The organism is Sporosarcina sp. P17b (assembly GCF_002743115.1).
Classification (GTDB): domain Bacteria; phylum Bacillota; class Bacilli; order Bacillales_A; family Planococcaceae; genus Sporosarcina; species Sporosarcina ureae_C.
Genome location: NZ_PDYP01000002.1, coordinates 1 through 115,343, shown reverse-complemented (window position 1 = coordinate 115,343; position 115,343 = coordinate 1). Strand labels below are relative to the sequence as shown.

At 40.7% G+C, this 115,343-nt stretch carries 107 protein-coding genes, 2 tRNA genes and 2 other annotated features (1 of these 111 running past the window's edge); of the genes, 97 read left to right on the top strand and 12 right to left on the bottom strand.

Going from position 1 to position 115,343, the window contains the following annotated elements; translation table 11 throughout:
- The 4 genes in view from pstC to pstB (CSV76_RS02550) are tightly spaced (at most 48 nt apart) and all read left to right on the top strand, a layout consistent with a single transcriptional unit that may run on beyond the window.
- Window positions 1-148 carry the 3' portion of a phosphate ABC transporter permease subunit PstC gene (pstC, locus tag CSV76_RS02565; protein WP_199170380.1) on the top strand. It extends 782 nt beyond the left edge of the window, so only the last 148 of its 930 coding nucleotides appear in the window; its start codon lies off the left edge, out of view; its stop codon occupies window positions 146-148.
- Window positions 148-1,032 (top strand): phosphate ABC transporter permease PstA, encoded by an 885-nt coding sequence (pstA, locus tag CSV76_RS02560; RefSeq protein ID WP_099624661.1) that lies wholly within the window; start codon window positions 148-150, stop codon window positions 1,030-1,032. Before pstC ends, pstA begins: the two co-directional genes overlap by 1 nt.
- A gap of 48 nt (window positions 1,033-1,080) precedes the next feature.
- Entirely contained in the window at window positions 1,081-1,875 is a 795-nt protein-coding gene (gene pstB / locus CSV76_RS02555) for a phosphate ABC transporter ATP-binding protein PstB (RefSeq protein ID WP_233204400.1), read from the top strand.
- Window positions 1,876-1,888: 13 nt separating this feature from the next.
- Complete coding sequence (gene pstB, locus CSV76_RS02550) at window positions 1,889-2,665, top strand: phosphate ABC transporter ATP-binding protein PstB (protein WP_199173026.1); 777 nt, start codon at window positions 1,889-1,891, stop codon at window positions 2,663-2,665.
- Between the two features lie 94 nt (window positions 2,666-2,759).
- Here pstB (CSV76_RS02550) and trhO read toward each other — a convergent pair whose 3' ends face one another.
- Window positions 2,760-3,734 (bottom strand): oxygen-dependent tRNA uridine(34) hydroxylase TrhO, encoded by a 975-nt coding sequence (gene trhO, locus CSV76_RS02545; protein ID WP_085426512.1) that lies wholly within the window; start codon window positions 3,732-3,734, stop codon window positions 2,760-2,762.
- A 389-nt stretch (window positions 3,735-4,123) separates the two neighbouring features.
- On the opposite strand from trhO, the gene CSV76_RS02540 reads away from it, so the two are divergent.
- Window positions 4,124-5,503 (top strand): polysaccharide deacetylase family protein, encoded by a 1,380-nt coding sequence (locus tag CSV76_RS02540; RefSeq protein WP_099624659.1) that lies wholly within the window; start codon window positions 4,124-4,126, stop codon window positions 5,501-5,503.
- 193 nt (window positions 5,504-5,696) lie between these two features.
- Entirely contained in the window at window positions 5,697-6,512 is an 816-nt protein-coding gene (locus CSV76_RS02535) for a DUF368 domain-containing protein (RefSeq protein WP_085426510.1), read from the top strand.
- A gap of 685 nt (window positions 6,513-7,197) precedes the next feature.
- Here CSV76_RS02535 and CSV76_RS02530 read toward each other — a convergent pair.
- Entirely contained in the window at window positions 7,198-8,622 is a 1,425-nt protein-coding gene (locus CSV76_RS02530) for a catalase (RefSeq protein WP_233204399.1), read from the bottom strand.
- A 343-nt stretch (window positions 8,623-8,965) separates the two neighbouring features.
- Here CSV76_RS02530 and CSV76_RS02525 point away from each other — a divergent pair, with 343 nt between their 5' ends.
- From CSV76_RS02525 to cydC, 5 genes are all read left to right on the top strand, one after another.
- Window positions 8,966-9,451, top strand: coding sequence for a hypothetical protein (locus tag CSV76_RS02525; protein ID WP_158232730.1), 486 nt, complete (start codon window positions 8,966-8,968; stop codon window positions 9,449-9,451).
- Window positions 9,452-9,804: 353 nt separating this feature from the next.
- Window positions 9,805-11,208 (top strand): cytochrome ubiquinol oxidase subunit I, encoded by a 1,404-nt coding sequence (locus CSV76_RS02520; RefSeq protein ID WP_085428966.1) that lies wholly within the window; start codon window positions 9,805-9,807, stop codon window positions 11,206-11,208.
- Window positions 11,195-12,211: a cytochrome d ubiquinol oxidase subunit II gene (gene cydB / locus CSV76_RS02515; protein ID WP_099624656.1), complete on the top strand. Its 1,017-nt coding sequence runs from the start codon at window positions 11,195-11,197 to the stop codon at window positions 12,209-12,211. The genes CSV76_RS02520 and cydB overlap by 14 nt, the downstream gene beginning before the upstream one ends.
- The gene (cydD, locus tag CSV76_RS02510) at window positions 12,211-13,932 is read left to right on the top strand and encodes a thiol reductant ABC exporter subunit CydD (RefSeq protein ID WP_099624655.1); all 1,722 of its coding nucleotides are present in this window, start codon (window positions 12,211-12,213) and stop codon (window positions 13,930-13,932) included. The genes cydB and cydD overlap by 1 nt, the downstream gene beginning before the upstream one ends.
- Window positions 13,929-15,656, top strand: a complete 1,728-nt coding sequence (cydC, locus tag CSV76_RS02505) for a thiol reductant ABC exporter subunit CydC (protein ID WP_099624654.1) — start codon at window positions 13,929-13,931, stop codon at window positions 15,654-15,656. Before cydD ends, cydC begins: the two co-directional genes overlap by 4 nt.
- 152 nt (window positions 15,657-15,808) lie before the next feature.
- Here the strand turns inward: cydC and CSV76_RS02500 are convergent, their stop codons facing one another.
- Both CSV76_RS02500 and asd read right to left on the bottom strand, forming a co-directional pair.
- The gene (locus CSV76_RS02500; protein WP_099624653.1) at window positions 15,809-16,297 is read right to left on the bottom strand and encodes a DedA family protein; all 489 of its coding nucleotides are present in this window, start codon (window positions 16,295-16,297) and stop codon (window positions 15,809-15,811) included.
- A gap of 17 nt (window positions 16,298-16,314) precedes the next feature.
- A complete protein-coding gene (gene asd / locus CSV76_RS02495; RefSeq protein ID WP_099624652.1) occupies window positions 16,315-17,094 on the bottom strand; it encodes an archaetidylserine decarboxylase in 780 nt (259 codons plus the stop codon).
- Between the two features lie 57 nt (window positions 17,095-17,151).
- On the opposite strand from asd, the gene pssA reads away from it, so the two are divergent.
- From pssA to recQ, 3 genes are all read left to right on the top strand, one after another.
- Window positions 17,152-17,685, top strand: coding sequence for a CDP-diacylglycerol--serine O-phosphatidyltransferase (pssA, locus tag CSV76_RS02490; RefSeq protein WP_085426503.1), 534 nt, complete (start codon window positions 17,152-17,154; stop codon window positions 17,683-17,685).
- A 106-nt stretch (window positions 17,686-17,791) separates the two neighbouring features.
- Window positions 17,792-18,211: a hemerythrin domain-containing protein gene (locus CSV76_RS02485; protein WP_085426502.1), complete on the top strand. Its 420-nt coding sequence runs from the start codon at window positions 17,792-17,794 to the stop codon at window positions 18,209-18,211.
- Window positions 18,212-18,241: 30 nt separating this feature from the next.
- Entirely contained in the window at window positions 18,242-20,014 is a 1,773-nt protein-coding gene (gene recQ, locus CSV76_RS02480; protein ID WP_099624797.1) for a DNA helicase RecQ, read from the top strand.
- A 282-nt stretch (window positions 20,015-20,296) separates the two neighbouring features.
- On the opposite strand, the gene CSV76_RS02475 is transcribed toward recQ, so the two are convergent.
- Complete coding sequence (locus CSV76_RS02475) at window positions 20,297-21,466, bottom strand: MFS transporter (RefSeq protein WP_085426501.1); 1,170 nt, start codon at window positions 21,464-21,466, stop codon at window positions 20,297-20,299.
- Window positions 21,467-21,622: 156 nt separating this feature from the next.
- On the opposite strand from CSV76_RS02475, the gene CSV76_RS02470 reads away from it, so the two are divergent.
- The 5 genes from CSV76_RS02470 (at window position 21,623) to CSV76_RS02450 (ending at window position 27,264) form a co-directional block, all read left to right on the top strand.
- Window positions 21,623-22,609 (top strand): diaminopimelate dehydrogenase, encoded by a 987-nt coding sequence (locus CSV76_RS02470; protein WP_085426500.1) that lies wholly within the window; start codon window positions 21,623-21,625, stop codon window positions 22,607-22,609.
- A 48-nt stretch (window positions 22,610-22,657) separates the two neighbouring features.
- Window positions 22,658-23,743: a M42 family metallopeptidase gene (locus tag CSV76_RS02465; RefSeq protein ID WP_085426499.1), complete on the top strand. Its 1,086-nt coding sequence runs from the start codon at window positions 22,658-22,660 to the stop codon at window positions 23,741-23,743.
- Window positions 23,744-23,890: 147 nt separating this feature from the next.
- Window positions 23,891-24,856, top strand: coding sequence for an ornithine carbamoyltransferase (gene argF, locus CSV76_RS02460; RefSeq protein WP_085426498.1), 966 nt, complete (start codon window positions 23,891-23,893; stop codon window positions 24,854-24,856).
- A 103-nt stretch (window positions 24,857-24,959) separates the two neighbouring features.
- The gene (locus CSV76_RS02455) at window positions 24,960-25,418 is read left to right on the top strand and encodes a small multi-drug export protein (RefSeq protein ID WP_085426497.1); all 459 of its coding nucleotides are present in this window, start codon (window positions 24,960-24,962) and stop codon (window positions 25,416-25,418) included.
- Between the two features lie 223 nt (window positions 25,419-25,641).
- Entirely contained in the window at window positions 25,642-27,264 is a 1,623-nt protein-coding gene (locus CSV76_RS02450) for a long-chain fatty acid--CoA ligase (protein WP_085428964.1), read from the top strand.
- 236 nt (window positions 27,265-27,500) lie between these two features.
- On the opposite strand, the gene sspI is transcribed toward CSV76_RS02450, so the two are convergent.
- Window positions 27,501-27,716, bottom strand: a complete 216-nt coding sequence (gene sspI, locus CSV76_RS02445) for a small acid-soluble spore protein SspI (protein WP_085426496.1) — start codon at window positions 27,714-27,716, stop codon at window positions 27,501-27,503.
- A gap of 82 nt (window positions 27,717-27,798) precedes the next feature.
- On the opposite strand from sspI, the gene CSV76_RS02440 reads away from it, so the two are divergent.
- From CSV76_RS02440 to pheT, 3 genes are all read left to right on the top strand, one after another.
- A complete protein-coding gene (locus tag CSV76_RS02440) occupies window positions 27,799-28,569 on the top strand; it encodes a TrmH family RNA methyltransferase (RefSeq protein WP_085426495.1) in 771 nt (256 codons plus the stop codon).
- A gap of 53 nt (window positions 28,570-28,622) precedes the next feature.
- Window positions 28,623-28,857 (top strand) — a binding site (T-box leader).
- An 82-nt stretch (window positions 28,858-28,939) separates the two neighbouring features.
- Window positions 28,940-29,977 carry a phenylalanine--tRNA ligase subunit alpha gene (gene pheS / locus CSV76_RS02435; RefSeq protein ID WP_085426494.1) on the top strand — a complete coding sequence of 346 codons (1,038 nt, stop codon included), beginning with the start codon at window positions 28,940-28,942 and terminating at the stop codon, window positions 29,975-29,977.
- Window positions 29,978-29,989: 12 nt separating this feature from the next.
- Window positions 29,990-32,401: a phenylalanine--tRNA ligase subunit beta gene (gene pheT / locus CSV76_RS02430; RefSeq protein WP_099624651.1), complete on the top strand. Its 2,412-nt coding sequence runs from the start codon at window positions 29,990-29,992 to the stop codon at window positions 32,399-32,401.
- A 58-nt stretch (window positions 32,402-32,459) separates the two neighbouring features.
- Here the strand turns inward: pheT and rnhC are convergent, their stop codons facing one another.
- Window positions 32,460-33,398, bottom strand: a complete 939-nt coding sequence (rnhC, locus tag CSV76_RS02425; protein WP_099624650.1) for a ribonuclease HIII — start codon at window positions 33,396-33,398, stop codon at window positions 32,460-32,462.
- 174 nt (window positions 33,399-33,572) lie between these two features.
- On the opposite strand from rnhC, the gene zapA reads away from it, so the two are divergent.
- The 23 genes from zapA to CSV76_RS02310 all read left to right on the top strand — a co-directional run bounded on the left by zapA (window position 33,573) and on the right by CSV76_RS02310 (window position 55,520).
- On the top strand, window positions 33,573-33,833 hold the full coding sequence (gene zapA / locus CSV76_RS02420) for a cell division protein ZapA (protein WP_085426491.1): 261 nt from the start codon (window positions 33,573-33,575) through the stop codon (window positions 33,831-33,833).
- A 10-nt stretch (window positions 33,834-33,843) separates the two neighbouring features.
- Window positions 33,844-34,383 carry a CvpA family protein gene (locus CSV76_RS02415; protein WP_085426490.1) on the top strand — a complete coding sequence of 180 codons (540 nt, stop codon included), beginning with the start codon at window positions 33,844-33,846 and terminating at the stop codon, window positions 34,381-34,383.
- Window positions 34,384-34,469: 86 nt separating this feature from the next.
- Entirely contained in the window at window positions 34,470-36,176 is a 1,707-nt protein-coding gene (polX, locus tag CSV76_RS02410; protein WP_099624649.1) for a DNA polymerase/3'-5' exonuclease PolX, read from the top strand.
- Between the two features lie 16 nt (window positions 36,177-36,192).
- Complete coding sequence (locus tag CSV76_RS02405; protein ID WP_099624648.1) at window positions 36,193-38,550, top strand: endonuclease MutS2; 2,358 nt, start codon at window positions 36,193-36,195, stop codon at window positions 38,548-38,550.
- 63 nt (window positions 38,551-38,613) lie between these two features.
- Window positions 38,614-39,027, top strand: coding sequence for a DUF350 domain-containing protein (locus CSV76_RS02400; protein WP_085426487.1), 414 nt, complete (start codon window positions 38,614-38,616; stop codon window positions 39,025-39,027).
- A gap of 747 nt (window positions 39,028-39,774) precedes the next feature.
- Window positions 39,775-41,478 carry an AMP-binding protein gene (locus CSV76_RS02395; protein ID WP_099624647.1) on the top strand — a complete coding sequence of 568 codons (1,704 nt, stop codon included), beginning with the start codon at window positions 39,775-39,777 and terminating at the stop codon, window positions 41,476-41,478.
- Window positions 41,479-41,567: 89 nt separating this feature from the next.
- On the top strand, window positions 41,568-42,152 hold the full coding sequence (locus CSV76_RS02390) for a fatty acid metabolism transcriptional regulator FadR (RefSeq protein ID WP_085426484.1): 585 nt from the start codon (window positions 41,568-41,570) through the stop codon (window positions 42,150-42,152).
- A gap of 26 nt (window positions 42,153-42,178) precedes the next feature.
- Window positions 42,179-42,952, top strand: coding sequence for an enoyl-CoA hydratase (locus CSV76_RS02385; protein ID WP_085426483.1), 774 nt, complete (start codon window positions 42,179-42,181; stop codon window positions 42,950-42,952).
- Window positions 42,953-42,975: 23 nt separating this feature from the next.
- Window positions 42,976-43,749, top strand: a complete 774-nt coding sequence (locus CSV76_RS02380; RefSeq protein ID WP_085426482.1) for an electron transfer flavoprotein subunit beta/FixA family protein — start codon at window positions 42,976-42,978, stop codon at window positions 43,747-43,749.
- A 36-nt stretch (window positions 43,750-43,785) separates the two neighbouring features.
- Window positions 43,786-44,760: an electron transfer flavoprotein subunit alpha/FixB family protein gene (locus tag CSV76_RS02375; protein ID WP_085426481.1), complete on the top strand. Its 975-nt coding sequence runs from the start codon at window positions 43,786-43,788 to the stop codon at window positions 44,758-44,760.
- Window positions 44,761-44,845: 85 nt separating this feature from the next.
- A complete protein-coding gene (gene trxA, locus CSV76_RS02370) occupies window positions 44,846-45,160 on the top strand; it encodes a thioredoxin (protein WP_029052960.1) in 315 nt (104 codons plus the stop codon).
- A gap of 52 nt (window positions 45,161-45,212) precedes the next feature.
- A complete protein-coding gene (gene uvrC, locus CSV76_RS02365) occupies window positions 45,213-47,015 on the top strand; it encodes an excinuclease ABC subunit UvrC (protein ID WP_099624646.1) in 1,803 nt (600 codons plus the stop codon).
- Window positions 47,016-47,431: 416 nt separating this feature from the next.
- Window positions 47,432-48,040, top strand: coding sequence for a succinate dehydrogenase cytochrome b558 subunit (locus CSV76_RS02360; protein ID WP_085426479.1), 609 nt, complete (start codon window positions 47,432-47,434; stop codon window positions 48,038-48,040).
- Between the two features lie 50 nt (window positions 48,041-48,090).
- Complete coding sequence (gene sdhA / locus CSV76_RS02355; protein ID WP_085426478.1) at window positions 48,091-49,845, top strand: succinate dehydrogenase flavoprotein subunit; 1,755 nt, start codon at window positions 48,091-48,093, stop codon at window positions 49,843-49,845.
- 6 nt (window positions 49,846-49,851) lie between these two features.
- Complete coding sequence (gene sdhB, locus CSV76_RS02350) at window positions 49,852-50,649, top strand: succinate dehydrogenase iron-sulfur subunit (protein WP_085426477.1); 798 nt, start codon at window positions 49,852-49,854, stop codon at window positions 50,647-50,649.
- A 604-nt stretch (window positions 50,650-51,253) separates the two neighbouring features.
- Window positions 51,254-51,703 carry an acyl-CoA thioesterase gene (locus CSV76_RS02345; RefSeq protein WP_085426476.1) on the top strand — a complete coding sequence of 150 codons (450 nt, stop codon included), beginning with the start codon at window positions 51,254-51,256 and terminating at the stop codon, window positions 51,701-51,703.
- A 75-nt stretch (window positions 51,704-51,778) separates the two neighbouring features.
- On the top strand, window positions 51,779-51,991 hold the full coding sequence (locus CSV76_RS02340) for a helix-turn-helix domain-containing protein (RefSeq protein ID WP_085428963.1): 213 nt from the start codon (window positions 51,779-51,781) through the stop codon (window positions 51,989-51,991).
- A 174-nt stretch (window positions 51,992-52,165) separates the two neighbouring features.
- Window positions 52,166-52,588, top strand: a complete 423-nt coding sequence (locus CSV76_RS02335) for a MarR family winged helix-turn-helix transcriptional regulator (protein ID WP_085428962.1) — start codon at window positions 52,166-52,168, stop codon at window positions 52,586-52,588.
- Window positions 52,589-52,597: 9 nt separating this feature from the next.
- Window positions 52,598-53,386, top strand: coding sequence for a glutamate racemase (gene racE, locus CSV76_RS02330; RefSeq protein WP_085426475.1), 789 nt, complete (start codon window positions 52,598-52,600; stop codon window positions 53,384-53,386).
- Between the two features lie 129 nt (window positions 53,387-53,515).
- Window positions 53,516-54,274: a ribonuclease PH gene (gene rph, locus CSV76_RS02325; RefSeq protein ID WP_085426474.1), complete on the top strand. Its 759-nt coding sequence runs from the start codon at window positions 53,516-53,518 to the stop codon at window positions 54,272-54,274.
- A complete protein-coding gene (locus CSV76_RS02320) occupies window positions 54,271-54,885 on the top strand; it encodes an XTP/dITP diphosphatase (RefSeq protein WP_099624645.1) in 615 nt (204 codons plus the stop codon). The genes rph and CSV76_RS02320 overlap by 4 nt, the downstream gene beginning before the upstream one ends.
- A complete protein-coding gene (locus CSV76_RS02315; RefSeq protein WP_085426472.1) occupies window positions 54,882-55,373 on the top strand; it encodes a metallophosphoesterase in 492 nt (163 codons plus the stop codon). Before CSV76_RS02320 ends, CSV76_RS02315 begins: the two co-directional genes overlap by 4 nt.
- 73 nt (window positions 55,374-55,446) lie before the next feature.
- Window positions 55,447-55,520: transfer RNA gene (locus tag CSV76_RS02310), tRNA-Arg, on the top strand.
- A gap of 259 nt (window positions 55,521-55,779) precedes the next feature.
- On the opposite strand, the gene CSV76_RS02305 is transcribed toward CSV76_RS02310, so the two are convergent.
- Window positions 55,780-57,588: a helix-turn-helix domain-containing protein gene (locus tag CSV76_RS02305; protein ID WP_099624644.1), complete on the bottom strand. Its 1,809-nt coding sequence runs from the start codon at window positions 57,586-57,588 to the stop codon at window positions 55,780-55,782.
- A 225-nt stretch (window positions 57,589-57,813) separates the two neighbouring features.
- Between CSV76_RS02305 and CSV76_RS02300 the strand changes: the two genes are divergently transcribed.
- The 17 genes from CSV76_RS02300 to CSV76_RS02220 all read left to right on the top strand — a co-directional run bounded on the left by CSV76_RS02300 (window position 57,814) and on the right by CSV76_RS02220 (window position 74,810).
- Window positions 57,814-58,953 (top strand): acyl-CoA dehydrogenase, encoded by a 1,140-nt coding sequence (locus tag CSV76_RS02300; protein ID WP_099624643.1) that lies wholly within the window; start codon window positions 57,814-57,816, stop codon window positions 58,951-58,953.
- Between the two features lie 41 nt (window positions 58,954-58,994).
- Window positions 58,995-60,968, top strand: coding sequence for an acetate--CoA ligase (locus tag CSV76_RS02295; RefSeq protein ID WP_099624642.1), 1,974 nt, complete (start codon window positions 58,995-58,997; stop codon window positions 60,966-60,968).
- 95 nt (window positions 60,969-61,063) lie between these two features.
- Window positions 61,064-62,425 (top strand): acetyl-CoA carboxylase biotin carboxylase subunit, encoded by a 1,362-nt coding sequence (locus tag CSV76_RS02290; RefSeq protein ID WP_099624641.1) that lies wholly within the window; start codon window positions 61,064-61,066, stop codon window positions 62,423-62,425.
- A 17-nt stretch (window positions 62,426-62,442) separates the two neighbouring features.
- Window positions 62,443-62,655: an acetyl-CoA carboxylase biotin carboxyl carrier protein subunit gene (locus CSV76_RS02285; RefSeq protein WP_198166208.1), complete on the top strand. Its 213-nt coding sequence runs from the start codon at window positions 62,443-62,445 to the stop codon at window positions 62,653-62,655.
- A 20-nt stretch (window positions 62,656-62,675) separates the two neighbouring features.
- A complete protein-coding gene (locus CSV76_RS02280; RefSeq protein WP_085426466.1) occupies window positions 62,676-63,593 on the top strand; it encodes a hydroxymethylglutaryl-CoA lyase in 918 nt (305 codons plus the stop codon).
- A gap of 4 nt (window positions 63,594-63,597) precedes the next feature.
- Complete coding sequence (locus tag CSV76_RS02275; protein WP_099624640.1) at window positions 63,598-64,380, top strand: enoyl-CoA hydratase; 783 nt, start codon at window positions 63,598-63,600, stop codon at window positions 64,378-64,380.
- A 26-nt stretch (window positions 64,381-64,406) separates the two neighbouring features.
- Window positions 64,407-65,951 (top strand): acyl-CoA carboxylase subunit beta, encoded by a 1,545-nt coding sequence (locus CSV76_RS02270; protein ID WP_099624639.1) that lies wholly within the window; start codon window positions 64,407-64,409, stop codon window positions 65,949-65,951.
- Window positions 65,952-66,411: 460 nt separating this feature from the next.
- Window positions 66,412-66,780 carry an iron chaperone gene (locus tag CSV76_RS02265; RefSeq protein ID WP_085426463.1) on the top strand — a complete coding sequence of 123 codons (369 nt, stop codon included), beginning with the start codon at window positions 66,412-66,414 and terminating at the stop codon, window positions 66,778-66,780.
- 367 nt (window positions 66,781-67,147) lie between these two features.
- Entirely contained in the window at window positions 67,148-67,540 is a 393-nt protein-coding gene (locus CSV76_RS02260) for a VOC family protein (protein WP_099624638.1), read from the top strand.
- Between the two features lie 123 nt (window positions 67,541-67,663).
- Complete coding sequence (locus CSV76_RS02255; RefSeq protein ID WP_099624637.1) at window positions 67,664-68,092, top strand: VOC family protein; 429 nt, start codon at window positions 67,664-67,666, stop codon at window positions 68,090-68,092.
- A gap of 155 nt (window positions 68,093-68,247) precedes the next feature.
- On the top strand, window positions 68,248-68,745 hold the full coding sequence (locus CSV76_RS02250) for an SRPBCC family protein (RefSeq protein WP_085426460.1): 498 nt from the start codon (window positions 68,248-68,250) through the stop codon (window positions 68,743-68,745).
- A 71-nt stretch (window positions 68,746-68,816) separates the two neighbouring features.
- On the top strand, window positions 68,817-69,215 hold the full coding sequence (locus CSV76_RS02245) for a VOC family protein (RefSeq protein ID WP_099624636.1): 399 nt from the start codon (window positions 68,817-68,819) through the stop codon (window positions 69,213-69,215).
- Window positions 69,216-69,546: 331 nt separating this feature from the next.
- Window positions 69,547-70,038 (top strand): DUF2975 domain-containing protein, encoded by a 492-nt coding sequence (locus tag CSV76_RS02240; RefSeq protein WP_085426458.1) that lies wholly within the window; start codon window positions 69,547-69,549, stop codon window positions 70,036-70,038.
- Between the two features lie 15 nt (window positions 70,039-70,053).
- Window positions 70,054-70,281, top strand: a complete 228-nt coding sequence (locus CSV76_RS02235) for a helix-turn-helix domain-containing protein (RefSeq protein ID WP_085426457.1) — start codon at window positions 70,054-70,056, stop codon at window positions 70,279-70,281.
- Window positions 70,282-70,542: 261 nt separating this feature from the next.
- Window positions 70,543-72,495 (top strand): hypothetical protein, encoded by a 1,953-nt coding sequence (locus tag CSV76_RS02230; RefSeq protein ID WP_099624635.1) that lies wholly within the window; start codon window positions 70,543-70,545, stop codon window positions 72,493-72,495.
- A gap of 107 nt (window positions 72,496-72,602) precedes the next feature.
- Window positions 72,603-74,291 carry an FAD-dependent oxidoreductase gene (locus tag CSV76_RS02225; RefSeq protein WP_099624634.1) on the top strand — a complete coding sequence of 563 codons (1,689 nt, stop codon included), beginning with the start codon at window positions 72,603-72,605 and terminating at the stop codon, window positions 74,289-74,291.
- A gap of 165 nt (window positions 74,292-74,456) precedes the next feature.
- Window positions 74,457-74,810, top strand: a complete 354-nt coding sequence (locus CSV76_RS02220; RefSeq protein WP_099624633.1) for a DoxX family protein — start codon at window positions 74,457-74,459, stop codon at window positions 74,808-74,810.
- A 44-nt stretch (window positions 74,811-74,854) separates the two neighbouring features.
- Here the strand turns inward: CSV76_RS02220 and CSV76_RS02215 are convergent, their stop codons facing one another.
- Window positions 74,855-75,709 carry an Rv1352/Rv1906c domain-containing protein gene (locus CSV76_RS02215; RefSeq protein ID WP_099624632.1) on the bottom strand — a complete coding sequence of 285 codons (855 nt, stop codon included), beginning with the start codon at window positions 75,707-75,709 and terminating at the stop codon, window positions 74,855-74,857.
- Window positions 75,710-76,034: 325 nt separating this feature from the next.
- On the opposite strand from CSV76_RS02215, the gene CSV76_RS02210 reads away from it, so the two are divergent.
- The 3 genes from CSV76_RS02210 to CSV76_RS02200 all read left to right on the top strand — a co-directional run bounded on the left by CSV76_RS02210 (window position 76,035) and on the right by CSV76_RS02200 (window position 78,443).
- Window positions 76,035-77,795, top strand: a complete 1,761-nt coding sequence (locus tag CSV76_RS02210; RefSeq protein ID WP_158232729.1) for a choline/carnitine O-acyltransferase — start codon at window positions 76,035-76,037, stop codon at window positions 77,793-77,795.
- A 117-nt stretch (window positions 77,796-77,912) separates the two neighbouring features.
- Window positions 77,913-78,311: an SET domain-containing protein gene (locus CSV76_RS02205; RefSeq protein WP_085426451.1), complete on the top strand. Its 399-nt coding sequence runs from the start codon at window positions 77,913-77,915 to the stop codon at window positions 78,309-78,311.
- Between the two features lie 58 nt (window positions 78,312-78,369).
- Window positions 78,370-78,443 (top strand) — tRNA-Arg (locus tag CSV76_RS02200).
- A 197-nt stretch (window positions 78,444-78,640) separates the two neighbouring features.
- Here the strand turns inward: CSV76_RS02200 and CSV76_RS02195 are convergent.
- Complete coding sequence (locus tag CSV76_RS02195; protein WP_099624796.1) at window positions 78,641-79,675, bottom strand: LCP family protein; 1,035 nt, start codon at window positions 79,673-79,675, stop codon at window positions 78,641-78,643.
- Between the two features lie 90 nt (window positions 79,676-79,765).
- Entirely contained in the window at window positions 79,766-80,401 is a 636-nt protein-coding gene (locus tag CSV76_RS02190; protein ID WP_099624631.1) for a helix-turn-helix domain-containing protein, read from the bottom strand.
- 220 nt (window positions 80,402-80,621) lie between these two features.
- Here CSV76_RS02190 and CSV76_RS02185 point away from each other — a divergent pair, with 220 nt between their 5' ends.
- From CSV76_RS02185 to CSV76_RS02175, 3 genes are all read left to right on the top strand, one after another.
- Window positions 80,622-81,113, top strand: coding sequence for a redoxin family protein (locus tag CSV76_RS02185; protein ID WP_099624630.1), 492 nt, complete (start codon window positions 80,622-80,624; stop codon window positions 81,111-81,113).
- An 18-nt stretch (window positions 81,114-81,131) separates the two neighbouring features.
- The gene (msrB, locus tag CSV76_RS02180) at window positions 81,132-82,247 is read left to right on the top strand and encodes a peptide-methionine (R)-S-oxide reductase MsrB (RefSeq protein WP_099624629.1); all 1,116 of its coding nucleotides are present in this window, start codon (window positions 81,132-81,134) and stop codon (window positions 82,245-82,247) included.
- An 81-nt stretch (window positions 82,248-82,328) separates the two neighbouring features.
- On the top strand, window positions 82,329-82,955 hold the full coding sequence (locus CSV76_RS02175; protein ID WP_085426447.1) for an HD domain-containing protein: 627 nt from the start codon (window positions 82,329-82,331) through the stop codon (window positions 82,953-82,955).
- Between the two features lie 296 nt (window positions 82,956-83,251).
- On the opposite strand, the gene CSV76_RS02170 is transcribed toward CSV76_RS02175, so the two are convergent.
- A complete protein-coding gene (locus tag CSV76_RS02170) occupies window positions 83,252-83,470 on the bottom strand; it encodes a hypothetical protein (protein WP_099624628.1) in 219 nt (72 codons plus the stop codon).
- A gap of 146 nt (window positions 83,471-83,616) precedes the next feature.
- Here CSV76_RS02170 and CSV76_RS02165 point away from each other — a divergent pair, with 146 nt between their 5' ends.
- The 29 genes from CSV76_RS02165 to CSV76_RS02020 all read left to right on the top strand — a co-directional run bounded on the left by CSV76_RS02165 (window position 83,617) and on the right by CSV76_RS02020 (window position 115,191).
- Window positions 83,617-84,246, top strand: a complete 630-nt coding sequence (locus CSV76_RS02165) for an SIMPL domain-containing protein (RefSeq protein WP_085426445.1) — start codon at window positions 83,617-83,619, stop codon at window positions 84,244-84,246.
- Window positions 84,247-84,316: 70 nt separating this feature from the next.
- The gene (locus tag CSV76_RS02160) at window positions 84,317-85,240 is read left to right on the top strand and encodes a diacylglycerol/lipid kinase family protein (RefSeq protein WP_099624627.1); all 924 of its coding nucleotides are present in this window, start codon (window positions 84,317-84,319) and stop codon (window positions 85,238-85,240) included.
- Window positions 85,241-85,527: 287 nt separating this feature from the next.
- A complete protein-coding gene (locus tag CSV76_RS02155; RefSeq protein WP_099624626.1) occupies window positions 85,528-86,529 on the top strand; it encodes a LacI family DNA-binding transcriptional regulator in 1,002 nt (333 codons plus the stop codon).
- A gap of 17 nt (window positions 86,530-86,546) precedes the next feature.
- A complete protein-coding gene (locus tag CSV76_RS02150; RefSeq protein ID WP_099624625.1) occupies window positions 86,547-87,503 on the top strand; it encodes a sugar kinase in 957 nt (318 codons plus the stop codon).
- Between the two features lie 6 nt (window positions 87,504-87,509).
- Entirely contained in the window at window positions 87,510-88,586 is a 1,077-nt protein-coding gene (locus tag CSV76_RS02145; RefSeq protein ID WP_233204384.1) for a TRAP transporter substrate-binding protein, read from the top strand.
- Window positions 88,587-88,657: 71 nt separating this feature from the next.
- Window positions 88,658-89,140 (top strand): TRAP transporter small permease, encoded by a 483-nt coding sequence (locus tag CSV76_RS02140; RefSeq protein WP_099624623.1) that lies wholly within the window; start codon window positions 88,658-88,660, stop codon window positions 89,138-89,140.
- On the top strand, window positions 89,137-90,411 hold the full coding sequence (locus CSV76_RS02135) for a TRAP transporter large permease (RefSeq protein ID WP_099624622.1): 1,275 nt from the start codon (window positions 89,137-89,139) through the stop codon (window positions 90,409-90,411). Before CSV76_RS02140 ends, CSV76_RS02135 begins: the two co-directional genes overlap by 4 nt.
- Before the next feature lie 15 nt (window positions 90,412-90,426).
- Window positions 90,427-91,446 (top strand): zinc-binding alcohol dehydrogenase family protein, encoded by a 1,020-nt coding sequence (locus tag CSV76_RS02130; protein WP_099624795.1) that lies wholly within the window; start codon window positions 90,427-90,429, stop codon window positions 91,444-91,446.
- 12 nt (window positions 91,447-91,458) lie between these two features.
- Complete coding sequence (locus CSV76_RS02125; protein ID WP_099624621.1) at window positions 91,459-92,088, top strand: bifunctional 2-keto-4-hydroxyglutarate aldolase/2-keto-3-deoxy-6-phosphogluconate aldolase; 630 nt, start codon at window positions 91,459-91,461, stop codon at window positions 92,086-92,088.
- Window positions 92,089-92,090: 2 nt separating this feature from the next.
- Window positions 92,091-93,161, top strand: a complete 1,071-nt coding sequence (gene uxuA / locus CSV76_RS02120; protein WP_099624620.1) for a mannonate dehydratase — start codon at window positions 92,091-92,093, stop codon at window positions 93,159-93,161.
- Window positions 93,162-93,163: 2 nt separating this feature from the next.
- Window positions 93,164-94,000, top strand: coding sequence for an SDR family oxidoreductase (locus CSV76_RS02115; protein WP_099624619.1), 837 nt, complete (start codon window positions 93,164-93,166; stop codon window positions 93,998-94,000).
- A gap of 139 nt (window positions 94,001-94,139) precedes the next feature.
- Complete coding sequence (locus tag CSV76_RS02110) at window positions 94,140-95,114, top strand: tetratricopeptide repeat protein (RefSeq protein WP_158232728.1); 975 nt, start codon at window positions 94,140-94,142, stop codon at window positions 95,112-95,114.
- Window positions 95,115-95,358: 244 nt separating this feature from the next.
- Window positions 95,359-96,645, top strand: coding sequence for a trigger factor (gene tig, locus CSV76_RS02105; RefSeq protein ID WP_085426442.1), 1,287 nt, complete (start codon window positions 95,359-95,361; stop codon window positions 96,643-96,645).
- Window positions 96,646-96,853: 208 nt separating this feature from the next.
- Window positions 96,854-98,122: an ATP-dependent protease ATP-binding subunit ClpX gene (gene clpX, locus CSV76_RS02100; RefSeq protein ID WP_085426441.1), complete on the top strand. Its 1,269-nt coding sequence runs from the start codon at window positions 96,854-96,856 to the stop codon at window positions 98,120-98,122.
- A 132-nt stretch (window positions 98,123-98,254) separates the two neighbouring features.
- Window positions 98,255-100,576: an endopeptidase La gene (gene lon, locus CSV76_RS02095; protein ID WP_085426440.1), complete on the top strand. Its 2,322-nt coding sequence runs from the start codon at window positions 98,255-98,257 to the stop codon at window positions 100,574-100,576.
- On the top strand, window positions 100,573-101,154 hold the full coding sequence (gene yihA, locus CSV76_RS02090; RefSeq protein ID WP_085426439.1) for a ribosome biogenesis GTP-binding protein YihA/YsxC: 582 nt from the start codon (window positions 100,573-100,575) through the stop codon (window positions 101,152-101,154). Before lon ends, yihA begins: the two co-directional genes overlap by 4 nt.
- A gap of 130 nt (window positions 101,155-101,284) precedes the next feature.
- Window positions 101,285-102,661 carry a glutamyl-tRNA reductase gene (gene hemA, locus CSV76_RS02085; RefSeq protein WP_085426438.1) on the top strand — a complete coding sequence of 459 codons (1,377 nt, stop codon included), beginning with the start codon at window positions 101,285-101,287 and terminating at the stop codon, window positions 102,659-102,661.
- A gap of 222 nt (window positions 102,662-102,883) precedes the next feature.
- Window positions 102,884-103,714: a cytochrome c biogenesis protein CcsA gene (ccsA, locus tag CSV76_RS02080; protein ID WP_099624617.1), complete on the top strand. Its 831-nt coding sequence runs from the start codon at window positions 102,884-102,886 to the stop codon at window positions 103,712-103,714.
- Window positions 103,715-103,729: 15 nt separating this feature from the next.
- Entirely contained in the window at window positions 103,730-104,659 is a 930-nt protein-coding gene (gene hemC / locus CSV76_RS02075) for a hydroxymethylbilane synthase (protein ID WP_085426436.1), read from the top strand.
- Window positions 104,652-105,416 (top strand): uroporphyrinogen-III synthase, encoded by a 765-nt coding sequence (locus CSV76_RS02070; RefSeq protein WP_099624616.1) that lies wholly within the window; start codon window positions 104,652-104,654, stop codon window positions 105,414-105,416. Before hemC ends, CSV76_RS02070 begins: the two co-directional genes overlap by 8 nt.
- The gene (gene hemB / locus CSV76_RS02065; RefSeq protein ID WP_099624615.1) at window positions 105,413-106,393 is read left to right on the top strand and encodes a porphobilinogen synthase; all 981 of its coding nucleotides are present in this window, start codon (window positions 105,413-105,415) and stop codon (window positions 106,391-106,393) included. Before CSV76_RS02070 ends, hemB begins: the two co-directional genes overlap by 4 nt.
- 1 nt (window position 106,394) lies before the next feature.
- Window positions 106,395-107,690, top strand: a complete 1,296-nt coding sequence (hemL, locus tag CSV76_RS02060) for a glutamate-1-semialdehyde 2,1-aminomutase (RefSeq protein WP_085426433.1) — start codon at window positions 106,395-106,397, stop codon at window positions 107,688-107,690.
- Window positions 107,691-107,819: 129 nt separating this feature from the next.
- Window positions 107,820-108,455: a hypothetical protein gene (locus tag CSV76_RS02055; protein WP_099624614.1), complete on the top strand. Its 636-nt coding sequence runs from the start codon at window positions 107,820-107,822 to the stop codon at window positions 108,453-108,455.
- Window positions 108,456-108,683: 228 nt separating this feature from the next.
- Window positions 108,684-108,902, top strand: a binding site (T-box leader).
- Window positions 108,903-108,955: 53 nt separating this feature from the next.
- Window positions 108,956-111,601: a valine--tRNA ligase gene (locus tag CSV76_RS02045; RefSeq protein ID WP_099624613.1), complete on the top strand. Its 2,646-nt coding sequence runs from the start codon at window positions 108,956-108,958 to the stop codon at window positions 111,599-111,601.
- 205 nt (window positions 111,602-111,806) lie between these two features.
- Complete coding sequence (locus CSV76_RS02040) at window positions 111,807-112,292, top strand: GNAT family N-acetyltransferase (protein WP_099624612.1); 486 nt, start codon at window positions 111,807-111,809, stop codon at window positions 112,290-112,292.
- A gap of 43 nt (window positions 112,293-112,335) precedes the next feature.
- Window positions 112,336-112,932 (top strand): class I SAM-dependent methyltransferase, encoded by a 597-nt coding sequence (locus CSV76_RS02035; RefSeq protein WP_099624611.1) that lies wholly within the window; start codon window positions 112,336-112,338, stop codon window positions 112,930-112,932.
- 52 nt (window positions 112,933-112,984) lie between these two features.
- On the top strand, window positions 112,985-114,016 hold the full coding sequence (locus tag CSV76_RS02030; protein WP_099624610.1) for a S66 family peptidase: 1,032 nt from the start codon (window positions 112,985-112,987) through the stop codon (window positions 114,014-114,016).
- 70 nt (window positions 114,017-114,086) lie between these two features.
- Window positions 114,087-114,611, top strand: coding sequence for a GrpB family protein (locus tag CSV76_RS02025; RefSeq protein ID WP_085426427.1), 525 nt, complete (start codon window positions 114,087-114,089; stop codon window positions 114,609-114,611).
- Window positions 114,612-114,672: 61 nt separating this feature from the next.
- Complete coding sequence (locus tag CSV76_RS02020; RefSeq protein WP_085426426.1) at window positions 114,673-115,191, top strand: hypothetical protein; 519 nt, start codon at window positions 114,673-114,675, stop codon at window positions 115,189-115,191.
- Window positions 115,192-115,343: the final 152 nt, after the last annotated feature.

Sequence of the window (115,343 nt, the reverse complement as noted above, 5' to 3'; positions counted from 1 at the left end):
TACTAGTATTTTAACAATGGGCATGGGTTATACCGTGATGGGCCAAGTAGAAAATAATGCGCTTTGGTCACTTGCACTCATACTTTTGGTGATGTCCCTATTCTTCACGATTACAGTTCGAATGATTGGAAAGGGGAAAAGTAGCTAATGTCAGCAAAAAGTAAAGATCAACTCGCTACAGTTGGATTATATGTAATTGTTGGAATGATCATTACGGTCTTGGCAGGATTGCTTGGATTTGTCTTTGTAAAAGGAATTCCGCAACTCAGCTGGCAATTCATCACGTCCCCTCCACAGATTTTTAAAGAGGGGGGCGGGGTAGGTCCTCAACTGTTTAATTCATTTTATTTACTTGTGTTGACACTGATCATTTCGATACCGATTGCAATCGGCGCTGGCATTTACTTAGCTGAGTATGCAAAAGATCATTGGATCATTCGTTGTATCCGTGTACTTATCGAAGTACTTTCTTCTTTGCCGTCTATTGTAGTAGGATTGTTCGGATTTTTGTTTTTTGTTTTGTATATGGGGTGGGGTTTTTCGATTCTATCAGGTGCTTTTGCACTTTCCATATTCAACCTTCCACTGTTAGTACGAGTGGTTGAACAATCCATCAGCAATGTTCCGAGATCACAGCGCGAAGCAGGGTGGGCTCTTGGATTTTCAAAATGGGAAACTATTATGACTATCGTACTGCCGGCAGCACTACCTGGTATTGTAACAGGTGTCATACTGGCATCGGGGAGAGTATTCGGAGAGGCTGCGGCCTTGATTTATACAGCTGGAATGAGCACGCCGATTATAGACTTCACCGATTGGAACCCACTGTCACCTACGTCCCCCTTAAATCCATTTAGACCGGCTGAAACGATGGCAGTTCATATTTGGAAAATTAACGGGGAAGGTATTATGCCGGACGCAGCTTCTATATCTGACGGTGCAGCGGCGTTATTAATAATTTCAATTTTATTCTTTAATTTCACATCACGTATTATTGGAAATGTACTGTTCAAAAAGATGAGTGCCAACTAAAGGAGGATTCATATGCAATCAGTTGCATTACAACCTACCACAATGAAAATGAATAGAACGGAAATAGGGAACAGTCCTGATTTTCAACGAAGTTCTGTGCTACAAACGGTCAACTTATCGGTGTATTATGGTGAACATCGTGCTGTAGATCAAGTAAGTTTAACCTTTCCGAAACAATCCGTTACGGCATTAATCGGCCCATCTGGTTGCGGAAAGTCCACTTTCCTACGTTCTATTAATCGAATGAATGATGATATCCAGCAATGTCGTACGGAAGGTGAAATCTATTATGAAGGTGTAGAACTGCATTCGCCCCGTGTCAATTTACATGAGATACGTAAACAGATGGGGATGGTATTTCAGAGACCTGTCCCGTTTGCCAAATCTATTTTCAAAAATGTTGCATCCGGACCAATGCGTCATGGAGTGAAGGATAAGACTGAATTACAACGAATCGTGGAAGACAGTCTAAAAAAAGCAGCACTGTGGGATGAAGTGAAAGATCAATTACATACTTCAGCACTGCGCCTTTCTGGTGGGCAGCAGCAGCGTCTTTGTATCGCTAGAGCACTTGCGATGCAGCCGAGCGTATTATTGCTAGATGAACCAGCTTCTGCATTAGATCCTGTGTCCACAGCAAAAATAGAAGACTTAATATCACAGTTAAAAAAGGAATTTACAATCATCATCGTGACACATAATATGCAGCAAGCAGCGCGGATTTCAGATGAAGTAGCCTATTTTTATATGGGCCGCGTAGTTGAACATGGATCAACTGAACAAATATTTAATAATCCACGTCATGAACAAACGGCTCATTATATAAATGGTCATATCGGATAGGAGGATATTAGTGATGAAGGTAGCGCAAACGAAGAGACAAGCAGTTATCCAAACAGAAAATCTGCAATTCTATTATGATACACATCATGCACTGAAGAATATAAATCTGAAGTTTGAAAAGCAGAAAATCACTGCACTTATAGGCCCATCTGGATGTGGAAAATCCACGTTTTTACGGACAATGAATCGGATGAATGATTTAATTCCTAAGGCGTGCACAAAAGGAGCTATTTGGATAGGTGGAGAGAACATAACAGATTCTTCTATAGATCCCGTAGAACTCCGAAAGAAAGTGGGGATGGTGTTTCAGCATGCATCGGTCTTTCCGTTTTCAATATATGAGAATATCGCTTATGGACCCCGTATTCATGGAGAAAACAATAAAAAAGTATTGGATAATATTGTTGAGGAGAATCTTCGTGCTGCCGCTTTATGGGACGAAGTTAAAGATCAACTGGACAAAAATGCAACAGGTTTATCAGGAGGACAACAGCAAAGACTGACGATCGCACGTACACTGGCAACCAAACCGAATATTATATTAATGGATGAGCCGACGTCAGCATTGGATCCAATCTCAACTACAAAAGTTGAAGAGCTGATCATGTCATTAAAAGAACAGTATACAATCGTTATTGTAACGCATAATATGCAACAAGCGGCCAGAATTTCTGATTACACAGCATTCTTCTTGAACGGAGAAGTAAAAGAGTATGGACAGACTGCCAAAATATTTACCAGACCTGTATTTTCTGAAACAAAAGACTACATAGCAGGAAAATTTGGTTAAGTATGGGGTAAATAGTATATCGGTACTTTAATCATACATTACATACGATAACAAAAAGCCAGCTCCCTGTTATAGGAAGCTGGCTATTCATCTATTAAGAAATCGTTTCGCTTGCGTGTAATTCTTCGATTTTAGCTATACGTGCATCGTATTCGTCCACTGTCATATCGTGTTCAACGAAATAACGGTTACGAGGATGTGTGCGGCAATCGTCTGAACAGCTACGCATATAGAGGTGTTCATTTTCTTCGGAACATAGAATCTTCGCATTACATTCGGGATTCGCACAGTTGACGTATCGTTCGCAAGGAGTTCCATCAAAGTGGTCACGACCTACAATGACATGTTCTACTTGGTTAATCGGAACGGCAATGCGCTCGTCAAATACGTAGCACTGACCATCCCATAACTGACCTTTTGCTTCAGGATCTTTACCGTAAGAAACAATTCCACCATGTAAATGTGCAACGTCTTCAAATCCTTCACGCTTTAACCAGCCTGTGAACTTCTCACAACGAATTCCACCCGTACAATAGGCAAGAATCTTCTTACCTTCAAGTTGTTCTTTGTTTTCATTTACCCATTCAGGAAGATCACGGAAGTTCTCAATATCCGGGCGGATCGCACCACGGAAATGACCTAGGTCATACTCATAATCATTACGAGCATCTAATATAACCGTATTCTCTTCTTGCATTTGCTGTAAAAACTGTTCAGGTTCTAGATATTCGCCCGTCAGTTCCAATGGATTGACGTCTTCAGGTAAGCTTAGGTTTACAATCTCTGGACGATAGCGAACATGCATTTTTTTGAAAGCATGGCGATCTGTTTCATCGATCTTGAACCATACATCAGCGAATCGAGGATCGGCTTTCATATGCTCCATATACGCATCCGTCTGTTCAACTGTTCCAGAGCAAGTACCATTGATTCCTTCTGATCCAACTAGGATACGTCCCTTTAATCCAGTTTCTTTGCAAAATGCCAAGTGTGAAGCCGCAAATTCTTCAGGTTCCTCAATCGTTACATACTTATAAAACAATAAAACCCGATAGTCTTTCTCTTCCATATAAATTACCGCCTTCTGTTTAATCTTTGCAATAGACAACAGCCGAGATCGGTGTGTACAAAGGGATAATTATCCCTTGAACCCGAAGTTGCAAAATTCGAGCCTTGAATAGTATAGCATAATTTTATTTTTGAGAAAAGGATTCTAAAGTTATTTCACATAACTGTTCAGTATAAAGTAACTAGCGGGAATGGGCGCAATCTTGTATCACCCATTATTTATTGTATACTAGTAGATAGAAAAACAGGAAAGTTATAGCTTTTAGCTGCATAAGAATATATCATTAAAATGTAGAATAGCTTTGTGTTTTAAAGGGTATAGTAGGTCAATTACAAATAAATTGTAATTAGCTCTTAAATGTAGGGCGCTGTGTTATAAAGGAGTTTTTTATGAAAATCACAAATACAAAACGACGTTCACCATGGATTGACAAGATATTTATCATAGCGATTGTCGTCATGACATCTGTTGCTTTTATATTAATAATGAATGTAATGAAAAACCCTAAAGATCAAGGGCCTATTAAACAAGCAACGCACGAGATTATACCTGAGCCAAAACAAGAAGTAGCAGTAGAGTCCATTACATCATCCTATCCAGGAATTAAAGAGTTTGTGGAGACAGCTAATGGTGCACAGTATCCGTTTACCATTCACTATCCACAAACCGAGTATGATGGGTTCAATCAACAAGTGCTAGATTATGTAGAAGAATTAAAAACAACGTATGCTACAGAGCAAAAAAAGAATAACCGAGTGTCAAAGTTGGATGTATCTTTTGAAACGCTTCAGCATCTTTCGGGGAACTATTCGTTTGTCATGCGGGCTGTGACATATTTTGCTGATCAGGATAGTCAAGTGGAAATGCATACGTTTCATATCAATCCTGAAACTGGCAACGAATTAGCGATTCAGGATATTGTGGATCATAACCTGGAAAAGTTAAAGCGTATGGCGAGTGTAGTACGTGACGAAATTCATCATAGTCCTTTACTTAAGGATGATGTGATTGACGAAAGCGTGTGGCAACCAACAGAGCCGATGTGGGTAAACTATCAGAACTTTGCTTTAACCGATGATTCCTTAATTTTATACTTTGGAACTGGTGAATTTACTAAACGTCAAGCTGGACCGGCAACAGTAGAGATTCCATTGAATAAATTGAATCCATTCATTGCGAAGAGGTTCCAAGTAGCAACAGATGATACCAAAAAAGAAAAGACGATTGCGTTGACGTTTGATGATGGACCGGATCCTATATATACAGAAAGAATTTTAAAAACACTTGATAAATACAATGCGAAAGCTACATTCTTTATGCTTGGCAATAGAGTCCATTCATACCCTGCAATTGCCAAGAAGGTAGCAGAAGCTGGCCATGAGATAGGTAATCACTCATGGAATCACCCTTCATTGACCGGGGTTACGGATACTGAACTTTTAAGTGAAGTGACAGGTACCTCAGATATAATAAAAGCAGCTACAGGAAAAACGGCTACTGTTTTCAGACCGCCATATGGGGCTATTGATGATCGTGTACGAGAAAGCACGAAATTACCTGTGGTGTTATGGAACGTGGATACATTAGACTGGGAGCATCATGATCCAGAGCTGTTATTAGAACATGTTACGGAAGCAACCCGTGCAGGAAGCATAATTTTAATGCATGATATTCATAAATCTACAGCAGATGGACTGGACGCGGTGCTCGAGAATCTACAGTCTCAAGGCTATAAATTCGTGACAGTATCTGAAATGGACGATTATTAATCGTGAAGTTGTTTCATTGTTTTAGTTTAACAATGGAACAACTTTTGTTTTATATAGTCCTATTTAGGTACGGATATTCATATAGTGTTCAAACAGTTGTAATATCTAAAGAAAAGAAATAGTTGTGAACTGTAAATAGTGCAGCACAGCATGATATACTAAACGGAATGAAATCATTGGGGGAACAACAGGCATGGAATGGAGAAATTTATATCGTGGTTTTTTGATGGGAATCAGTGACTTGGTTCCTGGAGTTAGTGGCGGAACAATTGCATTCATATTAGGGATCTATGATCAGTTACTCATCTCGATTAGCGGATTTTTTAGTAAGGACTGGAAGAAGCATATCGGATTTCTTCTACCTCTTGGTATCGGAATGGGCGCAACGATCGTTCTATTCAGTAAGGTCATCTCATATTTGCTGAAGCATTATCACGAACCTACTCAGTACTTCTTTTTAGGATTAATTATTGGTGTCATTCCATTTGTTTCAAAGCAAGCAGGCTTAAAACAAAATTTTAAATTACATCATATAATATTAATGCTACTAGTGGCCGCAGCATTGGCTTCTACCGCTTTTTTGAATCCTATTGCTCCAATAACTATTACACATCTAACAGTTAAGAGTACTATCATCTTATTCCTTTCAGGATGGGCAGGCAGTATGGCAATGCTATTACCAGGAGTAAGTGGATCATTCGTTTTGCTGTTGCTAGGCGTTTATGCGACGGTCATTACGGCAATATCAGACTTTAATATACCGATTATCATTGCAACAGGATGCGGAATCGTATTTGGATTTATCATTAGCAGTAAAGTCATACGTTATTTACTTTCCCATTTCCACACGGGAATGTTTGCTGTCATCATAGGATTAATCCTAGGGTCGATTTTCGTAATTTTCCCAGGAATGCCTGAGAGTGGTACACCGTTCGTCATGAGTGTAATCGCCATCGTACTTGGGCTGTTGATTGCTAACATTTTAAATGGTGTAGGCGATAAAGCATAGAATGAAAAGAAGCTATCGAAGAAGTCATTACTTTTATGACATCTAGTGATAGCTTCTTTTTAATGTAAGAAATTATGAGGAGAGGAGAAGAGAGATAGTAGTTGGAATTTGGATTGTAAATGATGTTCTCTCAACGCTTCGTTTATGCTCGCAAAAGCCGTACTTCGCTATGGCCCTCGCTCTAGTCGGATGCGTTCTGGAGGGCGGGTGTTTCACCTGTTCCACTAATTCGCCCAGAGCCGCTTGCCACTCCAATATCTTGCAAAGTTAGAAAAGATAATCTTTGTGACGCATTAAATTTAAGCTTGTAATAGGTATTGTAATTTTGGTCTTGAATTTAAATAAATCAAAAACACAATCATAATTCAGTTACCAACTTCAGTGAGTTATCTAAGTACCTCCACACAATAAGAAGGATGGTAGCGGAAGTTGGGGGTGACTCCTGATGGATCAGCCCGATCAGGTGAGACAACCAAAAAGGAGCACAGCGACTTGGTTGGCTCACCGCGGGCCCATAGGAAAGCATCCCCCAACTGGAGCTTCCATCCCGAACCATTCACAAACTCGCTCTCAACTTCTAAAGCAATCGCCCTTGAACTTAACTCTTCATTAGATTATAAACTCGATCCCATAATAAAAGAGATGCCCCATTGTAACTTTCGGGACATCTCTTTTTTATATAAACTTACTCTTCAACAATCGTTGTCGTGTTTTCAATATCTACATCAGCCATTGGAATATCCAAAGCTTTTGCTACACCTTCACCGTATTTCGGATCTGCCAAGTAGCAGTGGCGAATATGCTTGATTTTAATCTCTTTCGGTGCATCACCCATATTACGCGCAGTATTATCAAATAAACGCTGCTGCTCCTTCAAGTTCAATAAATTGAACAACTTTCCTGGTTGTGTGAAGTAATCATCATCATCTTCACGGAAATCCCAGTGGTCTGCGTCGCCATGAATTTTTAGTGGCGGCTCTTTGAAGTCCGGCTGTTCTTGCCACTCACCGTAGCTGTTTGGCTCGTAGTGAGTAGTAGAGCCTAAATTGCCATCAACGCGCATTGCACCATCGCGGTGGAAGCTGTGGAACGGACATTTAGGTGCGTTAACAGGAATCTGGTGATGATTGACACCTAAACGGTAACGTTGTGCATCGCCATAAGAGAATAGACGAGCCTGTAACATCTTATCAGGTGAGAATCCAATACCTGGAACGACCGCTGCTGGTGTAAATGCTGCTTGCTCTACTTCAGCAAAGTAGTTTTCAGGATTGCGGTTCAATTCAAATTCACCGACTTCAATTAAAGGGAAGTCTTTTTTATACCAAACTTTTGTTAAGTCAAATGGATTGTATGGCATGTTCATTGCTTCTTCTTCTGTCATAACTTGAATGTACATTTTCCATTTAGGGAAATTGCCATTGTCGATGTTAGTTAGCAAATCGCGTTGTGAACTTTCACGATCTGTTGCAACTGTTGCTGCAGCCTCTTCATCTGTCATGTTTTCAATACCTTGCTGGGAACGGAAGTGGAACTTCACCCAGTGGCGTTCGTTGTTTGCATTGATCATGCTGAATGTGTGGCTACCAAAACCGTGCATTTCACGGAATGAACGAGGAATACCGCGGTCGCTCATTAAAATAGTAATTTGGTGTAATGCTTCAGGAAGTCCAGTCCAGAAATCCCAGTTGTTTGTTGGGCTACGTAAGTTTGTACGTGGATCACGTTTTACTGCGTGATTCAAGTCAGGGAATTGCAATGCATCACGGAAGAAGAATACAGGTGTATTGTTCCCGACCATGTCCCAGTTTCCTTCTTCAGTATAGAACTTCAAAGAAAATCCGCGGATATCGCGCTCTGCATCTGCTGCACCACGTTCGCCCGCAACAGTGGAGAAGCGTGCGAACATCTCAGTTTGTTTACCAATCTCTGAGAATAGCTTTGCTTTCGTATATTTTGTAATATCATGCGTTACAGTGAAAGTACCATATGCTCCAGAGCCTTTTGCGTGCATACGACGTTCAGGAATTACTTCACGGTCAAAATGCGCCAATTTCTCAAGCAACCATACATCTTGTAATAAAAGTGGGCCACGTGGACCCGCTGACATAGAGTTTTGGTTATCAACTACAGGTGCACCCGCAGCGGTTGTTAGTTTTCTTTTTTGAGAATTACTATCATTGTTATTCAAAATACATTCCTCCCCGGTTGTTGGTTTATAATCTATGAATACTATTATACTAAAGCTAAATCAAAAAAGATAGCCTTATTTATAATAATTATCAACTGGTAATAATTATTAATAAGTATAGGTTATTATGTACTGTATATTCATCATAATTCGTTGCCAACCATTTGTCTAGAAATACGAATTAAATTAAGTATAATTGTAGAATGATGTATAATAATAATAGAAATTGTTTTAATAGAAAGGACATCAATCTATGAGCTTTATGAAGAAATGGATTTTGTATGCCGTTGTACTTAGCTGTTTATCGGTAGCGTTAGTAGCCTGCAGTGACAAAGAAGAAGCAGCACCAAAAGAAAAGACACCTGAACTAACTCCTGAGATTTTAGAAGAAGAGGAAATCATAGTTCCTGCTGTGGAAGATGAAAAGATATTTCAAGAAGTGGTTAGTCAACTCGAGGTAGCAGGATTCACAGTAAGCGAACCAGCAGAAGCAGCAATCGATATGTTTAGGGCGGAAAGTGGCATGACATTGAATATTAACGGCGATGCTTTACTTCCATTACATCTCTATAAATTAGATCCATCTGACAAGCGTTTGGAAATAGTCGACGAGACAGGGAATCTTCCTGTATATATTGGTAGTAAGACAGAGAAATTAGCCGTAAGACGAATAGATAACTTCATTATACATCTGCATAAAGGACACCCTGATTATGATGAGATTATGAAAGTAATAGATAAAATCTAAATTAACAACTTGCTTCCTACTATATAGGTAGCAAGTTTTTTTATATATTAGCGTGGTTAAAGAAAGAGGGAGGTACCGTTTATTGACATTACAGGCAGAAGACTTTCGCCTAATGTGAATTGTCTTCTCGCTTTCAAACAACTGCTACTGGTAGATTTAGAGAGGAAATCCACTGAAATCCATTCAAACCGGCACTTTTTGGAACTTGTTACAAAGCTGCCATAACTTATAGACAGTTTTGACATAAGTTCGCAGGTTTGTAACAGGAATATCGTACATACTTCACGAACTTTTTTTCCTTCTGCGTTATTCTAGGTAATAGAAACACAGATCGAAAGGAGATCAACAACATGTTGGAAGAAGTCTTATTAGCTAGAATCCAATTCGCATCTACTACATTGTTTCACTTCATTTTCGTCCCTTTGTCCATCGGCCTGGCACTGATCATTGCGATCATGCAAACGATGTATGTAGTGAAGAAAGATGAAATTTACTTAAAAATGACGAAATTCTGGAGTGTTTTCTTTCTTATAAACTTTGCGATTGGTGTAGTAACGGGAATCATTCAAGAGTTTCAATTCGGAATGAACTGGTCAGCCTACTCGAGATTCGTTGGAGATATCTTCGGAGCTCCACTAGCAGTAGAAGCGTTACTAGCATTCTTCTTAGAGTCTACATTTATTGGGATTTGGATCTTCGGTTGGAATAAGCTTCCGAAGAAATTACACTTAGCGTGTATTTGGTTAGTATCGATCGGTACGGTCATGTCAGCCTTCTGGATTTTAGCTGCGAATTCGTTCATGCAAAATCCAACAGGTTATGTATTACAAAATGGCCGTGCGGAAATGAATGATGTTGTGGCTGTCTTAACAAATGAAAAACTATGGGTTGCGTTCCCACATACGATTTTTGGTAGTTTTGCTACCGGTGCATTCTTCGTAGTTGGTGTCAGCGCATGGTACTTGATAAAAAAACGTAAAGTAGATTTCTTTAAGAAGTCTTTAACGATTTCACTAGTAGTCGGTATGTTATCAGGTCTTGGAATAGCATTTACTGGTCACGCACAAGCACAGTATTTGATGCATGCTCAACCAATGAAAATGGCTGCAGCGGAAGCGCTGTGGGAAGATAGTGGAGACCCGGCTGCTTGGACGTTGTTCGCCAAGATTGACGTGGAAAATCGTGAGACAACGAAACGTATCGATATACCCTACATGTTGAGCTATTTAACATATAGTGAATTTAAAGGGAAAGTTTCAGGTATGAACGCACTGGAACAACAAATGATTGATAAGCATGGAGAAGGCGAATATCTTCCACCAGTGAAAACAACATTTTGGAGCTTCCGTATAATGGTGGTTACGGGCGGAACACTACTAGGGTTAGGTGCAATGGGTCTATTCTTGTTGTTCCGTAAGAAGATAGTAGAATCTGTTTGGTTCTTGCGACTTCTAATAGTAGGGATATTCTTACCGTTCATAGGTAACTCATTTGGTTGGATCATGTCTGAAATGGGAAGACAACCTTGGGTAGTAAACGGTTTGATGAAAACGGCTGATGGTATTTCACCAAACGTTTCAGCGGGGCAGATTCTGTTTTCACTCATTTCTTTCTCTACTATTTATACGATCCTAGGTATCATCATGGTCGTATTATTTGTGAAATTTATTCAACGAGGTCCAGAAGAGCAGCCGGAAGAGGATGTATCGGCAACAGATCCGTTTGAAACAGGGGGTGCAGGACATGCCATTAAGTGATATCTGGTTTATATTGATCGGTGTCCTCTTCACAGGATTTATCTTTTTGGAAGGGTTTGACTTTGGTGTAGGAATGAGCACGAAGTTCCTAGCACGTAATGATTTGGAAAAGCGGGTCGTGATGAATACAATCGGACCTGTTTGGGATGCGAATGAAGTGTGGCTGATTACTGCAGGGGGCGCGATGTTTGCAGCTTTCCCACACTGGTATGCGACAGCGTTCAGTGGGTTTTATCTTCCTTTCGTCGTCCTGTTATTGGCTTTCATCATACGAGGCGTTGCCTTTGAGTTTCGCAATAAAGTGGATTCAGAAGCTTGGGTCAAAACATGGGACTGGGCTGTTTTCATCGGTAGTATCTTACCACCATTCCTATTTGGGGTGTTCTTCACGAGTTTAATCCGTGGATTACCGATTGATAGAGATATGAACATGTATGCGAGCTTTACCGATTTCGTAAATGTCTACACAGTTATTGGCGGTGTGACGTTTGTTCTATTATCGTATTTGCACGGGTTGCTGTTCATTGGATTGAAAACGGTAGACGAGTTACGAGAGCGAGCAAATACAGCGGCACGTAAAGTGTATGCATTGACGGGCGTGTTCCTCGTATTGTTCATCATCTTCACATATTTGGACACAGACGCCTTTACAGATCATGGAGCTATTTTGATTCCTCTGTATAGTTTGGCGGTTATATTGTACGGTTTACTGTTCTTCTTCTTGAAAACTAAACGAGAAGGACTGAGCTTTACAATGACTGGTTTAGTGTTAATCATTGTTATGGCTAACTTTTTCATCGCGCTATTCCCGAATGTGATGATCAGCTCAATGGATCCTGCATTTAATATGTCGATTGCAGAAGCAGCTTCAGGAGAATATTCACTGAAAATCATGACGATCGTAGCGTTTACTATGGTGCCAATCGTTTTGGCGTATACAATTTGGAGTTATTACGTGTTCCGTAAACGGTTGACAGGTGATAAGGAGCATCTAGAATACTAATGGATAAATACTTGCTTCAATACAAAGGAAGTAAACAAGTGATGGCATTGATTGGACTACTTACTGTAGTTCAGTCTATTGCCATTGTTTTTCAAGCGATTTATTTAGCAAAAGCGATTACACAATTGTTCCAAGGTGCAGATTGGAGTGAAGCACTTCGGTCATTTGTGATTTTTGTCGTAGCAAACAGTGTACGTCACGTGATCCAATGGGCGAAGGAACGGATTTCATATCGCTTTGCCGATCTAACAGCAAAGGATTATGAGCAACAATTAGTAAAGAAAATCTTTGATCTTGGTCCTCAAGTTGTGGGGAAATATGGTTCTGGACATTTGGTGACGCTTGGTTTAGAAGGTGTCCCGAAGTTCAGAAAGTATGTAGAATTGCTTATACCGCGGACGTTAGCGATGGCCATTGTTCCGTTTGTCATTGTGGTATATGTCTTTACTCTAGATATTATGTCAGCTGTGACGCTCATTATAGTCTTGCCAATTCTCATCATTTTCTTAATTTTGATCGGATTGGTTTCGAAGAAGAAAATTGATGAACAGATGGATACGTACCGTTTATTATCTCGGCATTTCGTTGACTCTTTACGGGGTATTGTGACGTTGAAATACTTGGGACGCAGCCGAGCACACGAAGAATCTATTGCGATTGTAAGCAATAAATACCGCATTGCGACAAATCGTTCATTGCGCTATGCGTTTCTATCTTCATTTTCATTGGATTTCTTTGCAAGTCTTTCCGTAGCGGTAGTGGCGGTTGAACTTGGCCTGCGATTGATCAATGGACAAATTCTTCTTGAACCATCATTAGCTATTTTGATTTTAGCGCCGGAATTTTTCTCACCTGTTAGAGAGTTGGGGAATGACTTCCATGCGACAGCTGATGGTAAGGACGCGAGCTTACAAATCCACAGTATATTAGAAGAGGAAACAAAGGTTCAGCCAGTAGTTGCTTCACCGATTGCAGCTTGGAATGACAAATCAAGACTTGAATTGCGTACGGTCGAAGTCAAAATGGGGGAACAAACCATTTTTGAAGACTTGAATCTAGAATTAAATGGATTTACAAAAGTAGGTGTCATCGGACATTCAGGTGCAGGAAAGTCAACGTTGATTGATGTACTATCTGGATTCACACTTCCGACGGCCGGCAGTTTTAGGCTTGACGGACAAGAATTACCGCATCTCGCTGTTGCAGACTGGCAAAATCAAATTGCTTACATTCCACAACATCCAACGATATTTCCGGATACTGTCATTGGAAATATTCGCTTTTATGAACCCGACGCTTCTTTGCAGGAAGTACAGGATGCAGCAGAACGTGTAGGTTTGGATCAGTTAATTGCGACATTCCCATTAGGTTACGAAGAACGGATCGGTGCGGGTGGACGCGTGCTTAGTGGTGGGGAAGAACAACGGATTGCTTTAGCGCGTTCGTTACTGCAACGTCGTCAGATTTTATTATTCGATGAGCCGACTGCACACTTAGATATTGAAACAGAGCATGAATTAAAGCAAATGATTTTACCGCTTCTAAAAGATAAACTCGTTGTGTTTGCTACGCATCGTATTCATTGGATGCAGGAAATGGATATCATAGTAGTACTTGAAAACGGTAAAGTGGTAGAAACGGGCTCTCACGAACAATTATTGAAACAAGACGGAGCTTATTGTCGTTTACTTGAAGCGCGTGGAAGGGGGCATGCTGTATGAACTTGTACCAACAACATATACTTCCCTATGCCCGTAAATATAACAAAACCATACTATCTACTATACTTCTAGGAACACTGACTATACTTTCGGCTGCGATGTTGACCTTTACATCAGGATATTTAATATCCCGTACATCGGAAAGGCCTGAAACGATATTACTCGTTTATATTCCGATCGTAGCAGTTCGAACATTCGGTATTTCGCGTGCAGCCTTACGATACGTAGAGCGTTTGCTTGGCCATAATGCCGTATTAAAAATTATTGCCGATATGCGGGTGCAGCTATATCATGTACTGGAGCCGCAAGCATTATTCATTCGTTCACGTTTTCAAACAGGCGATTTACTTGGTGCACTAGCGGATGATATTGAACATTTACAAGACGTCTACATCCGTACGCTGTTTCCGACTGTCATTGGTTTGTTTTTATTCAGTTTCTCTGTAATTGTGCTGGCAATCTATGACTGGAAGTTTGCGCTTATTATGGCTGTGTTACTAGCAATCGTGACGTTTATGTATCCTATGCTGTCACTTTATATGATGAAGAAAAACCAGCTGCAATCGAAAAAACTTCACAGTCAGTTGTATAATACGATGACAGAAGGTATTTTTGGTTTACGTGACTGGATCATCAGTGGCAGGAAAGAACAATTCCTTGCGTCATTTAAAGAGGAAAGTCATGCAAGCCATGCTATTGATAAAAAACTGGCGTATTGGCAACAGTCTCGGACGATGCAATTGCAAATTTTCTCAGGGCTACTAGTCTTAGTCGTCGGAGTATGGGCAGGACAGCAAGCGGCAGCAGGTTCATTGGCGCCAACGTATATCGCTGCATTTACATTGGTTACGTTGCCGATTTTAGAAGGATTGATTCCCATATCGTTTGCAATAGAACGTTTACCTGCTTATGAAGCATCCTTGCAAAGGATTGATGCGATCCATCAGCAAAATACTGCAGTGGATCAAAAAGCAATGGAGCTTGGTAATGTAGAAGAAGCGACTATTGAACTCGACAATGTAAGTTATCGGTATGAAGGTCAGAAAGAAAATGCGGTTCAGCATATTTCACTGACGATTCAACCTGGAGAAAAAGTTGCTGTACTTGGTAAAAGTGGCGCGGGTAAGTCTACTCTCATACAGCTTTTATTAGGCACAGTTCAGCCAACAAGCGGACATGTACATGTCAATCAGAAACCTGCATCGCTGTATGGAGACTCTATATATGAGATGATGAGCGTCTTAAATCAAAATCCTTATCTTTTCGCAACAACTGTTCAAAATAATATTAAACTTGGCGATGCATTCGCTACTACTGAAGATGTACAACGAGTAGCGGAAAAAGTAGGTTTATATGAGTATTTGCAATCACTTCCTGAAGGCTTGAAAACTCAAATGGAAGAAACAGGACAACGATTCTCAGGTGGAGAGCGTCAACGTTTTGCACTGGCAAGAATTTTGTTGAAACAAACGCCGGTTGTCGTTTTAGATGAGCCGACTGTTGGGTTAGATCCAGTGACTGAACACTCTCTTGTAGAAACTCTTCATCACTCTCTACAAGATAAAACGGTCGTATGGATCACACATCATTTAATGGGTATGGAAAAAATGGATCGTATTATTTTCATGGATCATGGTGAAATCATCATGGATGGGACACATAAAGAATTATTAGCTACGAATGAAAGATATCGACAGCTATATGCATTGGATCAAGGTATGTGAATTTCTTGAATTACAATTCAGACTAAGAACGATTTATAAAAAGGACGACACCATTTCTTAAGCAGAAATGGTGTCGTCCTTTTAAATTTTACTATCGAGAAGGTAAAAGATATGTTTAAAAAACTATGCCATCTGCTTTCATTCGCTAGCGTTTAGAAAAAAGGTAGACGGATGAAGTAGCCAAGCAATAAGCATACCGTAGTGGAAACAATAACGCCTGGAATGGCGAACAACACATATCGTCGAATGCTCATGCCACTCATGCCTGAAATATAACAAATTAAATGGCGCATGCCCGGAACAAAATAACCGAAAGTCACCGTCCACGAGCCATAGGTCATAAACCAACGCTCAATCTTTTGCATACGTCGAGGCGTGAGGAAGAAGTAATTTCCAAAACGCCGAATTAAAGGTTTACCAACTTTTCTACCAATCATATACGTGAACAATGTTCCGACCATTACACCGGATATTGTAAAGATTATCGTGAATACAAAATGAAATGTACCTGCTGAAGTTAAATAACCGGCAAATGCTACAAGCAACTCATCCGGCATAGGCAACCCGAAAATACCAAGAGCCAAAAAGAAAAATATAGAAAGATAGCCATACTGCACTATATATTCTTGGAGATGTTCCATAATAAAACCTCATCTACTTAAGATTGCCACACTCCGATCCTATCACCAACTTGGACTTCTGTAAAAGGCATTTCTTCGGGCGTAAATATATTACTCTGTTCAATGAATAAAATAACAGTAGAACCAAATGCAAAATGACCAAAATCTTGTCCTTTTTCACAAGTAGTTTCAGAATTTGCAATGCGGACACTATTTACATTTAATGCACCAACCTTAACAATTGCCACCTGTCCAAAATCTGTGGAAAGCTCAGAAATAACCCTGTGATTGGAAGAAAATACATCTTTACGCATACGAATACCTAAATCGTTAACAGGATACGAAGTAGAACCTAATGCATAACGGTTCACTAACGTTCCTGAAACAGGGTAGTGGAAATGGTGGTAATGTCTAGGTGAAAGGTAAAATAAATAATAATAGCCATGTGTATAGCGAGAAGCTTTTTTTGAGTCACCAAGCAGTGAAGTCAGACTATATGTTTTGTCTTTTACTATAAATTGCTGTTGCGAGTCTATCATTCCTGAATCGCTAAGTACACCATCTACTGGTGAAATCAAACTGTTTGGATGGTTGTCAATCGGTCTTTTACCAGGTTGTAATGAGCGAGTAAAAAAGTCATTAAGACTCTTATATTGCTCTATTGAGTATTTAGCTTCGTCTAGTTGAATATGATAAAAAGATGCAAAAGGCTTGATTAACGGTTTACTAATTCGTGAAGTAGTTAATTGTTTTAGCAAAGCAGAACCGATCGGTGATCCGGTTAATTCAACAAATGATTTAAAAATACGTGTTTTCATCTTTTCTTCCTTTCATTAAAAGCATATACTAGAGAGATATAATAAGGAGGCTGTAATTTGTTTTCATTTAGATATTTTGATTATACTAAACTAAAATCCCAATTGGCGAATATCATTACACTTTTTAATTTGAGTTTAGGGATTATAGCGATATTGCTTGTGCTACAGGGTCATGCGCATATGAGTTTAATGTTTATTTTCTTTGCTGCTTTATTTGATCGGTTTGACGGTATGGTAGCTAGGCACTACCAAGCGGAATCAGCTTTCGGCAAGGAACTTGACTCACTTAGTGATCTAGTCTCTTTTGGAGTAGCTCCTGCTATTCTACTATATTCTACAGCATTGTCCGATACGATGTGGATTGGCTTGTCCGCTGTAATTTTTTATATTTTAGCAGGTGCTGTTCGTTTGGCTCGCTATAATGTAGAAGAGTTTGACGGTTCTTATTATGGCTTGCCTATTACTGCAGCTGGAGTATTGCTTACATTGGGATATTTTGCCGTACCGTATTTGATCGCACCTTATTTTGTGATTTATATGTGTGTGCTAGCTTGGTTGATGGTCAGTCGCTTTCGTATAGCAAAAGTATAAATAATGTCTTGCGGAGAAAGTTTCTGCGAGGCATTTTTCATTAGGGGAAACTATCACTAAAACATGAATTCTGTTATGCTTAAGAAAACTATAAGGAGTGGTCACTATGTCAGGACCCGCATTAAGACAGCTTCATTCACATAAGGCTATTCATGAAGGCGGACTCTCGGGAGCCGTCATGAAAACAGATGATTTATTGGAGTACTTCGAACAAGGTGAAACAGAAATGGTTCAGCAAGCTTGCGATCATTTATTGGATTATTGGAAGACACGAGTCATCAGTCATGCAGATGCGGAAGAAGAAGGTTTCTACAAACAAATGGTGGAAGAAAAACCTGAACTCGAACGAGATATTATTCAACTCACACGAGATCATGATCTCATGCGAATACTCGTAGCAGATATAGAAGCGTTGCGAGAAGAAGATCCAACTGTGACACCTGAAATTCTACAAAAGTTCAACGGATTAATTGTAGTGAATGAATTACATAGCCGAGAAGAAGAACGGATATTATTTGAATCATAAAACATGAATGACTAAGAGGAGGTGGTAGCGATCATTCAAAATCCGTTAGATATATTGGACAAGTATTTTGGCTATTCAGCATTTCGTGAGGGACAACAACGAGTCATCGATCAAGTATTGCAAGGTGATGATTCACTTTGCGTCATGCCCACAGGTGGCGGTAAGTCTGTTTGTTATCAAGTACCTGCGCTAGCGATGGAAGGAACCGTTCTTGTCATCTCGCCGCTTATTTCCTTGATGAAAGACCAAGTCGATGCATTGCATCAGTTAGGTATTCCTGCAGCGTATATTAATAGTACGCTCTCGACAGAAGAATATTTTGGTACAATGGACAACGCACTTGAAGGGAAATATAAACTGTTATATGTGGCTCCAGAGCGATTGGATTCCGAATCCTTTCTCAACCAATTGCAAAAAATGACGATTCCACTGATCGCGATCGACGAAGCGCATTGTATTTCACAATGGGGACATGATTTCCGACCGAGTTATCGAAATATCCATCGTATCTTTGATTATTTAAACAACCGGCCCATTGTTCTTGCACTAACCGCAACAGCTACACCGGAAGTTCAGGATGATATATGCCAGCAATTGCATATCCCGCCTGTAAGTCGTGTCGTAACAGGTTTCGAAAGAAGCAATTTGGTGTTCTCTGTAGTCAAAGGTCAAAATCGAGATCAATTCGTTAAAGAATATGTTATGAAAAACAAAAATGAATCGGGCATTATTTATGCTGCTACTAGAAAAGCAGTGGAGCAAGTTTATTTATTACTTGAAAAAAGTGGTGTTCCAGCTGCAAAGTATCATGCAGGGTTATCAATTGATGAACGCCAACAGCAACAAGACCGATTCATCATGGAAGATGCACGCGTGATGGTCGCGACTAACGCGTTCGGTATGGGAATCGATAAATCCAATATTCGCTACGTCATTCATTATCAAATGCCGAAGAATATGGAAAGTTATTATCAGGAAGCTGGAAGAGCAGGGCGTGACGGGCTTGACAGTGATTGTTATTTGTTATTCTCTTCGCAAGACGTCTTAACACAACGCTTCCTCATCGAACAGTCTCCAGATCCTTCCCGTGTATCGAATGAAATTAAAAAGATGCAAGTGATGGTAGATTACTGCCATACAGAAGGCTGTCTGCAAAAACATATCATCAAGTATTTTGGCGAAGATGACGTTGAAGATTGTGGTCGTTGCGGTAACTGCACCGACACGCGCGAGCAGTTTGATGTAACTGTTGATACGCAAAAAGTGCTTTCCTGTGTTATTCGCATGGGGCAACGCTTCGGTAAGACGATGGTTGCGCAAGTACTGACAGGATCGAGAAATAAGAAGCTCAAAGAATTGAACTTTGATGAGCTATCGACATATGGATTGATGAAAGGGCGCAATGCCAAAGACGTGGCAGATTTTATCGAATTTTTGATTTCGAAGAATTATCTACAAGTTGAAAGTGGGCCGTATCCTACTATTTTCGTCAGTGAAGATGGCAAAGACGTCTTATTAGGGAAAGTAAAAGTCTGGCGTAAAGGCGAGATGGTGACAACTGTCGTCGCTAAAGACGATCCGTTATTCAACGAACTGCGAGCGATGCGTTTGAAACTGGCACAAGAAGCTGGTGTCCCACCATTCGTTATTTTCTCGGACAAGACATTACGGGATATGGTTGCCAAAATGCCTGCCACTAATGAAGAGTTATTAACTGTGCAAGGGGTAGGCGAAACGAAGCTTGAACGTTACGGGGAAGTGTTCCTTGAGATTATCGATTCGTTTTCAACACAGCAAGCGTAATAGAAGGTGTCCAGAAGGTCGTGAAGCAACGACTTCCTGTGGCATCTTCTTTTTCATTTCTAGGTTTGTGAACTAGAAGTCTCGTAATGGTGTTAGGAATGGGGGCGCGTCCGCCAACTGGAGCTTCCATCCCTTCGTACTCACTAAGTAACTCGCTTATTCCAAGCGTTTGCTTTTGAACTTAACGAGTTTAAAAATTACCTATTAATCGACAATCTCCATATAAAAAGGTATGCCCATTAAAGTCAAATGACTTCAACAGACATACCTTTTTTATACTATTTACTGTGCAGAGCGTTGACCCTCGAATGGACGAGTATCTTTTCGCAAACCGATTAATGTGAAAATCGCTGCGATCAACAAAATCGCACTTGCAAGCATAAAGGCATGATGGAATTCCAAGTCCAATATACCGATAGCACTAGATCCTACTACAACGCCAAACGAGAAGAACGCATAGAAGAATCCGTACGCTTTCCCTCTTGTTTCCGGTTCCGTAGAATCAATAAGCAATGAGTTAATAGAAGGGAACAGGAATGCGAATCCAGTTCCATAGACGACCATCGCCAACATCATCAAAGACAGTTCGTCAACTTGTGATAAGAACAACATGCTGCCACTCATCAAAATCAAGCCGACTGCCAATGTGACCATCGGACGAGCGATATCAAAAATACGATTGATCGGCAAAACGAAAATCAACACAGCGACTAGACCGAAAACACTTAGCAGCATGCCTGTCGTTTTTGCATCAAACTGAAGGTACTCGACTTTTAGTGGGAGTACTAAGGCCAATACGCCTTGTGAGAACATCAGGAAGAACGCGCCAAGAAAAGCTCGTATGATACCTGGGTGGCGGAAAAACGCTAACGGCTTGACTGCTTTTTGTTTTGCTGTCTTTACTTTTCTTACGTATGTAAACGAACGTAAAAATATAATGGCGCCAATTGTCAGTAGAACCATGAAGACCCCATTGATGGCCATGATCGTTACAACGCTTGTCTTAACGGAAACGATCCCGCTATAAGCAGGTCCAAAAATGGCAGCAAGTCCAACAAACGCACCTGAGATTGCAGCATTTCTACCACGCTTGGAACGTTCGGAACCATTCGCGAGAAACGTAAAGGCAGCTGGAATGATCAAACCTTCCGTTAAGCCGTGCACAAAACGAATGCCGATTAATGTTCCTGAACCAGAAATCAATCCATATGAGAACAACGACAAAGCGGATGTGAACAAACCGAATAATAGAATATAGAATGGTCCTTTGCGATCTGTCAAAATACCTGAAATGATATTACCGAAAATATTCGCAAACGAGTAAATACCGACCGATAATCCGACAATAAAAGCAGAAGCGCCGAGACCTGTAGCGAACGGACTCATGATGGGCAACTGTGAAAATAAATCAAAGAACGAGAAGAAAACAATTAGATAGACAAAAAAGCGCATAATGATCCTCACTTTACAAAAAATTCAACTACTATCTATTTTAACATGAAACTTTTCGAATAGAACTGAACTGCTCAAAGATAAATATTCGCAATCTATCATCCTTCACGGTAAAATGAACAACGTAAACAACAAAGCATAAGGGGATGAGTGATCTTGACGAAAGAAATTCGAGTAGGAATCGCTGGTTACGGTAATTTAGGGCGTGGCGTAGAGTCAGCAATCAGTCAAAATGAAGATATGACATTAGTTGGCGTATTCACGCGCAGAGAACCGAAAGACGTACAATTACTTTCGGAGCAAGTACCCGTTCATAAGCTGGACGAAATAGAATCATTTAAAGAGGATATTGATGTCTTGATTTTATGCGGTGGTTCTAAAAACGACTTGCCAGAACAAGGGCCAGCCCTTGCAAAGCACTTTACAACGGTAGATAGCTTCGACACGCATGCCAAGATTCCTGAGTACTTCGCGGCAGTTGACGAAGTGGCTAAAGAGGCAGGAACAACAGCTATCATTTCTGTTGGATGGGATCCAGGTTTATTTTCGATCAACCGCTTAATGGGTGAATCCATTTTGCCAGAAGGTGAAACGTATACGTTCTGGGGTAAAGGATTAAGTCAAGGTCACTCAGATGCAGTGCGTCGTGTTGACGGCGTGAAAGCAGGCGTTCAGTACACATTGCCAGCTGAAGATGCGATCAACCGTGTGCGTAACGGTGAGCACCCTGAGCTTTCGACAAAAGATAAACATACACGTGAATGTTATGTCGTTCTTGAAGAAGGAGCTAGTGCAGATCAAGTACATGAAACGATTGTTACGATGCCTGATTACTTCGCAGATTACGATACGACCGTTCATTTTATTACGGAAGAAGAACTTCGTCTTGACCATGCTAAGATGCCACATGGCGGTTTCGTCATTCGCAGTGGCAACACGGGTAAGCACACAGATCAAGTCATAGAGTTCTCGCTTAAATTAGATAGCAATCCCGAATTTACATCAAGCGTCCTTGTCGCATATGCAAGAGCAGCTTATAAATTGCAGCAAAAAGGCGATACTGGAGCGAAAACAGTTTATGATATCGCACCAGGCTTGTTATCACCTAAATCACCTGCAGCTATTCGCAAAGAATTACTGTAATACCAGACAAATTATTTTGGAATGTAGAATGAGGAGGCAGAATCTTTTATGAAACTGGATGAAACATTAGAGATGCTAAAAGATTTAACAGATGCACGAGGAATCCCGGGCAATGAGCGTGAAGCACGGGACGTCATGACGAAGCACATTAAACCCTATGCAGATGAAATCGATCATGATGGACTCGGCTCACTGATTGCAACCAAAGAAGGCGATGCAAACGGACCGAAGATTATGATCGCAGGACACTTGGATGAAGTAGGCTTCATGTTGACACGAATCGATGATAAAGGCTTCATTTACTTCCAAACAGTTGGTGGCTGGTGGTCACAAGTTATGCTTGCGCAGAGAGTGTCCATCGTTACACGTTCAGGCGAGACGATTACAGGCGTGATTGGTTCAAAGCCGCCACATATCCTGACACCTGAAGCTCGCAAGAAACCTGTCGATATTAAAGACATGTTCATTGATGTAGGTGCTGAGACAAAAGAAGAGGTTCTATCATGGGGCGTTCTTCCAGGCGATATGATTGTGCCATACTTCGAATTTACCGTGATGAAAAATGAAAACTACTTGCTCGCAAAAGCATGGGATAATCGTATCGGCTGTGCAATCGCGATTGAAGTGATGAAGCAGTTGAAAGATGAGAAACACCCGAACCGTTTGTATAGTGTGGGAGCAATTCAAGAAGAGGTAGGTTTGCGTGGAGCTAAAACAGCGGCGAATAAAATTCAGCCGGATATCGGTTTCGCTGTCGATGTAGGTATTGCTGGTGATACACCTGGTGTTACTGCGAAAGAATCTATTGGAACAATGGGCGAAGGTCCACAAATCTTACTCTATGATGCTTCGATGGTGTCTCATAGAGGATTACGCAACTTTGTAGTGGATACAGCAGAAGAGCTGAATATCCCGTATCAATTTGCAACTATGTCCGGTGGCGGCACGGATGGCGGATCAATTCATGTAAGCGGAACAGGAACTCCGACATTGGCGATTTGTATTCCAACACGCTACATTCATAGTCATGCGGCTATGCTTCACCGTAAAGACTTTGAAAACACAGTGAAACTTTTAGTGGAAGTCGTTAAACGCCTTGATGCAAATGAAGTAAAAAACATTACATTTGAATAAATAATACTAGTAGACAACGATGCTCAAAAGTATCGTTGTCTTTTTAATTAAATTATACGATAAGTTATAAAAATTCATTTGACTTCATAAATATACATATGTATACTAGTTTATACATACTTCAAATGGATGGATGGGGATTAAAAAATGGTAAAAACAAATCAAACAACTTCACTTATAGAAAAAGATAGCTTAAAAGGACGCGATTTTTTAACACTACTCGATTATTCTAGCGAAGAGGTCGCGTATCTCGTGCAACTGGCATATGACATGAAACAGGATACATTGGCTGGTAAGACGCCGGACATTTTAGCAGGTAAGACACTCGGTATGATTTTCGAAAAAAACTCCACACGTACACGTATTTCATTCGAAGTGGGCATGATCCAGTTAGGCGGACATGGCATTTTCATGAATGCGCGTGATTTACAGATTGGGCGTGGCGAATCCGTTTCAGATACTGGAAAAGTATTGTCCGAGTTTTTGGATGGCGTGATGATCCGTGCGAAATCTCATAAAATGGTGGAAGAATTGGCAGAACATACAACAGTTCCTGTTATTAACGGTTTAACGGATCTATTTCATCCGTGCCAAGCGATGGCAGATCTACTGACAATCAAAGAAGTTAAAGGGGATTTAAAAGGCTTGAAACTTTCGTATATTGGAGACGGAAATAACGTTGCGCATTCATTAGTGATTGCAGGTGCACATATGGGTATGCACGTTTCTGTCGCAACACCAAAAGGCTATGAATATCATTCAGGTTTGTTTGAAAAGGCAAAGAAAATTGCCGAGTTGAACGGTGGTAGCGTAACGTCAACATACGACCCAATCGAATCTTCTACTGATGCAGACGCTATTTATACAGATACTTGGACAAGTATGGGGCAGGAAGAAGAAGCAGCGCAGCGTTTGATCGACTTTAAAGACTTCCAGATCAATGATCAATTGGTCGGTCATGCGAAAAAAGATTATGTATTCTTGCACTGTCTTCCAGCACATCGTGAAGAAGAAGTATCGACTTCCGTAATCGATGGTAAGAACTCGTATGTCTTCCAACAAGCAGGAAATCGTCTGCACGCACAAAAAGCGGTAATTGCTTCATTACTATAATAAATTGATTAGCTGTTTTCCTTTACGTGGAAAACAGTTTTTTTATGCTCTGCTTCCTATCATTTGATATACTGAATGGAATCGGAGTAGGGGAGGAAACTTTTTGTTAACATATCTACTTGTGTTTCTTGCAGGTGCAGCGCCAGGGTTTGAAGTGCTGGTGGCAGTTCCGCTCGGTATTTTACGTGGAATGCCTTTGGCAACTGCCGTACTAATTGGATTTGCAGGAAATGCTTTGACTATAATATTAGAAATTATGATCTTTCAAAAGTTAAAAGACTGGTGGGAAAGTAGAAAGAAAACGGATGCGAATGCTCCGTCAAAACGTACTGCACGGGCTGAAAGTATTTGGAAGCGCTTTGGTATACCTGGCCTTGCCCTTCTCGGTCCGGTTCTCATAGGCTCTCATCTGGCTGCATTTTTAGCGTTGGCGCTCGGTTCTTCCAAATCTCAGACCGCCATTTGGCTACTAATTAGTCTTGCGATCTGGTCAGTTGTATTTGGAACGTTAACGGTTATGGGAGTTGACGTATTCTTTTGGACACGTCAAAAATTAGCGTAAGCGATATACTACAGAATTATGTAGACAGAATAGTTTGACAACGTATATACTATATTCAGAAAGTAACGTTAACAACTATTCATAGTACTACTCGTTTGCGCATAGAGTACATCCTGAGAATCATTCCATCTGCGCATCGATTTCATTGAAATGAAGAGTACATGCTTTGAATCATGCACGACGGATTGATAATTTCACTTCTAAAAAAGAGGAGCGGATGGATATGATGCAAACCCCATTGATTCTATCAACATTTATTACACGGGCAGAACGATTCTTTCCAAACAAGATGATCATTTCACGTACAGGAGAGCAACGCATACAGCGTTTTACGTATCGTGAATGGGCGAAGAGAACACGTAAACTATCAAATGCATTGACAAAGCTAGGAATGGGACATGGAACAAAAGTGGGTACATTTGCGTGGAACCATCACCGCCATTTGGAAGCCTATTTTGGGGTGCCTTGTACGGGAGCAGTCTTGCACATGATCAATATTCGGCTATCGCCTGAACATATTATGTATATCATTAATCACGCAGAAGACGAAATCTTGCTAGTGGACGAAGAGTTTTTCCCTCATCTTGAGAAAATGGCACCTATGTTGAAAACGGTAAAGCATTTTGTCGTCATGAGTGACAGTAAGGAAATACCTGAAACTACGTTAGAAAACGTCCATTCATATGAAGCGTTATTGGAAAGTGCTTCGGATGAATATGACTATCCAGAAGATTTAGATGAAAATACTCCAGCAGGCTTATGTTACACATCGGCTACTACAGGTCAGCCCAAAGGCGTGATTTATTCTCATAGAGGATTAGTGCTGCACAGTTATGCACTCGGATTGTCAGATGCTATGGGGCTGTGCGAACGTGACGTCGCGATGTCTATCGTGCCGATGTTCCACGCAAATGCGTGGGGAATTCCATTCGCTGGTGTGTTCTATGGGACAACCCAAGTATTACCTGGCCCGGGATTCAATCCTTCTGTACTTCTTGACATGATTGAAAGTGAAAAAGTGACAATGACAGCTGGCGTTCCAACCGTTTTTCTAGCTATATTAAAAGAGCTCGAGCAAGCATCACATGATATTTCATCACTTCGTGCCATTGTGTGTGGTGGCTCCGCATCTCCTAAAGGCTTGATTCGTGCATTTGAAGAAAAATACAACATACCGTTTATTGTTGGCTATGGTATGACGGAAACGACACCACTCGTTAGTCTATCGGTTCTTACTTCCTCTATGGACAACTTGTCGACAGAAGAACGAATCAACACGCGTGCGTTGCAAGGTTTAGTTATGCCGGGACTCGACATTCGGATAATCAATGAAAACGGAGAAGTGCCGTGGGATGGTAAGACGATGGGCGAATTAACCGTTAGAGGTCCATGGATCGCGGACGAGTATTATAAGGATGAACGTACGGAAGAAGCATTCAAAGACGGATGGCTGTATACAGGAGATATTGCTGCTATGACAGAAGATGGCTACCTAAAGTTGATGGATCGTACGAAAGATCTTATCAAGAGTGGTGGCGAATGGATTTCGTCAGTCGATTTGGAAAATGCGTTAATGTCACATAAAGATGTCTACGAGGCTGCCGTGATTGCGGTTCCCCACGAGAAATGGATGGAACGTCCGCTAGCCTGCGTAGTGTTGAATGAAAATGTGGCGGAAGACGATGCGAAGGTGCAAGAGTTGAAGGATTCGTTAAAGGGACAATTTGCGAGTTGGTGGATTCCGGATGAAGTTTTGTTTGTGAAGGAGATTCCGAAGACGTCAGTCGGAAAGTTCTTGAAAGCTGCGTTGCGTGATCAGTTGAAGGAGCATTATACGAGCAAGTAAAAGGACACGGAGATGCATCGCTTCACTACTTTTTAGATGGATAAAAAATAAAGTAATTGTCCCTTTCCTCCACACCAATCCTTTGCAATGCGAATAGAAGATACTTTTTATTGCGCATTAAAGTAAGTGCTGTAATCTATTTTGAACTTCAGTACTTGAATCTGAATAAGTTAAGACAAAAAGAGATGCCATTGTAATGACTGTGGCATCTCTTTTGCCTTTCCTCACACACCTTTTTATTGTGCTTGTGCGAATGATTGGGAAAGTTCGTTTGTGATTTCTTCTTTTTCTTTTTCGTCGGAACGCTTCCATAGTTGTTCAAAAAATACGCCTAGTCCAGGTAGAAGGTGTTCTTCTCCTCTTTGTATGGCGTCGTCTATTACGCCTCGAACGTCAGTGGAACTATTGTTTGTCATGTTTGCTGTAATTGCATCACGTATTTGGAAATTCATTTGCATCAGCCTCCTTTATTCGTATCTTTTCCACAAAAGTCGCTAAATATACGCTGATTTGGTACACTAAAAAGAAAAAAGGATGTACAGCCTCTTGAATAAACGAATTGAATCAACTCAGAATTCTTTAGTGAAGCATTGGAAGAAATTAGTGACGACGAGAAAAGAACGAGATCAGACGAAAGAGTTTCTTGTGGAAGGTTTTCATCTTGTAGAAGAAGCTATTAAACAGCCGGATTTGGTTATTCAATTGCTTGCACGCGAAGATATTGAAATTCCGGCACACTGGAATGCGCCGATTATTGAACTGACAGCGGCAGTTGCAAAAGAAATTTCTGAAACGGAACAAACGCAAGGTGTTTTTGCTTATTGTAAACAGCCACAATATGAGGAAGCTGATCAACATCAATGGAAGAAAGTATTACTAATTGATGCTGTACAAGATCCAGGCAATATCGGTACGATGATTCGTACAGCAGACGCAGCAGGTCTTGATGCAGTGGTACTCGGCAAGGGATGTGCAGATCCGTTCAATCCGAAAACGGTACGTTCAGCACAAGGCTCACACTTCCACATTCCTGTAGTTCGAGAAGAATTGACGGTGTGGATCGAACGTCTAAAAGCTCACAACGTTCCGATCATCGGTACAGGTTTGCAGCAAGCAATTTCTCTTAACGAATTGCAAGCACAATCCTCATTTGCGTTACTAGTAGGCAATGAAGGAAGCGGTGTCGATAACGAGTTGCTATCCCAAGCAGATCATGTAGTGAAAATTCCATTATACGGTCAGGCTGAATCATTAAATGTGGCAGTTGCGACAGGCATATTGCTCTATACACTGCGTCAGTCATGATATCGCTATTGAAGGCGTAAACGTTTTACGGTATACTAGAAGGCGAATCAAAGAAAATAGCAATGACCGGGAAAAGTAAATGGCCAACACGTGATCAGGGATTTCACACCTCGACTGAAAGTGTGGAAAACGATGTTCCATTGAAGTTCACCCCGCGAGCTGCACGCTTGGACCAGACATGTAAAGGCGTGCCGGCAAAGGACCGTTATTCCAATTCAAGTGATTTTGTATCATATTTTTGATGCAAACTAATCAGGGTGGTACCGCGAAATCGACCTCGTCCCTTTTATAGGGGCGAGTTTTTTTGTTTTCCGATAAATTAACGGGAAGTATGCGATTACCACTGAAATAGAGAGAGGAGCAAGTACACATGAAAGAACAGTTGCACGAACTAAAAGAACAAGTCATGCTGAAAATCAAAGAATCCAATACTGTCAAAGAATTGAACGATGTACGCGTAGCGTATCTTGGGAAAAAAGGTCCGATTACTGACCTGTTAAAAGGAATGGGTAAACTGCCTGCTGAAGAACGTCCTAAGATGGGGGCGCTCGTCAATGAAATCCGTGAAAGTGTTACGGAAATTCTTGAAGAACGTAAAGTGATGCTTGAACAACAAGCAATCCAGGAACAACTGGAAAATGAATCAATAGACGTTACATTACCAGGTCGTCCTGTTGAACTTGGTAACCACCATCCACTGACTCGTGTTGTAGAAGAAATCGAAGACTTTTTCATCAGTATGGGGTATGAAATTGCAGAAGGCCCAGAAGTAGAGAAAGATTATTATAACTTTGAAGCATTGAACTTGCCAAAAGGTCATCCAGCTCGCGATATGCAGGATTCCTTCTATATTACAGAAGATATTTTATTGCGCACACATACGTCTCCTGTCCAGGCGCGAACTATGGAAGCGAAAGACGGAGCGGCTATTAAGATCATTTGTCCTGGTAAAGTATATCGACGTGACTCAGATGACGCGACGCATTCCCATCAATTTACTCAAATTGAAGGACTTGTCGTGGGTGAAAACATCCGCATGAGTGATTTGAAAGGTACGCTTGATCTACTCGCGAAGAAGTTATTCGGTGCTGAGCGTGAAATTCGTTTGCGTCCAAGCTTCTTCCCATTCACCGAGCCTTCAGTTGAAATGGATATATCTTGTTTCAAATGTGGCGGTTCAGGCTGTAACGTTTGTAAGAAAACAGGCTGGATCGAAATATTGGGAGCGGGTATGGTGCATCCTAATGTTTTGGAAATGGCTGGCTACAACCCGGAAGAAGTTACAGGATTTGCATTCGGCATGGGGCCTGAAAGAATCGCGATGTTAAAATACGGAGTGGAAGATATTCGTCATTTCTATACGAATGACATTCGGTTTATTTCACAATTCCACCGGACAGAGGCATAAGGAGGAATACTGATGTTAGTATCAACAAATTGGTTAAGTAATTACGTAGAATGGAATGAACTTTCCATAGAAGAGCTGGCTGAGAAAATCACTCGTGCCGGTATAGAAGTAGATGGTATTATTGATCGTTCATTCAATATGGACAATATCGTCATTGGACACGTAAATGATTGTGTAAAACATCCAGAAGCGGATAAATTACATATCTGTCAAGTAGATGTAGGTGGAGAAATCTCACAAATTATTTGTGGAGCACCAAATATTGCAGAAGGACAAAATGTAATTGTCGCGCGTCCAGGCGCTGTTTTACCTGGTGGCATGAAAATCAAAAAGGCAAAACTTCGTGGCGAAGAGTCTAACGGTATGATCTGTTCATTGCAAGAACTCGGCATAGAAGGCAAATTGGTTCCGAAAGCGTACGCAGAAGGAATATATGTTTTACCGAATGATGTCCGTGCTGGAGATAGCGCTTTGACTCATCTTGGTTTGTATGATCGCGTTTTGGAATTCGATTTAACGCCAAACCGTTCTGACGCATTGAGTATGCTTGGTGTGGCATATGAAGTAGGAGCCATTTTATCGAAAGATATCAAACTTCCGGAAATTTCTTATGTAGCATCTGCAGAGAAAGCTCAAGATGCTTTGAAACTTACAGTTGAAACGCCTGAAGACAATCCAATGTACGTGGCCAAAGTAGTGAGAAACATCAAGGTTGCAGAATCACCTCAGTGGTTGCAAAACACGTTGATGTCTTCAGGTATTCGTCCGCATAATAATGTGGTTGATATCACGAACTATGTATTGTTGGAATACGGTCAGCCACTTCACGCGTTTGACTATGATCGTCTCGAAACAAAAGAGATTGTCGTACGTCATGCTCGTGAAGGTGAAAAGATGGTGACGCTTGATCAGTCAGAACGTACATTGAATGATCGTCAATTGGTTATAACGAATGGCAAAGAGCCCGTTGCACTTGCTGGAGTGATGGGTGGCGCTAATTCGGAAGTATATGAAGGAACAACGACTGTTGTTATTGAGTCTGCTTATTTCGCACCAGGTTCTGTTCGTCAAACGTCTAAAGAAGTAGGTCTACGCAGCGACGCAAGCACTCGTTTTGAAAAAGGTGTCGATCCGAATCGTGTAGCCGAAGCGGCAGAGCGAGCTGCGCAATTGATGGCAGAACTTGCAGGTGGAGAAGTTCTAGAAGGGTCTGTAATCTTCGACGAACTTGACAAAACACCTGTAAGAATCATTCTTTCTCCTGATTACGTGAATAATCGTTTGGGTATGAAGATTGCAATGGATGAAATGAAAACGATCATGGACCGTTTGCAAATACCTACCGAACTAATCAATGGCCAACTGGTAATGGATATTCCGACACGTCGTCAAGATCTGAAAATCAAAGAAGATATGATTGAAGAAATTGCACGACTATATGGTTACGATGAAATTCCAAAAACATTACCGGTTGTAGAAAGTACACCAGGAGGTTTGACTCCTTATCAAGCAAAGCGTCGCATCGTTCGTGGATTCCTTGAGTCGGCAGGTCTTTCACAAGCACTGACATATTCATTAGCTTCACCAAAAGATGCACAGGCTTTTGCATTGGAGACCGCACCTGTAACGAAATTACTTATGCCAATGAGTGAAGAACGCAGTGTTCTTCGTCAAAGTATCATTCCACACCTACTAGATGCAACAACGTATAATGTGGCACGTCGAAATGAATCGATTGCACTTTACGAAACAGGATCTGTTTTCCTAGGTATCGAAGAAGATGGCTTGCCGAAAGAAGTAGAACACGTTGCCGCAGTAGTGACGGGCAAATGGGTTCATCACGCTTGGCAAGGTGAAACGAAAAAAGTTGATTTCTTCGTCATGAAAGGAATTGTAGAAGGGCTATTTGAGCAATTAGGTTTGCTTGAACGAGTCCAATTCACAAAAGCGACTGTCGATCAAATGCACCCGGGTCGTACTGCGACAGTTTGGTTGGATGATCAGTCAGTAGGAATCATCGGTCAAGTCCATCCGACAGTACAAAACCAACGGGACTTGCAGGAAACGTACGTTATGGAAATGAACTTGCAATCTATTATGCAAGCTGCAACGGAAGAACTGTTGTATACAGCTGTTCCTCGCTACCCATCTATATCCCGCGATATTGCTTTGGTTGTTGATCGAGATACATCGTCTGCTACGTTAGAGAAGATTATCCATCAAGCGGGCGGTAAATTACTGAAAAAAGTTCAGTTATTTGATCTATACGAAGGAAAGAATGTGGAAGAAGGAACAAAGTCTGTTGCGTTCTCACTCACATATTTTGATCCTGAACGTACATTAACGGACGAAGATGTCGTCAATGCGCATAGTAAAGTATTGGATGCATTAACAGTCCAAGCAAATGCACAACTTCGCTCATAATAAAAAGAAAATCTGGCTACCCATTTGGGCGGCCAGATTTTCTTTTGATACCGTTAAATTATTTCTTATACACTAATTTCAAAGCTTTTTGAGTATTGGCGAAGTGAACTTTCGTGATGGAGTGTAAAAAAGGCTCTCCCTTTTTGCGGATAATCTGACAAGCTACTTGATCAACTCTTGGTCCTGCACCTTTAGGTAGTGTTACACCTGCTTCAATACTTAATTGATCCATTGCTTCGAGGAAAGCAACCCGTGCCAGTATAGAGGCAGTAGCTACCGATACGTGGAGGTTTTCAGCTTTTGTTGAAAAAAGAACCTTGTCACGAATGATGTTGGATTCATCTTTTAAGTAATTGAAATAGGTTTTTCGTTGAGCAAACTGATCGATTAAAATATGTTCCGGTACGACTGGATCTATTTTTTCCAATACTTCCTGAAGTGCTTGGTTATGAAGGATCGCTTTAATTTTTCCTTGCGACCATCCTTGGCTTTGAATGTCGTTATACGCAGCATTATCGAGCGTTTTCACAGAGTAGGTGACGACTTCCTTTAAGTCATTTGCGATTTGTTGCATATACGCATCCGTCAGTTGTTTGGAATCCTTTACTCCTAGTTCCTTTACCAATTCAATTTGATCGCTACTGACAAAGCAAGCAGCTACTGTGATAGGGCCGAAAAAGTCGCCAGTACCTGTTTCATCCGATCCAAGAACAGATAGTGATGCAAAGTTTGCGGGTAGCGTATCTCCTGTTGCTCCTGATGGCTTCGGTTTCGCTACTGCAGAAATAGAAACATTAGCACTCCAGCGTGCAGCTTCTCTATCCGCACCTGCTCCTTGAAATAACACTTTTCCCGAACGGTAGGCAGTGATGGATGTATCGGAAGTTTTTGCTGCGAAAATGACACCTGGTGCATTGCGAATCACTTTATTCGTTCCATAGTAGCGAACTACTTCTGGCATTTCTTTTTCAGACAGAACAATGACTTGATGGCTCATATATTTACCCACTCCTTGAAATAATCTATTCCTCAGTATACCTGAAACTAGAGTCTGTACTGAAGAATAATGTCAAAAATTCGAACCTCATGTCAATATGAGGCATAATTGATTCACAAGTAATCGATTTTCATGGTATGATTATGAGAGGGTTTTTAGGGGGAGGTCGTAACAATGGCGGACAAAAAAAAGGCAAGAGTGACAGTTGATATCTACGGACAAACATATACGGTTGTTGGTACGGAACCGGCTTCACATGTGCGTTATGTAGCCTCGCTCGTTGATGAAAAAATGCGCGAAATTAGTAAGCATAACCGGCATCTTGACAGCAAAAGAATTGCTGTTCTGACGGCGGTAAATAGTGTAAATGAATATTTGAAAATGCGGGACAAAGTAAAAGAATTAGAAGAAGAATTGAAAAAATTGAAGGGTTGAGGGGCAAAACATGATAGATTTACTCATCATTTTATTGCTGGTAGGCGGCTTAATCGCAGGATTTAGACGTGGATTCATCGTACAGCTCATCCATATGTTTGGATTGATCTTATCGGTGATTGTAGCGTATAAGTTCTACAAGCCTCTAGCAGAAAAATTAATTTTATGGATACCATATCCTGGTGCGACTGCGGCAGATGCACTTAGCTGGACATTCGAAAACTTGGATATGGATATGACGTTTTACCGGCTAATCGCATTTATATTGATATTTGTCGGAATGAAATTGATTCTACAATTAATTGGTTCCATGTTGGACTTTTTGAAGCATTTACCAATACTTGGTTTCGGTGCACGTCTGATTGGTGCTGCACTAGGCTTTATTGAATTTTACGTACTTATCTTTTTTGCATTATCTTTACTGGCCATGCTGCCGATTGAGGTAATCCAGAATTCATTGAGTCATTCTATGCTAGCGAAAGCAATGTTTGAACACACACCGATTATTTCCTCGGCAATAAAAAATTGGTGGTTCGTTTATATAGGCTAACGCAAGTAAATAATGTACTGTACATATGAACCAAAAGCTTCCCGAACGCGTGGAAGCTTTTTTAACAGAGTGAGGAGGATACTGACTTGAATAAAAAGACTATAATCCGCACGTTTGAGAAAATCGCATTATACATGGAGTTACTTGGAGAAAATCATTTCAAGGTAGCAGCGTTCAGAAAAGCGGCTTCGATCCTAGAATTGGATACCAGAAGTCTTGCTGAAATGGATGATATTCTTTCATTGAAGGGAATCGGTAAAGGAACGGGTGCCGTTATTATCGATCTAATGGAAAAAGGAACGTCAGATGCATTAACTGAACTGGAGGAGAAGGTGCCCAAAGGTTTAATTCCTCTGTTGGATATCCCAGGTCTTGGTGGAAAGAAAATAGCTAAGCTCCGTGAAGCGTTGAATATAGATTCAATTGAATCTCTTCAAGCGGCTTGCGAAAGACAAGAAGTAAGCAAGGTTCCCGGTTTCGGTAAAAAGACGGAAGAAAACTTACTGCGCGAAATTGAAATACTTGCACAACGATCTGGTAAGACACCGATTTGGCAAGTTGCAAAAGTTGTTGACATTGTTCAGGCTGAATTAGAATTGATTGATGAGATTCAGAAGTATCAAGTGGCGGGTAGCCACCGTAGACGTGAAGAAGAGAGTTCCGATGTGGACTGGATTCTTGTAACAGAGCAACCACAAATTGTTCGTGAGAAAATACTAGCTGCATTGCCAATCGAAAAAGTGATTGCGGCAGGCGATGCCAAATTATCCATTTCACTTGATACAGAACATCCAATCGACGCAGACTTTCGTTTTGTCAATGAAGACCAATTCGCAACTGCTCTCCATCACTTTACCGGTTCCGCTGCACATAACATACGAATGCGGCAGCTGGCTAAAAGTCGCAAACAGAAAATCAGTGAGTATGGTGTAGAAGATGAAGCGGGGCATGTGCAGACATTTTCAAGTGAGAAGGAATTCTTTGCGCATTTTGATTTGCCATTCATTCCACCAAGTATTCGTAAGGATGGAACGGAACTTGATCGAACAGATGAAATTGCAAAACTTGTCACACCGGAATTGATCCGTTCTGACTTGCATATGCATACAACTTGGTCAGATGGAGGATATTCCATAGAAGAAATGGTGGAAGCTTGTCGTGCAAAAGGCTACTCACACATGGTCATCACCGATCATTCGCATTATTTAAAAGTAGCAAATGGTTTAACACCCGAACGTTTGCTAAAGCAAATTGAAGAAATTCGTGCAGTGAATGAAAAGTACGCTGACATAGAAGTATTCTGTGGTACTGAGATGGATATTCTTCCGGATGGGACATTGGATTTCGAAGACGAAATTCTGGAACAGCTAGACTTTGTCATTGCATCCATTCATTCTAGTTTCAATCAACCTCAGGAACAGATTATGGAGCGTTTGCATGCCGCATGTAAAAATCCGCATGTACACATGATTGCTCATCCAACTGGCCGTATTGTTGGTCAACGTGAAGGCTATAATCCCGATATTGAGCAGCTCATCAAGTGGGCGAGCGAATACGGTAAAATATTAGAAGTAAACGCGAGTCCATACCGTTTGGATTTACGCACGGAACACTTAATCCAAGCAATCGAAGCGGGTGTCAATATTGCGATCAATACAGATGCGCATGCGACAGAACAACTTGATATTATGCCGATTGGCGTGGAGTACGCACAAAAGGCATGGCTTCCTGCAGAACAGGTCATCAACACATGGCCGCTTGAAACGTTTATTGAGAAAGTGATTCGTAGATGAAAGGGAGTGTAAGACATTGGAAAAGCGTGTCTTAAAAACACTTGAATTTGATAAAATCATTCAACAAGTATCAGCACAATGTACGTCCATTGCTGGGCGTGCTCACATAGAACAATTAGTACCGTCAACGAGTCTCGAAGAGGTCAGTCGCTTACTGGAAGAGACTGATGAAGGATTGGCGCTATTACGGATACGCGGAAATGTACCGATGGGTGGGATTCATGATATTCGATCTCATGCCAAACGCGCACAAATTGGTGGAATGCTGAGTGCGATGGAACTAGTAGAAATTGCAGACACAATCCGTGCCAGTAGAATTCTTCGTCAATTTTTAGAAGCTGTTACAGCTGAAGATGAGATTTCCATTCCGCATTTAATTGCACGTAAAGAAGCGATGCCCATCCTCACTGCAATCGAGCATGAAGTGAACGCAGCTATCGATGATAATGGTCGAGTAATGGATAGTGCTTCGTCCGCATTACGTTCAATTCGCCAAAGCTTACGTATCCAAGAAAGCCGTGTACGTGAACGTCTTGAAAGTTACACAAGAGGGAAGAATGCATCGAAAATGCTTTCTGACGCAATTGTAACAATGCGTAATGATCGTTACTGTATTCCTGTAAAAGCCGAATATCGCTCTCATTATGGTGGAGTGATTCATGACATGTCTTCATCAGGCCAAACATTATTTATCGAGCCCGATGCAGTTGTTCAGGCGAATAATGAAATTCGCGAGTTGAAAGTCAAGGAGCAAGAGGAAATTGAAAAGATTTTACTTGCCTTGTCTGCCAGTGTTCAGGAAATCGCACATGAGCTATTCACATTGGTGCAATTATTAGCAGAAGTAGATGTCATCTTAGCGAAAGCCAAATACGGTACTGCAAATAAATGTACCAAGCCAGCTGTGAACGCAGACGGTTATATGCGCCTGTCAAAAGCACGTCATCCTCTCTTGCCGATAGATGAAGCAGTAGCGAATACGATTGAATTCGGTCAGGACATTACGACGATTGTTATTACCGGTCCGAATACGGGTGGTAAGACCGTCACGCTAAAAACGGTTGGACTTTGCACATTGATGGCGCAAGCGGGTCTTCCGATTCCAGTACTAGATGGTTCTGAAATTGCCGTCTTTGATTCAATTTATGCCGATATCGGCGATGAGCAGTCGATCGAACAGAGCTTGAGTACATTCTCTTCTCATATGGTCAACATCGTCAATATATTGAAAAAGTTTGATAATCGTTCTCTTTTATTATTCGATGAATTAGGTTCGGGAACGGATCCGCAAGAAGGTGCCGCACTTGCTATTTCAATTCTTGACGAAGTGCATGGGAGTGGCGCACGTGTGATGGCGACTACTCACTACCCAGAACTAAAAGCGTATGGTTTTAACCGTCCTGGTGTAGCCAATGCGAGTGTTGAATTCGATATTGATACGCTAAGTCCGACTTATCGATTACTAATCGGTGTGCCTGGACGTAGTAATGCATTTGAAATTTCAAAACGACTAGGATTGCATAATCATGTGATCGAACGTGCAAAGAGTTTCACAGGAGAAAACCGTGGGGAAGTAGATTCTATGATTGCTTCACTTGAAACGAGCCGTGTGCAATCTGAAAAGGATGCTGAACGGACACACGACATACTCCTAGAAACAGAAAAATTGAAAAAAGAATTACATGATAAATTACAAGAATTTGAAGAACAGAAAGACCGTTTAACAGAAGTAGCCAAAGAGAAAGCGAAAAAGATCGTGGAACAAGCCAAAACTGAATCCGAAGCGGTTATTTCAGACTTACGTGCACTTCGAATGAATGCAGGAGCTAGCGTCAAAGAGCACGAGTTAATTGAAGCTCGAAAACGTTTAGAAGGTGCTGCACCTGAAGAAAAGAAAAAGAAGACTATTAAGGCGCAAGCAGGACCTCGTCCATTACAAACAGGAGACGAAGTGAAAGTATTAGCTTACGGACAAAAAGGAACTCTCGTCGAAAAAGTATCCGATAAAGAATGGGTTGTTCAAATCGGAATTTTGAAGATGAAATTACCTGAATCCGGATTGCAATACACCAAGCCTGAAAAAGAAAAGAAACATGTTACGGCTGCTGCAGTGCGTGGTCGTTCCGAACATGTGAAGATGGAGCTAGATTTACGTGGTGAACGATACGAAGACGCGCTAGTACGTACAGAGAAGTATATTGACGATGCGTTGCTATCCAACTACCACCAAGTGAATATCATTCATGGTAAGGGGACAGGTGCACTACGACAAGGTGTCCAGCAATACTTGAAGAAGCATTCGCGAGTAAAGTCGTATCGTTTCGGTGAAGCAGGAGAAGGCGGTAGTGGCGTAACCGTCGTGGAATTAAAATAAATGAAACCTTTCTACCGCTTGGACCGTATGACAAGCAAGAGAACATAAAGAAGGTGCCAAATTATGAATCATACGGGATTTTGGAGTCATCCATTAGTTGAGACAGCGGGCTATTTCAGTGTTGTTACACTGTGCTTGATCGTGTCAATGGTGTTATTTGAAATCGTAACAAAATATAAAAACTGGGAAGAGATTCGTAAAGGGAATTTGTCAGTGGCTATGGCGACAGGCGGAAAGATCTTTGGTGTCGCCAATATTTTCCGCTATTCTATCGAGCAGCACAACAGCTTACCGCAGATGATGGCCTGGGGCTTATACGGTTTCATGCTTCTTGTATTCGCTTATTTACTGTTCGAGTTCCTGACGCCTAAGTTTAAAGTGGACGAGGAGATCCAGGCAGACAATCGCTCCGTCGGCTTCATCTCACTTTGTATTTCCGTAGGTCTGTCATTCGTCATCGGCGCCAGTATTTCATAGGAGATCGTATATTATGGAGAGATTAATTAAGATATTATTGGTAGTCTGTGTACTCTTCGTGCTCGTCGGAGTATACTGGCTCTTCAACAACACACCTTGACCTTGGTCTTGGTGTGTTTTTAGTTTTGGGAGGTTATTTTAAATTCAAAAGCGAGTACTTGGGAATGGTGAGCGAATTTGTGAGTATAATGGGATGGAAACGCCAGTCGGCGGACGCTTTCCCATGGGCCTGCGGTGAGCCAACCAGTTCGCCGCCAACTTCCACTTCCATCCTACGTTGATAGTGCTAGTACTTAGATCACTCCCTGTAAGTAGTGTGTGAATTATTGTTTTGTCTTAACTTCTTTAGTTTCAAGTTCTACAGTTCAAAATCGATTACAACACTTATTTTAATGCACAACAAAAAGTCTCACCCGCTTGCATTGCAAGGAATTGGATCGTAGGAGGGGCGACTCCTGGAGGATAAGCGGGACAGGTGAAACACCCTGCGAGCGAAGCGAAGGGGTGTGGTTCACCGCCCGCCCTCCGGAAAGCGTCCCCTCCGAAGCGCAAATTCCCACCCCAACACCCTGCCAGCCTCTCTATATCACTAAATGCATAATAGTATTCACACTAACATAGATTAAGAGGTATTTAACCAAATAATTAAAGCGCTTTCATATTTATCTTGTAAACTAAATAGTTTATCGATATACTAATGAACAAGGAATGTTCAAACAATTACAATATTGTAAAGGAGTTGTGAAGATGACACAAAAACCTTGGCTTGCTATTTATCCAAAAGAAATCCCAACACATTTGGAATATGAAAATATTCCATTGCAAGACTATTTAACAAGGTCCAGCAAGAAATATGCCAACAAAACGGCAATTCATTTTCTTGGGAAAGACATCTCGTTCAAAGAATTTCATGAGTCTGCGTTGAAATTTGCTACCTATTTGCAAAAACTGGGGGTAGAGAAGGGTGACCGCGTAGCCATCATGCTTCCGAACTGTCCGCAAGGGGCCATTGCGTACTTTGGTATTCTCTATGCAGGTGGAATTGTTGTTCAGACAAACCCACTATATACAGAACGCGAACTACATTATCAGCTATCCGATTCGGGTGCAAAAGTTATTATTTCACTTGATATCTTGTTCCCGCGTGTCTCAAAAGCAATGAATGGAACAGCGCTTGAGAATATTATTATAACGGGGATTAAAGATTATCTTCCATTCCCGAAGAATTTAGTCTATCCATTTATTCAGAAGAAGGAACACAAACTCACTGTAAAAGTGGAACATCGTGGTATTCATCATTTATATACTGAAATAATGAAAACGACGAGTGCAGATCCAATCCATGTAATTTATGAGACAGGCGATATTGCTTTATTGCAATACACTGGGGGGACTACAGGACCACCAAAAGGCGTGGAGTTGACACATTCCAATTTAATCAGCAATACTGAAATGTGTAGTGCGTGGTTGTACAAAACGACAGATGGCGAAGAAACGATTATGGGTATTCTACCATTCTTCCACGTCTATGGAATGACGACAGTACTGATCTTCGCAGTAATGAAGGGTCATAAAATGGTACTGATACCTAAATTCGACTTTAAGACTGCGTTGAAAGATATTGACAAACTCAAACCGACCCTATTTCCAGGAGCACCTACTATTTATATAGGTTTGCTGAATCATCCGGATCTAGAAAAATACGATCTATCTTCTATTAAAGCCTGTATTAGCGGATCGGCTGCTTTACCAATTGAAGTAAAAGAGAAATTCGAAGCGATAACAGGTGGAAAACTCGTAGAAGGGTACGGCTTAACAGAAACATCTCCAGTTGCAATGGCGAACTTTGTGTGGGATGGACTTGAGAAACGTGGCTCTATTGGCGTTCCATGGCCTGACACGGATGCTTGCGTACTAGGACCAGGGGCTACGGAACCGTTGCCAGTTGGAGAAATTGGTGAAATTGCGGTAAAAGGACCTCAAGTCATGACAGGTTATTGGAATAGACCCGATGATACACAAGAGTCTTTCCGTGATGGATGGTTTTTGACTGGAGATCTAGGGTATATGGATGAAGACGGATACTTTTATATAGTGGATCGTAAAAAAGATATGATTATCGCAAGTGGATTTAATGTCTATCCACGTGAGATCGAAGAAGTCCTCTACGAACATCCAGCTATTCAAGAATGTATCGTCGCAGGAGTGCCTGATCCATACCGGGGTGAAACAGTTAAAGCATATATTGTCTTAAAAGAAGGACATTCAGTAACGGAAAAAGAATTAGATACGTATTGCAGAAAACAACTAGCGGCATTTAAAGTACCAAAGCAATATGATTTCCGTGAAGATCTTCCCAAAACGGCGGTAGGAAAAATTCTACGCAGAACATTAGTAGAAGAAGAACGAAAGAAATTAACAGAAGATAAGAATACATTAAAAAGTTCGTAACAAAATGCTTGACTAAAACTCAAAATAATATTACTATGAAAATATGAATGAATCATCATTCATATTTTCTTTTTTGGTGGTGAAACATAATGAAGCGGACAAAACCTAAATATAAACAAATAGTAGATGCTGCAGTAGTTGTTATTGCGGAAAATGGGTACCACCAAGCGCAAGTCTCGAAAATTGCTAAAGAAGCTGGAGTCGCTGATGGAACGATTTATTTGTATTTTAAAAATAAAGAAGATATTCTTATATCCGTATTCAGGGAAAAAATGGCGATTTTCGTAGAGAATATTAAAGAGATATTAAAAAAAGATCTTCCCATTGCAGGAAAGTTGCAACTGGTTGTAGAAAGTCATTTTAGAGTGCTGCAAGAAGATCCTCACTTAGCGATCGTCACACAATTGGAACTCAGACAGTCAAATAAAGATCTGCGATTCCAAATCAATAATGTGTTGAAAGAATATATGGTTTTGTTGGATACTTTGCTTGAAGAAGGGGTAGAGAAGGGGGAGTTATCTCCTGATCTAGATCTCAGACTAGCAAGACAGATGTTATTTGGCACAATGGATGAGACAATTACCTCTTGGGTGATGAACGAACAGAAGTTTAATTTAGTCAGCTTAGCGCCTAAAGTTAGCGATATGCTACTACATGGCTACAAACAGCAGTAAGCATTGCACTAAAGGAGAGATAGTAGATGACATTGATTAACTTGGAGAAAGACGGTCATGTCGCATTAGCGAAAATTGACCATCCACCCGCGAACGCACTGTCTTCGAAATTGATTGAAGAAGTGGACCAACTGTTAACTAGCGTAGAGCATGACGACGATATTCGTGTTATTGTTCTTTATGGAGAAGGTCGTTTCTTCTCAGCTGGTGCGGATATTAAAGAATTCACTACAGTACACACGGGTGAAGCGTTCACGAATCTATCTAGTAAAGGTCAAGAAGTTTTCGAACGCTTAGAAAACTTCCCTAAACCTGTAATCGCTTCCATTCATGGTGCAGCACTTGGTGGCGGCTTGGAGTTGGCAATGGCTTGCCACATCCGATTGGTAACGAAAAGTGCTAAACTTGGCCTGCCTGAATTGCAACTCGGGCTAATACCTGGATTTGCAGGAACACAGCGTTTGCCACGTTTAGTCGGTGTAGCGAAAGCAACAGAAATCATGTTGACAAGCGATCCGATTTCAGGTGAAGATGCAGTACAATGGGGTCTTGCAAATCATGCGTATTCAGATGAAGACCTTTCAAATGAGACATTGAAGCTTGCGAAGAAGATTTCTCAAAAGAGCCCGATTGCAGTGAAGCATGCATTGCATATGCTTTCTTATTCCAAAGACCAGTCATTCTATGATGGTGTGGAAGCAGAAGCAAAGTCATTCGGAGAAGTATTTGTTTCTGAAGATGCAAAAGAAGGTATTCAAGCGTTTATTGAAAAGCGTCAACCTACATTTACCGGGAAGTAATTATCGAATAGGAGGTTCTATTAATGAACATTTATGCATTAGTAAAAAGAACATTTGATACGGAAGAAAAAATTTCAATCTCAAACGGTGCCATTGCTGAAGATGGTGCAGAATTCATCATCAACCCATACGATGAGTACGCAGTAGAAGAAGCTATTAAACTACGTGACGAACACGGTGGGGAAGTTACTGTATTATCAATCGGTGACGAAGATTCCGAGAAACAATTGCGTACGGCATTGGCAATGGGTGCAGATAAAGCAGTACTCATCAATATTGAAGACGACATTGATGATATTGACGAATATACATCAGCAAAAGTCATTGCAGATTACTTAAAAGACAAAGATGCTGATTTGATTCTAGCGGGTAACGTAGCTATCGACGGCGGTTCAGGACAAGTAGGACCACGTGTAGCAGAATTGCTTGGGATTAACTATGTTACGACAATTACTGAATTAACAATAGACGGAACGAACGCAACAGTTGTACGAGACGTTGAAGGGGATTCAGAAACTATTGAAACATCCCTACCACTTCTAGTTACAGCACAACAAGGTCTGAACGAACCACGTTATCCTTCTTTGCCTGGGATTATGAAAGCAAAGAAGAAACCTCTTGAAGACTTAGAGTTCGATGACCTAGATCTAGAGGAAGATGATGTAGAAGCGAAGACGGAAACAAAGGAAGTCTTCTTACCACCAGCAAAATCAGCGGGGCGTGTACTTGAAGGAGAGCCAGCAGATCAAGCGGCTGAACTTATAAAATTATTGCGTAACGAAGCGAAAGTAATTTAATTCATATAGAGAACCGTAATTAGGAGGGACTACATTATGTCAAAGAAAATGTTGGTTTTAGGTGAAGCACGTGATGGAGAACTACGTAACGTATCATTTGAAACAATTGCAGCAGCAAAAAATATTTCAGGCGGTGGAGAAGTTGTCGCTGTTCTTATTGGCGATCAAGTTCAGTCACTAGGTGAAGAAATGATTCATTATGGAGCGGACCGAGTAGTAACGGTTGAGCACCCGCACTTGAAGTACTACACGCCGGACGGTTTCGGTCAAGCATTCATGGCGGTTTACGAAGAGGAGTCTCCAGACGGTGTAGTGTTCGGTCACACAGCTATGGGTAAAGACTTATCACCCAAAATTGCAAGTAAGCTTGGAACAGGATTGATTTCAGATGTAACGAAAATTGAAGGAGAAGGCGATGATGCAGAATTCATCCGTCCAATCTATTCTGGTAAAGCATTTGAGAAAGTGGAAATTAAAGAAGGTTTACAATTTATCACAATCCGTCCGAACAACATTGAGCCGTTAGCACATGATGCAAGCCGTTCAGGGGACGTAACAGCAAAAACTGTAGATATTACAAATCTTCGTTCTGTTATCAAAGACGTAGTACGTAAATCAACAGAAGGTGTAGATTTATCTGAAGCAAAAGTAATCGTAGCGGGTGGTCGTGGAGTTAAAGGACCAGAAGGATTTGAGCCTTTAAAAGAATTGGCTGATCTTCTAGGCGGTGCGGTTGGTGCTTCACGTGGAGCGTGTGACGCAGATTACTGCGACTATTCACTACAGATTGGTCAAACGGGTAAAGTTGTTACTCCAGACTTGTATATCGCAGCTGGAATTTCTGGAGCAATCCAGCACGTAGCCGGTATGTCCAACTCTAAAGTCATTGTCGCGATCAATAAAGATCCAGAAGCGAACATCTTTAAAATTGCAGACTACGGTATCGTGGGTGACATCTTCGAGATCATTCCGATCATGATTGAAGAAATTAAAAAGATTAAAGTCAGCTAATGTTTCGGTACAGGCATTTTTTTAGCCCCTTCTATACCTCCGTGATATAATACGAATATAGTTAAACACTAAGGAGGAAATAATAATGGCAATTATCAATGCAACTGATTCGAACTTTGCTGAAAACGTAAAAGAAGGCGTAGTACTAGTAGACTTTTGGGCACCTTGGTGTGGACCATGTAAAATGATCGCTCCTGTACTTGAAGAACTTTCAGGTGAATTAGAAGGAAAAGCGAACATTGTAAAAGTAAACGTTGATGACAACCAAGCAACTGCTAGCCAGTTCGGCATCATGTCGATCCCAACACTTCTACTCTTTAAAGATGGAGAAGTAGCTGAGAAGGTAGTAGGCTTCCAACCTAAAGAAGCACTTGCACAACTAGTTGAAAAACACGCATAAATACATTGGACCGGGGCTGCTTTAGCACCCGGTCTTTTAGTAGGTGAAAATAATGAATGAAATTATTGAACATAAACTTTCAATCCTCCCCGAATTACCAGGATGTTATTTAATGAAGGATCGCCAAGGCACCGTCATTTATGTTGGGAAAGCAAAAGTCTTAAAAAATCGTGTTCGCAGTTATTTCACGGGATCTCACGATGGTAAGACCCAGCGATTGGTCGGAGAAATAGAGGATTTTGAATATATTGTCACCAATTCTGAAATTGAAGCCTTGATTCTGGAATTGAACATGATTAAGAAATACGATCCCAAATACAATATTATGCTGAAGGATGATAAAACTTATCCTTACCTGAAAATCACCAATGAAAGACACCCGAAATTGATTATTACTCGTAAAGTAAATAAGAAATCGGGTAAATACTTTGGACCTTACCCAAATGCCACTGCGGCGCATGAGACCAAAAAGTTATTGGATCGACTGTATCCGTACCGTAAGTGTCAAAGTATTCCGACGCGCGCGTGTTTGTACTATCATATTGGACAATGTTTGGCACCTTGTATTAAAGAGGTACCTGCAGAGGCATATACAGAAATGATTACGGACATTACACGATTTCTAAATGGTGGTTATAAGGAAGTCAAAAAAGAACTCCAGCAAAAAATGAATAAAGCAGCTGAAGAGTTGGAGTTTGAACGCGCGAAAGAATATCGTGATCAAATCACAAATATCGAAACCGTTATGGAAAAACAGAATATGAATGCTAACGACTTTACTGACCGGGATATTTTTGGCTATGCGGTTGATAAAGGTTGGATGTGCGTGCAAGTGTTCTTCGTTCGTCAAGGTAAAATGATAGAACGTGATGTATCTATTTTTCCAGCCTATAGAGATCCTGAAGATGAATTACTGACGTATCTGGGTCGTTTCTATGGAGAAGCCCAACATTTATTGCCTAAAGAAGTACTTCTTCCGGAGACCGTTGATTTTGCGTTAGCAGATCAATTGCTCGATACAACGGTGTTAATACCGCAACGTGGAAAGAAAAAAGAACTTGTCAAACTTGCTGCCAAAAATGCGTCTATTGCATTGAATGCCAAGTTCCAAATAATTGAGCGACAAGAAGAACGTACAATTGGTGCTTGTGAAGAACTTGGAGAAGCGATGAATATTAGTACGCCTCTTCGAATAGAAGCATTCGATAACTCTCATACACATGGCGTGGAACCGGTATCCGCGATGATATCATTTGTGGATGGGCGTCCGAATCGTAAAGATTACCGAAAGTATAAAACGAAAACAGCTGCAGCTCACGATGATTATGGTGCTATGCGGGAAGTAGTTAGACGACGTTACGCACGTGTATTAAAAGAAGAATTGCCTTTACCGGATTTGATTGTGATCGATGGTGGGAAAGGGCAAATGGAAATAGCCCGAGAAGTCATTGAAGATGAACTCGGCTTATCGATTCCTATTGCGGGTCTTGCAAAGGATGACAAGCATAATACAGCGCAGTTGCTATACGGTCACCCGCCTGAAATCGTTCCATTGAAGAAGACGAGTGAAGCATTTTATTTATTGCAACGGGTTCAAGATGAAGTTCACCGCTTTGCTATTACGTTTCACAGACAGCGTAGGGGCGCATCATCACTAACATCGTCCTTAGATGGTATTGATGGCATTGGGCCTAAACGTAAGCAACAACTATTGAAGCATTTTAAAACAGTGAAAGCCCTACGTGAAGCGACACCCGAGCAATTGAAAGAGTCTGGAATGCCAAAAAAAGTTGCAGATGACTTGATCGCTCACTTCCAAAAACCTGAAGATAGTCAAAAGCCCCTGACTGAGTAGTCAAGGGCTTTTCTATAGTAGAAGACTTTAATCTTCTAAAAACAAAAAATATGTTTCAATTCCGTCACAATTTTTCGGAATAGTCAGACGTTTATTGTCTAGGATGTAAATTGGATCATATTATATATTACTTTCGATTAACAAGTCATGATAACCTGTTTAAAAGAGCGTTACTAAAGGCTTCGTACATTGTCGGCAACTGTCGTATCATGCGGTCAATTATGTGGTAAAACGACATTATTAGAAAAGTCATAATATAGTATAAAAAGTTGACAGCATCTTGACCTGCCCTAAACAGAGGAGTACAATGTACATGTTATCATATTATACCACGAAGAGAGATACTGGTGAATGCGGACCAAATAGAGAATCGCATCATTACAGTATATTCTCAGAAATAAGGGAGGGTAAAAGACTTGTCGAAAGAATCAGATTTTTTCTTACGCCGTCTACACTCGTTGCTTGGAGTTATTCCAGTTGGTCTATTTGTTGCCCAACACTTAGTCATTAACCACTTTGCAACGCGCGGTGAAGAAGCATTCAACACAGCATCTAACTTTATGGGGAACTTACCGTTTGTATTGTTCTTGGAATGGTTTATTATTTATATTCCACTCATGTTCCACGCTTTTTACGGAGTGTACATAGCTTTTTCAGCGAAATACAATGTGGGCCATTACAGTACTTTCCGTAACTGGATGTTCACGCTCCAACGGTTCACAGGCGTATTCCTAGTCATCTTCATTGCATGGCATGTATACGAAACTCGTATTCAAAAAGCGCTTGGAACTGAAGTAGACTTCAACATGATGGCCGATATCTTGTCGAATCCATTTATGCTTGTTTTCTATATCCTAGGTGTCGTTTCTGCTACTTTCCACTTAGCAAACGGACTATGGTCTTTCTGTGTTACTTGGGGAATTGCACAATCACCAAGATCACAACAGATCGTATCTTACATCACAATCGTTATTTTCTTAATACTTTCTGTAATTGGAGTTCAAGCGCTTCTAGCATTTGTATAATTAATTAAAACAACTAATGAAATTACGTATAATTGAGGAGTGAAACAATAATGGCAAAAGGCAGATTGATTGTCGTCGGTGGAGGACTAGCTGGACTAATGGCTACCATCAAGTCAGCAGAAGCTGGCGTACCGGTTGACTTGTTTTCGCTAGTTCCAGTAAAACGTTCCCACTCCGTATGTGCCCAAGGTGGCATTAACGGTGCTGTAAACACAAAAGGTGAAGGTGACTCGGTCGACATTCACTTTGATGATACAGTTTACGGTGGAGACTTCCTAGCGAATCAAAAACCAGTACAAGCAATGACGGCAGCAGCTCCTGGAATCATCCACTTATTAGACCGTATGGGTGTTATGTTCAACCGTACACCAGAAGGTTTATTAGATTTCCGTCGTTTCGGTGGTACACTTCACCACCGTACAGCGTATGCGGGTGCAACTACAGGACAACAGTTACTGTATGCTCTTGACGAACAAGTTCGTTCTCATGAGGTAGCAGGACTTGTTCAAAAGTATGAGCACTGGGAGTTCCTTGGAATCATCAAAGACGAAGATGGAACTTGCCGCGGTATCAAAGCTCAAAACATGAAGACAATGGAAATCGAAGCATTCAAAGCGGATGCTGTCATCATGGCAACAGGTGGCCCTGGGATTATCTTTGGTAAGTCTACAAACTCTGTAATCAATACAGGTTCTGCAGCTTCCATCGTTTATCAGCAAGGTGCAAAATATGCAAACGGCGAATTCATTCAGATTCACCCAACAGCAATTCCTGGAGACGACAAACTTCGTCTAATGAGTGAATCTGCTCGTGGTGAAGGTGGACGTATTTGGACATATAAAGATGGTAAGCCTTGGTACTTCTTGGAAGAGAAATATCCAGACTACGGTAACTTAGTTCCACGGGATATCGCAACACGAGAAATCTTCGACGTGTGTGTAAACCAAAAACTAGGTATTAACGGAGAAAACATGGTGTACTTGGATCTTTCCCACAAGGACCCTAAAGAACTGGACATTAAACTTGGTGGAATCATCGAGATTTATGAAAAGTTCACAGGAGATGATCCACGTAAATTGCCAATGAAAATCTTCCCGGCTGTTCACTATTCAATGGGCGGACTATGGGTTGACGATCATCAGCAAACAAGTATCCCTGGTCTATTCGCAGCAGGCGAATGTGACTTCTCACAACACGGTGCAAACCGTTTAGGTGCTAACTCATTGCTATCCGCTATTTACGGTGGTATGGTCGCAGGACCGTACGCAATCGATTACATGAAGCATCTGAAGCGTACTGCTGATGAACTTCCTGCAACGATCTTCGAAGATGCGGTTAAAGAAGAGCAACAGAAATGGGAAGACACTCTTAAGATGGACGGTACAGAAAATGCGTACGTTCTTCACAGAGAGCTTGGCGAATGGATGACTGACAACGTAACGGTTGTTCGTTTCAATGATAAGTTGAAGCAGACAGACGAAAAAATTGTCGAGTTACTTGAGCGCTATGAAAACATTAACATAACAGATACACAACTTTGGTCTAACCAAGGAGCTATGTTTACACGCCAGTTGAAGAACATGCTATATTTAGCACGTGTAATCACATTAGGTGCATTAAATCGTGACGAGAGCCGTGGCGCGCACTATAAGCCAGAATTCCCGAATCGTGATGATGAGAACTTCTTGAAAACAACAATTGCGGAATTTGACGGAGTATCTGCACCAATTATATCTTATGAAGAAGTAGATACTTCTATCATTCCTCCACGTATCCGCGATTACTCAGCGAAGAAAGGAGATTGATAAAAAGTGAGCGAACAACAAACAGCAAGTGCAACTGCAACTGCTACAAAAACTGTCGTGTTTGACATTCAACGTCAAGATAATGCCACTTCAAGTCCTTATACTGAAAGATTTGAAGTTCCATATCGCCCGAATATGAACGTAATCTCGGCTTTAATGGAAATCAGACGTAACCCTGTAAATGCAAAAGGTGAGAAGACTACGCCAATTAACTGGGATATGAACTGTTTGGAAGAGGTTTGTGGAGCATGTTCAATGGTAATCAACGGTCGTCCTCGTCAGTCATGTACTGCATTGGTAGATCAGTTGACACAACCTATTAAACTTGAGCCTATGCGTACATTCCCAGTCGTTCGTGACTTAATTGTTGACCGTGAATTCATGTTTGATTCGTTAAAGCGTATCAAAGCTTGGGTTCCGATTGATGGAACGTACGATCTTGGTGAAGGCCCTCGTATGCCTGAGCGTAAGCGCCAGTGGGCATATGAATTGTCTAAATGTATGACTTGCGGTGTATGTCTAGAAGCTTGTCCGAACGTTAACGACAAGACGAACTTCATGGGACCTGCATTGATGTCACAAGTACGTTTATTTAACGCCCATCCAACGGGTTCAATGAACAAAGATGAGCGTTTGGCTACAGTAATGGGAGACGGCGGAATCACTGAATGTGGTAACGCACAGAACTGTGTAGTGGCTTGTCCTAAAGGAATTCCTTTGACAACTTCTCTTGGTGCAATTGGTAGAGCAACAACGATCCAAATGTTCAAGAACTTCTTCGGAAGTGACCACCAAGTAGATTAATTTCTATAAACTAAGCTGTCCAAGAAGTCGTAAACCTACGACTTCTTGCGACAGCTTTTTTGTTGTTTATTAATGGATGGGGAGAACGGTGTTGGGGTTGGGGATTAGCACTTCGGAGGGGACGCTTTCCTGAGGGTTCATGATGAGCCGACTGTTCGCTGCGCTCTCTTAGTCGTCTCATCTGTCGAACTGATCCTCCAGGAGTCGCCCCTCCTACGTGCCAATCCCTTGCAGTGTAAGTGGGTGATACTTTTTGTTGTGCATTAAAGAAAGTGTTGTAATGGGTATTGAACTGTAGAACTTGAAACTAAAGAAGTTAAGACAAAACAATAATTCTCACACTACTTACAGTGAGTCATCTAAGTACTAGCATTAATAAAGTAGGATGGAAGCTCCAGCTGGCGGACCCATGAGAAAGCGACCGCTAGCTAGAGCTTCCATACCTGGTACTCACAATCTTACTCGCTATTCTCAAGCACTAGCTAATGAACTTAAACCCGTTCAAACACAGTAACATTTTTTTATGTCATTTGACGTTCATACATATTTTGATATAATGAAAGAATGAATAGTCATTCATTTGTAGAAAAAGGGGGATATGTAAATGAGAGCAAGTTATATCGAAGATGCAGAGCAATGGGAAAAAGGGTTTGAATTTCACGCTGATGTCTCTGTACGATTTTCGGAAACGGATATGTATGGACATCTAAACAACACGAAGGTATTCGCGTACTTTGAATATGCACGCATCGAGTATTTAAAAGACCTGAATCATATGGCGAAATGGTTGGACCCGAAAGGCTTAACAATACCAATCGTCGCGGATTTACAATGCGACTTCGTCAAACAAGTATACTTTGACGAGAAGCTTCGAATCTATGTGAAGGCTAATTCTATGGGCAATAGTTCCGTAGACTTGCACTACATGGCAAAAAATGAACGTAATGAAATTGTCTGTACGGGTAGAGGCGCAATTGTTCAAGTGGGAAGAAAAGACGGTAAACCTGTTGCTTGGACTGAAGAAGAAAAGTTAGTGTTCTTGAAAAACTCTTAAAAGCCTACACAGCCGCCCTTGCGCTTACATATCTTAAGGTGAAAGCGTAAAGAGGAGGGGCGCATCTTGGATGAAATGCAAAACCGTTCTTTATTAACAAACCGGGAACGACAAATTTTCACTTTGCTAGTAGACGATTTTACAACAAAAGAAATTGCTGGACAGCTGACTATTAGTGAGAAAACCGTAAGAAATCATATTTCGAATACGATTCAAAAACTAGGCGTATCAGGCAGAGCACAGGCTATTGTTGAGTTACTACGTTTAGGAGAACTTCAACTGAACTAAAAGTACTCCCCCCCTAGGATCATTGTCTAATTTTGTGCAAACCGTGTCGATCACTCTCTCTCTAGCAAAAGATCGCTTGTAAAATTGTTGCGTTCATCAACGAAAACGGTACAATGAAAAGATAGGATTCATTTCAGGGAGCTGATTTTTTTGAATGAACGACAAAACGTATCAATGGATATCGCAAAGATGGAAAAAGATCTGCGTTACATTGCATCCATTATCAAGGAGCAAGGACGAAAAATATTAAAAAACTCTACGATTACACCTCCTCAATTTAGAGCTTTACAATGGCTGCTGGAATATGGGGATATGACAATCGGCGATCTATCTAATAAAATGTTCTTGGCTTTTAGTACAACGACTGATTTAGTAGACCGAATGGAAAATAATCAACTAGTAAAGCGAGTGCGAGATGAAAACGATCGTCGTGTTGTTCGCGTTCATTTATTACCTGAAGGTATACGTATCATTGAAGAGGTTATACAGAAGAGACAAGAGTATTTACAGGATGTCCTTGTGAACTCAGATGAACAAGAAATTCAGCAGTTTTCAGGATTGCTAGCTAAATTGCACGAACAGATGATAAGAGATTGAGGGATTACATTGAATGCACCTATTGGAGTAATTGATTCAGGAGTCGGCGGGCTTACAGTAGTTAGAGAGTTACGCAAATATTTGCCGAATGAACCTATAATTTATATCGGCGATGATGCACGTTGTCCGTATGGTCCTCGGCCTGCGGAAGAAGTGTTGCGATTTACGATGGACATGGTAAATAGTTTAGCGCAAATGGGTATAAAAATGCTCGTTATTGCGTGTAACACTGCGACTGCTATTGCGCTTGAAGAAGTACGAAAACAATTTGACTTTCCTGTGGTTGGAGTTATTCAACCGGGGGCCAGAGCCGCTGTTAACGCATCGCAAACAGGTGAAATCGCTGTGCTTGGTACAATAGGCACCGTGAAGAGTAAAGCATATGAAGAAGCAATACATGAGCTGAGACCACAAGCAATTGTTCATTCGCTTGCGTGTCCGGAATTTGTACCAATCGTAGAGAGTGGAGAATATCGTACACAGGCGGCAAGAGATATTGTAGATCAGACATTATTGCCTTTGCACAGCCATTCGTTTGATTCTGTTATACTTGGTTGTACGCATTATCCATTATTACAAGATCATATTGAAGCCCATTTCTCTCATCAAAAAAATGTTATTTCTTCAGCAGTGGAGACTGTGATTGACGTGGAGCGTATTCTTGAAGCGGCAAATATGCTGTCTGTTTCAGCTGAAGAGCCTATATTTTATACAACAGGCTCGATGGATAAGTTTCAAGTCATTGTTGAAGATTGGCTTTCCATTCCTCAACCTGACGTACGCTTATTAACGTTTTAAAATAGAAGGCAGGACTCGAAAACAGTACGTTGTTTTCGGGTTTTTTGTTGTGTTTATGGTAAGATAGGTTGAATGTAGACTTGATGAACTGGTCACAACAAATATATGAACCATAACGGAGGAAAGCGCATGAGACATGATGGAAGAGCTACAGAAGATATTCGTACAGTAACAATTGAGAAAGATTATTTGATTCACCCAGAAGGTTCCGTACTGATTTCAGTTGGAAATACAAAAGTGATTTGTACAGCGACGATTGAGGATCGAGTGCCGCCATTTATGCGTAATAGTGGAAAGGGCTGGATTTCTGCTGAGTATTCCATGTTGCCGCGTGCTACAGGGCAACGAACAATTCGTGAATCATCCCGTGGTAAAGTCGGCGGTCGTACAATGGAAATACAGCGTTTGATTGGACGGGCTTTACGCGCGGTAGTTGATTTAGATGCTATTGGTGAGCGTACGATTTGGATCGACTGTGATGTTATTCAAGCAGATGGAGGAACACGTACATCTTCTATTACAGGTGCATTCGTTGCATTGGTCATTGCTGCGAATAAATTACAAATCGAAAAGAATCTGCCCGTATTCCCAGTTCGTGACTTCCTTGCTGCTACAAGCGTAGGGAAACTGGCTGACGGTCAATTGATCACAGATCTGGACTACGTAGAAGATTCTTCAGCTGACGTCGATATGAATGTGGTAATGACGGGACAAGGGCAATTCGTGGAACTGCAAGGGACAGGCGAAGAAGCTACTTTTTCTCGCGCAGAAATGAATGATTTATTGACGCTGGCTGAATCGGGAATTGAACAATTGATTGCGATTCAAAAAGAAGTGTTAGGTGAATTGGCGGATAAGATTGGACAACAGGCAGGCGAAGTGCAATGAAAGAAGTGTTAATTGCAACGAATAATAGAGGTAAGGCGAAAGATTTTGAAGTTCTCTTTCGCCCTTTAGGTATCACTGTACTGACATTGCAAGATATAGAAGAATCAATTGATGTAGAAGAAACGGGTACCACTTTCGTTGAAAATGCCGTTCTAAAAGCGGAGACTGTTGCAAATTTACTAGGAAAAGTAGTAATTGCAGATGACAGTGGACTAGAAGTTGATGCACTCAATGGTGAACCGGGTGTCTACTCTGCGCGCTATGCAGGCGAGCCTTCGGACGATGAAGCGAATATCGATAAGTTGTTAGCTAAACTTGTTGAAGTGCCTGAAACGGCGCGTCAAGCTCGTTTTCGGTGCGTTCTGGCGATTGCGGGTCCTAATATCGAGACAACTACTTATTCCGGCAGTTGCGAGGGCGTCATTACTGATCAACGTCAAGGAACGAATGGATTCGGTTATGATCCAATATTTTATGTACCTAATAAAGAAAAGACGATGGCCGAATTATCTGCAGAAGAGAAAAGTGCCATCTCTCATCGCGGTGCGGCATTAGCTCAGCTAAAAGATCAGCTACCAGAATTTATCACGAGGTTAGGTGAAATAAAATGAAGTTAATTGTTTTAAGTGATTCACATGGCGACGTAAATACAGTGAAGCAGATTAAATCATTGCAAGCAGACGCCATATTCCATTGTGGCGACAGTGAGTTATCGGCAGAAGATCCATTGCTTAATGGAGTTCATATTGTTCGTGGTAACTGTGACGGTGATGATCAGTTTCCAGCAACCATTGTACAGAAAGTGGGCGATGAGACTATATTCATCGTCCACGGCCATGAGCACAACGTCAAGCGTTCTATGCTCACTCTTTCTTACGCAGCAGATGAACAACAAGCAACCATTGCTTTATTCGGACATTCCCATTTATATGGCGCAGAGATGATTAACGATGTATTGTTTGTTAATCCGGGAAGCACGACTCAACCACGTGGCGGCAGGGTAGCGACATACGCCGTCATCGAAATAGCTGATGCGTATACCGTGAGTTTTTATAGCATGAACCACGACTTAATAGACCAAATTATATTAAATAAATAGTTTTATGAAATAGTGTTGACTTCTCTTTGTATTATGCATATAATAGTTCTTGTGCCTGTGGTTGCAGGTGTTTGTCTCAGTAGCTCAGCTGGATAGAGCAATGCCCTTCTAAGGCATCGGTCGGGGGTTCGAATCCCTCCTGGGACGTCATGAAAAATGTATTGGAAGATAATATAAAAAGCGCTGTAAACGTTGAAAAATGACGTTCGCAGCGCTTTTTATTGTGAGGTAAAACAGCAATTAGTATTTTTGAAATTTAACCACGCGGGCATTGCTGTCCATAATCCCCATATAGATTTTACTTTTGAACATGTTTATGCTTACAAACTTCATTGTGTAAAAGAATTGGGGAGTTAGGCAACCCAGCTATTTAGATGAAAACGATGACAAGGAGCCTATCCCTTTGTCACCGTTTAATATAACGGTAAATGTTCCCCGCTAGCTGAATGTTAAATAATTGCTGGCCATCAGTCAGATCGGCTGAAAGAATTTCTTCAATTCGTTTCAGGCGGTAGTTCAGTGTGTTGGTGTGGACGTGAAGGGCGACAGCGGTTCGTTTGATGTTTTGATTTTGACGAAAATAGGTAAGTAATGTTTGCAACAAGTCCCCTTTGCGGGTTTGTTCATATTGAATAAGCGAGCCGATGACTTCGTGGACGAAATCCAGTAGTTCTTCTTCTGAATTTTGTAAGATGAAGCGCTGGATACCGAGATCTGTGTAGGACAGGGCACGTTCTTCGAAATGGTAGCTTTTCATGAATGTGATGCATTTTTCAGCTTCATTAAATGATTCATGGGCGGCGGCAAGGTTTGATTTCATTCTGCCGATGCCGATAGTGATGTCGAGTTCGCTGTATGTTTTTTCGATTTCCTGTTGCAAGTGTAAGGCGAGTCGTTTAATATCGCCTACTTGGTTTGTTGCCTGCAGTTTAGCAGGGTAGGAGAATAAGGCACCAAGTTTGTTGTGATCGATGAGCGCGGCATCTTGCGAGTTTTTTCCTAGGAAGTATTTGTTCGTCATTTGCAGCATATTGTTGATGACGTTTTCGCTGATAGCACCGTGCTGCAATTTGTCTTTGTTTTCGACGTTAACACTGACGGCGATGTAGTTGCGGTTCAAGTCGAATTGTAGATTTTTTGCCTGCTTTCTTAATGTTTCATCCATTGCCTGACCGGATAAAATTTTTATCATGAATTCGCTCTGTAGACGCTGCTGTGTTTCAGAGACAGTTTGTACTTTGACTAGCTCGAGCATGATAACAGTGCAGATGTGTTCGAGCGCGTTGATTTCGGCTTGTCCGATTGGATCTTTTGAGACGATGATGAGCGTGCCAAGCGTCTTCATTTTCGATTGTAACGATAGCGCGATAAATTGATAGTTTTCGCGGCCTAGCGTGATTTCAGAGACGCTGTACGGGCTGCCGGGCGACTGCTCGTTCTGTTTCGCAAAACGTTGCGCCTCGCTTTTCATCTCTTCTGTAACAGGCGTGCGGCAGGCAGAAGCGGTCAATTCGCCTATTTCATCGAATAAGAAAATATGCTCGCCAATTGTTTCGTAAATATAGTCGATAATGGATTGTATTCCTTCTCCGTTGACGACGAGATTGGCAATGTTGCGCTGTGTTTCAATCGAGCGCGACAGCTGCTGAACGGTCTTTTTTTCTTCATAATATATATTCGACTTTTCGAGCGCAATGGCGGCTTGTTGTGCGATCGCCTCTAACAGCTGCATATCCTCTTTTTTGAAATTTAGCGATTTATCGAATGAATCAAGCGTAATGACGCCTATGCATGTTCCTTTCAATAAAATTGGCGATGAAATGATCGAAGTGAAATGGAAATTACCAGGAATCGATTCGTCGAGCAACGTTCGGTTGCCAGGAGTGAGTGTATCGAGCGCCTGTTTGATTTCTTCTTCATTTTTAAACACTAACCCTTTTTTCGCTTGAAATGTCATGCCTGTCATAGATTCACCGTTGCTTAATTCAATCGATTTAAAGATTTGTGGATAAAACAAGCCATGCGCGGATTTGGCCATCAAGCGCTGTTTCTGCTGGTCGAAAACCCAGATTGAACCGCCTCCTGCTGCGTCTACTGCAGAAATTGCTTCACCAATTATCAAGTCGAAAATCGTCTCAATTTCTAATGAAGAGTTAATAACAGTGGAAACATGTACGAGAGATTTGAGCTGACGGTGAGTTAACGTGTCTTGCATAATCTATCATCCTAACCTTATAGTATTTATATTTTTTGTGTAAAACACACAAATTCTTTCAGAAGATCATACATAGAATTGATTTTTCTTATTGTTTATAATTATAAGTGAACTGGAAATAAAATGAAAGCTGGTCTATTAAAAGTATACGTATAGATGAAAGCGTTTGCAATTTAAGCATTAGCAAAACAATGTGTGGCAATGAAAGAATGGAGGGTATTGGATATGAATTTTGATTTGACAGATGAACAACAAATGGTGCGTAAGCTCGTTCGCGAGTTTGCGGAAGCCGAAGTGGCACCGGGAGCGGATGAGCGCGATCGTACAGGAGAATTCCCTAAAGAGATTTTTGAAAAGTTTTCGGAGCTTGGCTTGATGGGACTGCCTTTCTCGGAAGAATATAGCGGTGGCGGAGCGGATACGACGAGTTTTGCGATTGTTACAGAAGAATTGAGCCGTGTCTGCGCTTCGACAGGCATCACGTATTCTGCGCATATTTCACTTGGCGGAGCGCCACTTCATTTATTCGGCACACCGGAGCAAAAAGAGAAATATCTCACGCCGATTTGTACGGGCGAATCGTTCGGGGCGTTTGGATTGACGGAACCGAATGCTGGGTCCGATGCTGGCGGTACAGAAACGACAGCTGTACTTGAAGGCGATGAGTGGGTCATTAACGGTTCGAAATGTTTCATTACGAACGCGAGTTATGCGAAACATCTTGCCGTTACGGCGATTACAGACCGTTCGAAAGGAACGAACGGTATTAGTGCATTTATCGTGCCAACTGATGCGCCAGGATTTACAGTTATCGCAAACTACGAAAAGATGGGACTTCATTCTTCCAACACGACGGAATTGATTTTGGAGAATGTTCGTGTGCCAAAAGAAAACCTTCTTGGCGAAATTGGAAACGGTTACAAACAATTTTTGGCGACGCTTGACGGCGGACGCATTGGCATCGCCGCGATGGGTGTGGGCATCGCACAGGGAGCGTACGAGAAGGCGTTAAATTACGCGCAGGAACGAAAGCAGTTTGGTAGAAGCATTTCGAACTTCCAGGCGATTCAGTTCAAACTCGCGGATATGGCGATGAATATCGAACTGGCACGCAATATGGTGTATAAAGCTGCTTGGCTGAAAGATCAAGGTCGTACTTTCAAAAAAGAAGCGGCATTTGCAAAGTTATTCGCCTCTGAAATGTGCATGCGGGTCTGCGATCAAGCAGTGCAGATTCACGGTGGCTATGGCTATATTAAAGAATACCAAGTCGAGCGTTTCTTCCGCGATGCGAAACTTTTAGAAATCGGTGAAGGCACGTCAGAAGTTCAGCGCATGGTCATTGCAAAACAGATCGGCTGCTGATTTGTGAAAAATTTTTTATGAATTAACAAAGGGGCGATTGAATGGATATTGAACGAGTTTTACAATTAGCGGCAAATAGTAAACTTATTTATCCTAGTGAAGAAAAGGCGCGCTCGACATCGATCGGCAGCGCAGAAGCTTTCCAAGAACTTCTCCGGCAGTCCCAAGAAGATCCGGCTGCATTTTGGGATCAGCAGGCCCGTGAGCTCGAATGGTATGAACCGTGGACAGAGACGATCAGCGGCACACTCCCTGATTTCAAGTTTTTCGTTGATGGTATTACGAATCCGAGTATCAATTTACTCGACCGACATATTCAAAATGGTGCTGGTAACCGGACAGCGCTCATTTGGGAAAGTGAGAACGGCGATTCGAAATTTTACACGTATTCGATGCTTCTTGCGGAAGTGAACCGTTTTTCCAATGTGCTTCGGTCATTTGGCGTGAAAAAAGGTGATTGTGTTGCGATTTATCTGCCGAACTTAGCGGAGTCAGTCATAGCGGTGCTCGCTTGTTTCCGTGTCGGGGCGATCTATAACGCAGTCTTTTCTGGTTATTCTGAGCGCTCTTTATCCGATCGGCTAGCAAGCTTTGAACCGAAAGTCATCGTCACGGCAGATGCGACAATACGCCGAGGCAAAGAAATTCGCTTGAAAGAAAAAGTCGATCAAGTGGTGCCGTCTACTCCTTCAGTTGAAGCAGTCATCGTTGTCAATCGTATGGGCATTGATATCGATATGCAAGAAGGCCGGGATTACTGGTGGCATGAGTTGACGCAAAAAGCGAGCATCCATTGCGAACCCGAACGCCTTGAAGCAAATGAAAGCGGCATAGTTTTCTATACGAGTGGCACAACAGGCAAGCCGAAAGGGATCGTGCATTCAGGGACTGCATTTGTAGTGCAGAACTATGTATACGCAAAATATCATCTCGACCATCGCGATGACGACGTGTTTTGGTGTACAGCTGATATCGGCTGGTTGACGATGCATATTTGGGGTATCGTCGGATCTCTTGCGAACGGCGTCACGACAGTCGTTTACGAAGGAGCAATTGATTATCCAGAGAAGACACGTTTTTATGAAATCATTGAAAAATATCGTGTCAATAAACTATTTACCGCTCCAACAGCGTTGCGTATGTTGAAAAGCATGGGCGAGAAGCCGATGGAGCAGTTTGATTTAACATGTCTTGACGTGATAGCACTCGTCGGCGAGCCGTTCGATGCGGAGACATGGCACTGGACATATGAAGTGCTTGGCAAGAAAAAAGTTTATATTAACAACACGTGGGGGCAGACCGAAACAGCCGGCTCACCGATTGCAGGAGCAGCATGGCTGACGCCGATGAAACCCGGCTCTTCCGGCTCACCATTTTTAGGCGCAGTGTTGGATGTCGTCAATGAAGCGGGCGAACCCGTGAAAGCCGGACTGCTCGGCAACTTGATCATTAAACAGCCGTTTCCGATGCTGTGCCGGACGATTTGGAGAGAGCCAGAACGTTACTACGGTTCATACTACAGCCAAGTCGATGGAAGCTACTATGCAAGCGATCTCGCGCTGATCGATGAAGATGGCTATATTTGGGTGGTTGGCCGTTCCGACGATGCGTTCAACGTTGCAGGTCACCGTTTGAGCACGATGGAAATGGAAAGTGCCGTGCTTGAATGTGCAGGTGTAGCGGAATGCGCGGTCATTGGTGTGCCGGATGAAATTAAAGGAGAAGTGCCTTTCGTTTTTGTCCGCCTTTCTGAAGATGTAGCAGATGGGCGAGAAGTTGTAGAGCGGATTAAAGAAAACATCATCCGCCAGATCGGAAAAATAGCCCAGCCGAAAGAAATCGTTGTAACTGACTCTCTGCCAAAAACAGTGAGTGGGAAAATTATGCGCCGCTTAATTAAAGAAATCGTTACGACAGGCAGTGTCGCAGGCGATGTGACGGGGCTTGAAGATCCGTCGACAGTTGCGGAACTTCAGAGTGTCATGGAAGCAAAACCTGCGGGACAAATAAAATGAACAGTGGAGCGGGCCTCTTTACAGCTAGCCTCCTCTTTTCCTAAATTGTTGCACATAAAAGCTAGACTACATGATTAATTGAAAGGGTGAACATCATGTTTAAGAAAATTTTGATTGCGAATCGCGGGGAAATAGCGGCCCGTGTCATGCGTACATGCAAAGTTCTAGGCATTCAAACGGTCGGAGTTTATTCGGAAGCGGATGCGGAAGCTGTCCACGTTAAGCAGGCGGATGAAGCATATTTGCTCGGAGGACCGCGTGTAACGGAAAGCTATATGAAAATCGATAAAATTTTAGAAGCAGCACATAAATCAAAAGCAGAAGCGATCCATCCAGGCTATGGTCTGCTTTCTGAAAATGCGGAATTTGCGCGACGTTGCGAAGAAGAAGGATTCGTGTTCATTGGGCCTTCACCTGAAGTTATTTCTGAAATGGGCAGCAAAATTGCTTCACGCAAGGCGATGGAAAAAGCCGGTGTTCCAGTCGTACCAGGTGTCACCCGTTCGCTAGCAGACGCGGAAGAAGCAATCGAAGTGGCGGATAGTATTGGCTACCCAGTTATGCTGAAGGCATCTGCAGGTGGTGGCGGAATCGGTATGCAAGTCGTCTACGGCGCTGATGAAATAAGCAAAGCGTTCGAAGGCAATAAAAAACGAGCTACTGATTTCTTCGGAGATGGTGCAATGTATATTGAAAAATTCGTTGAAAAACCACGCCATATTGAAATTCAGATTTTAGCGGACAATGGAGGAAATACAGTGTACTTATGGGAGCGCGAATGCTCAATCCAGCGCCGCCACCAAAAAGTCGTGGAAGAAGCACCGTCATCATTCATTTCGGAAGAGACGCGAAGAAAAATGGGCGAAGCGGCGGTTAAAGCAGCTAAGTCCATCGGCTATAAAAATGCCGGAACAATCGAGTTTTTAGTCGATGCAGATCAAAACTTCTATTTTCTTGAAATGAATACAAGGCTGCAAGTCGAGCACCCGATTACGGAAGAAATTACTGGGCTTGACTTAGTAAAAGAGCAGTTGGATATCGCAGCGGGGAAAACACTTTCATTTGGACAGACAGACGTTAAACGTGACGGGCACGCAATTGAAGTGCGAATTTACGCCGAAGATCCGAAAACATTTTTCCCTTCGCCGGGAACGATCACGAAACTGAAGCTACCAGAAGGAACAGGCATCCGCCACGAATTGGCAGTTCACGGTGAGTCAGTCGTCACACCATTTTACGACCCAATGATCGCGAAACTCGTAGTCAAAGGCAAAGACCGGGACGAAGCAATCGAACGACTGCAAGAAGCGCTTTCGAATTACCATATAGAAGGTATAAAGACGAATATTCCTATGCTTCAGGAAGTAGCAGCGCATGAAGCATTCCGTTTAGGAGATACGACGACCGAATTCGTGGAAAAATATTTGGCGAAGAAAAAACAAAAGCAGACGAAATGACTTTGGGAGGAATTAGTATGACTGAAATTACAGCAAGCATGGCAGGAAGCGTTTGGAAAGTACTCGTCAAAGTAGGAGACGAAGTAGAAGAAGACCAAGACATTGCAATCTTGGAATCGATGAAAATGGAAATACCGATTGCTACTGATTTTGATGGAGTCGTAAAAGAGGTAAAAGTGAACGAAGGCGAATTCGTCAACGAAGGAGACGTCATCGCAATCATTGAATAATTCCTGTAGAAGGAGATGAAATGATGAAGTGGCCTGAAACGATTACGATTAAAGAAGTAGGACCGCGCGACGGACTGCAAAATGAAAAAATCTTCATTCCGACAGAAGACAAAATTGCCTGGATTAATAAGCTTTCCAAAAGCGGCCTGTCATCGATTGAAGTGACGTCTTTCGTCAATCCGAAATGGATACCGGCACTCGCGGACGCAAGTGTTGTGATGGCAGGCATTAAGCGGGAGCCTGGGATCACTTATTCAGCACTCGTCCCAAACCGCCAAGGGCTTGAACGAGCATTTGCTGCGAATATCGATGAAGCGGCTGTGTTCATGTCAGCGAGCGAAACACATAACTTGAAAAACATTAATAAGACGATCGTGGATACATTGCCTGTATTAAAAGAAATTGTCCAAGATGCGAATGCAGCGGGCAAGAAGACAAGAGGCTATGTGTCTACAGTGTTTGGCTGTCCATACGAAGGTGTGGTTGATACAGAAGCGGTCGTCCGCGTATCGGAATCGCTGTTTGACATGGGTATTGACGAATTATCGTTAGGAGATACAATCGGCGTTGCAAATCCGAGGCAAGTCCAGGAAGTACTTGATGTGTTACTGAAACGTTTTCCGGTAGACAAATTGGCGATGCATTTCCATGACACGCGTGGGACAGCTTTAGCGAATATCCTAGCCTCGCTTGATATGGGCATTACGGTGTTCGACAGTTCAGCTGGCGGTCTCGGAGGTTGTCCTTACGCACCCGGTGCTTCAGGCAACGCCGCGACGGATGATTTATTGTATATGTTGCACGGTATGGGCATTCATACCGGTGTCGATGAAGAAAAGATTTTAGCGGCATCCGCGTTTATTCAAGAAAAAATCGGCTATGCACTTCCTAGTAAAAACTTGCAGGCTGCCGGTGCGCATGATAAGCGAAGGACGTGAGTGAATGGGGAATAAAGTGGCAGTAAAGAGGCGCGACGACGGAATTGCGGTCATCTTATTGAATCGTCCCGAAGCGGCGAATGCATTGTCAGTCGAGATGCTGAACGAACTTTATAGTGCGCTGCTAGAATGTCGCTACGACGGGGAGATCCGGGCAGTTATTATAACAGGCGCCGGTGAAAAAGCATTTTGTGCGGGCGCTGATTTAAAAGAACGCTCAGGAATGAATCCGATTGATGTCCGCCAGACAGTTTCATTGATCCGCCAGACAATTAACAGTATTGAATCACTGCCGCAGCCGGTTATCGCTGCAATTAACGGAGTTGCGCTTGGCGGTGGTACAGAACTGGCGCTGGCATGTGACATCCGTATTGCAGCAGATACGGCAAAGTTCGGATTGACGGAAACTTCGCTCGGTATTATTCCGGGAGCCGGAGGTACGCAGCGACTGCCAAGATTGATCGGCAAAGGACGGGCGAAAGAGCTTATTTTCACTGCGCGCAGAGTCGAAGCGGCAGAAGCATTGGAAATCGGGCTGGCTGAATACATTGTGGCACCTGATCAGCTGATGGATAAAGCACTTGCCGTGGCAGGACAAATCGCGGCGAACGGACCGCTTGCTGTTGCGCAGGCGAAGTTCGCGATTGACCACGGTTATGACGTCGAACTGCAGACGGGACTCGCCATCGAACAGAACGCCTATGAAGTGACGATTCCTTCCAAAGACCCGCTTGAAGGACTGCAGGCATTTAAAGAAAAACGTAAGCCCGTATACACTGGCGAATGAGGAATGATCATAAGGGAGGCAGGACGATGACTACAGATACGAAATCTTTGCAGCAAGCATTGAATGAAAGAGTAGAGCAGATAAAAGAAGGTGGAGCGCCAAAATACCATGAAAAAAATGCAGAACAAGGGAAAATATTCGTTCGTGATCGCTTGAAATTACTATTCGATTCAGATCTCGAAATCGAAGACGGCCAATTCGCGAACTGCATGGCGGGCGATCTTCCTGCTGACGGTGTTGTAACAGGCATGGGGAAGATTAACGGCCAAGTCGTTTGCGTCATGGCGAATGATTCCACAATTAAAGCAGGCTCATGGGGCGCACGGACAGTGGAAAAAATTATCCGAATCCAAGAAACTGCTGAAAAATTGAATGTACCGCTTATTTACTTAGTCGATTCAGCAGGCGCACGGATTACCGATCAAGTTGAAATGTTCCCGGGTCGCCGCGGTGCTGGTAGAATTTTCTACAATCAAGTGAAATTATCTGGACGTATTCCGCAAATCTGCGTATTGTTCGGCCCATCAGCTGCTGGCGGTGCATATATTCCAGCGTTTTGCGATATCGTCATTATGGTCGATAAAAATGCATCGATGTACCTTGGATCGCCGCGCATGGCGGAAATGGTTATCGGTGAAAAAGTAACGCTCGAAGAAATGGGCGGCGCGCGCATGCACTGTTCAACTTCAGGCTGTGGCGATGTGCTAGCAAAAAACGAAGAAGACGCAATCGCAGCGGCGCGAAGATATTTATCGTATTTCCCGGCAAACTTTTCGGAAAAGCCGCCTGTACATGACGCAGTGTCTCCGAAACAGCTGGATAAAACACTCGAAGAAATCATTCCTAAAAATGAAAATGCTCCGTTTAATATGCACGACTTGATTAAAGGAATTATCGATGAAGATTCATTTTTTGAAATTAAGAAACTGTTTGCAGGCGAGCTCATTACTGGCCTTGCGCGCATCGATGGAAAAGCAGTCGGCATTATCGCGAACCAACCGCGCGTAAAAGGTGGCGTGCTATTCCACGACTCTGCTGACAAATCAGCGAAATTCATCAACCTTTGCGATGCATTCCACATTCCGCTGCTGTTCTTAGTCGACGTGCCTGGATTCATGATCGGAACAAAAGTAGAACGTGCAGGTATCATCCGTCATGGGGCGAAAATGATTTCTGCGATGGCAGAAGCGACAGTGCCAAAGATTTCTGTCATCGTACGCAAAGCATATGGCGCAGGGTTGTACGCCATGGCAGGCCCGGCATTTGAACCAGACGCCTGTTTAGCACTGCCGACCGCTTCCATCGCTGTTATGGGGCCGGACGCAGCTATCAATGCAGTCTACGCAAATAAAATCGCTGCGCTGCCTGAAGAAGAGCGAGCAGCTTATATTGAAGAGAAGCGTAACGAATACAAAGAAGATATCGATATTTACCATTTAGCTTCAGAATTGATTATCGACGGCATTGTCCCGGCGGACTCACTGCGCGATGAGCTGATTACGCGTTACGAAGCATATGCAACGAAATATATCCAGTTTACAACCCGCAAGCATCCGGTTTATCCGGTATGATGCAAGGTGACGTGTACCGCGTCACCGTGAACTGAACCCCAAATGATAGACACTTTAAAAAGTGACTCCATTTGGGGTTTTTATATGTCACTTCTTCTGTATACTAAAGGTAACTATTCGGATCAAAGTGTTTTAAGTGAGTGAAATATTTTTCAATGAACATCAACGTAAAATGTTAAAATTAAATCCAAGTGTTCACTATGTCTCAGATTGGACTATTCAACACATACCCGAATTTTATTTTTTTACTGTCAAGGAGATTTGGTCCCTCACAAATATTTCTCTAACTTCCGGCAGAAGACCCCTGTTAAATAGAATGAATCGTTCATTGCCCCCATGAGTAAGCGTAAGATGAATGTCGGTTGGTACTAGCCAAAGTATATATTCATCTGCTATAATTAGAACATACATTCCCGTTAATAGAGATGATATTATTAATTATATTAAAGGAGGTCACGTTATGGTTTTTTCAAAATACCTGGCAAGTATCGATCATCCCGACCATCGTGAACGGATGGAGGAAGTACTGAAGTGGGTTGCTAATGAATTTCCCGATTTGGAACCGGTCATCAAATGGAATACACCAATGTTTTCTAATCACGGCACTTTTATAATTGGTTTTTCCGTAGCAAAGCAACATATGAGCATCTCACCCGAATACGCAGGGATCGCGAAATTTGCAGATGATATTGCGCAACACGGCTACAGTGCAACTAAAGGCTTGTTTAGAATTCAGTGGAATAAGCCAATCAATTACGAACTGCTTAAGAAAATTATTGAGTTTAATATAGAGGATAAAATGGACGTTACGAGCTTTTGGCGGAAATAGACAAGCGAAACTACCCCCTGATATTTTAATCATTCTGGCAAAACCATTGAAGAGCAAATAGAGAATAGCTACTCTCAAAGAATTGTTAAATAAACGTCTTCTAATCACCCTTAAACCGGCAATTAAGACTCTAAGAAATTGTCTTGATTAATTTATTTAGTAATTCAATTTTACTAGTAATCCATTCTGTGAAATGCTACCCTCCGAGAGTAGTGAGGGATAGAAGGCGCAAGAGGAAGACATACTAATTACTACTGATAAGTTAAAAATGGGTATATATCAAAATCTAGCTGCTTTTAATTATCGGAGTAAGAACTATTGGATATAAATGGGGAACATGTTCTGTACTAAAAGGAGGAGGGAAAAGATGGGAAGAGTAGTTCACTTTGAAATTCACGTAGACGACATGGAAAGGGCACAAAAGTTTTATGGGGATGTATTCGGATGGACCTTTCAGGACTGGAGTGAGTATGCAGGAATGCCTTACTACGGAGCAGTGACTGGTGATAGTGACCTTGGAGTGGATGGAGCATTAATGCAACGTCAAGGTCCACGTCCAGAACGTAACCAACCACTAAATGGCTATGCTTGTACTATAGGAGTCGATAATTACGATTTAACGGAAGCGAAAATTATTGATGGTGGAGGCAGTGTTGCATTACCTAAATACGCGTTGCCAGGAATGGCTTGGCAAGGCTATTATTTGGATACCGAGGGTAATGTTTTTGGGCTTCATCAACCAGATAAAAATGCAAAATGATAATGTTTTTTTGTGGGGAATATAATCTTAAACTAAAGAGACGTTTTGTTCTGCAATGATTTTAATGGATTTATTTGCAGATCAACTACATTAGTTTTGATTAAATTAAAGGAGTGGTAGAATATGGCTGTTGATATTTATTTAACGTTTAATAGAAATTGCCGTGAAGCTGTTGAATTTTATACAGAGGTTTTTGAAACAGAAAAACCTAATATTATGACTTTTGGGGATCAATCATCAAATCCAGAATACCTTCTTCCAGAAGAAGCCGAAAACTTAATTATGCATACTCGCTTAGCTATCGAAGGTAGCACTGTGATGTTTTCAGATACGTTCCCTGGTTCTCCTTTCACGCTTGGCAACAATATAAGCCTAGCTTACCAATGCACCGAAGTGAAAAAGTTACAAAAGATTTACGAAAAACTAAAAAAAGGTGGAACTGTTGGGATGGAGCTCCAAGAGACATTCTGGGCAAATCTTTATGGTAGTATCACTGATAAATTCGGTGTGATTTGGCAATTGAGTGTAAACAAAGAACTCGCAGCTTATTAATAGCGCTCAATTTAAACTGCTTAATAATTCGTGATTTATTTGTATTGATTAGCTGTTTCAACTATATTTCATACATTCATTAATGAATGAAAAAAATTATGACTACGATAAATTGCTATTGATCAATACAATAATTAAGTATAAGGGGTGTAAGTATGAGTAAAGTTTCATCTACAAGTTTGAAAATGATAAGAAATTTTGAAGTGGCACCTGAAATAGTATTTGATGCTTGGTTAAAACCAGAAATGATGAGAAAATGGTTCTTCACGTTGGAAGGAACGAATAAAGTGACTCGAAATAATCCTCAAGTGGGCGGTACTTGGGAAATTATTGACCACAGAGGAGGACAAGATTACCGTGCGATTGGCGAATACCTTGAACTTGATTCTCCTAAAAAAATCAAACTCACTTTTAAGATGCCAGAAATGAGCGATTTAGAAGATACGCTAACAGTTGAGCTAAAAGAGCTAGAGAAAGGCTGCGAGATGACATTCTTACAATTGATCCATGTTGCTCAAGAATTGAATTCGACAGATCCTGAGATTAAAATAGCACTTGACGAAATGCGTGATGGTACTGAAGTAGGCTGGAATTATATGTTTATGGGACTGAAGGAATTAGTTGAAACAGGTGAAGTTAGCTACAAAGGGTAATACATGTTGAAATAGCTAGTTAAAATAGTTTAATCAAAAATAAATTTAATGTAAAGAAAGGGAAGTTATATATGAAAGACGTCAAACCTTTTTTAATGTTTCAAGGCGGTACCGCAGAAGAAGCTATGAAATACTACACTTCACTCATCGAGGATTCAGAAATTAAAAGTATTATTCGATACGGAGCGGAAGGGCCTGGTGAAGAAGGTACAGTCATACAAGCGGTATTTTCGTTAAAAGGACAAGAGTTCATGTGTATCGACAGCCATATCGATCATGAGTTTACGTTTACGCCATCATTTTCTATTTATTTAACATGCGATTCTGAAGAGGAAATTGACAGACTTTATGAAAAAATGATGCAAAATGGTACAGCACTCATGCCTTTAGATAACTATGGCTTCAGTAAAAAATTCGGATGGCTGAATGACCAATTCGGAATTTCTTGGCAGTTGAACTTACTAGAGTAATGTAAAAGGAATTTGAGATATTTCACAATCGGTTGCTTAATTGAAAGCCTAGACACACTTTTTATTTTGTAAACAAAATAATGTACAATTAAACGCTGACCCCATTTATTTAATATAAATGAGGCCAGCGTTTTTCAATTAACAATATTACGAGAGCGTCATGAAGATATTTACAGTTTCAAGAAATTTTCTACCGTTTTGTTTCGAAAAGAAGATATGTTAGATGCTTAGCGATAATAATATATTAATAAACGAAATATATTTATTGTTAATCGATAAATTAAGTGTTAAAGTGAAATTTACAATATAGAAAATAAATGAGGTGCGTTTTATGAAACGAGGAACAACGCTATTCTTAAAGTTAGCTGTTATATTTATAGGAATTCCAGTTCTAGCTTTATGCATATTTTTATTGCCGCAGTTAGCGTATGAGGCAAGCGAAGCTGCAGGTAGAGGTTGGGATTTTGCATATGTGGTATATAGTATTTTAGCAGTCATGTATATTTCGGTGATTCCATTTTATTTCGCATTATATCAGACCTTTAACTTATTAAACTTTATTGATAAAAATCAAGCTTTCTCTGAGATATCTGTTAGGGCTTTAAAAAAAATTAAATACTGTGCGATCATAATCAGCGGCTTGTATGCAGTAGCTCTTCCATTCGTCTTTATCATGGCGGAGATAGATGACGCTCCGGGTCTCGTTATAGTCGGAATGATCCCTATCTTTGCATCCATAGTGATTGCCGTTTTTGCTGCTGTTTTGCAAAGGCTTTTAAAAGAAGCGATAGATATAAAAGAGGAAAATGATTTAATAGTCTGAGCTGAGGTGAATAACATGACAATTATAATCAATATTGATGTAATGTTAGCTAAGAGAAAAATGAGTGTTACAGAACTTTCCGAGCGAGTTGGAATTACAATGGCCAATATTTCAATACTGAAAAATGGAAAGGCGAAGGCCATTCGACTTTCAACTTTGGACTCGATTTGTAAAGCTTTAGAGTGTCAGCCTGGCGATATATTAGAATACAAAATGGAGGAAGATACAGTAAGTCCAGATTAGAAAGTAAGTGAATGTAATAATTTTATAAAAAATTTTAAAAATATAGAGCACTTCCGTGGAATATGGAATGTTCTATATTTTTGTCTATAATAAAATAAATTTATATCACTGTCAGTCTAGCTTTCTTGAAACTATGATTTCTAGGTAGAGAAAAATAGGTAATCGCGATATGATAGGGATAGCTCAAACTTTATTATACTTTGAATAAAGTTTGTTATTCGTACAGATCAACGAGTGGGTAGAGGTTAAGGGGGAATTAGTTTGGATATTTATCAGGAATTTTCAGCCCGACATTTTGGGGCATATTTAGATTCGGAAGAGTTTCTGGATTATATGCTGCGTCAGTGGTTGCTAAAAGGGCGTCACTTGGATGTTTGTCATGTCATCGACCATCCTTCGTTTACGAAAGTAATTAACGAATGCAGGGATGATGACCGATATGCATTGCTCGTAGAACTATCTGACTTGTATGAGAGTGAAATTACGCTAGCGAGTCAATATAATGAAACGTTGCTCGCACTAGCTTATGGTGAAGATTTCGATCCTTTTGAGCTGGATCAAGACACGAAGGCCAAAGGAGATTGGAGATATCATCTGTGGTTCTATTTCTTCAATAATGAAGGACATGTGGCAGAGTCTTGGGAGTTATTCAATAAAAAGATCTATCCATTATGTGCAACATTGATTCATACACGTGCCGATCACATGCAGACACTAGCGAGATATTTTAATGAGCTTTGTGTTTTAATGGAAAAAACAAGGGATCCGGATATTTTGGAAAGTGTTACGAAAAAGACCATCATGAATCTGTATGATCTATTTCTGCAAGTCGTCCATAACGATACATTGATCGACTTCGCGACAAAGCGGAGTTTTTGTGAGCGTTTGATTCATATGATGAAATATAAGGACATGCATAGCGTCGGGCTGGAATTCTATATCACGTTTAACGATCTATTTGATTTAAATGATATTCCGACTGTCATTAGTCTAGTGAATCTTTCCAAGTCTGCACATGATTATCACGCCGTACATGTTCTTCATGGAGATATACAAGCAGTTCAATACCGTATTGAAAAATATAAAGGGGATATCGTTTCCCAATTAACAAAGATTTCCGAGTACATTTTACGAATGAAGAATGTTATTGAAGAGCAACATGGCGGGAAAATCAATGAAGATTCCTTTATCCAGGCCGATTTCAACTTCTTCTTTTATGAATGTGAAATTGAAGAAATGTGTACAGCGAATTTTTCTGAATTACCGTTTGAAGATCAAGAGGTGATGTTAAGAAACTTATTAAATGCAATGATTTGTTTTTATAAAGCAGATAAAACATTGACGTCTGAAGAAGGGAACACGAAGGAGCCTGCGCTAAATTTACTAATTGGCTGGGAACTGGGCAATGAAGGCATGAAGTTGAGAAATCGTGTTCTGTCATTAATACCTGACGAAGGAATCACGTACCGTGAAATCATGATTTCCGATGCGTTAATACAATTGGATGAATTCTTGACAGAGTTTTACTTGGATGACTTATCCCATGAAGTAGAAGCGGTCATACAAAAGGCAGAACAATACGATCTGAAACCAATCGACCAAAAGCAGGCGATGGTTTTGTTGGAAGAATCCTTTACATCATTGCACTCCCATAGTGCGTTACTCTTCACAAAATCAGAAGAAGAACGTTTTGAAAAAGCAGGATCTCAATTATCACGTTTAGTAAAATCACAAGAAGTAAAACGTCTATTGCCTTCTGCTGAAGCAAAGTGGCATGAATTGACTAAAGACATGCCACTAGACAATCAGCAACCGAGTCAGAAGCTCGCTTTTGTTATCGCGGATTATGTAAAAGCAGTAGAAGAGTTTCTCAGTCATGTTCTGATTAAAGCGAAGGCAGAAAAAGAGAATATGCCTTTACTAGATGTAGTGATACCTGAAACAGGATTAACTTCTGTTGAAATCGGTAGTGAGCAATACTATCACTATATTACGCTCGGAAGTCTTTATCATTATTTAAGAGAAAATGGTACAAGCTTGTTAAAAACGGATGCAGATAAACTAAAAGTTGTAGAATATATGACGCGTTGGGTACATACTGTTCGTGCTTCATCTTTTGACAAGAACAGTGAGTTATCAATTGAAAAAGCTCACGTTTTGAGAAGAGAAACATTAGTCGTTCTAAGACGTTTGCTGGCAGATATGTCGAATTAATCCCTACACTTTAAATTAACTTCGAGTCTAAAATGAATTTATTGACTATATACCCGCAGGGGTATATAGTTTATTTAAGGTTAATTACAAAACAAGGGGATGGCAAAATGAAATTTGTTATCATTGGCGGAGTAGCAGGGGGAGCATCCACAGCTGCGCGAATTCGACGTATGGATGAGCAAGCGGAAATTATTATGTTTGAAAAAGGACCGCACGTATCTTTCTCCAACTGTTCTTTACCGTTTTATCTCAGTGGGATTGTGGAAGATAGCGATAAGCTCGTATTAATGGATCCAGTAGCATTTAAAAATAAATATAATATCGAAGCGCGTGTCAGACAAGAAGTAACAGCGATTAATAGGAAAGAAAAAACTGTGACCATTTTGAATATGCTGACAGGTGAAATGTATGAAGAAAGCTACGATCGACTAGTGCTATCACCTGGAGCGAGTCCAATAGTGCCGAATCTAGAAGGTGTCAATTCAAAACATGTCTTTACAGTTCGCAACGTGGAAGATATAGAGCATCTGCAAAATTATATTCAAACAAAAGATATCAATAATATTGCGGTAATTGGCGGAGGGTTCATCGGAGTCGAAGTAGCAGAAAACTTAAAGCTCGCTGGACGAAATGTATCGTTGATTGAATTTGCCAATCAAATCATGATGCCTTTTGATTATGATATGGTTCAAATTCTGCATAAGGAAATGATTGATAAAGGAATCGATGTAATAGTTGAAGATGGTTTAGCTAAAATAACTGATACAGACGTTACGTTGAATTCTGGTAAACAAGTAGAAGCACAGGTCGTTGTTTTGGCCATTGGTGTTCGCCCTGAAACAAGACTAGTAGAAGAAGCAGATTTGGAAATCGGTGAGCTTGGCGGTATAAAAGTAGATGCTAATTACCGAACAAGCGACAGTTCAATCTATGCTGTTGGTGATGCGATTGAAGTCTACCATCAACTTCTTCATAAACCAACAAGACTGGCTCTAGCGGGACCTGCACAGCGTCAGGCGCGTGCCGCGGCGGATCATATGTATGGAATACCTCATCAAAATAAAGGTGTCATAGGCTCTTCGAGTATACAGATTTTCGACTTGGCAGCAGCCTCTACAGGTCTCAATGAAAAAATGGCGACACAAGCAGGAATCCAACATGACAGCGTGTATATAATCGCTGCTGATAAAGTTTCATTAATGCCTAACAGTAATCCACTTCACTTCAAATTAGTGTTTGAAGTACCAACAGGAAAAGTATTAGGGGCTCAGGCAATTGGTAAAGGAAATGCGGATAAGAGGATTGATGTCATCGCAACTCTCATTTCAATGGGTGGAACGCTGGAAGATCTAAAAGAACTAGAGTTGACCTATTCGCCTATGTATAGCACAGCTAAAGATGTCGTCAATCTCGCAGCACTTGTTGCATTGAATATATTATATGGTCGTTTTAATCAAGTTCATGTATCCGAAGTGCGTGAATTGGTAGAGCAAAACGCTGTAATTATTGATGTGCGTGAAGAGAATGAATTTGCGAATGGTCACTTAGTGAATGCGATAAACATACCACTCAGCCAGCTGCGCGACCGCATGAATGAAGTGCCAAAGGATGTACCGGTCTATGTTCATTGCCGATCTTCACAACGCAGTTATAACGCGTTAATGGCGTTGCAAAATAGTGGTTTTGATAATATTGTCAATATCTCAGGTTCATTCCTAGGCATTTCTTTGTATGAATACTTTAATGATGTAGTATCGGATAGGGAGAAAATTTTGACAGCTTATAATTTTAATTAATTATACTTTGCAGCCTACGTTCCTTTAAGGAATGTAGGCTTTTTTAATGAATTTAAATCAGTAGTAGCTCGTATTATATTTTGATATAATAATCTAGTGAAATGAGGTTTATGAGGGAGCTATAAAGGGCACAAGCAAAGTAGAGGAAAGTAAGGAGATCACTTTATGAAAAAATTTGCATTATATGCATTTTGTTTGTTCTTTTTTGCAGCAGGAATTGGACACTTTGCATTGGAGTCATTCTTTACAGGGGCCATGCCCGAATGGATACCATTTAGAAAAGCCATTGTTTACATATCAGGTATAATGGAAATTGCATTGGCTGTCGGTTTATTTTTGAAGAGAACGCGCTATGTTACTGGTTTTTTAATTGCGGTATTTTTAGTTCTTGTATTACCGGTTAATATTTATATGGCACTCACAGCAGAAAATTATGATTTGCCTGCAGCGGCATTGTGGATTCGACTTCCATTACAATTCGTATTAATTTGGTGGGTGTTGAAGGTTCGAAAAGTATAAAAGCGAAAGAACACGCAAAACCAGTGATGGTTTTGCGTGTTCTTTTATTGTGCTTCTAGATAAGCATTCCTTATCGTCAAATATTGACCATCCGTTACGTTAATAGACGTTTCACCTTCTACTACATCACTTACGAGAAGGTCTATCATATCTTGTCTGCTGTTTTTACTGATTTCATAAAAACCTATATCGTTTTGATCATCCACCTTCAAAGTGTGTGTACCGGCGGGGATATCTGTTCCTACTTTATATTGTCCATCTTTGTATATTCCGTTAGCTGGTTTAATATCAGGTGCAGAAGCTACAGGATACATTTCTCCACCTTTTAATGTGAAGTATTCTCCATGCAATAGTGTTACATACGTGTGGGAACGACCATCTAGTGCAACGTTGAACACAATACTGTCAGGATTCCCCGATTGATCTTTTGTGTTTTCGAGTAGCGTAATGCCGTTAGAAAAAACGAGATATTCACCTGGTTCAATATCAGCCCCCACCTGATAGGTACCATCTTTTATTGGTGTCGTAGCTGCCGAAGTAGGTTGTTTTTGTGGTTCGGGTGGCTTAGGTGCAGATGTTGACGGTTGTGCTTTTGGTGTGCTTTGAACGTTTTTAGATGAATCTGTATCGGGATTTGTTGATTGTTCATTTTTTGATTCTTCGCGATTTGGCACTTCTTTATCAGTGGCTTCAACTTCAGACTGATCTTTCTTAGACTCTTCTTGAAGTACAAGTTCCTCACTAGGTTCCTCAAGTGTGTCCGGTGTCGAAGTGTCAGTAATCATAGGTTCTTTCATCACAGTTTCAGTTATCTCTTTGTTGCTTACGATCGCTATAATCAACGCGAACAATAATACAGCTGCACCAACAGCTGCCCAACTTAATTGTTTTTTGTTCATATAGTATGTAACCTCACTTTTATCATGATAACCATATGATACATGATAGTCTGTGGTAGAATCTACTTATAGGGTATTTTTGGAAAGCTGAAAATCATTAGTTACTTATAAATCGATAGACAGTCAAAAGTGATAAATTAGAAACGTAAAAAGCGAGACGAGTATGCGAGCTGTCGAATAAGAATACAATCTCCCACCTCAATAGATGAGAGATTCTTTTAGGTGATATTCTTTACTAGATACTCTATATGAATGAATCCAAAAAATAATAGTATTATGTAAAATGAAATATATAACGTATAGCTTAAAGGGGGTTGTTCGACTAATGATGACTTTTGAATTCCAAGAATGTCTTCCTTCATTGCCGATACCTGAATTGGAAGACACGAAGAGAAAATTGCTTGAAGCGATTGAACCATTGATAAGTGAAGGGGAATTCCACGAGACAAAAAAAGTGGTGCAACAGTTTTTTGAAGAAAATGGAGACGCACGAAGGCTCCAAGAAAAGCTTGGGATTTGGCGAGATAATGCTGAAGGCAGTTGGCTAAAACCATTCTGGGATGATGTATACTTAACCTACCGTGGTCCTTTACATATAGGCAGTAATTTCAATGTATTAGTCGAGAATCAGCACTACGCACCTCGTACAGTGGCAGAGGTGGCGGGTAAAGTGGGTCGATCGATAGCAGAGTTTTATCATTCTATTCTAGCTGAAGAAACCCCTCCTGAAATGGTGCGAGGAGTGCCACTTGATATGAGCCAATATCCTAACTTTTTTCGGACAGTCAGAGTCCCTAAATTGCATCGAGATGAGCATTACGTGGCGGAACCGTCGAAAGTGGAAAACTATATTAGTTTGATGATCAATGGAAATGTCTACTTGATTCCTGTAACCAATTCACAAGGTATAATTTATTCCAGTAAGGCATTGTCGATTGTGATTGAAGGAATTCTCTCATTAGCTGAACCAGCAGGACCAAACGTAGGGATTTTCACAACTGCAAGCAGAAATGAAGCGGCAAGTATTTACGAACAGCTTTTAGTAAGTGAGGTCAATGCTGAAAGTTTACAAAAAGTAGCAGATTCATTGGTCGTACTATCGATAGACAAAGAAAGTATGAATTCTAATGAAGCATTACAAAACTTAGTATTCAGTGGCAGAAACAAATACTTTGATAAGACGCTACAAATTGTCATTACTGAAGCGGGTGAACTTGGATACAGCATAGAGCATACGGCAATGGATGGGACCACAATATTTGCAGTCATCCAATACGTGCAAGAACAGCTTATGTCGATTGATCAAGAAGATAACAAAACGAACGAACAACCAGTAGCCAAAAAGTTAGAATGGGTACTTTCAGCTGAAATAATAGAAAAGTTAAGCGTATTAGAAGTAAAAAATGATAGAACCATTCAACATTATGTAATCAACGTACAAAATTTTGATGCGTTCGGTACGGATGAAATAAAGCGACTTGGATTCAGTCCAGATTCATTTTTTCATATGGCCCTACAAGTAGCTCAATACAAGACGTTCGGTATGATGCGTAGCACATATGAGGCGGTGTCGATGCGTTTGTTTAATGAAGGAAGAACTGAGTGCATACGACCTTCAAGCTCAGAGAACCTGGCACTAGCGAAAGCGATAGTTGTGGAACAACAAGAACCTGTTTTAATCTATCAATTGATGCAAAAGGCAGGCTCGGCGCATTCCATTCGCTTAAAAGAAGCAAAAAAAGGTTTTGGTGTAGAGAGGCATCTTTATGGATTACAGAGGATCTTTGAGACGTATCAAGCCGAGCTGGATATGGAAAAATTCCCTGCATTATTTACTGATCCTGGTTATTTGACGATGCGTCATGATTTTATTTCCACGAGCAATATGACAAGTCCGGAAGTCAAAAGTTGTGCGTTTGGACCAGTAGTGGAAGATGGCTATGGAATTTTCTATGTTTTGCTGAAAGATCGGTTGATCATAAATCTGTCTAGTTATAGTCGGAATGAAGAAAAAGCTAGGCTCCTTGCGGAAAATCTGGATGAGGCATTGAAAGAATTAAGGGGAATTGCATTGGCTGTTATGTAAGATGAAGATTTGGCTGATAAAGAGTTTATATTTTTATCACGAGAAAAGAAATCAGCAATCTAGCCGGATTAATGGTATACTAGCCAAGTATAATTTACAAGCGAGTAGGTGAAAGATATGATAGAAGTAAAACTTTCTCCAATTGGCGAAGGCGAATTCAATAGGGGTGTATTCGCGAAATGCGATATCAAAGAAGGGCAGCTATTACACGAAGCGCCTGTGATCTCCTATCCAAACGAACAACATCAACATATCGAGAAAACGGTTCTTGCTGATTACGCTTTTGAGTATGGAGCTAACCATACAGCGGTACTACTTGGCTACGGAATGTTATTCAATCATTCCTACGAACCGAACGCGACATATGACATTAATTTCGACAATCACACATTTGATTTCTTTGCGTATAGAGATATTAAAGCTGGAGAAGAGATTTTGATCAACTATAATGGCGATGTGGATGATGATGAGCAATTATGGTTCAATGAAGATTATGATGGTACGGCCAACGATTAATAAATCATGAGAACGCTTTGATGCGATGTATAGTCAAAGTGTTTCTCGTTTTTATCATGTCTCAGTAGCTCAGCTGGATAGAGCAACGCCCTCCTAAGGCGTAGGTCGGGGGTTCGAATCCCTTCTGGGACGTCAAATACGTGTCTACGATTTTAGTGCACTTGAGAAGTTAGTATGTAAATCTAACTTCTTAAGTGCACTTTTTTGCATTTTCATATAATGCGCTTTATGTTTGAATCCTCGGTGCTTTTGCATGATGCAAAAAAGAAGCTGTCTTTTATAGACAACTTCTTTTTAGTATAGAATTATTGATCTCATGTTGTGGAATCTCAGTAGTTTCTTGTATTAGAAGTATATTCTTCTGTTTCTTCTTGATAATCCATATTCTGGTCTTCTTCAAGATTTTCAACATACTCACCATCTTGCTCGTTTTCATCCTCTAAAGATAAAAACTCCCGCAATGCTTGTCTGTTTTGTTCTAGATTAATATCAAGTACTTGCCCTACATCTGTACGTAAGTCACCGAATGAACCTTCGACTGGAATACGCAGTGATTCCATTTTATTATCTTTACCACCGGTTAACATACCTTTACCGATTGAGAAGATCGTTTTTTTATCGATGTTTGTATTGATATAAGGCTCCATTACGCCTAATAACTTAGGTAAATTGACGATTGTTTGGAAACTAATCGCTTCATCTTTAAGCTTCGACAAAGCTTCTTGCTGCCGTTCCACCCGTCCATAATCGCTATGGATATCGTGACGGAATCGCACATATCCAAGTAATTGGTCACCATTTAGTTTCTGTTGACCAGGATAGAGCGTCAAACCTAAACCATGTGACATTTCATAGGGAATATCCACTTCAATTCCTTCAGGAGCAATTACATCAACCATTTTTGAAAAACCTTCAAAGTTTACGATCGCATAGTATTGTGCGTCTACATCAAAATTATGCTTAATAGTTTTACGGACTAATTCGGGTCCACCAAGAGCATAGGCCGCATTAATTTTTTCCATGCCGTGATCGGGGATTTCAACGTATGTATCACGCATGAGAGAGACTAACTTCACTTGATTGGTTGTTTGGTCATAGTGACCGATCATCAAAGCATCTGAACGAGTGTCTTCTTCGTCGCCTCTTGCGTCATCACCGATCAGCAACACATTGATTTCACCGAACTGTGATTCTCCACCTTCAAAATCATCAAAAGCCGAATCACTATCGGAAAATGTATTACTGCTATCGCTAAGTTCTGTATGTATATCATTGGTTTTGTCATCATTCGCAAAGGATAGGCCGTTTGAATATTGCGCAGCCACATATCCGCCACCCGCTAATAGTAACAACGTGAATATCATGAAGATTACGCGTTTATATTTTCTTTTAAGTTTTTTCTTACGACGCTTTTCTGTCTCTCTGTTTTCCAATAGTGCCACCTACTCATCAGATTATGAATTTTTTGTTAGTACGCTTGAAGCAATTTGAACTGCTATCGCATCATCTAAATACCCGACCGCGAATATATAATCGGGAATAACGTCCACTGGAACGATAAAGTACAATAATGCGCTACCGATAATGGCAAGATCACGTTTTGCAACATCTTGCATTTTGAAGCGTGTAAATAATTCCTTCATTTGGTCGACGAACGGACCTACTCCGCCAGCCAATTTTAACTTCTTGTCAAAGTCATGTAAAATTCTTTCTCTTCCTTCATTCGTCTGGACATACGCTTCGTAACCTGCCAATTGGAGTTCTACTTTTTCAATGGAGATATCCGCAGATAGAAGTTCTGATGTATCAACCAGTTGTTGAATGGTTTCGTCATAAGCTGTCCGCTTTGCGTTTTTTTGATTAACTGGATAGCCTGCCGCTTGAAGTAGTTTTGCTAATGGGATGTCTAAAATCGTCGCAAATTTCTCCAGATGATCAAGTGTTGCTTTTCGTTTGTCGTTGATGATTCGAGAGATCGTCGCAGTATCAATATCTGTAAGTTCGCTTAGTTTACGCATGGACAATGAACGTTCTTTTAATACTTCACGCAATAACTGCCCTATACTCAAACCAAGGCTGCCTTCTGACATGATACTATCCCTCCTTTTCCAAGACAACGTAAAAATTTCTTCGCTCTCAAAATAATAAATGCTTGTTGACAAATTGTCAACAGTTATAGGCGAAGAACTACTTTTTGTCGGAAAATGTCGGCATTTACTCATTTTAAATTTTTTCCGAGTCTTATTCAATACGTTCTACCATGTATTCATTTTATACTAGGTATATGAATAGGAAAAAGGAGGAATCACCATGTTGAAAAAGTTCATTATGTTGTTGGCAATTGTTGCCGTTTTAGGTGCTTGTTCGTCTTCTGATACAGCGAGTAGCGCGAATGACATTGCTTTACAGGACTTTGATGGAAAAACCGTCAGTCTTGCGGATTATGAAGGCAAGAAAGTGTATGTAAAGTTTTGGGCTTCTTGGTGTCCTATCTGTCTAGCAGGTCTCGATGAAGTGAATACACTAGCTAGGGAATCTACTGATTTCGAAGTGTTGACTGTAGTAGCACCTGGTTATAATAATGAAAAGAAACATGATGACTTCATAAAATGGTTCAAAGGTGTTCAAAATGTAGACGTTTTACCGGTGTTATTAAATGATGGTGGCAGTCTAGTGCAAGACTTCAATGTGAAAGGGTATCCAACATCTGCTTTCATTGATACAAAAGGAAAACTAGTCCGCTCACAACCAGGACACTTATCGAATGAACAAATCATCGATGCTATGGCACAAATTAATTAATGAGGGGAGTCCTTTATTATGAAACTGAAATATTTACTTAGTTTATTTTGCATCTTGCTGCTTGCAGGATGTGGCATAGGAAATTCAGATTCATCCACTAGTCTAGGTTCACTAACTGCTTCCTCAGATTCTAAGTATCCAGCCAATCCGAACGAAGATTTAACATTTAATGAAGAAAATCTTCAGGACATCTATTTGGCTGGAGGTTGTTTCTGGGGCGTAGAAGCCTATATGGAAAGAGTGTATGGCGTATATGACGTGACATCAGGCTTTGCGAACGGCACAACGAAAAATCCGACATACAATGAAGTCATTACAGGCAAAACAGGTCACGCGGAAACAGTGCATGTGCAATTCGATCCAGAGCGTACAGACTTGAAAACAATTGTGGAGCACTTTTTCATGATTGTAGATCCAACATCTTTGAATAAACAGGGAAATGACCGTGGTACACAATATCGCTCAGGTATTTATTATACGAATCCCGACGACAAAAAAATCATTGATGAAGTCGTTACGACAGAACAAGAGCGTTATGACGAGAAAATTGTTACAGAAGTAGAGCCATTAACGAGCTATACTTTGGCAGAAGAATATCATCAAGATTACTTAGAGAAAAATCCAGATGGGTACTGTCATGTAGAGTTCGATACACTTGAAGATCAAGACATTCCGTCTGTAATTGACGCTGCGAATTATCCGAAGCCGAGCGATGAAGAATTGAAAAAGAAATTGACGAAAGCTCAATATCAAGTGACACAAGACAACAATACAGAAGCGGCATTCTCGAATGAGTACTGGGATACATTTGAAGACGGCATTTATATAGATGTCGCAACAGGGGAACCTTTATTCTCAAGTGCGGATAAGTATGACTCGCAATGTGGTTGGCCGAGTTTTACGCAGCCGATCATACCAGAAGTTATGACGGAACATACAGATAAAAGTTTCAATATGGTGCGAACTGAAGTAAGAAGTCGTGCGGGCGATAGTCACCTCGGCCATATCTTTCCTGATGGACCGAAAGATCGCGGTGGATTACGTTATTGTATAAATAGCGCAGCGATCGACTTCGTACCTCTAGAAGAGATGGAAGCTAAAGGATACGGCTATCTGACAAGTTATGTGAAATAATGTACACTGAATATAACAAAAGGAAAGGGGCCCCTTGGCAGCCTTTCCTTTTTACACGATAAAAAGAAGGGACCGGGTTCAATGAAAGAAATGATAGCGAAGTGCAGGTCAGAAGTCGAAGGGATTTACAATAAATTTGATGCAAGCCATGATCTCGATCATATTGACCGCGTAATGAAAAATGCAGAGAAAATCTTAATGACAGAGCCGGATGCTGATAAACTAGTCGTTAAACTAGCTGTTCTGTTACATGACGTAGAAGATACGAAGTATGAAAAGATGCATGAGGCAACGACTGTGGAATTACTTGAAAGAATAGGTGCGACGCAATCGATTACGGATCAAGTGCTGTCTGCGATTGAAAGTGTTTCATTCAGTGGAGGCAACGCAAAAGAACTTACTTCAATTAATGGAGCCATCGTTAGGGATGCTGATCGTTTGGATGCGATCGGTGCAGTAGGAATAGCGCGTGCATTTGCATTTGGAGGTGCGCGTGGTAGAAAACTCTATGACCAACAAGAAGAAGCACGAATGGATATGTCAGAGTCGGAATACCGCAAAAAAGAAACGGCCACAGTAACACACTTTCACGAGAAGTTACTATTGTTGAAAGAGTTGATGGTAACGAAAGAAGGTACACGGCTGGCGGAAGAGCGACATGAGTTTATGGTAGTTTTTTTGAATCAGTTAAAGAAAGAAATTGAATGAAAATTAGATTGCTTATACTGAACTTGATAGGATAGAATGAAGTCACTAGCAATAATAATCTATTCGATAGAGAAATAGGTGACGTCTTGGACAGAAATAATCGATTATTCATCATTACACTCGTTGTCATCGCCTTGTTTACATTAGGTGGATTCGCCGTGCAAAAGGGATTCATTACGTTTTAATATAATCACCAATATTCGTAGCTCATCGGTCGTACTAGATCGGGGGCTATTTTTATTTGGATTTAGCGAAACTTCGATTTAATTTACTTCTCTAAAACAGAAAACATCCGGTTATCTATGTAGATGTCCGGATGTCTCCAGATTCATTTTTATCTGTATAAGTTCTTTTAACACATAATCTATCTGTTCCTGCATTTTAGCCAATTGATCTTCTTCAATCTCTTCTTCTAATGCGAGATAGGCAGCTAGCGTTGTAATCGCTTGGCCGAACAAGCCGATAGATTCACCGAGCAATGCCAATTTAGCAATCTGTTTTTCATTTTCACTCATAGAGAACTCTCCTTAATTGTTTTCTTATAAGTTATGATAAAGTCTTTGTTCTCGTTCGACTAAGTAATCAAGCCATAAATGAAGTATGAATAGGTACAGGTGTTGCATAGAAATAATAGTACTGTAAAAAAAGGAGGGTGTTTTGTATGTATAACGAACAAGAAACACGAACTATTACTGTCTTTGGCGAAGGTGCGGTGAAAGTTTCACCTGATACAGTTCATATGGTGTTATCTGTCACCACAAGAGGAACGGAACTTAAGGATATCCAACAAGAAAATGCTAGTCGTATGAACCAAGTCATCCAATCACTGAAAAAAGTAGGAATAGAAGAATCATCCATTCAAACAATAGATTTTCAAATTCGACCAGTCTATGAATACGTCAATGGCGAACAACGATTTCAAGGCTACGAAGTGATCAACTCCATCCGGATTACAAGCAACGAACTGTCACGAACGGGTGAACTAGTCGATCTCGCAGTCAAAAATGGTGTCAATCAAGTGGGGAGTATTGAATTCACGATGCAGGATCAAGATGACCGATATCAACAAGCTTTGGCGCTAGCCCTTACAGACGCTGAAACAAAAATGATTACAATTGGTACTTCATTGAAGTTACAAAATAAGCCGATTCCAATGAAAATTGAAGAACAGCATACGTCTCAGCCAGTTGCATTTCGAGCGATGGCCATGGCGGATACAGGTAGAACGCCGATCGAATCTGGTACTATTACGATTAGCGCAAGTCTACAAGTGAAGTATCAAATCATCTAATAAATTGGCTAGTATGTCATTTGGCAGTCTGCTACTATGATGAAAAAGGCTTTCGAAAGAGGCGGTACACATGGAAGTGCATTTCATTATTAATGAACAGGCAGGTGACGGTAAAGGGGCTAAAGTGTGGGCGATCCTGCGGAAGAATAGTAACTATCCATATCATCTGACAGAGCGGCGTGGTCATGCGATAGAACTGGCAAAGCAACTGGCTGGACAAACTTCTGAGTCATTGTTGCTTATCGTGATAGGCGGGGATGGCACGATTCACGAAGTGCTAAATGGGGTGGTAGGTTATCCTCATGTAACCGTCGGGGTCATGAAAGCAGGATCGGGTAATGATTTCGCCAGGGAGTTCCCTGCGTTTACTAGTTTGCAGGAAATTGAAAACTATATCGCAACCAAACCGATTAAGCGAAAAACGGTAGACTTTGGATCGGTTCAATTAGACACTGTTCATCAACGCTATTTTGCGAGTAATAGTGGATTTGGTTTGGATGCGGATATTTCATTGGCAGCTAGTCGATCTACTATTAAAAAGACATTGAATAAATGGAAGCTAGGTAGCGTAGTGTATGCATTGACGGTTGCAAAGAGTCTACTAGCTTTCAAACCTTTTAACGCGGAAATTCGAATAGATTCGGATACTCGCGTGTTCCGTAAAGTTTGGATGATCACAGTGAGCAATCAAAAGTATTACGGTGGCGGCATGAAAATTTCTCCGCATTCCATTTACGATGATGGAGAGTTTGAGCTGACAGTCGTTCATTCCATATCCACGCTGAAATTCCTCACCGTATTCTTAACTGTCTTTAATGGAAGTCATACGAAGTTAAAGGGAGTTTCTACTTATAAGAGTGATACGTTCATCATTGAACCCGATCGAGTAGTAGGTTGCCACACTGACGGAGAGTATATTGGAACCACTTCAGACCGACCCGTTATTTGTAAGGTGGACGAGCGAAAGTGGTATGTGGCGGATCAAAGGGAATAATACAAATATATTCTTCAGGTCAACTGAACTAAATTAATGGATGGTTGTCGTGAAAAATAAATAACTATTAATTTCGTTTTGTTATGTAGTGAAATTATCAAATTGTAGTGTAACAATAGCCTTTTAAGTTAGTTGCATTTTATTTTTACAATCCATATTAAAATTAAAGCAATTAAAAATAGTGAAATAAATTTAAAAAAACTATTGATTTTGAAAGCGGTTGCATTTATACTTTTACTAAACCGGTTTACTAAACCGGTTTAGTAAGTGGGAAAAGGTGAAATGAAATGAAAGTGACGATGGCTGACGTAGCCAAAAAAGCAGGCGTCTCTAAAAGTACTGTTTCACAATTTATGAATAAGAGATATGAGTTCATGGCTGAAAAAACAAAAGTGAAAATACAAGAATCCATTGAGGAGCTCGGATATATTCCGAATAATATGGCGAGAAGTTTAAAGAGAAAAGAATCGAACACTATAGGTATTATTGTGGCAAACATATTACATACTTTTTCCACTGAAGTTATCAGGGCCATAGAAGATGTTTGTGAAGAAAAAGGAGTACATGTTTTTGTATGCAACGCTGACGATAATCCTCAAAAAGAACGGTCTTACATCGATATGCTGCGTGCTAAACAAGTAGATGGCCTTATTATTTTTCCTACAGTGGGTAATGAAGATCTTTACGCTGATTTACGAAAAAATAATTTTCCTATTGTGTTCGTGGATAGAAGAACAGAAAAACCATATTATCCTACAATTATGCTAGATAATCATAAAGCTTCCGAGATGGCAATTGATCAATTTATAGAAGCAGGAAAGATGAAAATAGCAATTGTATCGACTTCTATTGAAAGAAAAGTAATTCCTCGAATTGAGAGAATTGAGGGCTATCAGGATAAAATGAAAGCGCACTCTTTACCTGTTGCAGATTCTTGGATTGTAGCGACTGAAAGAAAAAATATTATGAATGAACTTCAAGTTTTATGGGATAAAGAAGAAAAGCCTAATGCTTTCTACGCGATAAATGATCTAGCGCTAATGGAATTAATGAAATTCATTAAAAAAAATAATTTATCGATTCCCAAAGATGTTGCCGTAATAGGACTGGATGATTCTCCCTTCTTGGAAGTTTTCACGCCAGCTATAACAGTAATTAAACAACCAACCTTTCAAATGGGTATGGAAGCAGCTCAGCTACTATTAAAAATCATTCATGATAAAGAGATACCAGATGATATAGAAGTACAAAGGTACGTGCCGCATTTATTGAAAAGGGAGTCTGTATAAAATAGGGAGTTAAGAAAATGACTAAGAATTTTAATGTGTTAACTATTGGGGATGCAATGATCACAATGGATCCTATTACAAAAGGTCCAATGAGGTTTGTTACTCATTTCGAAAGAAAAATGGGAGGTGCGGAGTTAAATTTTGCTATAGGTTGTTCAAGGTTGGGATTAAATAGTAAGTGGATTAGTCGGTTAGGTCAAGATGAATTCGGTAAAGTAATCTATAACTTTGCTCGTGGTGAAGGAATTGATGTAACAGATGTTGACTTTGTAGAAGGATACACTACATCTGTGAATTTCAAAGAGGTTAGAGAAAGTGGGGAAGGCAAGACATTTTATTACCGTCAACAATCACCAGTTCTAACGTTGAGGGTAGAAGATATTAATGAAAAACTATTGGATTCTATCGATCTGCTACATATTACTGGAGTATTCTTAGCGATTGATCCACAAAACCTTACGATTGCTAAACGCTTAATCACGTTAGCGAATGAAAAAAACATCCCTGTATCATTCGATCCAAATATACGTTTGAAATTATGGACGATTGAAGAAGCAAGAAAAGCTTATTTTGAAATCTTTCAACAAATTGATATTTTATTGACAGGTTTAGATGAAATTCAATTAATTTTAGAGGATAGTTCGGAAGCGACGTTAGTCAAATTGGCAAATGAGTTTAATATAAAAGATTTGGTCATAAAAGATAGTTCAGCCGGTTCTAGGCTATATAGAAATGGTGAATGGTTTACTTCGCCAGCATTTCAAGTACCTGTAATTGATACGGTAGGTGCAGGTGACGGTTTTGATGCTGGTTATGTTTATAGTTATTTAAACAACTTGGAACCAAATGAAGCTTTACGTTTTGCAAATGGTGTTGGTGCGCTTGTTGTAAGCGTTTTAGGAGACAATGAAGGACTTCCATATTTAAATGAAGTGCAATTATTTACTTCAGGCACTAAAGAGATTGAAAGATAAATATTAATGAAAGGGGTGATTAGAAGATTATATTCAATAAATCATTTTCTACAAACAACTATAAAAGGGGCGAAAAACATGAGGAAAATTAAATTAATGACGGGTTTATTGATTGCAATTTTAATGCTAGCAGCTTGTGGGACAGATAAGACAGGAGATTCAGCAGATTCAAAAGGCGATAAGGTAATTAAATGGAAATTAGGTCATTTGGCGGATGAAAACCACATTTGGCATAAAACCGCTTTAAAGTTTGCTGATTCAGTTAAAGAAAAGACAGATGGGCAAATGGAAATTGTTATTTATCCAAATAACTCTTTAGGTTCGGAAACTGATACGATTAACTCTATTCAAGCTGGATCAGCTGATATGGTTGTTTCAGGTGAAACATTACAGAACTGGGCTCCAAAAGCTGCACTTATGGCTGTACCATATGCATTTGATGGAATTGATCATGTGAAAAAAGTGGTTGAAGGAGATATTGGTAAAGAGATTGAAGAGCAAATTATTGAGAAGGCTAAATTGACGCCGCTTTATTATCATACAAGAGCTCCTCGGAATTTGACTTCTGATGACAAAATCCAATCACTATCAGATTTGAAAGGTTTCAGCATGCGTGTTCCAAATGTTCCTTTATTCTTGAAAGTATGGGAAGAAGCTGGGGCGAAACCACAAGTTATTGATTTTAATGAAGTTTTCACCGGCTTACAACAAGGAGTAATTAAAGGACAAGAAAATCCAGTAGATTTGATTCAAAGTGGTGGACTTTATGAAGTACAGAAGTATGTTAATCGCACAGAACATGTATATTCTTGGATTTATGTATTAGTTGGAAATGATCAGTACAATGCACTGACTGAAGAACAAAAAACAGCAGTTCAAGAAGCAGCTGCTGAAGCGAAAGAATATGGAGATTCATTGTATGATGAAACAATTACTTCAATTGAAAAAGACTTAGAAGACAAGGGTATGGAGTTTGTTGATGTAGATCGTCAAGAGTTTAGTGATGCGATGTTACCAGCAGTTAAAAAAGCCTTATCTGATGAACAAAATGAAGTATTAGATAAAATTCTTGAAGCAAAGTAATTTAGAATAAATAGGCACAGCTAATTGATAATTGGTTGTGTCTTTCCTTAAGAAAGGAAGTTGACGCAATCATGTTAAAATTAGTAGAACGCATTCTAGGCATACTATCTATTTTTAGTCTTGCCGGAGTTATCATCGTAGTAACTATTCAGATTTTATCTAGGTTTCTTCCTTTTTCATACATATGGACAGAAGAGTTAACACGTTACTTATTCTTATTTGCTATTAGTTTTGGTACGCCATTAGCTCTAATGCGAAATGAATTTATTAATGTTGATTTATTAATTAACAAATTGAAAATTAGCGTTAGAAGATTTTATGATATTGCTATTTATATTACTATTTTGATTTTAACATTAGTAATTACTAAAGAAGGATATAATTTCATGTTACTAGGACATAATCAACGAGCAGCGACATTACCTATCCAGATGTCTGTTGTACATGCATCTGTTTTCTTAATGGGACTTTTCCTTTCAATATTTTGCGTTGTGAAGATTATACAATTAATACAGAATAAAGAACTTTATTTAGATGGGAGTGAAGAAGAATGATGGCGTTAGTTCTGTTCCTATCTTTTCTTGTATTAATATTTATTGGAGTGCCGGTTGCATTTAGTTTAGGATTATCTTCACTTTTATATTTGTTTATTAACGATATGTCGTTTTCAATCATTCCTCAAAGAATGTTTGGAGGACTAAATTCCTTTGTTTTACTATGTATTCCAGGCTTTATTTTAGCTGGAAATTTAATGAATGCTGGTGGAATTACTGATCGTATCATTCAGTTTGCTAATAACTGCTTTGGACATATTAGAGGTGGTTTAGGATTAGCGAACGTTGGATCATCGATGGGTTTTGCGGGTATTTCCGGTACAGCACTTGCTGACACGGCAAGTATCGGTGCAGTCATGATACCTGCAATGAAAAAAGAAGGTTATGGAGCTGGATTTTCTGCAGCTGTTACAGCTTCTTCATCTACAGTTGGACCAATCATTCCACCATCGTTGCCAATGATTATTGTAGGTACATTAGCTTCAGTATCTATTGGTGATCTATTCTTAGCAGGTGCAGTGCCAGGTATACTTTTAGGACTCGGCTTGATGATTCCGACATATTTGATTTCTGTTAAAAGGAAATATCCTAAAGGTGAACGTAAATCGTTCAAAGAAATAGGTAGTAGTTTCTTAGGAGCTTTTTGGGCTCTCTTTATGACAGTCATAATATTAGTTGGGATTTTAGGTGGGATTTTCACACCTACAGAAGCTTCTGTTATCGCGGTTTTATACGCATTGGTAATTGGGATTTTTGTTTATAAAGAGTTGCCAATCAAAAAGATACCAGAAATCATGCTAGACTCTATGACGAGCACAGCTTCCATCATGTTATTAGTAGGATTTGCAAACTTATTTGGTTGGATAATGGTTAGTGAACAAATTCCGCAATTAGTAGCGAGTACTATTTTAGGTATTTCAACTAATCCAATCGTAGTTATTCTCTTAGTCAACCTTTTATTGTTATTTGTTGGTACGTTTATGGAAACCATTGCAGCACTTGTTATTCTTTTCCCAGTTTTACTTCCTGTAGCCATGGAAGTTGGTATGGATCCTGTGCAATTTGGTGTAATGATGGTCTTGAATCTTGTAATTGGTTTAACAACCCCGCCAGTTGGTGTGTGTCTGTTCGTTGCTTCTCAAATAGGGAAGGTCTCTATAGGCAAGACAACGAAAGAGTTGCTTCCTTTCCTAGGTGTTAGTTTAGTAATACTGTTATTAGTATCGTTTGTGCCACAAATCACATTATATTTACCAAGTCTATTTAAGTAGGTGTAGAAGATGAAAATTAAAGCAGTGCAAGTCCCAGAAGGTCATAAATTAATGATTATTGAAAAAGATCGACCAGAAATTAAAAATGAATCTGATGTACAAGTAAAAGTTAAACGTGTAGGTATCTGTGGCTCTGATATGCATATTTATCATGGTACTAATCCTTTAGCAACATATCCACGCGTGGTTGGACATGAAGTAGCGGGTGAAGTTACTGCAGTAGGCGAATCTGTTAGTACGCTCCAAGTGGGCGATCATGTTGTAATTGAACCCATTTCATTTTGCGGGAAATGTTACGCTTGTAGAAAAGGTCGTCAAAATGTGTGTAAAGATCTTTCAGTTTTTGGTGTGCATGAAGATGGTGGTATGCAAGAAGTAATTGTTCTTCCTGAAAGACAAGTTCATCGTGTTAACAAGAATCTTGAATGGGATGAAATTGTTTTAGCCGAACCCTATACAATTGGTGCGCAAGCTGTTTTCAGGGGGAAGGTCGAAACAGGTGATACCGTATTAATTCAAGGTTGTGGACCTATTGGGGTTTGTATTTTGAAAATGGCTAAATTAGCAGGTGCTATTGTAATCATGACAGATTTAGATGAAAAAAGATTACATTTTGCAAAACAAAACGGTGCAGACTATATCGTAAATGCCGGAAAGGTAGATGTAGAAACGGAGGTAATGAAGATTACTGAAAGTGAAGGGGCGAACGTTGTAATAGATGCTGTATGTCTTCCATCGACATTTGAACTAGGTGTACAAGTAGCTTCGCCAGCCGGTACAGTAGTCGTACTTGGCTTTGATGAGCGATCAGCTTCAATCTCCCAGCTTCCTATAACTAAAAAAGAATTAGAAATCGTAGGGTCCCGTTTACAGACCAATCAATTTGAAAAAATAATTACTTTATTAAATGAAGGTAAGTTAACTCAAAATGGTTTAATTACACATAAATTTGCGTTGAAGGATGTTCAAAAAGCATTTGACTTTATCGAGAATAATCCTGACCAAGTACGTAAAGCTTGCATTACTTTTGACTAAGGAGATTTAAATATGCTTCCAAAACATCAAGTGATTAATCATATTATGAAACAAAAGGTTGTGGCAGTTATTCGTGCTGCCAATGCACAAGAAGCAATAGCGATTTCGAAGTCTGCTATTTCAGGCGGTATTTCAGTGATTGAGCTAACATTTACAACGCCTTTTATTGAAGATGCCTTTAAGGGGTTAGTAGATGAAGATGCAGTGATAGGTGCAGGAACAGTTTTAGATCCAGAGACAGCGCGTATTGCAATTTTGGCAGACGCCAAATTTATTGTTAGTCCACATTATAATGAAGAAATTGCGAAAATGTGCAATCGTTATGCTATTCCCTATCTTCCTGGATGCATGACCATTACAGAAATGAACAAAGCTATGGAGGGTGGCTGTGATATCTTAAAGCTTTTTCCAGCCAATCAATATAAGCCTTCTATAATTTCCGCGTTTAAAGGTCCATTACCACATACTCATTTCATGCCTACGGGTGGTGTTTCGCTAGATAATATAAGTGATTGGTTACAAGCGGGGGCCGTAGCTGTTGGTATTGGAAGTGATCTCACTAAAGCTTATAAAGCTGGAGGAGAAGAAGCAGTCAGTAAACTGGCAGAAACGTATATGGAAAAAGTAAAGGAGGTAAAGTGACAATGAATATTACTTTTCGATGGTATGGTAGAGACAACGATACAGTTTCATTAGAACAAATTAAACAAATCCCAGGAACGAAGGGAATAGTTTGGTCCCTTCACCATAAACAAGCAGGTGAGTTGTGGACAGAGGAAGAAATTCAAGAAGAGGTTGCTTATATCCGATCACATGGCTTTCATGCGGATGTTGTAGAAAGCGTAAATGTTCATGAATCCATTAAACTTGGGCTACCGGAGCGTGAAGAATTAATAGAGAATTATAAGCAAACTATACGCAATTTGGCAAAATACGGTGTTAAGGTAATATGTTATAATTTTATGCCAGTATTTGATTGGACGCGCTCTGATTTGCATCATCCACTACCAGACGGATCAACGGCACTGTTTTATGAAAAAGCAAAGGTCGAAGGAATCGATCCTGTAGAGCTGATAAATTCAGTTTCGCAATCATCTACGTTAACAATGCCAGGTTGGGAACCTGAACGATTAGCTAAGATTACAGATTTATTAGAGGCTTATAAAGAAGTTGATGAGGAGAAATTGTGGGACAATCTTAGGTATTTCTTAAATGAAATTTTACCTATCGCAGAAGAATGCGATATCCAAATGGGCATACACCCGGATGACCCACCATGGTCGATTTTCGGTTTACCAAGAATTATGACAGGTGAGGAAAGTCTGAAAAAATTATTAGCTATCTCAGATTCACCTTCAAATCGAATTACATTCTGTACAGGTTCTTTAGGAGCGAATCCAAATAATGATATGGTATATCTTGCCGAGAAGTATGCACAATATGCCCCGTTTTCCCATATTCGTAATGTTAAAATTTTCGATAATGGTGATTTTATCGAGACTTCACATTTTACAGAAGACGGTTCAATCGATATAGCTGGAGTAGTAAAAACTTTAGCAGACCAGCAATATCAAGGTTATGTAAGACCAGATCATGGAAGACATTTATGGAATGAAGACTGTCGTCCAGGCTACGGATTATACGATCGTGCATTGGGTATTATGTATTTGCTCGGACTTTGGGATGCATATCATAAGAATGTTGAGGTGAAATAACCTTGCAAACCATTCATCAAAACTTACAAAACAAAATAGCTGTAGTAACTGGTGGCAGCGGTGTTCTTTGTTCTGCTATGGCCACGGAGTTAGCTAGACAAGGTGTCAAGATAGCTATTATCAACCGAACGTTAAAAAATGGTCAGTTAATAGCAGCTGAAATTGAGCGAGCTGGGGGACAAGCGATAGCGGTCGAAGGCGATGTTCTAGACAGATCCTCTCTAGAAAAAGCAAAAGATCGGGTTGTTTCACATTATGGGAAAGTAGATATTCTAATTAATGGTGCAGGCGGTAATCATCCTGATGCAATTACTTCTGAAGAAATATACAGTGGAAATGAAGTAGAACAGTCATTTTTTAAAATGGATGAAGCGGGATTTTCCACCGTGTTCGCTAGTAACTTCACAGGTACCTTTCTAACTAGTCAGGTTTTTGGAAAAGTACTTTTGGAACAAGAGTCTCCTGTGATTTTAAATATCTCTTCAATGAGTGCATTTTCACCGATGACGAAAGTACCTGCATACAGTGCAGCAAAATCAGCTATTAATAACTTCACTATGTGGATGGCGGTTCATTTTGCTGAATCTAATCTTCGCGTCAACGCTATTGCACCCGGATTCTTTTTAACAAAGCAAAATCACGACTTGTTAATCGATGCTGATGGAAATCATACACAGCGTTCTAATAAAATCTTGAATAATACTCCTATGAAACGCTTTGGTAAACCTGAAGATTTACTTGGTACGATGTTATGGCTAGTTGATGAATCATACTCTAGTTTTATTACTGGAATAACTGTGCCTGTAGACGGCGGTTTTATGGCTTATTCAGGTGTATAGTTAATAGTAAATAGCACAAAGATTATTAAAAAATCTTTGTGCTATTTCTGTTGTTAGATAATAATTTGAATAATAGAAGTATCATGAACTAGAATTTTTTTTAACTGCTGTGCTATAGTGAAAGTAACAAAGCAGGCAGGTGAGTACAGTGCAAAAGAAACGTAGACAAGTCATTAAAAAAGGAAATATGGTAGTCTTTCCCGGAACACTCGAGCGTCTTCACCGAGATGGTAGAGAGGCAATGGAACGTGATTTGCATGAAGATGCGATCCGCCATTTTGAATCTGTATTGGAAATTAACCCCGAAGATTATTCTGTTTTCGATGGTCTGGCCATTTCCTTATACGAAATGAAAGAATATGAACGAGCGAAAGAATTTGCCTTGCTTGCTATGCAAAATCAAGCAGGCGATTACATAGAATTACTCGAGCTTTATCTTTCAATTTCGATCCAACTCCAGCAATATGATGAAGTGGAGCTGACGATACAAGGTCTTCTAGAAAAAGAAATGATTCCGAAAAGTAGCTTGCAAAAGTTTCAATATTTACGCGAATTAAATGGACGATTATCCGATCGCTATGAAGAACCTTCTATTGAGGAGCCTTCTATTACAAGTAGCCATTTTTATAAGATGGGATCGATGGAGCAACAAGAATTTTTATTGTCGTTGCAACATCAGAAACTGCAACCGTATATTCCGCTGCTGGTGGATGTCATCGAAGCAGAGGATACATTACCTGTTGTGAAGACATATGCCTTACTTTTACTGCAGCAAACGGGTTATCAAGAAACATTAGCTATTCGCAAGTATCACTTTGAGACGGAGACGAATCCATCGAGACTTGTGTCCCCTGAAGAAGATCAATTTATTGGGGAGGTACAGTTTCTTGCAAAGGCACAATTTGAGAAAGATCCTACAGCGAGTGAGCTAGTAGTGAACCTGATATTGAAATACAGTGTTTTGCTGTTTCCGTTCCACTGGGGTCCTTATACGGCGGACGAAGTGGCGGGCGCATATGTAGCGTATACGAAGCAGTTATTATACGGTAAGCCGACAGAGGAATCTTCATTGCTAACGTTCATACGTTCGGTCGATGAAGAAATGGAAAGCTAACAGTGATTAATTCTTGAAAGATGAATAGACTATGTTATACTAAAATGGTTGTCAACTGCTTATCTGTATTCAGTAACGTTGTTGCTTGTAATAGGCACAACAAAATGAGCTGATTCAGGTAAAGCCTTCAAAGGGTGTCGAAGATTTTTTAGGAAGTACAGAAAAAATTTAGATACAATCATGCGAAGGTATAATTGATTAAAATAAAAATAAAAGTATTGCAAATGATTTGGAGGTCATACATATGACAGTTAAATGGGAAAAATTAGAAGGCAGTGAAGGGAAACTTACGTTTGAAGTTTCCGTAGAGCGTTTCAACGAAGCACTAGATGAAGCGTTCAAAAAAGTAGTAAAGAAAGTACAAGCACCTGGTTTCCGTAAAGGAAAAATGCCACGTAAGATGTTCAACCAAATGTACGGTGAAGAATCACTTTACAACGATGCAATCGATATCGTGCTACCTGGAGCATACTCTGCAGCAGTAGACGAAGCAGACGTTGATCCAATCGCTGCACCTGAGATTGACATCGAAAAGTTAGAAAAAGGCGAGCCGGTTGTATTCACAGCAGTTATCGCACTTAAGCCAGAAGTGAAACTTGGCGAATACAAAGGTCTTGAAGTGACTCGTCAATCAGTTGAAGTAACAGACGAGGAAGTTGAAGCACAGCTTGAACAACGTACAGCAGCACTAGCAGAAATGGTAGTCAAAGAAGACGGCGTTGTTGAAGATGGCGATACAGCTACAATCGATTTCGAAGGATTCGCTGATGGCGAAGCATTCGAAGGCGGACAGTCAGAAAACTACGAACTTGAAGTTGGATCTGGTTCATTCATTCCAGGATTCGAAGAGCAAGTAGTAGGCATGAAAACAGGAGAAGAAAAAGATATTGAAATCACTTTCCCTGAAGAATACCATGCTGCTGAACTAGCTGGTAAACCTGCTACATTCAAAGTAAAAGTTAACGAAATCAAGTCTAAAGAAGTACCTGAACTTGATGACGAGTTAGCAAAAGAAATCGACGAGAGCGTTTCTTCAGTAGAAGAGCTACGCACGAAGTTGAAAGAAGAAGCTGAAGAAGTGAAGAAGAATGATTCTGAAACAGCTCTTCGTGACGATCTAGTAGAACAGGCTGCAAGCAACGCTGAGATGGAAATTCCACAAGCGATGATCGATTCAGAAACGGATCGTATGATGCAGGACTTCGAACAACGTCTACAAATGCAAGGCATGAACTTGGATCTTTACTTCCAGTTCTCTGGTCAAGACGAGAAAACACTTCGCGACCAAATGAAGGACGACGCTCTAAGCCGCGTACGCGTTTCATTAACACTTGAAGCAATCGGTGCTGCTGAAAACGTTGAAGTTCCTGAAGAAGATATTAATGCAGAACTTGAAAAGATGTCTGAGCAATTCGGTATGGACGTTGAGCAAATCAAGACTACTCTTGGTGGCACATCTGTACTTGAAAACGATCTTCGTTTCAACAAAACAGTTCAACTACTTGTTGACAGCGCTAAAATCGTCGACTAATCTTTCTATATAGATAAAACAAGGTACGGTTTGCCCGTACCTTGTTTTTCTTAAATAAAAGACTTCATGTATAGAGTTTTCTAAACTCCATAAGCTAGAGCGTAAATAACCATACATATCAGGCTGGTTGTGTTGGTCGTTAAGTTCTAATTAGTTGATTAAGTCAAAGTAATCTTGTAGTATATTCACTTGAATAGGGGTGAGCATAATGTTCAAATTTAATGATGAAAACGATAACTTGAGCTGTTCTTTTTGCGGGAAATCTCAAGAGCAAGTCCGCAAACTAGTAGCTGGTCAAGGTGTTTATATTTGTGATGAATGCGTTGAACTTTGTGCGGAAATCGTGGAAGAGGAAGTCGGTCTTGAAGAAGGCTTTGAACTAAAAGACGTTCCAAAACCAAGAGAGATCCAAAGTATCCTCGATGATTATATCATCGGGCAAGATCGTGCAAAGAAATCACTCGCAGTAGCAGTATACAATCATTACAAACGAGTGAATTCAGGTAGTAAAATTGATGAAGTCGAGCTGGCTAAATCCAATATCGTCTTAATCGGACCAACAGGTAGCGGTAAAACTTTACTCGCTCAAACATTGGCTCGTATTTTGGATGTACCATTTGCGATTGCAGATGCGACTTCATTAACTGAAGCAGGTTACGTTGGGGAAGACGTAGAGAATATCCTCTTGAAATTAATTCAAGCAGCGGATTTCGATATCGATAAAGCTGAAAAAGGAATTATCTACATCGATGAAATCGATAAAGTAGCTCGTAAATCCGAGAACGCATCGATTACACGTGACGTATCTGGTGAAGGTGTACAACAAGCCTTGCTGAAGATTTTGGAAGGAACAGTTGCAAGCGTACCACCACAAGGCGGTCGTAAGCATCCTCATCAAGAATTCTTGCAAATCGATACAACGAATATCTTGTTCGTTGTGGGTGGAGCATTTGACGGCATCGAAGATATCGTTAAACGCCGTATTGGACGTAAAGTCATCGGTTTCGGTTCTGAATCGAAGCAAGAAATCAATGAACAAGATAGTCTATTGGCTAAATTGATTCCTGAAGATCTACAATCATACGGTTTGATTCCGGAATTCATCGGTCGTTTGCCGGTTATCGCAACTCTCGATACACTAGATGCGGATACATTGTATCAAATTCTAACTGAACCGAAAAATGCGATCGTTAAACAATACCAGAAGATGGTCGAACTTGATGATGTTGAACTTCAATTTGAAGATGACGCATTAATCGAAATCGCGAAAGAAGCAATTGCTCGTAAAACGGGTGCTCGTGGACTTCGTTCGATTATCGAAAATATCATGTTGGACGTAATGTATGATCTTCCTTCACTTGAAGAAGTAAAGAAATGTATCATCACTAAAGATTCTGTCACGGGTACATCTACTCCGATCTTGTATAAAGAAGACGGATCAATTTACGAAGCAGATAACGAAAAAAATACTGCATAACGCCGAAATGGCAAAAAGGCCGGCTCCACCGATGCGTATCCTATACGTTCGGCAGTCGGCTTTTTCTTACATAAGATTTTATTTATGAACTATATACATACTTAGACATAATTTATTTGGAGGTGGCTTATCATGCCGACGATTCAAAAACAGAACATCCCATTATTGCCACTTCGCGGAGTGATTGTATATCCGACGATGCTTTTACATATCGATGTAGGTCGAGAGCGTTCGATTTTTGCTATTGAACATTCTTTAGCAGGTGATCATCAAATTTTCCTAGCAACGCAGAAAGATTTAAGCTTAGAAAATCCAGAAAAAGATGATTTACAAACGATTGGTACGTTAGCGAATATCAAATCGATGACGCAATTGCCAAATGGTACCTATCGGGTATTGATTGAAGGGATACATAGAGCCAAGTGGTGTGTTTACGAGGAAGCGGATCTATATCCTGTTGTGAATGTGGAATGCTACGAAGAGAACGATGAAAAAGATGCTGAGGCAGAAGCGCTGATGCGTTCACTCGTTGCACAGTTTAAACGATACGCGAAAAACAGTAAACGTATTTCCGATGAAACACTCGAAACAGTTGAGAGTATTCAAGAACCGGGAAGATTAGCGGATATGATCGCATCGAATTTACCGTTAAAATTAACAGCGAAACAAGAAGTGCTTGAAATGATCGATGTACCTGAACGTTTGGAATGGCTAATTAGTCGTATGTATAATGAACAGGAAATCATGGAGCTTGAACAAAAAATTAATGAACGCGTAAAAGAAGCAATGGAACGTACACAAAAAGAGTTCTATTTACGTGAACAATTGAAAGCAATTCAGACAGAACTGGGCGATAAAGACGGTAAAGGTCTTGAAGTGACGGAGCTGAATAAGAAAATTGAAGAAGCGAATATGCCTCAATCTGTAAGAGAAACAGCAGAGCGAGAACTAGAACGCTATGAAAAAATTCCTTCTATTTCCGCAGAGAGTGGTATCATCCGTAACTATATCGAGTGGCTGATCATGCTGCCGTGGACCGATGCTACAAAAGACCAATTGGATTTGAAGCGTTCTGAAGAAATATTGAATCGTGACCACGAAGGCTTGGAAAACGTTAAAGAACGGATTCTTGAGTATCTAGCGGTGCGTCAGATGACCAATTCACTCCGTGGTCCTATCCTTTGTTTGGATGGACCTCCAGGGGTTGGTAAAACATCATTGGCACGTTCAATTGCCGAGTCATTAGGACGCAAATTTGTCCGTTTGTCTCTAGGCGGCGTACGGGATGAATCAGAAATTCGAGGTCATCGTAGAACGTATGTAGGTGCTATGCCCGGACGTATTATTCAAAGTATGAAGAAAGCGGGTACTGTGAATCCAGTTTTCTTACTCGATGAAATTGATAAAATGTCGAATGATTTCCGAGGTGATCCATCGTCTGCTATGTTAGAAGTGCTGGATCCTGAACAAAACAGCACCTTCAGCGATCATTATATTGAAGAACCGTATGATCTCTCAAGTGTCTTATTCATCGCTACATCGAATGATCTGGGGGCTATTCCTGGACCGCTACGTGATCGCATGGAAATCATATCGATCCCAGGTTACACGGAGCATGAAAAACAATCAATTGCCATCAACCATCTGATTCCCAAACAAATGAAAGAACATGGCCTGAAGAAATCCCAGCTACGTTTCCAAGATGAAGCCGTACTGGAAGTTGTTCGTTATTATACGCGAGAAGCGGGTGTGCGTTCATTGGAACGTGAAATCGCCAGTATCTGTCGTAAAGCTGCTCGTCAGATCCTCGCAGGTGATAAGAAAAGCTTGACTGTGAGCCCGAAAACATTGGAAACATTGCTTGGCAAAAAACGCTTCCGATTCGGACAGGCAGAAACGGTCAATCAAGTCGGAGCAGCAACAGGGTTAGCCTATACATCAGTAGGTGGAGATACATTGCAAATTGAGGTATCCTTATCACCAGGTAAAGGTAAATTATTGCTGACTGGAAAACTTGGCGATGTTATGAAGGAATCTGCACAAACAGCATTGTCGTATGTGCGTTCTAAAGCTATGACATTTGATATAGATCCAGATTTCCATGAAAAGTGGGATATCCATATACATGTTCCAGAAGGCGCCACACCAAAAGATGGACCTTCCGCCGGTATAACAATCGTAACGGCACTAGTATCCGCATTGACGGAACGCCCGATACGCCGTGAAGTCGGTATGACAGGTGAAGTGACATTGCGTGGACGAGTGTTGCCTATTGGTGGACTGAAGCAAAAAACACTAAGTGCCCACCGTGCAGGTCTTCGCACGATCATCATCCCGTCTGATAATGAACGTGATCTAGATGATATTCCAGATAGTGTAAGAAAAGAATTAACATTTAAACTCGTGTCGGATGCTCATGAAGTACTCGATATCGCTTTGGAGGAAAAGAAATGAAAGTCCATAACGTTGAAATGATTATGAGTGCCGTTAGACCTGAACAATATCCAACAGAAGGCTATCCTGAATTTGCGTTAGCCGGTCGCTCGAATGTAGGGAAGTCTTCATTCATCAATAAAATGATCGGACGCAAGAGCTTAGCTCGTACGTCTTCAAAACCAGGAAAGACCCAAACGCTCAATTTCTATAAAATTGAAGAACAATTATTTTTCGTTGACGTACCTGGTTACGGCTATGCGAAAGTGTCTAAAACAGAAAAAGAAAAGTGGGGGGGTATGATCGAGCAATACATTACGTCACGTGAAGAGTTGCGTGCGGTAGTGCAAATTGTCGATTTGCGCCATCCACCAACAAAAGATGACTGCATGATGCATGATTTCCTAGCCCACTATAATATCCCTACAATTGTCGTTGCGACAAAAGCCGATAAAATTCCTAAAGGTAAATGGGAGAAGCATAAGAAAGTCGTTCGTACAACATTTAACATGGAAGTCCATGAGCCGCTGATCTTGTTTTCATCCGAAAAAGGAATGGGTATGGATGAAGCATGGCGTGAAATTGAAAGTCGCATGTAAATAACGCGATAGTTTCGGGGGAATTGCTACATTATGACTTCAAATGATGTTCACAATTTACATTCCGACTAAAGCGCTATGTATGTTATAATGAATGTACGAAAAAGATTCCGAAAGGTGTGAGCACCTAATGTATACAGTCGTTGTCGGTGTTAACCACCGAACCGCCCCTGTCGAAATTAGAGAGAAGCTATCATTCGTCGAAGCTGATTTGCCACAAGCGATGCAAACATTGCAACAGCAAAAGAGCATCTTAGAAAACATCATTATTTCTACTTGTAACCGTACAGAAATTTATGCGGTGGTCGATCAGATTCATACAGGACGATATTATATAAAGAAATTCCTTGCCGATTGGTTTTCGATTCCTATTGAGGAATTCTCCAGTCACTTGATTATTCATGAAGAAGATGGTGCCATAGAACACTTATTACGTGTAACTGCAGGCATTGATTCCATGGTACTCGGTGAAACGCAAATACTAGGACAAGTTCGCAGTAGTTTTTTTGCTGCACAAAATATTGGTACAACAGGTACCGTATTCAATGAATTGTTCAAACAAGCGATCACAACAGCGAAGAGAGCACATACCGACACAGCAATTGGTGAAAATGCCGTGTCAGTTTCCTATGCAGCCGTAGAACTTGGGAAAAAGATTTTCGGTTCTCTCAAAGATAAGCATATTGCCATTCTTGGAGCTGGTACGATGGGTGAATTAGCAGTCAAGAACTTGCAAGGAAGCGGTGTTGGGAAGATTACTGTAATCAACCGAACATTCTCTAAGGCAGAAATTCTAGCGGCGAAATTTAATGGTGAAGCGAAATCTATGCAAGAGTTGCAGTGTTTGTTACTCGAAGCGGATATTTTGATCAGTTCAACTGGTGCTACTGAATATGTCATCGATTATGAATTGATGGATTTTGTAGAGAGACTACGTAAAGGCAAGCCGCTATTTATGGTGGATATAGCTGTACCACGTGATCTTGATCCAAAAATCGGTGAACTGAGCAGTGTATTCTTGTACGATATCGATGATCTTCAAGGTATTGTCGAAGCAAACTTGGCCGAACGTAAGCGTGCAGCTGATGAGATCGGTTTAATGATTGAACAAGAAGTAGTTGCATTTAAAGAATGGTTGACAACACTTGGTGTCGTGCCAATGATTTCTGCATTGCGTAAGAAGGCAAGTCGCATTCAGAGTGAAACAATGGCTAGCATCGAAAATAAAATGCCGGATTTAACAGAACGTGAAAAGAAAGTTCTGAACAAGCATACAAAATCGATTATCAATCAATTGCTGAAAGAGCCTATTTTACAAGCTAAAGAATTATCTACTGATAAAAAAGCAGCAGAGAAACTCGCACTTTTTGAACAAATCTTTGGGATTTCTGAAGATGTCGTAACAGAAAAGGAACAGCTGGCATTACAGGCAAAAGAACGTCTCCAAAAACGTGCTGATGAAAAATCAGATGTCGTTGATGTGACGAACTTAAATTATCAACACTAATCCCTGGTGGTTCTGTATCTGTCTTTCACAAGAACGATACAGGTCCACTTTTTTTAATGCAGTTAAATAAGCAAGAAATGTATAAATACTCGTGGCACTATGAGAAATATGCTTTCTATGGATGCAAATATTTGCAGTAACACCCTCTCATTTGAGACAATATAAACGAACACTCCTTACTAGCAAAAGAGAGGTTTTCGCTTGAAAGGCAGAGAATAGCATATGGTTGATTTAACCGTCGCAAGACTTCAGGAATTCATGATTGTTCTTTATGCCCTCGGTCTTGTTTTTTACTTAATTGATTACTTTAAAAAGTCAAAAGTCGTGCAACGTACTGCTTTTTGGCTCATCGTTTCTGTATGGGTTACGCAAACGATTATTTTATCTTTTTACATTTTTGAAATGAAACGTTTTCCCGTGCTATCGCTAGTTGAAGGAATTTACTTTTATGTATGGTTACTAGTTACACTATCCATCGTGTTCCAGTTGATTTATAAAGTGAATTTCATGGTGTTTTTTACAAATATCATTGGTTTTGCTTTTTTAATGATTCATGTGTTTTCCAATCTAAAATATACAGCGTCCACTGTAGGTGATTCGCTTATTTCAGAAGTGTTATTTGTTCATATTACATCAGCAATCCTCTCGTATGCGGTGTTCGCATTAGCATTTGTTTTCGCGATATTATATTTGATTGTATATAACGTATTGAAAAGTAAGAAACTTGGTAAGCGGTTTTCTAGTCTGCCGAATTTGCATCAAACGATGATGGGCATGAAAATGTCGATCTACACGGGCATCCCGATTTTATTTGTTAGTTTGTTGTTTGGTGTGCAATGGGCATATGTAGCGCTAGAAGACTGGTCTCCGTTTGATGTGAAAATCATGGGATCATTTGCGGTATTGCTCATCTACTCGTCAGTGGTTTTTTACAACTACAAGGGCAAGCTCCAATCAGTGGAGTTCGCTTGGATGACGATATTTGCATTTCTCTTAACGGTCGTTAATTTCTTTTTGGGCAGTACGCTGTCACAATTTCATTTATGGATATAAGAGAGGAAGAGTTTTGTGAGAAAAATTATTGTAGGTTCACGTAGAAGTAAGCTGGCATTAACTCAAACGAAATGGTTCATCGAACAAATGAAGCAAGCGGGTGCACCATTTGAGTTTGAAGTGAAAGAGATTGTGACGAAAGGCGATCAAATATTGGATGTCATGTTGTCAAAAGTTGGCGGTAAAGGATTATTCGTAAAAGAGATCCAGCAAGCATTATTTGATAAAGAAATTGATTTTGCCGTACATAGCATGAAGGACATGCCGGCGGTAATTCCTGACGGCTTGACTGTCGGTTGTATCCCTAAACGTGTAGATCCACGTGATGCGTACATCGCAAATGACCATGTTCGCTTCATGGACTTACCAATCGGAGCGGTTGTCGGTACATCCAGTCTACGTCGTAGTTCACAGTTGTTGATGTTACGTCCGGATATTGAAATTAAGTGGATACGCGGCAATATTGACACACGTCTTCGTAAACTCCAAGATGGTGAATATGATGCAATTCTCTTGGCTGCTGCAGGACTTAAGCGTATGGGCTGGGATGATAACATCGTCACAGAACACCTATCGCTCGAAGATTGTATTCCAGCAGTAGGACAAGGTGCATTAGCAATTGAATGTCGTGAAGATGATACAGAATTGCTAAATGAACTAGCGAAATTAACAGATGAGAAAACATGGATTGAGCTACAGGCTGAGCGTACGTTCCTTAACGAAATGGATGGTTCTTGCCAAGTACCAATCGGAGGATTTGCAACGTTTGATGGTAATGAAGTGGAAATGACTGGTTTCATCGCGTCTCCCGATGCAGTTCAAGTGTTCCGTGAAACGGTGAAAGGAACAGATCCTGTTGCAGTCGGTAAAGAAGTCAGTAGAATTTTACGTGACCAAGGTGCTACTGAAGTTATCGAGAAAGTGAAGGCGGAGATGGATGCGTAACGCATTGCCGTTAGCAGGAGAAACGGTTATTTTCACCGGTACACCAAAATCTTCGGAAGCTGCTGAACTCGTGAAAAAGTACGGTGGCATTCCGATTTCGATTCCACTTATTCAAGTAGGAGAAATACAGAAGAAGGCTGATCAGCAAAAGTTGCAACAAGCAATGAAAGCTGATTGGCTCATTTTTACGAGCCAATCAGCAGTTGCTGCATTCCGTGCGAAAATGTTGCGGTTCAATGTAACGGCTGATACGTACAATGGAAAAGTTGCTGCGGTCGGAACTCGAACAGCCGCTGCGCTAGATCAACTTGGTTTTGCCGTGTCTTTCATACCGAGCGTATTTAGTGCAGATGTTTTCGTCAAACAGTTTAATCCGAAAAAATCAGAACGGTTGCACGTGGTCTTTTTGAAAGGTACGCTTGCGGGTAGTCTGATTCGCGAGGAGTTGCCGTTTCATGTATCGGAATGGACAGTCTATGAGACAAAAAGTGCAACGAGTGAAATAGATAAATTGAGTCGTTTTATACTTCATAAAAATCAGGTGTCTGTTTTGTTCGCAAGCCCGTCAGCGGTGGAAGTATTCTCTTCACGTATTGCACCGAAAACGACGTGGTTCGGCTTTACGGTTTGCGCGATCGGACATGTTACGGAACGTGCATTGTTAAAAGTAGGTGCACCTGTTCACGTCAAACCTGAAACGTATACATTAGTCGAGCTAGTTCACGAATTAGCCAAACGAAAGGGAGAATTTAAATGAATCCAATAGAATTTAAGCGTCATCGTAGACTTCGTACACACCCAACAGTGCGTGCGATGGTAAGGGAGACAGAAATTAAAGCAGCGGATTTCATTTATCCTATCTTTGTTACAGAAGGCGAGAACGTACGTAATCCAATCGCTTCGATGCCAGGAGTAGATCAGTTTTCAATTGATTTATTATTGAAAGAGACGGATGAAGTAGTTGAACTAGGTATTTCATCGATTATTTTATTCGGTATCCCTAATGAAAAAGACGCTACCGGATCTGAAGCGTATGACGATGAAGGAATCATCCAACGTGCTACACGTGCTGTAAAAGAACGTCATCCAGAATTAGTTGTAGTGGCGGATACATGTTTATGCGAGTATACAGATCACGGTCACTGTGGCGTTATTCACGATAATGATGTAGATAACGATGCAAGCCTTGTATTGCTTGCGAGGACGGCAGTCAGTCAAGCGAAAGCAGGAGCAGATATCATTGCGCCATCGAATATGATGGACGGATTTGTTGCGGTCATTCGCCAAGCACTTGACGATGCAGGATACCAGAACATTCCGATTATGTCGTATGCGGTGAAATATGCATCTGCTTATTACGGTCCATTCCGTGAAGCAGCGCAATCCACTCCACAATTCGGCGATCGTAAAACGTATCAGATGGATCCAGCAAATCGAATGGAAGCTATGCGTGAAGCGGAATCCGATATTCTTGAAGGTGCAGACTTCCTTATTGTGAAGCCGGCATTGTCTTACCTTGATATCATTCGCGACGTGAAAAATCATGTACTATTGCCTGTCGTGGCGTACAACGTCAGTGGGGAATACGCAATGGTCAAAGCGGCTGCATTAAACGGCTGGGTAGATGAGAAGAAAATTGTACTAGAAACGTTAACAAGTATGAAGCGTGCAGGCGCAGATATCATCATGACGTATCATGCAAAAGATGCTGCTCGCTGGTTGGAGGAGAAGTAATATGGGACATAAATCATATACGAAATCTGAACAAGCATTCAAAAAAGCAGTTGATTTAATGCCGGGTGGCGTCAACTCACCAGTTCGTGCATTCAAATCAGTCAATATGGATCCGATCTTTATGGAAAGTGGTAAAGGGGCGATCATTAAGGATATTGATGGCAATGAATATATTGACTACGTTTTATCTTGGGGTCCTCTAATCCTAGGACACACACACCCTGACGTAGTATCAGCAATCCAAAAAGTCGCTGAAACTGGCACAAGTTTCGGAGCACCGACTCTTCTAGAAAATGAATTAGCTGAGCTTGTCATCGACCGTGTTCCGTCAATTGAAATGGTACGTATGGTATCTTCAGGTACGGAAGCGACAATGAGTGCACTTCGTTTAGCACGTGGCTATACGAAGCGTAATAAAATCCTTAAATTCGAAGGTTGCTACCACGGACATGCGGATTCTTTGCTTATTAAAGCGGGATCGGGTGTCGCTACATTAGGTTTACCAGATAGCCCTGGAGTACCTGAATCGATTGCGCAAAACACGCTTACGGTTCCATATAACGACCTGGAAAGTGTTAAATTGGCTATCAAAGAGTACGGAGACGACCTTGCTGCGATTATTGTAGAACCTGTTGCAGGAAACATGGGTGTTGTAGGACCGGATAACGGCTTCCTTAAAGGCTTACGTGATTTGACCGAAGAGAACGGTTCATTACTCATCTTTGATGAAGTGATGACTGGATTCCGTGTTGGTTATAAATGCGCACAAGGTCATTTCAACATCAAACCGGACATTACATGTCTAGGTAAAGTAATCGGTGGCGGACTGCCTGTAGGAGCGTATGGCGGTTCACGCAAGATTATGGAGCATGTTGCACCAGCAGGAACTATTTATCAAGCTGGTACATTGTCTGGTAATCCGTTAGCGATGACAGCGGGAATTGAAACATTGAGAAAGTTAACGCCGAAAACATATGAACATTTCATTAAGCTTGGCGATCAATTGGAAGAAGGTTTCCGCGCAGCAGCGAAAGCTAATAATATTCCGCATACTGTCAATCGTGCAGGTTCGATGATTGGGTTCTTCTTTACAAATGAACGCGTCAATAATTACGATAAAGCGAAAACATCTGATTTGGAACTATTCGCAGAATATTACCGTCTGATGGCGGAAGAAGGTATTTTCTTACCACCTTCCCAATTCGAAGGAATGTTCTTGTCAGCGGCTCATACAGAAGAGCATATCGCGAAAACTGTGGAAGCATTCCATACAGTGTTTGCGAAACTTAAGAGATAATTACTAAGCGTCAGGCAGATAGTTGCTTGGCGCTTTTTTATTTTCATTCTTAAACTACATTATACTCACTTCTAAACTCCGTATTTTCTTCATATAGTAGCCTGAGTTAAGAAAAGGAGTGAAGCAAATATGACGACGCATCAATGGACATTACAAGAATCTTTTTATTTCCCTGCTGAGTACGGGGCATTTGCAGAATCGGCTGAGGTAAAGGTGACGCCTGGCTTTACGGAAGAACGGACGGAAGAAGCGATTCGTTTGCAAGGGATCTATCATATTGCAGCAAACGTCGTGTTTGACGCAGACAAGCAGGTGGAGCTCCCAGCGGAAGACTTATTGATTATTAATGATGTCGAAGTGGAGAACAGCAAAGGATATTTTGAATATGCGGTGCCACTGAATGTAGATTTACCAGCTGAGCTCGATGGAAACCTGCAACTGGAAGTACAGGATGTTAAAACTACATCACAGGAAGATGGCGGATTAAAACTGGAGTGGACGGTTCACTTGAAGCAGGAACAACCCGTGCAAGAGCCTGTACAAGAACCAGTTGCAATTGTAGAAGAACCTGCAGAACCCCAATTGACGGCTGCATCGACTTCCCATATGCAGTTTCTTGCTAATGCTGATCGTGCGCTAGAGCAAGTCCACAATGAAATGGAAGACTTTCTCTTATACATCGCCGAAATGGATGACGATGTCACGAGAAAGATCTTCCATTCAAATAATGTTTTTGTAGAAGCAGAAAGACAAAGCAGCGAGTAAACAAAATAATAATATGTCTCCGGTTGTCGGGACAATGAGTAATCGCACTAATTGGAACACGGTCAACGGGATGATAAAGCCTTTACAGTAAAATCTCGTTTTCCGTAGCCAGGGCGGCAACAAGTAGGGGTTATAACCTTTTCGCATCGTTCACCATCCTTTCCTTATCGACTAGTATTCAGTTGACGGACACAGTATGCTTCGCTTATAATAATGAAAGATAAGAATATAAATGCGAAGAGTAGGCAAGTACATGTGAAACGTTTTCTTTAGAGAGGGTACGATAGGTGGGACGTACCTGGGAACAACATATGGAAGTCCCCTATGAGCAGTTTCTGTGAAATTTTAGTAGCAGGAACCGGTGAAGACCGTTACCAAATCATGAAGATGTAATGCTTTTTAGCGTTCATAAATAAAGGTGGTACCACGAGCTCCTTCGTCCTTTTACCGGGATGAGTGGGGCTTTTTTGTATCCCTTTTTATTTGAAGGAGGAACTATAATGACTGATGAATTGACAATGCCGACTAAATACGATCCGCAGGCAGTTGAAAAAGAACGTTATGAGTGGTGGCTTGAAGGCAAGTATTTTGAATCGGATGTAAAAAGCGAGAAAGAACCGTATACGATTGTGATTCCACCACCAAACGTGACGGGTAAGCTTCACTTAGGTCACGCTTGGGATACGACATTACAAGATATGCTCATCCGCATGAAACGTATGCAAGGGTATGATGCATTGTGGTTGCCGGGAATGGACCATGCAGGAATTGCGACACAAGCCAGAGTAGAAGAAAAACTTCGCGCTGAAGGCAAAACTCGCTACGATCTTGGACGTGAGAACTTCGTACAGGAAACGTGGAAATGGAAAGAAGAATACGCAAGCCATATCCGCGCACAATGGGCGAAACTTGGATTGGCACTCGATTACTCACAAGAACGTTTTACGCTCGACGAAGGTCTATCAAAAGCAGTCCGTGAAGTGTTTGTTAAATTATATGAAAAGAAGCTCATTTATCGTGGCGAATATATCATCAACTGGGATCCTGCAACAAAAACAGCGATTTCTGATATCGAAGTCATCCATAAAGATGTGCAGGGTGCATTCTATCATATGCGTTACCCATTGACAGATGGCACAGGTTCAATTGAAATTGCGACAACACGTCCCGAAACGATGCTCGGTGATACGGCTGTTGCGGTTCATCCAGAAGACGATCGGTACAAGCACTTGATCGGGAAAATGGTTACATTGCCAATCGTTGGACGCGAAATTCCAATCGTGGCGGACGATTACGTAGAAATGGACTTCGGAAGCGGCGCAGTGAAAATTACACCAGCGCATGATCCGAATGACTTTGAAATAGGTAATCGCCATAACTTACCACGTATTCTCGTGATGAATGAAGATGGATCGATGAATAAACTAGCAGGTAAGTATGAAGGTATGGATCGTTTCGAATGCCGTACGCAAATCGTTAAGGATTTACAAGAGATGAATGTGTTATTTGAAATCGAAGAACATATGCACTCTGTCGGTCATTCGGAACGAAGCGGTGCAGTAGTGGAGCCTTATCTTTCTACACAATGGTTCGTTAATATGCAGCCACTTGCCGAGCAAGCGATCAATCTGCAGAAAAATGAAGAAGAAAAAGTGACGTTTGTGCCTGAGCGTTTCGAGAAAACGTATTTAAGTTGGATGGAAAATGTTCATGACTGGTGTATTTCTCGTCAACTTTGGTGGGGCCATCGTATTCCAGCTTGGTATCACAACACAACAGGTGAAATTTATGTGGGTCAAGAAGCACCGGCTGACGCAGAAAACTGGACACAGGACAATGACGTACTTGATACTTGGTTCTCATCTGCTCTATGGCCGTTCTCGACAATGGGCTGGCCTGACGTAGATAGCGAAACGTTCAAAAAGTATTACCCAACGGATGCCCTTGTTACAGGATATGATATTATCTTCTTCTGGGTGTCTCGTATGATCTTCCAAGCACTTGAATTCACGGAAGAGCGTCCATTCAAAGATGTTTTGATCCATGGTTTAGTACGTGCGGAAGACGGGCGAAAAATGTCTAAATCTCTTGGTAACGGTGTAGATCCAATGGACGTAATCGAGCAATACGGTGCAGATGCATTGCGTTACTTCCTTGCAACAGGTTCTTCACCAGGACAAGACCTACGTTATTCTACCGAAAAAGTAGAAGCGATTTGGAACTTTGCCAATAAAATTTGGAATGCTTCCCGTTTCGCGTTAATGAATATGGATGGAATGAAGTATGAAGAAATCGATTTATCAGGAGAAAAATCCGTTGCAGATGCATGGATCTTAACTCGTCTGAATGAAACGATTGAATCAGTAACTAGCTTGTCAGACCGCTATGAGTTTGGTGAAATGGGCCGCGCGTTATATAACTTCATCTGGGAAGACTTCTGTAACTGGTATATCGAAATGGCGAAGTTGCCGTTATACGGTGAAGACGAAGCAGCGAAGAAAATGACACGTTCGGTTCTTGCGCATGTTCTAGATCACACGATGCGTTTAATACACCCATTGATGCCGTTCATTACTGAAGAGATTTGGCAGAACCTTCCGCATGAAGGCGAGTCGATCACAGTAGCCAAGTGGCCAGAAGTGGACGCAGCGATGATGGACAAGTCTCGCTCTTCGGATATGAAGTTGTTGGTGGATATTATTAAAGCGGTACGTAATATTCGCGCTGAAGTAAATACTCCGATGAGTCGCAAAGTCGATTTGTATATTTCGGCGAAAGATGAGACGACAGTGGCTGTACTGGAAGAAAACCGTAGCTATCTAGAGCGTTTCTGTAATCCGGAGACGTTGACGATTGGCGTGAAGGTGAGTGCACCAGGTAAGACGATGTCGGCGGTCGTGACAGGGGCAGAGTTGTATTTGCCACTTGAGGGATTGATTGATATTGAAGAAGAGCTGGCTCGTTTGACGAAGGAGCTTGGCAAGTGGCAAGGTGAAGTGAAGCGAGTTCAAGGCAAGTTGTCGAATGAACGTTTTACTGCGAAGGCACCAGAGTCAGTTGTTGAGGAAGAGCGTGCGAAGGAAGCAGATTATTTGGAGAAGTATGCGGCGGTTGAGCGTCGTATTGCGGAACTGAAGGAGATCTAAAGAGAATTACGACCCATTTGACAGTGTGATGCTGTTGAGTGGGTTTTTTTGTTGGAGTAGGTGAGGAGAAGAGATAATTAACCCAAACCCTATGACTTAAAAATTCTTTAGTAAGAATCCAGTAATATGCTATGGATAGTATTACTGGAGAGTTATGGGTATAATTGGATTTATAATATTTCGAAATAGGCGAGGGGAATTTTATATGAGCTATGTGGTGCGTGAAATGAAAGATGAAGATGTTGTAAGTGTCCAGCATGTTGCTAGTGAAAGTTGGCATACTACGTATGAGGGAATTATTCCTCGGGAAATTCAAGATGATTTTCTTCGTGTAGCGTATAGTGATGAGATGTTGCAGAAGCGTTTGGCTGGTTCGCATGTATTCGTTGCAGAAGACGCGAGTGAGGTAGTTGGGTTCGTTGATTTTTCTCCGGTGGATGAGGCAGGTAGGATGGAGCTGCGAGCGATTTATATATATCCTGCTAAGCAAGGAGAGGGAATAGGAACAGCACTTTTAAGAAAAGGGATAGAAGAACTTGAAGGTGTGAAAGAAGTTGTCGTGGAAGTCGAAGAGGAAAATTTGATCGGAAGACAGTTTTATGAAGCAAAAGGATTTAAGATGGTTGCGGAATATGATGAGGATTTTGCTGGTCATATATTGAAGACGATTCAGATGGTGCTGATCATTTGAATGAAATGGTATGGAAGAAATCACGAATTTAGGAGAGTGTACTATGGAGGAAAATGTATTTGAGCAAATGGCAAAAAGGTACGATTCGGATGAACGAAAGGAATTAGCTAGGATTGTAGCGGAGGAAGTAAAGCCGGAAGTACAAGATAGTCGTTCAAAATCATTAATTGATTATGGAAGCGGTACGGGATTGGTTGGGTTAGCATTAGCGGATCTGGTAGAGTCAATTTTACTGGTAGATTCATCTCAGCAAATGCTGGAAGTTGCGCAAGCTAAAATTTCTCGAGGTGGAATTACGAACGCAAAAGTTCTTTTAACGGATTTTACACAGGAGAGTCCTGAACTTCAGGCAGACATTGTTTTAGTATCATTGGTTCTACTTCATGTTCCAGATACTAAAAAAATACTACAGGAATTATATAATGTTCTGACTGAAGACGGGAAATTGATTATTATTGATTTTGATAAAAATGAAAAAGTAACACATCCAAAGGTTCATAACGGATTTGTACACGAAGAATTAAAACAGCTGTTATCAGAAGTAGGTTTTAAAGACATTGAAATTAGAAACTTTTATAGTGGGAAGAATATTTTTGTGAATGAAGACGCCACGATGTTGATCTCGACAAGTAGAAAGTGATGTATTAATAAACAAAACTCTATCATAAGAAGTATTCAAAGGGAGGTTTAATATGCTGAAAAAACCAATGAAACTACAACCAGGAGATACCGTCGCAACAGTCAGTCCCTCATGGGGAGGCGCGGGTGAACCTGAGATCAAGTGGCGTTATGAACAAGGTGTGAAAAGACTGGAAGAAGTGTTCGGATTGAAAGTAGTGCCAATGCCAAACAGTTTGAAGGGAGGAGACTATCTGTATGAGAATCCGCAAGCGCGTGCTGAAGATTTGATGACGGCATTTCGTGATCCAACCATTAAAGCAATTTTTGCGAATATCGGGGGAGAAGATAGTATCCGATTGCTTCCTTATATCGACTTCACGGTCATACAAAATAATCCGAAGATATTCAGTGGATACTCTGATGTCACCATATCCCATTTGTTTTGCCATAAGGCAGGTATCTCTTCATTCTATGGACCGGCTATTTTAACGGACTTTGCTGAAAATGTGGAGATGGATCCCTATACGATCGAAATGGTGAATCGAACTCTCTTTTCGAATGAAATAATCGGTGAGATTCAATCAGCAGAAAGTTGGACAAGTGAGCGGCTGGAATGGATTGAAACGAATAAACATACCCGTCGTACGATGAATCAGAATACTGGCTATGAGGTACTTCAAGGTTCGGGTACTGCAAAAGGTCAACTAATTGGTGGCTGCATTGAAGTATTGGAGTTTGCGAAAGGAACGGAACTTTGGCCGGATACAGCGTACTGGAATGACAGTATTCTGTTCTTTGAAACATCTGAAGAGAAACCTGAACCGGATTTTATTCGATACTGGTTGAGAAATTATGCAGCACAAGGAATATTGCAAAAAGCGAATGGGATTATTTTTGGGAAACCTCAAGATGAGAAATATTACGAAGAATATAAAGTGGAAATTCGTAAGGTGATGAAAGAGTACAGTTTAGAACATTTGCCTATCTTGTACAATTTGAATTTTGGTCATACGGAACCTAAGTTTATGTTACCTTATGGGGCGATGGCGGAGATCGATTGTGAACGAAAGACGTTTTCAATTCTTGAAAGTGGCGTAGAGTAAGGAAAATGTTTAGTGTTGGATGCCATTTTCTACCTGGAGACTAGAAGATCTATTGTTAAGGAGACATTATATGAGAGTGATAGTTGTTGATTATCATACAGAGTGGCCTAAACTCTTCGAAAAAGAGTCCCAAAAATTAGCTGCTATTTTTAAAGATGAATTAGTAGATATTCATCATATAGGTAGTACTTCTGTTGAAGGGTTAGCAGCGAAACCAATTATCGATATACTGCCCGTAGTGAAATGTATTGAAAATGTGGATGCTTTAACCGTGAAAATGAATGAAATCGGTTATGAAGCACTTGGGGAATTTGGAATTGCAGGTCGGCGCTATTTTAGAAAAGGTGAAAATCTTAGAACGCATCAAATCCATGTATTTCAAGAAGACAATCATTATGATATCACTCGTCATTTGGCTGTTAGAGATTATCTTCGTGTTCATTCTGAAAAAAGTAAGCTTTATGGAGACTTGAAAAAGAAACTGGCTAACGCGTTTCCTGACGAGATTGAATGTTATATAGATGGGAAAAATTTGTTTGTGAAGGCTCTGGAGGAAGAAGCACTCAGTTGGTATGAAGTGAAACACAGGGGCTAATATTCCAAGATTGCTCAATTTTATTTGTCTTAATTAAAGCGATTAATGTAGGGGGATTAATATGCAGAAAGATTTCATATGTAGAATTAATCAAGATGTCCTGGAAAAGTTTGAACTGGCATTGCAACTCAATAAAGAGAACGCCGACGATGTACTGGAGAAACAAATAATGCAGTATATAGCAAATAGCTTTTCCAGAGTCTCACAAGAATATAGTGAACCGAAAAGATTAAAAAGTATAGATGTTGGAAAATTAAACGCAGATACTGGGAAAGCTCGAACGAAGATTCCCATGTGGGCATATAAATCTCAACAAAATAACCATAAAATCGTACGAGCATTCTTTCAAGTCGAAAGTGAATATGGAGTTGTAACGCTTGATAATCTGATAAATAGATGCGCGGATGAGAAAAAATATCCTACTACTTATGTTAAGAATTTCATGGGGAACTTTAATTCTATGAAATCTGATGGACATAATACACATGGTAAAGTTTTTGAAGTTCATAATGGAGAAGTCATTGTGTGGGATTATATTGAGGATGTATTAATGAACTATAAATCTAATTTTTGTAGATAATAACAGTACCGAATATTGATCCTAAATTGCAATATTAAATTAGCCACTTAGATAAAATCCAGTGTATGTATGAAGGGGAATGTGATCCCTCAATTAACGGGTTAGTTTTGGAAATACTATGCTAACCTAGCCAACTCTTCTTCAAACAAAAC

Excerpts from the sequence above, each read along its gene's own strand:
- CSV76_RS02160 (WP_099624627.1), top strand. The coding sequence starts at position 84,317 with ATGGAAGTGCATTTCATTATTAATGAACAGGCAGGTGACGGTAAAGGG.
- CSV76_RS02535 (WP_085426510.1), top strand. The coding sequence starts at position 5,697 with ATGGAATGGAGAAATTTATATCGTGGTTTTTTGATGGGAATCAGTGAC.
- CSV76_RS02395 (WP_099624647.1), top strand. The coding sequence starts at position 39,775 with ATGACACAAAAACCTTGGCTTGCTATTTATCCAAAAGAAATCCCAACA.
- sspI (WP_085426496.1), bottom strand. The coding sequence starts at position 27,716 with ATGAATTTCCAAATACGTGATGCAATTACAGCAAACATGACAAACAAT.
- CSV76_RS02340 (WP_085428963.1), top strand. The coding sequence starts at position 51,779 with ATGCAAAACCGTTCTTTATTAACAAACCGGGAACGACAAATTTTCACT.
- CSV76_RS02175 (WP_085426447.1), top strand. The coding sequence starts at position 82,329 with ATGAAAGAAATGATAGCGAAGTGCAGGTCAGAAGTCGAAGGGATTTAC.
- cydB (WP_099624656.1), top strand. The coding sequence starts at position 11,195 with ATGCCATTAAGTGATATCTGGTTTATATTGATCGGTGTCCTCTTCACA.
- argF (WP_085426498.1), top strand. The coding sequence starts at position 23,891 with ATGGTAAAAACAAATCAAACAACTTCACTTATAGAAAAAGATAGCTTA.
- CSV76_RS02380 (WP_085426482.1), top strand. The coding sequence starts at position 42,976 with ATGAACATTTATGCATTAGTAAAAAGAACATTTGATACGGAAGAAAAA.
- CSV76_RS02415 (WP_085426490.1), top strand. The coding sequence starts at position 33,844 with ATGATAGATTTACTCATCATTTTATTGCTGGTAGGCGGCTTAATCGCA.
- CSV76_RS02245 (WP_099624636.1), top strand. The coding sequence starts at position 68,817 with ATGAAAGACGTCAAACCTTTTTTAATGTTTCAAGGCGGTACCGCAGAA.
- lon (WP_085426440.1), top strand. The coding sequence starts at position 98,255 with ATGCCGACGATTCAAAAACAGAACATCCCATTATTGCCACTTCGCGGA.
- CSV76_RS02155 (WP_099624626.1), top strand. The coding sequence starts at position 85,528 with ATGAAAGTGACGATGGCTGACGTAGCCAAAAAAGCAGGCGTCTCTAAA.
- CSV76_RS02225 (WP_099624634.1), top strand. The coding sequence starts at position 72,603 with ATGAAATTTGTTATCATTGGCGGAGTAGCAGGGGGAGCATCCACAGCT.
- CSV76_RS02265 (WP_085426463.1), top strand. The coding sequence starts at position 66,412 with ATGGTTTTTTCAAAATACCTGGCAAGTATCGATCATCCCGACCATCGT.
- CSV76_RS02385 (WP_085426483.1), top strand. The coding sequence starts at position 42,179 with ATGACATTGATTAACTTGGAGAAAGACGGTCATGTCGCATTAGCGAAA.
- CSV76_RS02030 (WP_099624610.1), top strand. The coding sequence starts at position 112,985 with ATGCTGAAAAAACCAATGAAACTACAACCAGGAGATACCGTCGCAACA.
- pstB (WP_233204400.1), top strand. The coding sequence starts at position 1,081 with ATGAATAGAACGGAAATAGGGAACAGTCCTGATTTTCAACGAAGTTCT.
- CSV76_RS02450 (WP_085428964.1), top strand. The coding sequence starts at position 25,642 with ATGATGCAAACCCCATTGATTCTATCAACATTTATTACACGGGCAGAA.
- cydC (WP_099624654.1), top strand. The coding sequence starts at position 13,929 with ATGAACTTGTACCAACAACATATACTTCCCTATGCCCGTAAATATAAC.
- CSV76_RS02215 (WP_099624632.1), bottom strand. The coding sequence starts at position 75,709 with ATGAACAAAAAACAATTAAGTTGGGCAGCTGTTGGTGCAGCTGTATTA.
- trxA (WP_029052960.1), top strand. The coding sequence starts at position 44,846 with ATGGCAATTATCAATGCAACTGATTCGAACTTTGCTGAAAACGTAAAA.
- CSV76_RS02485 (WP_085426502.1), top strand. The coding sequence starts at position 17,792 with ATGTCAGGACCCGCATTAAGACAGCTTCATTCACATAAGGCTATTCAT.
- yihA (WP_085426439.1), top strand. The coding sequence starts at position 100,573 with ATGAAAGTCCATAACGTTGAAATGATTATGAGTGCCGTTAGACCTGAA.
- CSV76_RS02320 (WP_099624645.1), top strand. The coding sequence starts at position 54,271 with ATGAAAGAAGTGTTAATTGCAACGAATAATAGAGGTAAGGCGAAAGAT.
- CSV76_RS02305 (WP_099624644.1), bottom strand. The coding sequence starts at position 57,588 with ATGCAAGACACGTTAACTCACCGTCAGCTCAAATCTCTCGTACATGTT.
- CSV76_RS02025 (WP_085426427.1), top strand. The coding sequence starts at position 114,087 with ATGAGAGTGATAGTTGTTGATTATCATACAGAGTGGCCTAAACTCTTC.
- CSV76_RS02255 (WP_099624637.1), top strand. The coding sequence starts at position 67,664 with ATGGCTGTTGATATTTATTTAACGTTTAATAGAAATTGCCGTGAAGCT.
- pheS (WP_085426494.1), top strand. The coding sequence starts at position 28,940 with ATGAAAGAACAGTTGCACGAACTAAAAGAACAAGTCATGCTGAAAATC.
- hemA (WP_085426438.1), top strand. The coding sequence starts at position 101,285 with ATGTATACAGTCGTTGTCGGTGTTAACCACCGAACCGCCCCTGTCGAA.
- CSV76_RS02125 (WP_099624621.1), top strand. The coding sequence starts at position 91,459 with ATGCTTCCAAAACATCAAGTGATTAATCATATTATGAAACAAAAGGTT.
- CSV76_RS02045 (WP_099624613.1), top strand. The coding sequence starts at position 108,956 with ATGACTGATGAATTGACAATGCCGACTAAATACGATCCGCAGGCAGTT.
- CSV76_RS02540 (WP_099624659.1), top strand. The coding sequence starts at position 4,124 with ATGAAAATCACAAATACAAAACGACGTTCACCATGGATTGACAAGATA.
- uvrC (WP_099624646.1), top strand. The coding sequence starts at position 45,213 with ATGAATGAAATTATTGAACATAAACTTTCAATCCTCCCCGAATTACCA.
- CSV76_RS02390 (WP_085426484.1), top strand. The coding sequence starts at position 41,568 with ATGAAGCGGACAAAACCTAAATATAAACAAATAGTAGATGCTGCAGTA.
- CSV76_RS02525 (WP_158232730.1), top strand. The coding sequence starts at position 8,966 with ATGAAGAAATGGATTTTGTATGCCGTTGTACTTAGCTGTTTATCGGTA.
- CSV76_RS02165 (WP_085426445.1), top strand. The coding sequence starts at position 83,617 with ATGTATAACGAACAAGAAACACGAACTATTACTGTCTTTGGCGAAGGT.
- CSV76_RS02295 (WP_099624642.1), top strand. The coding sequence starts at position 58,995 with ATGGATATTGAACGAGTTTTACAATTAGCGGCAAATAGTAAACTTATT.
- CSV76_RS02235 (WP_085426457.1), top strand. The coding sequence starts at position 70,054 with ATGACAATTATAATCAATATTGATGTAATGTTAGCTAAGAGAAAAATG.
- CSV76_RS02260 (WP_099624638.1), top strand. The coding sequence starts at position 67,148 with ATGGGAAGAGTAGTTCACTTTGAAATTCACGTAGACGACATGGAAAGG.
- CSV76_RS02275 (WP_099624640.1), top strand. The coding sequence starts at position 63,598 with ATGGGGAATAAAGTGGCAGTAAAGAGGCGCGACGACGGAATTGCGGTC.
- CSV76_RS02530 (WP_233204399.1), bottom strand. The coding sequence starts at position 8,622 with ATGTCAGCGGGTCCACGTGGCCCACTTTTATTACAAGATGTATGGTTG.
- CSV76_RS02220 (WP_099624633.1), top strand. The coding sequence starts at position 74,457 with ATGAAAAAATTTGCATTATATGCATTTTGTTTGTTCTTTTTTGCAGCA.
- CSV76_RS02185 (WP_099624630.1), top strand. The coding sequence starts at position 80,622 with ATGTTGAAAAAGTTCATTATGTTGTTGGCAATTGTTGCCGTTTTAGGT.
- pstB (WP_199173026.1), top strand. The coding sequence starts at position 1,889 with ATGAAGGTAGCGCAAACGAAGAGACAAGCAGTTATCCAAACAGAAAAT.
- CSV76_RS02035 (WP_099624611.1), top strand. The coding sequence starts at position 112,336 with ATGGAGGAAAATGTATTTGAGCAAATGGCAAAAAGGTACGATTCGGAT.
- CSV76_RS02475 (WP_085426501.1), bottom strand. The coding sequence starts at position 21,466 with ATGCGCTTTTTTGTCTATCTAATTGTTTTCTTCTCGTTCTTTGATTTA.
- CSV76_RS02345 (WP_085426476.1), top strand. The coding sequence starts at position 51,254 with ATGAGAGCAAGTTATATCGAAGATGCAGAGCAATGGGAAAAAGGGTTT.
- CSV76_RS02465 (WP_085426499.1), top strand. The coding sequence starts at position 22,658 with ATGAAACTGGATGAAACATTAGAGATGCTAAAAGATTTAACAGATGCA.
- hemB (WP_099624615.1), top strand. The coding sequence starts at position 105,413 with ATGAATCCAATAGAATTTAAGCGTCATCGTAGACTTCGTACACACCCA.
- trhO (WP_085426512.1), bottom strand. The coding sequence starts at position 3,734 with ATGGAAGAGAAAGACTATCGGGTTTTATTGTTTTATAAGTATGTAACG.
- CSV76_RS02280 (WP_085426466.1), top strand. The coding sequence starts at position 62,676 with ATGATGAAGTGGCCTGAAACGATTACGATTAAAGAAGTAGGACCGCGC.
- CSV76_RS02315 (WP_085426472.1), top strand. The coding sequence starts at position 54,882 with ATGAAGTTAATTGTTTTAAGTGATTCACATGGCGACGTAAATACAGTG.
- cydD (WP_099624655.1), top strand. The coding sequence starts at position 12,211 with ATGGATAAATACTTGCTTCAATACAAAGGAAGTAAACAAGTGATGGCA.
- pheT (WP_099624651.1), top strand. The coding sequence starts at position 29,990 with ATGTTAGTATCAACAAATTGGTTAAGTAATTACGTAGAATGGAATGAA.
- CSV76_RS02270 (WP_099624639.1), top strand. The coding sequence starts at position 64,407 with ATGACTACAGATACGAAATCTTTGCAGCAAGCATTGAATGAAAGAGTA.
- CSV76_RS02205 (WP_085426451.1), top strand. The coding sequence starts at position 77,913 with ATGATAGAAGTAAAACTTTCTCCAATTGGCGAAGGCGAATTCAATAGG.
- CSV76_RS02055 (WP_099624614.1), top strand. The coding sequence starts at position 107,820 with ATGACGACGCATCAATGGACATTACAAGAATCTTTTTATTTCCCTGCT.
- CSV76_RS02210 (WP_158232729.1), top strand. The coding sequence starts at position 76,035 with ATGATGACTTTTGAATTCCAAGAATGTCTTCCTTCATTGCCGATACCT.
- CSV76_RS02145 (WP_233204384.1), top strand. The coding sequence starts at position 87,510 with ATGAAAGGGGTGATTAGAAGATTATATTCAATAAATCATTTTCTACAA.
- sdhA (WP_085426478.1), top strand. The coding sequence starts at position 48,091 with ATGGCAAAAGGCAGATTGATTGTCGTCGGTGGAGGACTAGCTGGACTA.
- CSV76_RS02190 (WP_099624631.1), bottom strand. The coding sequence starts at position 80,401 with ATGTCAGAAGGCAGCCTTGGTTTGAGTATAGGGCAGTTATTGCGTGAA.
- tig (WP_085426442.1), top strand. The coding sequence starts at position 95,359 with ATGACAGTTAAATGGGAAAAATTAGAAGGCAGTGAAGGGAAACTTACG.
- CSV76_RS02500 (WP_099624653.1), bottom strand. The coding sequence starts at position 16,297 with ATGGAACATCTCCAAGAATATATAGTGCAGTATGGCTATCTTTCTATA.
- CSV76_RS02250 (WP_085426460.1), top strand. The coding sequence starts at position 68,248 with ATGAGTAAAGTTTCATCTACAAGTTTGAAAATGATAAGAAATTTTGAA.
- CSV76_RS02285 (WP_198166208.1), top strand. The coding sequence starts at position 62,443 with ATGACTGAAATTACAGCAAGCATGGCAGGAAGCGTTTGGAAAGTACTC.
- CSV76_RS02040 (WP_099624612.1), top strand. The coding sequence starts at position 111,807 with ATGAGCTATGTGGTGCGTGAAATGAAAGATGAAGATGTTGTAAGTGTC.
- CSV76_RS02290 (WP_099624641.1), top strand. The coding sequence starts at position 61,064 with ATGTTTAAGAAAATTTTGATTGCGAATCGCGGGGAAATAGCGGCCCGT.
- CSV76_RS02135 (WP_099624622.1), top strand. The coding sequence starts at position 89,137 with ATGATGGCGTTAGTTCTGTTCCTATCTTTTCTTGTATTAATATTTATT.
- zapA (WP_085426491.1), top strand. The coding sequence starts at position 33,573 with ATGGCGGACAAAAAAAAGGCAAGAGTGACAGTTGATATCTACGGACAA.
- CSV76_RS02140 (WP_099624623.1), top strand. The coding sequence starts at position 88,658 with ATGTTAAAATTAGTAGAACGCATTCTAGGCATACTATCTATTTTTAGT.
- CSV76_RS02150 (WP_099624625.1), top strand. The coding sequence starts at position 86,547 with ATGACTAAGAATTTTAATGTGTTAACTATTGGGGATGCAATGATCACA.
- uxuA (WP_099624620.1), top strand. The coding sequence starts at position 92,091 with ATGAATATTACTTTTCGATGGTATGGTAGAGACAACGATACAGTTTCA.
- hemL (WP_085426433.1), top strand. The coding sequence starts at position 106,395 with ATGGGACATAAATCATATACGAAATCTGAACAAGCATTCAAAAAAGCA.
- CSV76_RS02195 (WP_099624796.1), bottom strand. The coding sequence starts at position 79,675 with ATGATATTCACGTTGTTACTATTAGCGGGTGGCGGATATGTGGCTGCG.
- rnhC (WP_099624650.1), bottom strand. The coding sequence starts at position 33,398 with ATGAGCCATCAAGTCATTGTTCTGTCTGAAAAAGAAATGCCAGAAGTA.
- CSV76_RS02170 (WP_099624628.1), bottom strand. The coding sequence starts at position 83,470 with ATGAGTGAAAATGAAAAACAGATTGCTAAATTGGCATTGCTCGGTGAA.
- ccsA (WP_099624617.1), top strand. The coding sequence starts at position 102,884 with ATGGTTGATTTAACCGTCGCAAGACTTCAGGAATTCATGATTGTTCTT.
- CSV76_RS02400 (WP_085426487.1), top strand. The coding sequence starts at position 38,614 with ATGAATCATACGGGATTTTGGAGTCATCCATTAGTTGAGACAGCGGGC.
- pstA (WP_099624661.1), top strand. The coding sequence starts at position 148 with ATGTCAGCAAAAAGTAAAGATCAACTCGCTACAGTTGGATTATATGTA.
- CSV76_RS02335 (WP_085428962.1), top strand. The coding sequence starts at position 52,166 with ATGGATATCGCAAAGATGGAAAAAGATCTGCGTTACATTGCATCCATT.
- CSV76_RS02440 (WP_085426495.1), top strand. The coding sequence starts at position 27,799 with ATGTACAGCCTCTTGAATAAACGAATTGAATCAACTCAGAATTCTTTA.
- CSV76_RS02300 (WP_099624643.1), top strand. The coding sequence starts at position 57,814 with ATGAATTTTGATTTGACAGATGAACAACAAATGGTGCGTAAGCTCGTT.
- asd (WP_099624652.1), bottom strand. The coding sequence starts at position 17,094 with ATGAAAACACGTATTTTTAAATCATTTGTTGAATTAACCGGATCACCG.
- CSV76_RS02020 (WP_085426426.1), top strand. The coding sequence starts at position 114,673 with ATGCAGAAAGATTTCATATGTAGAATTAATCAAGATGTCCTGGAAAAG.
- CSV76_RS02240 (WP_085426458.1), top strand. The coding sequence starts at position 69,547 with ATGAAACGAGGAACAACGCTATTCTTAAAGTTAGCTGTTATATTTATA.
- msrB (WP_099624629.1), top strand. The coding sequence starts at position 81,132 with ATGAAACTGAAATATTTACTTAGTTTATTTTGCATCTTGCTGCTTGCA.
- CSV76_RS02375 (WP_085426481.1), top strand. The coding sequence starts at position 43,786 with ATGTCAAAGAAAATGTTGGTTTTAGGTGAAGCACGTGATGGAGAACTA.
- rph (WP_085426474.1), top strand. The coding sequence starts at position 53,516 with ATGAGACATGATGGAAGAGCTACAGAAGATATTCGTACAGTAACAATT.
- clpX (WP_085426441.1), top strand. The coding sequence starts at position 96,854 with ATGTTCAAATTTAATGATGAAAACGATAACTTGAGCTGTTCTTTTTGC.
- CSV76_RS02070 (WP_099624616.1), top strand. The coding sequence starts at position 104,652 with ATGCGTAACGCATTGCCGTTAGCAGGAGAAACGGTTATTTTCACCGGT.